Origin of the sequence: Sphingobacterium sp. CZ-2 (assembly GCF_004526235.1) — a bacterium.
Lineage (GTDB): Bacteria > Bacteroidota > Bacteroidia > Sphingobacteriales > Sphingobacteriaceae > Sphingobacterium > Sphingobacterium tenebrionis.
The window spans coordinates 3,633,305-3,748,647 of sequence record NZ_CP038159.1; the positions used below are offsets into that span (position 1 = coordinate 3,633,305).

A 115,343-nucleotide genomic window follows, 5' to 3' on the forward strand; every position below is an offset into this window, starting at 1 on the left:
AGTCATATGGTATCTCAGGAAATATGATGAGGGGACCTATTGTACCCTCCCCCATGTCATCGAACTCATGCAACAGGACTATGACCGGCTCTTCTCACTTCTGAGGAGCCAGTCAGAGATCCAGGTCCTGGTGAACCCTTTTGTCAACGCTTATTTGAATGATGCCATGGAGCAGCTCGAGGGACAGGTAGCTTCGACAAAGATCGCCCTTGCCCGAATTTCCTCGCCCCAGATCTACTATGTTCTCTCAGGTAACGATTTTGACCTTGACATCAACAATCCGGACAATCCGAAGATAATTTGTATGGGAAACAATCCCCAAAAGATACAGACCTATGGTGCCGTGCTTTCGCTCTATGTGAACCGTTTGATCAAACAGGTCAATAGAAAAGGTGTGCTCAAAAGTAGCTTGGTGTTCGATGAATTCCCAACGATCTATCTAAACAACATAGACAGTCTGATCGCTACTGCCCGGAGCAACCGGGTATCCACGACACTTTGCGTACAGGATATCAGTCAATTAAGAAAAGATTATGGCAGGGATCTCGCTGATGTCATATTGAACATCGTGGGAAATGTAATATCAGGTCAGGTTTCAGGTGAGACCGCAAAACAGCTATCGGACCGTTTCGGACGGATCGTCCAGCCCAAAAGGAGTATTTCGGTCAATTCCAATGACACCTCCGTCAGCCATTCAACACAATTGGATACGGCCATCCCTGCATCGGTCATCTCCTCCCTATCCGCCGGAGAATTCGTAGGTCTTGTCGCTGATGATCCAAAGAACCCGGTTGAACTGAAATCATTCCATGCCAGGATCATCAACGACCATCGCTCACTGCAACTCGAGGAACAGGAGTATTCCCCCGCTGAGCAGATTGGAAACCTACAGGAGAAATATGTCCATGATAATTACAGGTTAGTAAAATCCGAGGTATCCGATCTGGTCATATCGGAAATGGACAGGCTATTGTCCGATCCTTCCCTCAGGCACCTGGTCGTTTCGAAAAAATGATTTGTCCAATCTTCCTTCTCATCCCTGGAAATTCATGCTATAACAAATGTAGGAGTGGACCCCAAGGTAAACCTTACAATTGATTTGAAGCATTGTAGCCCAAAATAAGGAACTTCTAAACAAATCCCCTAAGAGAGAGTGCTTCATCCTCTTTAGCCCTCATCCGGGATTTATCTCTCTTGTCCTTATCCTGATAGCCGCAGAGGTGGAGGATCCCATGGATCAGCACGCGATGGAGTTCATCGGTCTGGCTTACCCCAAATTTTATCGCGTTCTCTCGCGTCCTGTCCACGGAGATAAAAACATCTCCCGCAATGGTATTCCCATCCTGGGAAGAATCAAAGGTTACAATATCCGTATAGGTATCATGGGCCAGATATTGCCTGTTGATCTCCAGAAGGTAGGCATCAGAGCAGAACACGAAGCTCAGTTCACCAATGCGCCTAAAACCTTCCTGCTTGATTACCGCAGCGATCCATTCCCTTATCTTCTTTTTATTTTTTATGGAAAAATCTATATCCTCCGAGAAAAAATGAATATCCTTTAATGCCATTATGATGATTTACTTTGCATGTAAGATTGCAGAATAATGGTGGCAGAAATACTGTCCACAAGACCTTTATCATGTAGTCTCCTTTTAAGACCAGATTCGGTGATTGTCCGTTGGGCAATTTTTGAAGTAAACCGCTCGTCAACTTCGACCACAGGGATATTGGGGAAACGCTTCCGTAATTTACGTATGAAGCCGCGAACATGTTGGGCAGACTGCGATTCAGTCCCGTCCATCTGCCTGGGGCTTCCCACGACAAACGTTACCACTTCTTCCGTCTTAAAATATTCCGTCAGAAAATCCCATATCGCATCTGGGTGCAGGGTCTTTAGTGACGTTGCGATCAATTGCAAGGGATCGGTAACCGCTATCCCCAGTCTCTTGGTCCCATAATCAAAGGCCATTATTCGCATATCTTTCCTTTTAGGACAAAAATACACATTGTTGGCCCTTTGCCAATGAAGGTTGCCATATTTTTTTCAAATACTCCAAAGTGACAAACCAACCAATCATTTACTTGATCACAACCGTACATCTACATAAAACGGACCTGTCCTCAATAGTGATTCCCCATTTGGAACCGGCAATTTCAAACGATTCCAAATTCCCCAATGGTCTGATATCCTGATTGGAATTCTTGAAAAGCCACATAGAGTTTCCGAGCTGGTATTCTAGGCTACCATTTCGTATCTCCGGCAGAAATAGCCACAAAGCTAAATTTAAGACACTTCCAATCCTTGGGAAATCCCCCTAAATCGCAGATAAAATTAAACTATTCCAGTCTTCAGGTTGTTCCTTAACAAAACGTATTATGGAGCATAAGATACCAGCCCAGCACGAAGGCAAAAAGATGGACATTGTGGAATCCGTAGATTTTCAAAATGAAACCACTGCAAAAGAATTTTTCTCAGAGGCAAAGGCTCGATTACTCAGCATCAACAAATGGTTTCAAGTTGCTGAACTGCCCGCTTCAAGTTTTGAACTTCTGGATGCATCCGGACAACACAGTAATGAAGAACCGCAAGAAGGAGATTTTATAAAAATTGAAATTCCAGGTCCTGGCCTAAAGAGTACAGGAGGGTACGACTATGTGCAAATCGAACAGATAAGTGTAACTTCTGGGATTGACCAGGATCTTATTACTTTAACTGTCCGTCCGAGCTCACAACCCAATGTCGAAGATGACCATGAGACCAAACATTTCTTTAAAAACTTGGCAACTTCCACGTTCCAAGTAAGAAGGGTGGGCAATACCGTAACCGCTAATTATTATGGTCGAAACGAGCTGATGAATCTGCGACTAGATTCATTTATGGACAGGATAAGGAACCTGTTTGTAGCTCTTGGAGCAAAGTTGGGTGCCTCTTCTGTACAATGGGAGGCTTTGGTAAAGGGAATTATAAAGACCTAAATATATTATTTACAAAATAAACCTATTTCCATGTCCTATCGTACAGAGTAAACTTGGTATAGTCATGATTTATTGTTAACTTAAACTGGGAAATTCGCAGAACAAGGCCATTATAGGGTGGGGCCTGACAAATATGTCCATTCGGTTGCGCATTTTTTTTCAGACTGAAGAGCCGATCCTGACCTACTTCCTTGTTCCCTTTACCCAAAAGAATGGTCAATTCAGTGAAGTCACGTAAATCCGGTAGTTGATCGCCGTGTACGACCTTGTGCTTAAACCAGTTAACCAAGATATGGATAAAATGGATTTTCGGTTCGACATCGCTTTCCTGCGAGGAATGGCCATCATTGCTGTGGTACTGTACCATCTACATTTACCATATTTTAAGAACGGCTATCTAGGAGTAGACATCTTCTTTGTTATCTCTGGGTACCTGATGTGCAATATATTATCGAAAGAGGGAAAAATCGGTAGGAGTGAGATACTTGAATTCTATATAAGAAGGGCACGACGGCTTATACCAGCACTACTACTGATGTTGACAATAGTTTTCCTTTTGGTGGTACTCTTACTTCCATCAAAGATTTATGACCACTCCAGATTTTCGATTGTTAGCATTCTTCAGGTGTCCAACATGTACTATTACCTGGTTGACGATTATTTTCAGCCTTCATCAAGGCTCAATTTTCTTCTTCATACCTGGACACTTTCCTTGGAGTGGCAGTTCTATGCCCTGTTGCCCTGGATTTATTTCCTACTTTACCGGTTCTTCCCTTCGGCTTTGCATAGACGGAGTGTCAGCTTCATGGCCTTACTTACCCTGGCATCATTTCTAATCTATATAATCTTCTCCGAAATAGATGCATCGCTTGCTTTCTATTCACTTCCATCAAGGGCATGGGAATTTCTTGCCGGGGGGACGGCAATGGCGGTTGCAGACCGTGCAAGGCCGATAAGATCGGGGCCCGGGCGAAGATCAATCAGTATTCTGCTCACGTTGGTCCTCCTATTTCTATTGCTATGTCCCATCGAATGGTCTAACCTGCCATACGGTCGGCCATTAGCAACTTTCCTGACCGTAACCGCAACTTCCATTATTTTAACTCTTAACCTACATTTCTCCTTTTTCAGGTTTGGACCTGTCATCTGGACATCCTCAATCTCCTATTCACTCTACCTATGGCATTGGCCCCTATTTGTCCTTGGTAGATTCCTGGGTTCAGGAACAACCTGGTGGATAATTCCCCTACTACTTCTTATGGCAATATTTATTGCTCAGATTTCATACGCCCAACTAGAATCAAGGCGAGATTCTATAAACTGGAAGCCCGTACTGGGCGTAATTATTCTGCTATCGTCATTGAGCGTACTGGGAACCACGGATTCAATCCGGAAATCCATCTTCCCTGATCAGAAAGATAATATTACCCGGTCCATACAGGAATACCCCCGCAGAATGGCACCGATCCAATATGGATTCGGACAGGGCCACTTGCGGTCCAAGGAGGATTTTTTTCCTGAACAGGTGCTCAGCGGTTTAAAATTCTCAGATTCACTCCCAAATTTCCTGCTTTTGGGCGATTGCTATGCAGCGATGTTTTCCACCAGTCTAAGGGAGATTGCCCGATCAGAGGGGGTGAACCTGCTACAGGCGACCTGCGACCACACGTTTCCAGCCCCTCACAGCACTTCCCCATTTTCAGGTCCTGCAAATAAAATGTCCTTCCTCTTTCGGCAGCTGATCCCCTTGAATGCTACCAGGATCGATATGGTGATAATCGGCGCGAACTATTCAGGTTATACCAAGCGACAGATCCTGGAATACCTCAGCTCGACGGAGGAATTTTTTAAAGATCATGGAATTCCTGTTAAATACATTGGTCAGACCGAAGGGTATTCGATCGAATTTCCCATAATCCAAGATCTTCATGAAAGGTTTGGGATGGCCCATGAGAGATTTTTAGAAAATAAAAGGAAAATAGTGAATGAATTCCTTCGGAACTCTCAAATTTCTGATAGGTATATCGATGTATACCTTAAGGCAAGCAGCAGGGAACGGTTACCCCGAAATTCCTTGATGTACATGTACGATTCGGAGCATTTATCCTTGGTGGGAACCGATAACCTCAGTGGTATATTGCGTAGGAACATCTTTGCAGAAAGGCCTTAGGTACCCTGTATGATTCTCATTTGTACAGCATGTCCCAAAGCTCAGGTCAAATTGAAGATCCCTGTGGCAGGATAGAGCAGACTTAATAGCTATATTTATATCTGATTTTATATCAGATGAATATTGGTAAGGGCCAGGAATTGACCGAAATCCACATTTTTGCAAAATGCAGCAAAATTTCCTTTTTTATGATGCAGATAAACCTTTGGACCTACACTGTATCATATAAACGTTGGATAACTATCGTAGCCGTCAGGGAGATCCCTTCATCAAAGGATTGCACCAATACCGGATTTGTGGAAGCAGTCGTGGCATAATCTTGCCGAATGTACATCAGGAAGACATTCAAGATGTCCCGAACGGACCTTCTTAGTGATCTCTTGTACAAGGATGAGCATTCTGTCGAATATTTCACGATCCCACCTGATTGCTGAAGCACTAGGCAACATGGAAAGAAACGCAGACCTTCCCTCGATCTGTCGAAAATTGTTGTTTTTGGCCTGGGATAACCGAACAACGCCTAGCAGTTCCGTTCCAATAGGTCTATAACACGCAGTCTTTCCGCTCCAGGGAGTTCCATAAACCATAACCTTCCCGTCACCATGGATCCTCACGGCAGGATTATCATCATTTAGTAGTTCAAATTCCTTAAATTCCCTTAGCCACATTCTGGAATGCGTGCTCTTTCCCGTTCCGCTCCTTCCCAGGAAGGCAAACGCTCTGCCATTGCCCATAACCACCGATGCATGCAGCAGAAGCGTTCTGTGCGCAAGGACCGTCTGGCCAAAGCTGATCATTATCAACCAGCTCAATTTAGTGTAGTTGAACCTGTCTTTTGGTCCAGGGGAGATCCATGACCTTGAAAAATCACTATTGCTGAGCATTCGCCATCCAACTCCGCCCGATTCATCCAGAATGCTGGTGAGATAGAATCCGTTTATGATCTCAAACCTGAACCGAGCATCCCAGATCTCGGATATATCGCTTAACAGTATCCTATTTCCAAAATCCTTTCCAAAATCCAAGGTATCTTCAATAACAATGTCAAGGATACCAGGAGCGGCGGGACCAGAGGTTAAAAATGGATGGAAATTCTCCATATTCTCACTTAGCTCCAGACCGCAACAATCGTGGATTGACAGCGAATGACCCGCTATGGAATAGTTTAAGATCTGCAGGGGAACGGTACAATTCATTTTAGGGTCCATTTTTTACCTGATAATTTACGAATCTGTTTGTGCCAACAACCTTTTGTTACCATGGAAATTAATTTCAGTAGACAGTATAAACATCTTCCCAATACCCTCTTCGAACCATTTAATCCTGATACTTTCTCATCTGCCTAAGTCTAGGATTCTGCAGGCTTACCTCTCATTCCCGAGGGCCATGCAAGTTGTAATATTGGAAGGCCTCCTCCCTGATCTCCCCTACATCAAAAAAAAACTAACAAAGAGGGAGGAACCGCAGATGTCAATAAAAAACTATGGATAGAGAAGGTTTTCTTTTCGGAATAGACCGATGATAGTCTTTGAATCCCTATCTGCCACGTCTTCTGTAATTCCATATCTTTCTTTTAGGAGCATCTGCGCACTCTCCATTTCGAATTCCTTTCCTTGCAACTGTGTAAATAGATAGGCTGCAGTATGGTTGAGAGAAAAAACCCTTGAGAAATCCACCATCCCCTGGTCCGGCTCTACAATAAGATAATCATCCCCAATTTTTCTTAGGGTCAGTTCGGATCGTATTTTCATGCGACAATCATTTTAAATTAAAAATTGCCCGGTAAAACCCTAGCAGGTCCGTACCGGGCATTATCTGAATTATTTAGAGAAAAGGATGGACATTTAGTTCCTCACACAACGAACGTTCTTCAATGTGGATTCCAATACCCCAAGCCCACCTACTGTGATGGAAGATAGAGGCTCAGCGGTATTTGTTCCAGCAACATAAGCTGTACCACCAATTGTAGAACGGTTACGTGCATGGTATCCCCAAGCGCCAAGACCAAGATTGATGAGTGGAGGTAGGCTAATCGAGATATTTCCGGTCTTGCTCCACAGCGCAGCTTCCCTGGCGTGAGTATCTCCTAATGCCAAACTTACAAGTCCCGCCTCGGTACCTGTGGTTATTACATTGATGTTCGTAACCTGTCCATTGTAATAAAAACGCAGGACATTGGAAGCAGCATCAAATGCTGTACTGGTGCCACCCGCAACTGGTGTATACTGGACATAATTACTCGCAAAGGTCGCCCCAGGGGCATTATCTGGAATAAGGAGCCCTGTAATCGATCCCAGAACAGAGGAGAGTAGGCCACTGGAAGATGTTAGCACCGCAGTTTCCGTATTTGTTGGTTGTCTCCATACTCCTTCTGGGTAGACCAACGCACATGGGTCTCCAGGTGCAGCCTGGAATCTCCTAGGAAGAATCCCTCCAAAGGCAAAATACCCCCTGCCATCCGTAACTGGGTTCAACTGGTTCACCGCATAGAACCTATATGGGTTCCGGCCCGGAGAATAATACAGATTGGAACGAGCCCAGTTCACTGTTACACCACCTTGTGTAGTCCTGAGTGGGCTTTCCACCATGTTGAGCAATACCCTATGGCTGTTCCCGATCACAGGTGTGATCCCTACAGTGGGAAATGTATTTGTGCTCGTGAAGTTCCGTGTGATCCCATCCGAATGTGCAAGATTCAAGCTGCTCACACTAACCACAATATTGTTCTGTGCGGTCGAGTCGACCGTGAAAGCATAGGCAACCTTTCTGTCTGCCTGTCCTTCCTCCAGATTTACGAAACTGTTCCAGTTCAACGTCTGCGTGGAATCTTTAAGTTCCGACCAAACACCAGTGGTGATGTTCAGTTTTCCTGTTTTCATGGTTAGACCAGAAACGGTCACATTGGCTGAAGACATAACTCCAAAAAGACCCATTGAATTCAGCTCTATGGCTATCCTTGAAGTTTTGTGCCGAAACGTGATCGGTAGTTGGACAGGGGCTGTAACCACCGCAGGGATGGACAGCTCGCCTGCTGCATGGAGAACATCTTTCCCCATAGGAAGATCGAGTTCAGTGGAATTGGGCGGAAGATCGGGAACACTCTGAGCGGTATTGTAGCTCAGTGCATACCACTGATAGCTCTGACCAGCCTGAACGGCAACATTCGCTGTACCACCAGATTCCAGTTCTGTGGAACTCCTAAGAACACCACTTTGGAACAGGAAAAGACGGTACTTGATTCCAGGAGGGATTGCTGCTGCCCTGTTCGCATCTGATCTAGAAGATGATACGCCAGATGTACGTAGCCCACGTTGTACTAGGGGGACCTCGAACCTGTTATCAACCCTTAATTCGGCATCATAATCTCCATAATTAAGCAGGGATGGAGTATTATGCTCCCTTTTAGATGATGCCTTGGGACCAGTTTCCTGAATAGGGCTTTCCTTAACACCTGCGAAGGATACGGACAACTGAACCTCCGGACCTTCCAATTGTTCATTTCCTGTTTCCTTACTGCAGCTAAACATAAAGCAGCCAGCAAAGGCCAATAAAAGGGCACTAGCCGCCTTATTGGCAAAACTTTTAAATATCGGTTTCATAATAGATAGTTTAAAAGTCCTATTGGAAATCACCGTTCTGGGTTCCGCCACCTGAGGTTCCCCAGTCATCAAGTGATGAATCTGAGGTGATCGAAGCCGAAGCAATTCCCTGTTCCAGCTCGATAATGAGCACCTTCAATGAGGGTGTCTCATAGAGATTGTTTTCAAATTTGTTCATACTATACACTTTGGATTAAAATTTCACTTGTACTTTCTTATATCATAGGAGTTTGTTTACGTAATTAATTTGGTCAATCGTGTTCAAAAGAGCCTTTTGGAAACCCTTTTTAACTAACTGGATATGTTAATGACACTCAAATTAGGAAAAAGTTTTATTATTATAAAATTTTGTTGCCCACTATTTTTGAAAAAGTACGTTTTTCTTCAAAATCGTTCAGAATTAGGCCTGTTCTCCCGAACTTTCTGGAATTGAAATAGATCTTTAGCTGCCTGATATAATTTTTATCATGGACTCCTGCCCTTACAACATAAAGTGTCAGATCGACCAATGGAACGATGATCTGGGTATCAGTTACTTTGGAATATGGAGCAGAATCCAGAATGATATAATCGTATTTTCCAGAATAATGCTCCAGTAACCTTTCAATCCTTCCATTGAGCAGTAGTTCTGCAGGATTTGGTGGTACCGTTCCTGAAAATATTACATCTATTTCTCTAGGACCGGTATCTTTTTGCAAAAGGGCCTCATACGGCACATTTCCGGCAAGGTAGTCACTAAGTCCATTGGTCCTGTCATCAGGTTGGGAGGTTAGATAGCGGGACAAATTGGGAGCTCTCAAATCAGCCCCGATCAATAGGACACGGTATCCAGCCAGTGAATGGATCGTTGCAAGGTTCACAGAAACAAAACTCTTACCTTCGGAAGGAATACTGGATGTGACCAGGATCTTTTTTGCCCCTGCAACTTCAGTTCGGCCCAGCATATAAGGAATGTTCGTTCTTACCATCCTCAAAGATTCGGTAAATCCCGAGTCGAGATGTCTTTCAAGACCAACTACCGCTGAACGAGGCAATGTCCCAATCAACGGAACCGGCAAGTCCTGCAGGTCTTCAGGGGAATTGATCTTGTTGTCAAAAGCGTTTTTGATATAGATCATCAGAATTGGGGCCACGATCCCTATTCCCAAACAGATCAAGAATACCCTTATTGGCCGCGGTGAAATAGGCGAAGAAAAACTATAAGCTGTGTCTACTATTTTAAGGTTTACCGGCTCAGCATTAATAATTAATTTATTCTGTTCAATTTTTTTTAACAAAAAAAAATATATAGCTTCAATTACTTTTTCATCTCGGAACATCTTTTGAAAATTATCCTCTCTTTCAGGATAAGATTTAAGATAAGAATCATCTAGATCATTCTGATAATCGAAACTATTAATTTGGTGAAGGAGATTAATTTTTAAATTCTCCAAAGCCCTTTTAATTGAATTCCTCATTTCTGAAACTGTCTTTTCAGAAACAATATATTCAGGGTGTTCCTTACCAACATATCTACTAAGGTCTATTAAATCAATGATTCTTTTGTTATACTCTTCAACTTGCAAGGAAATGGAACGCTCATTTAATCCTAAATTTACCGGAAGGATAACATTATTATTTGAAATATATCCGATAAAACTTTCTATCATGTAAAGCGAGGTTTTAAGATCCAAAACTTTTTTTTGGCCTAATGAAAGATTCTTTAATGAAATATCAACCATTGTTTTTAATTCCTCTGATCCCCTTTTCGACTTTAACCTGTATTTTTTATTGTCTATACTCTTAAGATATTTTTCTATAATTTCAAAACGAGTTGAAATAAAATCCCCAGTTTCCTTATATATACTCAATTTATCTTGAGTTCTAGACCTATTATATTGTTGAATTAAGCCATTAATTATGATTTCCGCTTTTCTTTTATTATTAGTTCTCATAGAAATTGGAACTAGAAAAGATTTTATTTCACCCTTTTTTCCAATAGTCATTTGTTCCTGAATTTCATTGACAGCATGTTGTAAAGGTAGGTACCTTATAATTATCGTTCCATTCCAATCATTTTTTCGAATAACTATATTAACGTGACCGATTGGTAATTTTAATAAAATCCCAGATTTATGTTCCCTCCATTCACTTTTTGGTTCCTTAATATAAACTGATGAGTTATTAACCTTAATCGAAAACTGATAAGGTCTATGAAACATAATTTTATCCTTGACTATTAGCTGTATAGGACTTTCGAATTCGGTTATTTCCTTTTCAAGTATCCTTCCCTGGAGATAATACTTATATTGGAGAGATTTTTCTAAAACTAGGTTTCGTAAAAAACTGCGCGACTTAATCACTTCTATCTGATCTTTTACAAAACCAGCCGACGATACAGATCTTTTAGCAAGGTCGGAAAATTCGGGTAAACCAGACATTTCTCCTGAAGGTTTTTTTTCATCTTGCAGTATGATTTTTGCCCCCGTAAGATAGGTGCGGGAGGCATAACGCAGATACATATATCCCGATAACATACAGAGAAAAAGCCAGAATAAAAGATACTTCGAATAGGAGAGAAGTTCCTTGACAAGGTTTTTTGAAAATGATTCCCCGTCTCTTATTCCAGATTGGTAATTGAAGGTAGCCATGCGCGACATTTAATTGGTTAGACAATGATACGATTTTCATTTTTGTAGCGCAACATCCACAACCGGATTCTTAAAGATGAACAATTTCTCCTAAGAGGAAAGCAGTAACATTCGAAGAAGAATAAAATGAGTTGCAAAATAATGGTCAATGAAGAAAAAAAACAAAAAAAACCCCTCCAGACCTATCTAGAGGGGCATTTCCAAAGTGTATAGTACCTCCTAGAAGTACTAAGTGTGCGTAAATATAAAAATTGAAGTGAATTCGCAAAGGATTTGCTAGCAAATTTTTTCGGAACATAAGAGGCCAAAAGATAAAAATCTTCAAGTAGCATTCGAACATATTTTCTTCTAAGTCAGCAATTGTAAAAAGTGGAATCATGTGACTTTTATTTTACCATTTCCAAAAATTCATTAGGTTTGTAGTCCCATTAAATGCATCATAAAAAAATCGCAGAAAATGCCGAATACCAGTATTACTAACCAAAAACCTACCCAATCCTTCTTGAAGGCTTTGCAGGCTTCTATCTGGTCTCACCCCTTAGATCCAACATTCTTTGAGGAACTATCGCCAGGGCAGTGGCAGCAACTCGTGAAGTTGTCACTCACCCAGACGGTGGAAGGATTAATTTGCCAATCGATACAGAATCTGCCGGGTGAGCTTCTTCCAAACAAAGAGCTTTTATTGAAATGGATCGTACGTCAACAGCGAGTAATATCTTATAATGAAAGGGTCAGCCAAACAATATCCTTCACAAATTCACTGTTCAGGGAAAATGGGATTAATGCTGTTCTGCTCAAGGGGATGGCAGTGGCCCAATATTATCCTGTACCTTTATTAAGGACAGGAGGAGATATTGATTGGTATTTCCCAACAATTTCTGATTTCCAGATGGCTAATAAACTCATGGCAATACATGGAGAGGATTACCGTATCCAGTCCAGGATTGACACCGATTACAGAATAGGGAAGGTTCCAGTTGAGCATCATAGCAGATTAATCAATATGTACAATCCCTTCGTACAGAAATTCATCAGAATGTTTGAAATGGAGGAAAAGTCTTTCGCCCGAACAACATTCATTGCTGGGCAAAATGTTCGAACACCATCAACTATTGCAGAAATCCTACTTATCAATACCCATATTCTCCATCACCAGATCGGTTATGGTATAGGATTAAGGCATCTATGCGATGCAGCATTGATCTACAAAAACTCTCACGGAAGATATGACAAAGAGCAACTAAAATACGCATATAAAAAGCTAGGGCTTCTAAGATGGGCGGAAGCCCATCATTACATGTTGACTGAGATTTTAGATTTAGATAAAGAGTTTCTCCCCTTTGCTCCTAGGAGACATTCCAAATGGAATGATCAGACGCTTGACCTCATGCTAAAGGGTGGAAATTTCTCTTTTTATGATCCTGGAAACCCTGATATTGAAACACCCTTTTCTAGGATCAATCGTCCTCAAAGGCTTACAAATTCTTTTTTCAGGAATTATAGGATTGCCCCTATGGAAGCGATCTGCTTCCCATTCACACAGTTCTACAGGAAATACCTAACCTTATAATAAGTCTAAAAGAGTTGAACTGGACATCATCTGGGAAGAATAGTATTTACAAATTTAAAAATCATCCGCTTACTTTATTCTTACTTCGTAAAGTTTTGTCCAATCCTTTCCCGTTACCAATAAAGTTTTGGAATCAGCCTTATAGGCAACCCCATTCATTTCATTGCCTGTCGAAGCGCGTTTGCCATCGTATAAACCCACAAAATTCACTTTTCCCTCCACTATTCCGGTATTCGGGTCAATGATCACCATGATATCCCTATCTGCATGGTAAAGATTCGCATAGACCTTACCATCGATGAACTCCAGTTCATTGATGCTATCAACAGGACCGTTATCATCATAGATAACGATGGAACCCGTTTCCTTCAGGGTAGTAGGATCCAAAAAGAATAGTTTATTGGTACCGTCCGATTTGATGAAACGTTGCCCATCATAGGTCAAACCCCAACCTTCCTTACTCTCGCCATAGGCAAAAGTACTCAGTTGCTTAAAGCTGGATTTGTCAAAAACCAACCCTTTCATCTCTTCCCAGGTCAGCATATAGATTTTATTTCCTACCACGGTAATCCCTTCTCCGAAACTTTCCGAAGGAAGATCATGTTTCTGCAATACTTTTCCAGAAGCAAGATCCACTCTACGAAGGGAAGAACGTCCCTGCATTCCTGTTGATTCGTACAATACCCCATTATCGTAATATAGCCCTTGGGTAAAGGCTGTTGAATCATGTGGAAAGATTTTGACCACCTCAAAAACATAGTTCTTAGGTGTAGGCGGAACGATCAACAATTCACTATAGGCCATATCCTCTTTCCCGCCCGAATAGATCTTAGCGGTCAATTGCTTATTTCCATAACCGAGCTCATTGGAATCAAATACCACCGTAGAGGTATCCGATTTACGTTCGAATACTTCACCATCGATCGCATAGACCACTGAATCCAGAATGGCATCTGTAAAGTTCAATTTCACCTGAACTTTATTGCCCTTCAGCACCTTACTGCCGGTGACCGGATTTACAAATTCCAGTTTTCCTTTTTGTGATTTACAGCTCATCACCAACAAAAAAGGTATCATCATAAGGGTTAAACCCGATAATTTCATAATCATTTTCATATTAATAGTTCCAAAAAGCGTCTCGTATATAGTTTACTTTATTCTCGATAAATGGGACCAGATCAAAACGGATTTCCCCTTCAAAGCCGGATAATTGTAGGTATGCAGCGCTGCCCTGCTCAATCGTTGTTTCTTCTCCTTGCTTAAGATCTTATGGATTTCCACAAACTCTCGCTTTCCCAACAATTTGACTCCCACAAACACCAGCACCTTTCCATCCATGCCGATCAGGTCAAGTTCCAAGTGCTTAAATCGCCAGTTCGTCTCCAGCACCTTCAGTCCCTTCCTCTCTAAGAATAACCATGCCATTTCTTCGCCTCTCTTACCTAAATCCGACACGTTCTATCCTCCAGAAATTATTTAACCACCGTATTCCCCAGCAAGCTCCCCAACAATTTCTCTCCTTCCTTCAGCATCTGGTATTTGGTCAACAGCATGGAAATCCCGTCGGCATCCTGCACCGTTTTCAATTCTTCCCGAATCTGATGCATTTGCTGTTCAATTTTATTCTTTTTCAACCGGAAAATCAACTGATTTACCAAATCTTTTAGTTGATCCTTCTCCTCAGGAACAAAAATCTTGCGTTTATCATCATTCCAATTCGGTGAGATATCGTATTTATTGGCCAAGGAATCCACAGCCAAGGCAGAAACTTCTTCATTTTCATCGGCGAAGAAAAACTTCGCTTCGGGCACCTGGTATTTCTCCGCTTGTCTTTTAAATTCTTCTACAATCAGCTTACAGGTTGGATCTACCAGTTCCACATCACTTAAGCTCGCCAACAGAAAAGGGGCAACCGGTACATCGCCATTCCCTTCCCAGGTAACCAGTTCTCGACCATAATTCAACAGTACGCGAACAAATTCCCGCTCCATCAGCAGTTCAGAAGAAATAACCTTTGGTTTAGAAACCTCCGGTAAAGCGATTCCTTTAGCCTGCATGGCCGCCAACATTTCAGCTGGAATAAATTCGTCCAGATTCGGCGCTGACGCCGCGGCGGCTTGGTTCGCTGACTTTTTAGCCTCTTTCCTATCCTTTGCCTTCGCTTTATCGATCCGTATTTTGTTGAGCTCGCTCAACAATACCCTTTCCTCTATATCCAATAGCGTACTACATTGTTTCAGATAAACAGACACCTTGATTTCATCGGGAATCAGAGCGATACTTTGCACCACTTCCCGGATCACCTCCGCACGCTTGATCGGATCCCCACCGGTATCCTTCAATAATATATTTGTTTTATAGAAAACAAAATCTTCCTGATGCTTGCTCAGGTATTCCTTGAACGCGCTGGCACCGAAACTCTGTATATACGAATCGGGGTCATTGCCATCTGGGAACAACAATATCTTTACATTCAAACCTTCCTCCAACAACATATCCGTTCCTCGCAGGGAAGCCTTGATTCCTGCAGCATCCCCATCATAGAGGATGACTACGTTCCTGGTATATCGGGAGATCAATTTGATCTGACCGGTGGTCAAGGAGGTTCCTGAAGAGGAAACCACATTTTCTACGCCAGCCTGATTACAGGAAAGGACATCGGCATAGCCTTCCACCAAATAACAGACATCGTTGTCGATAATGGCTTTTTTAGCCAGGTGGAGACCATAAAGTACATTCGATTTATGATAGATTTCCGATTCCGGGGAATTCACATATTTCGGAACGGTCTTATCTGTTTTCAAGGTCCTACCACCGAATCCCAATACGCGGCCGGTCAGGTTATGGATCGGAAAGAGCACCCTTCCACGGAATCTGTCGTAGAGCGACTTATCATCCCTTTCTACGGCAAGCCCGAGTTCGATGAGTAATTCCTTGCTGTATCCCTCCTCCTGCGCCTTGTCGACCAAGCTGGTCCAGGCATCAGGGGAATAACCCAGTTCAAATTTCTTGATGATATCTTCACGGTATCCGCGTTCCTTGAAATAGGATAGGCCGATGGAACGGCCTAGATCGGTATCCCAGAGTTGTTCGCGGAAGAACTTATTTGCCCATTGGTTGGTGACATAAAGGCTTTCGCGTTTATCCTGCGTAGCAATCTGCGCAGGCGATCGTTCCACTTCTTCAATAGGAATATCATAGCGATTGGCGAGGTATCGAATGGCCTCTGGATAAGGATATTTCTCATGCTCCATGATGAACTTGAGGGAGTCGCCTCCCGCTCCACATCCGAAGCATTTATAGATACCTTTGGATACCGAAACGTGAAAGGAAGGAGTTTTCTCGTTGTGGAAGGGACAATTCCCGATCAGGGAAGTTCCCCGCTTTTTCAGGTCCACGAAATCACCCACCACCTCTTCTATGCGAGCCGCATCCAATACCTTATCAATCGTTTCTTTAGTAATCAAAGCTAATATCCTTTCTCACAAATATAGGGAAAAATAAAAAGGTTGTCTTAACTAAGCAGACAACCTTTTCCTTAAAAAATAGTTAAAAACTATGCAATTTCTTTTTTATCCAGTCTTGCGAATATGGAGTTCTTGGAAATGTATTCCGGAACGATTTCCTTCAGTAGCTCGACCAATAACATCGGATTATGATCACCACTCTGTTTTACCACGATTCCACATAGATGCTCGATCTTCGACTGTTTCATTTCTAGATCATCAGTATTTACTCTTGCAATCATGATCTTTTCATGGTGTGTTTTGGTCGTGTTCTCATTATCGGCAAGCAGTTCTTCGTAAATCTTCTCCCCAGGACGTAAGCCAGTTACTTCAATTCCGATATCCTCCGGATAATTGAATCCTTTCAATCGGATCATACGAATAGCCAGATCCATGATCTTAACCGGTTGCCCCATATCGAACACATAAATTTCTCCCCCTTTACCCATCACGGCCGCTTCCTGTACCAACTGACAGGCTTCGGGGATGGTCATGAAGTACCGGGTAATATCCTGATGGGTCACGGTCAATGGACCTCCTTTTTTCAATTGCTTTTCGAACAATGGAATAACGGACCCATTGGAACCCAACACATTTCCAAAACGGGTGACAATGAAGTTGGTTTTGCTACGTCTGCTCAATCCTGATACATAGATCTCGGCAGCACGTTTGGTAGCTCCCATTACGTTGGTCGGATTAACCGCCTTATCGGTAGAAACCATCACGAATTTTTCAACGCCGTATTTATCGGCCATATCGGCCAAGTTTTTAGAACCCCATACGTTGGTCAAGATCGACTCATAAGGATTCTGCTCCATCAACGGTACATGCTTATAGGCTGCTGCGTGGAATACAATCTGTGGACGGAACTGCTCAAACACAGAGTCCATGAACTGTCTGTCGCGCACATTTCCCACCATGAACATCACATCCTTATGGCAGTTGCCTTTTAACTCCTGTTGAATATCATATAACGCTGATTCCGCCTGATCGATAACGATCAGTTTATCGAAATCGGTAAATCCGATCTGACGAACCAGTTCTGATCCAATGGAACCTGCTCCACCTGTAACCAGGATGATCTTTTCACGAAACATTTCGTGGATGACAGGGTTTTCCAATTTGATGGCTTCACGTCCTAATAGATCGTCGATCTTTAAGGTGCGTAGTTGTCGGGTGGCTACTTTTCCGCTCAACATTTTGGCGGAGGTAGGCATGATCTTCAATTTTACCGGTAGGGGTTCAATTAAAGAGGATATACGTGATAACCTGTCTTTATTATTATCATCCAATGCAATGATGATGCTATCGATCTTCAATCCACGCACATATTCTGCATTGAGTTTCTTTTGGTCTAATATTTTATAGCCATTGATCATTTTACCGATACGGCTCGGATTATCATCGGCAAAGGCCACTACTTTAACCTTTTTCCTTACATCGTTTCGTAGGAGATTCAGGGTGGTAGTTCCCATATTACCGGCACCAAAGATCAATACGCGCTCCACCTGTCTTCCACCGAAGAAGAACATCTCGTAAATGTTTTTGTAGAGTACGCGCGCGGCTACCAAACAAACGGTCGTAAAGAAAGCGTGGGAAAATAAAACGGCATAAGAAAGCCTAAAATATTGGCCTATTTCATCTTTATCGGTGTAATTAGGGCGAATAAACGCTGCAATCAACATCAAGGCGAACCATGCTACCGCTACCGCTTTAAATATAGACCAAGCATCACGGAAACCGGTTTGACGGATGATACCTCTATAGGTTTTGAAATATAGGAAGGAGAAGTAATAAACTATGGTGACTATAATGGATTTTTTTACCATTAATTCGATGGAAAATTTGCCACTAAAACTCGTTATTACAAAATTGGACAGGTAATAACAAAATATTACCATCAATATATCAATCATCAAGATAACCCATCGAGGGCTATCCTTACGGAAATATTTATTATAACCTGTTAAATTCATCCTATTCTAATTCGAGCTTATTAATATTATAGCAAACGTGCGGAACCTAGTTTAGTTTCAGGAATGTTCACAATAAACGTGCGAAGTTGATGCCATTAACCATTTTATATGTTTTATGCTTTTAATTAGTATGATATAGTTAATATCTCTAAACCGGTAAATGCCCGTACAAAAATACAATAAAATATGCCTAAGCATATATAAATCTTAATTTACAGAAAAAATTAATATGAAATTAACAGCATGATTTTACCTATTCAACAAAAACCCTTCTCTGCAAACGGTTGCAGCATCTACATTTGCTAAGCACCGTTATAAACCAATTGGAACATTATTAACAATTCCTTTAAAGATGTCGTTCATCCTTCGGAACAATTTGTTGTACCAGCGAATACCGGTGCAACTTGGGAGAAGCGCCAGGAAAGACTTCCCTTCGCCAGAAGTGGTGGAGGTCAGGTAGACTACCGTTCCACTTTTCTGTTTACCGACCATAAAGGCGATATTGGTCCTTAGGATCCGAATGGCTTCTGCCAGTGAGGAGGAGTCTTTTTACTTTAATTCGGTATGTTCGGATAAAGGTATTCCGCCCAGAATTGGCACTTGGGTCAATGTTTCCAGATCTTCCTGATCCATTACCTTATTGTTCAATAGTTGGTACAAGCAAATGATTCCGATAGGTATGTCAAGGCCAATTGCCAAGGCAATCAGCATGACGTAGGAGAGTTTCGGCGAAATTGGACGGCTGTACCCATACTTCATCCACCATCTTGATCACCGCCCAGGTAGCTGCAGCCTTTATGGCATTCTCTTCTCTTTTTTCTAGCAGGTATATATATATTTTCTCAATGGTAGATTGATTCCTAAAGAGTTCATTGAAAACAGATTCCTGTTTTGGTATACGAGAAAGTCCTGCGTTGAACTTATTTTGTTCCTGTAATATGAATGTATATTTTTGATCCAAGCATTCCCTATAATTAATAAGAAAATGTTGTAGTTTCTCACTGAGCTGAAGAAGTTTGGCTGTCATATTAATAACTACCGGATTTTCCTTAGTCGAGCTTTTCAACAATTCCTCTCGTTCAAGAAGAATGTCATTGAAGGCATTGATATCGGAGCTGATTGCAACATCCTGAAAACCTAGATTACTTGACAGAAGCCTAAGCTCCTTTTCAATTATTAAAGGAAAGAAAAAATCCTCAAGAGAAAGTTGCATCTTAGCATCCATCAACCGTTGTTCATTAATAGATGAGATACTTAAGGTCAAATCAGCTTCCAATTGAAGATCAAAACTGCCTTGCACCATTTTGGTGTGAGCTAATCTGCCGTCTACTTTGTCTAAGTTTTCTTTTATTAAGGACAAACGTTGTTCGATGAAGTGGATCGTTGAACTGGCCAACGATATTTTATCTTCCAAAATATCCTGGTTATAACTTAAAACTAAAGCATTTAGGATTTCCTTAGCCATCGTTAAGGATGGGTAGACCATGGAAATTCTGAGTGCGAAAGATTGCTTTTCTTTATTAGGGTTAATTTGTATCCTCGAGCGAAAATAATCCACGCCCATTTCCTTTGGGAGGCATTGAATCTTCATCTGCCTAACCTTCAATCGAGTATTAAATTTCTGCAGCAGCATTATTCGCCCCAATGGACTCGTAATTACTTGATTCAATTCCACCTGCTTTCCTGCATCATCACCCAATTTTAAGATAAATGAACCATCATACTTTATCTGTATCTTTATTTCGAGGGGTTTGGTATTTAAAATACTGCTATCTGCATCAAGGAATCGGATGGTATAAGGTGCTTCTGATTTGGCAATTTCCTTAACTTTTAGTTTTCCTTCTACATAGTAAAGTACATGAAAACCATACTGATCGAGCAACTTCCGGATAATCCTTCTCGACTGTATGATCAGAGTCTGATCATTGACAATAGAGGCCGAGGAATTGAAGAAGCCTTTTGTTATGCCTAGTTCTCCTAATCCAGAAAGTTGACCGGATGCTTTTTTTTCATCTTCTAATAAGATTGTTACGGAGGCGGAATAGCTTTTGTTAGAATAGCGGTAATAAGCATATCCTAGGAGCAAAAAAAAAGCAATGCGGAACAAAGGATCCACTTCCATCGGTAGATGTAGGGTTCAATTAATTGAATGGAATCTTGATTTGTAGTACTGTTTTTCATGTTTTCCTAGGGTAGGCTGAAAACAGTTTGTAGCCATTGCACTACAAATATAAGGTTCAAAATCAAGTATTTAAACTATTAGAAAGTACGTATTAATGATTAATTATTTTATGGGGTTATTTTTTATATTTTTTAATTACATTGAGGATTTTAGAAGTCCCATTTTATATTAATGATTAAAAAATTGATGAAAATAATTTTTTATTACACTATTAAAATGATATTGCAGGATAAATTAACTTTCCCAAATATTCATTAATATTTTTTCATTAATTAGACTTATATATTCAAGAATATGGGTCATGGCCAATTAAGAAAGGAAAAAAACTGTTTAAATTGGGGGCATCGGGTGGAAGAACACTTCTATCCACATTGTGGTCAGGAAAACATCGAAAACAGACAACTCTTCCATTACCTATTCTGCCATTTTTTCGAAGACTTTACTCGTTACGACGATCAATTCTGGAAAACCATGCGGAATCTTCTTTTTGCTCCTGGCCTCTTGACCAAGGTCTATTTAGCTGGCCAAAGACAGGGACAGGCTTACGTTCCTCCTGTAAAACTCTACATCTTTAATCCTTTATTACCTTTTTTATCGTTTCCTTTTTGGGGATCAATACTCATAAGAGTGCCGATCATAATAATGACCATGTAACAAAAACGAGCTTGAGCCCAACCATAGTTAGTAACATAGTATTTTAAAGGTTGCCTGGTCAGAGCCAGGATTAAGCGCCCAGGATTCAGCAGATATTAAAGATGAGTTGGCTTTTATACCCAATCTTAGCGGAAAAGATAGTTCATCAAATGAATACTCCTTAAAGGATGCTGAAATATATCAGGAAAAGAATTTGGCTGCCTATGATTCCGTGACATCCGCGAAAAACTCCCTTATAAGAAAAATCATTCGACCCTTTGCCAAGAAATTTTTTGAGTTCAGGGAGCAAGAGCTCACTTTAACGGAAATTATTCAAAAGTTTGTGATGGTCTTTATGCATACCTTACCAAAGGCTCTTTTCTTTTACTTACCAATCTTTGCACTTATTCTGTGGGTTTTCCATGATAAAAAGAAATGGTGGTATTATGAACATTGGGTATTTACCCTTCATTACTTTTCCTTCTTATTATTAATCGTGACATTCTTTCTTTTATTAAATATAGTCACTCGGATTTCTGAAAGTTATGGTTGGCAGGGTCATGCAAAAAACTGGTTATATACAATTGGTATTATCTATTATTTATTTCTTTATTTCGCATAAAAGATTTTATGACACAAAAAAAAGGACAAGTAAGTATTTGGATCGGTTTTATGGCCATGGTTATTAACTCCATAACGTTTACCTTATTATTGCTGGGGCTGTCCATAATGAGTTTAAGGTTGATTCATTAACTGGTTTTGAACAAAAAAATCTCCTATAAAAATGCCCAACTAATTTAATAGATGGGCATATACTTTTGGTGGTAGTCTTTATAATCTACCGTTATTTCTTTTTACTTTTCTTAAAGAGCTTTTTGAATTCTTTTTTCAGTTTTGCTCTCAAGGATACGGAATCCGAATCGATATATCCATACCCATAACCGTATCCGTAACCATAACCATAACCTCTTGCAAAGTCAACGTCATTTATTACTACCGCCATGTTTTTCAATTTGCCGTCTTGATAAAGTTCCTTAGGAACATTTAATAGGCGTTTGTCTAAGTAATTCGCACGAGCTACATAAATCGTTAAATCCGCATTATCAGCAATCAATAAGGTATCAGTAACTAAACTTACTGGTGCCGTATCAACAATCACATAATCATAGTTTTTCCGTCCATAATCAATCACATCATTAAAATGTCCATTCATTAAGAGCTCTGCAGGGTTTGGAGCGATATATCCTGAATAGATAATATCGAAATTGTAAGGTGCAGGTTTCTTAATAATAATATTTTCAACAGGCATTTCAGGATTAATCAAGTATTGTGTAATACCAATATTGGTATGTTGTAAATGCGACAAACCTAAATAATCAAGTACTTTAGGCGACCGAATATCAGCACCAATCAACAGAACTCGTTTACCAGACATGGCCAATATTCTAGAGAGATTTGTAGACACAAAAGATTTACCTTCACCGGAAGTTGTCGAAGTGACATAGATAACAGCAGAATCCTTCTTAGCACCCAACATAAAGCTTATGTTAGTTCTTAATATCCGGAATGCTTCAGCAAGTGAAGAACGATCATTATCTTTTACAATTGGGTCTTCAGCACTAGGTACTTCACCCAATATTGGAGCAGCAAATTTCTCCTCGATATCCTTCCGTGAATGAATTTTATTATCCAACAGGAATTTAATATATAAAATTACAAATGGAATCAAAAATCCTAAGATTAAAGAGCCAAGTAAAATTAATGCTCTTTTTGGAGCAACTGGATTAGTAGAACCATAAGCAGAATCAATAACCTTTAAAATATCTGGTTGAGCTGCTGCCTTTATTTCGTTTTCCTCACGCTTTTCTAATAAAAACAAATAAATAGATTCAACTATTTTTTGTTGTCTGGAAATATCTTTGAAGCCAAGCTCTTGCCTTGGTACAGCGGAAACTCTACCTTGTAATTGGTTTCTCTTACTTTCCGAATTATTAAGCGATAGTTGTAGAACTGATCTATAATTATTAATGGAATTCTTCAGATTATTATTTACCGAACGAATATTCTCCGTAATATTTTTTACAATTGGATTTTCAGCTGTTGAACTTTTTAATAAATCCTCACGTTCCAAAACGAGCTTATTATACTCAACGATGGTTTTTTCAATAGACTGATCCTCCAGACCCACATTAGATGGCAACAATTGTAAATCATGGTTATTTCCAATAGATTCACGCATATAATCCGCCAATTGCAATTGGGTTCGTTTTTCTAATACTTCCTTTTCAGCTTCTGTTAATGTTTTTAAGTTTAATTCTGCTTCAGCCTCCAAATCAGTCATATTATTGGATGACTTATAATCTTGAACCTTTTTATCCACATTCTCCAAATCATTTCCTATTAGATTCAGACGTGTTGTGATAAATTTGGAAGTGGCTTCAGTCACCTTGCTTTTATCATCAGATACATCAATATTATATTGCTCGATTAAGTCATTAATAATAATTTTCGATTTCTCAATCAATGGTCCAGTAATGGAAAAGTTAACTATATAGGATTGCTTTTCAGTATTTGGAGAAATGGAAATATTCTTCTGAAGATTATCAATAACATTATCTATTGCTAGAATACTTATTTTAATTTCTTTAACGTTTGTAGTACTAACGTTTTTATTAGGAATTATAATAACATCACCAAATGATGTTTTAAAGGTTTTCCCGTAGGATATTTTACCTATACTTTTCCCCTCAATTTCTTCAACAAAAATTGTATTATTATCAAACAATTCGATGCTGAGTGAACCTGATGGAATCCTAAAATTTTGTTTCTGAACAATAATTTTAACAGGACTCTCAGATTCTATCACTTCAGATTCTTTTATACTTCCTTTAACGTAATACGTGTACTGAAGGTTATTTCTTTCAACAATTTTTCGCAATAATCGACGCGAACGAATAACATCAATTTGATCCAGTACAAAAGCAGATTGCCCTGAGCCTCCTGTTAAAGAACTTAATTCGGCCAATCCAGATAGCTCCCCAGTAGCCTTATCTTCCTTTTCTAATAAGATCTTGGCATCAACTTTATACTGTGAAGTTGAATAACGTAAATAGATAAGTGCTGCTAGGAGCAATAAAATAACAGAGAAAAGAAACCACTTCCAATAAAAGAAATATTGTTCTAATACCTGTTTTAAATCCAACTCACTTGCGTCTTCGTTGGAGACAGTATTTATGGACGTCTTTGATTGGGACATATTAATTTTTGATATTTGTAACGATAAGGGCAGTAATCGTGATTAGCAAACTAGAAATAGAAATCCAAACGTTGGTGTCTTGGCCAAATCTAGAGTTTCTAACCTGTGAGTTATTTGGCTCCACATAAATCACGTCATTTTGTGCCAAATAGTAATAGGGTGAATTAATCACTGAATCCGTTAACAAGTTTAAGCGATGCATTTCCTTTACTCCGTTTTTTTCCCGGATTAATAACACGTTATCTCTTACCCCTTTAATGGTCATATCACCAGCCATGCCTAAAGCTTCCAAAACGGTTACTCGTTCTTGCGGGAGAGTATAGGTATTCGGTCGATTTACCTCACCTAAAATAGTAACCTTGAAATTAGCAAAGGTAATGTTGACACCAGGATTCACAATATATTTGCTCAGTTTTGACTTTAATAATTCTGTTGCCTCTAATCGGCTCAAACCTTCGAATTTTAATTTCCCAATAACTGGAAAATCAATTTCTCCATTGTGATCAACAAGGTAAGTAGGCTTAAAGGCTAGATCATTTGTTGTAGCAGATTGAATCTGATATTGATTCTGTTGATTGAAGGGAAGGGTTGCCTTTAAATCTTCAGCAGAAACCAAAATTGTCAATAAATCTTCTTGTTGTATTTTAGGCGCATACTGTGCGTAAATGTTGTCCGGAATCACTTTTGAATCCTGTAAATAAACAATTTCTTTGCGAGAAGCACATGAGCCTAAAAATATGATCAAGAAAAAGGCTAGATAAATTTTTTTCATTAAAACAATTTTAAAAGTCATTAGGCAAAAATTAAACCAATTTTACCTAATTATACCAAATACAAAACTAATATAAAATATTTATTTAATGGGGATAAGAATATTTTCAGAACCTTGCTTCCATTTTATATATTAAAAACTAACGTTTCTCTACATAGTATTTTTCTGAAAAAATTCGTTTAATCTTCAATAAAACCACTTATTATGAAAGTTTATCTCCCTTTTTGGGTTACTATATTTGATTCCAAGTGACAACCTAAATAATCTAAAAATTAAACATCTTTAAAATATATTGAAATTTACCATATTCTTGGCTTATTCAATGATTAAAAAAGTGTCTACTTTAATGTAATTTCCTGCTATCTATTGATTAATTTTTTAATGTTAATTGAGATTCTCTCTCTCTCTTGATCTGTTAAATTAGAACCTGAAGGAAGACAAAGTCCATTATTGAACAAGGTTTCTGAAATATTCGTGCCATAATAAGTCGCATCAGCAAATACAGGTTGCAAATGCATTGGCTTCCAAAGAGGACGGGATTCTATGTTATCTTCCGCTAATGCTAGTCTTAGATCTTCTCTTGAAAAACCTGTAAGCTTAGGATCAGCAGTAATTGCAGCTAACCAATGATTAGAAAAATAATCAGCATTTGGTTCCACCAAAACTCTTATACCTGGAATGTTTTTAAATAACTCTACATAAAATTTTGTCATGGATCGTCTTGCCTCCACACGTTGATTCAAAACCTCCATTTGTCCACGACCAATACCAGCACAAATATTCGACATACGATAATTATATCCGATATGGGAGTGTTGATAATGAGGCGCATTATCTCTTGCTTGGGTTGAAAGAAAAACAGCTTTATTTTTATCTTCTTCAGAATGGCACACTAATGCTCCTCCTCCAGAAGTGGTGATGATTTTATTTCCATTAAAACTCAAGATTCCAAAACGTCCAAAAGAACCACAAGCTTTTCCCTTATACTTTGAACCTAAAGCTTCAGCGGCATCCTCAATCACTGGTATATCGTATTTATTAGCAATAGCCATTACCTCATCCACTTTAAATGGCATCCCATACAAATGTACAGCAACTATAGCTTTTGGCTTTTTACCTTTGGCGATTCTATCATTAATGGCTTCTTCTAAAGCTACAGGGCACAAATTCCAGGTTTCATTCTCAGAATCTATAAAAACAGGAATTGCTCCTTGATAAGCGATTGGATTGGCAGAAGCAGAAAAAGTCATAGATTGACAGATTACTTCATCCCCATATCCCACACCACATTCGATTAATGACAAATGTAATGCTGCCGTTCCAGCAGAAAGAGCTGCGACTTGAACATCTGCATCTAAGTATCCCTCAATACTTTTTTCAAATTCATTCACATTAGGTCCTAACGGGGCAACCCAGTTTTCATCAAACGCCTCATGAATATATTTTAATTCATTTCCGCCCATATGTGGGGAGGACAACCAAATTTTTTCGTTCATTTTTAAAATATTTTTTTTGCAGGGTTACCAAAATATGTTCCCTCTTTTTTAATTGACTTTAACACAACACTGCCTGCTCCAATTCTTGTATTGGAGGCAATTTTTACTCCTGGCAAGATTGTAGCACCTGTTCCTATAAAAACATTATTACCTAATTCAACTCCACCGCCTAAATCAACATTTGGCATAATACTAGCAAAATCACCAATTTTTACATCATGACCAATTTGTGATCCCAAATTAATAAAGCAACCTTTACCAATTTGTACATCACATGAAACAATTACATTAGGAAATAAAATCACTCCTTCTCCAATTGTTGTTCTTAAACCAATAATTACAGATTCATGTAAAAACGTTGATATGGATACACTTGACAAAGATTTAAGACGCTCAAAAATAATCCCTTTAAAATTACTGTCCATGATTCCTATTAATACGGAACCAGTAATTTGGGAATCATTGAGATTACCTAATATTTTTTTTGAAATAGTATAGTTATCCAGTGCTGATATGTTGTCATCCCAAAATCCAGTTATCTTATAGTTGGTTTTACTATCCTTTTCTATCCAAGAATCTATTTCGCGCGCCAAACCACCTGCACCTATGATTGTTGCTTCAACCTTATTGTATTGAATATCCTCCATCAATTTTAAAATTTTGACCAGTAACCCATTTAGATTTGTCAGAAAGCAAATACATTAATATTCCTACAACATCAGATACTTCACCTATTCCAATTGGATGCATGGATTTTATTTTTCTAACATTTTCTTCATCAAGTTGCTCAAACAATTTTTCTGTAAGTGGAGTGTTAACAATTCCAGGTAAAACAGCATTTACTCGAATTACTCGTTTTGAAAGTTCTAATGCCAATGATTTTACTACCCCTAACAAAGCTGCTTTGGAAGAACAATAACCTACTTTTCCTGCTTGCCCCAATTCGCCCATTACAGAAGACATTAAAATAAAACTTGCTCCATCTAATGAATGTTTTTTCTTTGATAGAAACCTTAATAGCTCAATCGCTGAAAAAACATTGATTTGGAAAATTGACCGCACTTTTTCTGGAGTATACAGTGAAATTGGAAGAGTTTCCTCAATTCCAGCACAATGTATAAAACCCGAAAATTTAATGTCGTTAAACTCCTCTTTGAATAATCCTTCTACTTTATCAATCTGAAAGAGGTCAAAATTTATGAATGTAAAATTGACATTATTATTTATGAGATGCTGTATTTTCGTTCTATCTCTACCAATTCCAAACAATTGAATATTTGAATCCAACAGTAATTCTTCGGCGATAGCTTTACCAATCCCAGATGTTACACCTGTTATAAGTATTGATTTCTTCACAATTTTTCTTTTTAAGAGAACTTCTCTACGCCAATCTTGTTGATCAATGACTGTACAGTCGTAATTTCTTCAATGTCTTTTGCTGATAATGTCATATCAAATTCGTTTGAAACGGCTCCAATAAGCATCATTGCAACCATCGAATCCCATTCTTCTAGCTCTTTAAGATTTGTCGTTACTGTAAGTGGTGATTCCAATTCAAGTTCTTCAACTAATAATTTTAAAAATTTTTCAATTTCCATGATATGTATATGTTAAATGTTTTTATTTATTGTAATTAATCCTCCTGCCCAAGATAGTCCAACTCCAAACCCAACTATCACAACCTTCTTGTCACTATTATCGGTGAAACTTCCAGATAATCTTTTCAACGCTATTGGAATAGTATTTGAGACAGTATTTCCCGAGTCCTCTAAATTAATATAGAATTTTTCCTTATCAACCTTTATCCTTTTTCTTAGAAATTCTAACATAAAAGAATTCGCTTGATGGAAAACATAAAAATCTGGATCTTCCTTAAGTATATTATTTTTCTTTAAAACCTCATCTGTAAAATTAGGAATGTTTTCGGCAGTAAAATTAAATATTTCTGGCCCATTCATATATAAATGGTTATCCGTATAAATATTATCCGAGCCATAGGTTAACTGAGGTGAACAACTGTTGAATTTATTTTTTCCGGCCCCATTTTTAATAATAAGTTTCTCAGCACCACCTCCATCGGTACCAAACATAAAGCTTCCGATTTTTTCCGTGTCTGAATTAGAAATTAAGGTAGCTGTAGCTCCATCCCCAAAAATAGCCAAATTGGATTTATCTTCTGGATGAATATATTTTGAATAAGTTTCAGATGTCACAAGTAAGACATTACTACACTGTCCGCTTTCTATAAGAGCTTTTGCTAAACTTACCCCGTAAACATAACCAGAACAACCCAAGTTATAGTCAAAAGAACCTATATTCTTGTTAAGACCTAATTTGTCTTGAAGGATACAAGCTGTAGTTGGTAAAAAATATTCAGGACTTTGCGTACAATATATTAAATAATCAATATCTTCTTTATTGTATTTGTTCAGAAGTTTTTGACATGCATCGAAAGCTAAATCCAAAGCAGTCTGCCCCTCATCCACCCAATATCTATTTTTTATTCCTACTTTATCTTCAAATTTGGCAAAATCATATTCTGGAAATTTCTTCGCTAAATCTTCATTATTTACCTTATTTGCGGGTAAAACATATTCTATCCCTTTTATTTCTGCTCCCATAATTTTAATTATTTCCGTTAAAAGCTTCCATAGTTGCTTGCCCCTCTTGAGAAATTCCCTCACGGACAAAAACTTTTTTTATCGTTAAAAAAAATATCTTAATATCTAACCAAAATGAAATATGATCCACATACCAAACATCCAATTCAAACTTCCGTTTCCAAGAAATAGCATTTCGACCATTTACTTGAGCCCAACCTGTTATCCCAGGTCTAACTTCATGCCTACGTTTTTGAATAGTATTATAAAGAACTAAATATTGAGGTAATAATGGTCGTGGACCAATTATCGCCATATCTCCCTTTAAAACATTAATTAATTGAGGAATCTCATCTAATGATGTTTTTCGAACAAAAGAGCCAATTGCTGTAAGTCTATCTGAATCTGGTAATAATTTCCCCTCAGAATCCTTTTTATCATTCATCGTTTTAAACTTAATAATCTTAAAGATACGCTCATTTAAACCTGGACGATTCTGAAAGAAAAAAGGTTTTCCTTGATTAGCAAAATACAATCCAATTGTCACAATAATAAATATTGGAGATAAAGCAACAAAGGCTACAAATGCAATTAGAAAATCAATTAACTGTTTTAAATATAATTTGTACATATTTATTTCATTCTGTTCATAATAATAGCATAGGAATTATCCACTGTATAATTATTTAACAACAAATTCCGTCCATTATCACCCATTTTTTTTAAGTCAAGCGATTGAATTTTTTCCAATTTTTCAATCATATCATCTAAATTTCCAGATTTTACTGATAATCCACTACCACTCTCTTCAAGAACCTTACCAATATCGGTATTTACATCTGTTGCAGATAATACTGGAAGACCCATTTCCAAATAGGATAATAAACGTGATGGAAAATTGGGAATTAGAAACTTAGCGTCCAAAAATATCAAACCTACATCGCAGGCAGCTAATAACCTATCATAATCATTCTTAGGTAGTCGTTGCATTAATTTCGCATTGTTTGGTCTTACAGTATTAAACCAATTATTAATACGAGGATACTCCGTCCCATCACCAATGATTAAAAAATAAATTTCTTCAACTTTATATGATTCAATCGTCTGTAAAAGAAAATCTAATCCCTGAGGTTTCCCTAAATTTCCACCATATACAAGTACTTTTTTATCCAAAGGGATTTGATATTTATTCCGAATATCTTCTTTTTCTAAATCTGTATAATCGAAAGAGATAGGAAATATTGAATTAGGATTTACTTCTATTTTTTTAGGATTAACCTCTGGATTATTCGATTTTAAAAACGCTACATTCGCTTCAGACATACAGCCTATTGTATCAGATATTTGATATAATCTTTTCTCCTTCTTTAAAAATTGACGATGAATAAAACCACCCTCTTTAATCATTTCCATATCTACTGCATTTTGAGGAAAAATATCCTTTAACAATAAATAGCTTTGAGCATTATCTCTATTTTTAATAAACTCAATAACTTTAGCAAACGTAATCGGAGGAGTTGAATATAAGATTAAATCAAATTTAACTTTGTTTAAATATTTTTTTACAGCATGTAGAAATTGGAATTCTATTGCTAAAGTTCCAATTCCCTTTTCTACAATATTTGTTTTTTGAATATTAAACGTTTTTACCTGAAGTATAGAAATACCATCTTTCTCCTTAAAATTGGTCGAAATCTTTTTCCTTCTCTCTACTGGAGTAACAACATAAACTGAATGTCCTTCATCTCGAAATTTACGTAGAAGATCCTGGTATATACCACGATCTTCAATAGAAAAAATCTCTGCTAATGTTAAGAATAAAATATTCATATCTTAAATCTCTTCAGACCAAACTGTACGTTTGATATAATCTGTATAGGAAATAATGATGCGTACTACTTTCTCCGATACATTTGGCATCGAATAATCAGCTACTGGTCTGAAATTACGTTCTTTACCGATTTTTTGTTGTAACACTTGCGTAAGACCTTGTAAGATTCTTTCTGGAGACAGACCAACCATCATAACAGATGCTTCTTCCATAGCCTCAGGTCTCTCATGTGCTTGACGGATATTAAGGGCACGGAAATTTAAAATGGAAGACTCTTCCGAAATGGTGCCTGAATCAGATAATACCGCATAGGATCTTTTCTGCAAAGAATTGTAGTCATGAAATCCTAAAGGTTTTAGGAATTGAATTTCCGGACGCATTTCAATCTGCATCTTATCAATCATATTCTTTGTACGAGGGTGTGTTGACACAATGATTGGATATCCGTATTTCTCAGCAATCGCGTTCAACGATGCCATTAAACCCTTAAAGTTTTTCTCCGAATTGATGTTTTCTTCACGGTGTGAGGAAACCACAAAAAATTTACCTTCTTCTAAATTCAATTTCTCCAAGACATTTGAAGCATCAATCTCTGGTAAATAGTGGGTTAACACTTCAAACATTGGAGACCCTGTTTTGATGATACGATCAGCAGGTAAACCTTCGCTTAATAGGTATTCCCTAGCAATATCAGAATAGGTTAAATTTATATCTGCTGTATGGTCTACAATCTTACGGTTAGTTTCCTCTGGAACACGTTGGTCAAAACATCTGTTTCCTGCTTCCATGTGGAAAATTGGAATATGACGTTTCTTTGCTGGGATGGCACATAGACAGGAATTGGTGTCACCCAATACCAAAAATGCTTCCGGCTTAAGTTCTTCCAAAAGTGGATCTATCTTGATCAAGATGTTTCCTACAGTTTCTGTAGCTGTTTTTCCTGCCGCTTCTAAAAAATAATCCGGCTTACGAAGTCCTAAATCTTCAAAGAAGATCTGGTTCAATTCGTAATCATAATTCTGTCCGGTATGGACGATAATATGTTCTACAGCTTCAGAAGCATCTAAAGCCGATAATACACGAGATAATCTAATAATTTCTGGTCGAGTACCTACGACCGTCATTACCTTTAATTTTTTCATTTTTATTTAAGTATTAAACTGTTTCAAAATACGTATCAGCATCTGCCGGATTAAATGGTTCATTAATCCAGAATATAGTGTACAGATCCTCTTCCCCAATGTTTTTGATGTTGTGGGTATACCAAATTGGCATATCCACATAAGCTGATTCAGATCCGTCTAAGTAAAAATCCAGCACTTCACCGGTGCCAATTTTACGCAATTGAATCAATGCCTTTCCTTTAATTACAGCAAAACGTTCTATTTTACGCGTATGATAATGGTTCCCCCTGGTGATTCCTGGAACGGTAGTAGAAAAAGAACACTGGCCGCCAATTCCAAGTCGAATTACTTCTACAAAAGCACCGCGAGGGTCCACATGCTGAGTAAATTTAACTGGGAAATGAGTCTTGTATTCTATATACGAGCGATAAGTGTTGAATAAATTGTGCTCAAATGAATCATGAATAACAGGAATTTCGCCTTCATCAAAATATTTAGTTTTATAATCCAACAACAAGGCTAAAACTTCTGTTACCTTTTTTGTAGCTGTAGGTGCAATTAATAAATCTGCCGTTGCCTTTTCTGCTTTTATTTCTTCAATAATCTTTTCTACTAGCTCCTGAACGTAAATTAATTTTACTTCACCATCATTAACTACCGTAGGAATTTCGCCATGTGTTAATTGATGACAGAAGGTAGCAACAAAAGAATTGTAAAACGGTTTCCCGAAAGCACCAAATACATTAGGAATAATCAATCCAGAAACTTTTGCACCGTTTTCAGTAGCCCAGTTAATTAGCGCTTCACGACCCTCTTTTTTTGATTTTCCATAAAGATTATCCCGATCCTCCTGTGTAGAAGAAGAAATCAAGACATGTGGGGTAGATCCTGTACGAGTTAAGGAAGCGATTAACTTTTCTACTAGACCAACATTGGTTTCGTAAATTACTTGCTCGCTTTCATGACGATTCATGGCAGCTAAATGTACAATCACATCGCATTCAGCAATAAATTCATCTAATTTGGATGCATCTTCAAAGAATTCCTTTTGAAATTCTACAACAGAAAAGTTTTCAGGAGTTAATTTTAAAGTGTTATATAAATGTTTTCCTACAAAACCATTTTGACCGGTTATTCCAATTTTTGTCATTACTGTATTTTATTAATAAAATAATCTAATGGGTAAGTATAATCGTCATTCTTCGCATCCTCGATTGGGTAATCCGAAAAAACCAGCAATTCGCTGTCAGCCTCTAAGGCTTGAAAAGCCGTGGCATACCCTGCCGATAAATGTAAAATCTTATTTTCCTTTGAATCTATTATTTCTTTTCGGACAGGTAGATCTTTTGATGCTTCATCCCAATTGTCTATAGCTACAATGTCCAGTACGAATGAACCTGAAATAACATAAAACCATCTTTGCTCAATACGATGCGCTCTCCAACCTCTAATAAGCTCGTTATCTGCATTTTTAATGATATAGAATCGTTTCACCAAGGTCATATCCAAATCATTTACAAACCTGATTTGACCTCTTTCGTCCTTGGCTATCCCGCCCTGAATTTCTTCAATCATAATATTAATAAGGATATTGCATTACATCTTCACCAAATACTTCTTTGCGAATTAATGGCAATTTTGAAATAAGGTTTTTCAAGCCTTCCACTCCTTGTTGTTCTGTATTATGTGAATGGTAATCTTCAATCTTTGAAATATCCTGCTCACCTTCGGAGAAATATTTCGCGTAATTTAAGTCCCTATTATCTGCTGGAATACGATAGAAGTCACCCATATCCTCCGCTTTGATCATCTCCTCACGTGTACAAAGTGTTTCGTATAATTTTTCACCGTGTCTTGTACCAATTACCTTCACAGGAACTTCCTTACCTGTTAATTCGATTAATGCTTTTGCTAGGTCGCCAATGGATCCTGCAGGTGCCTTATTAACAAAAAGATCTCCAGGATTACCGTGCTCAAAGGCAAATAAAACCAAATCCACCGCATCTTCTAAAGACATGAAAAAGCGTGACATTTTAGGATCTGTCACCGTAATAGGTTCGTTTTTCTGGATTTGATTTAAAAACAATGGGATAACCGAACCCCTGGATGCCATTACATTTCCATAACGAGTAAGACATACTACCGTATCGGTTAGATTACGAGCTTCTGCCACCGCCACTTTCTCCATCATCGCTTTGGAGATTCCCATGGCATTAATAGGATAAGCAGCTTTATCTGTAGAGAGACAGATTACTTTTTTTACACCATTCGATGCTGCTGCACGAATTACATTCTGGGTTCCTTCCACATTGGTTTTTACCGCTTGCATAGGAAAAAACTCACAAGATGGAACCTGTTTTAGAGCTGCCGCATGAAAGATATAATCTACTCCACGTGTAGCAGGTTCTACGGATGCAAAATCCCTTACATCACCTATATAGTATTTGATTTTATCATTTTTATATAGATTTCGCATATCATCCTGTTTCTTTTCATCTCGAGAAAATATGCGAATTTCGCGAAAATGATCTGTCTGTAAAAAACGATTTAACACCGCGGTACCAAAAGATCCAGTACCACCTGTGATTAACAAAACTTTATTCTTAATTTCCATGTAATCCGATTTAAAATAATTTTTCCTTTTCTTCTTTTGTAGGGTAATTGATTAATACTGCTTTGTAAACCCCTTTGAAAACAAAGAGACTGCCTGCAGCAACACCTATAATCTTATGTTTGTCTATAACTTTTTTGATGTCTTCCAAGGAGCCAGCTCCTCCCAAAACGGTCATTGGTAAAGAGGTTTGTTCGCGTGCTTTGTCAATCAATCCAAAATCATAACCTTTCATTACACCGTCTTGATCAATTGAATTAATAACAATCTCTCCGGCGCCTAGCTTTTGCGCTTCCTGAATGAATTGAAATGGATTGATACCTGTACCTTTTTTACCATTGTGGGTATATACTTCGTAGCCACCAAACATTTTCTTTTTCACATCAAGTACCACAATCACAGATTGTGCTCCAACTCTGTCTGCAATAGCGGTAATAAGTTGAGGGTTTTGCAAAACTGCCGATGATAGTGCAATCTTTTCAATACCTAATCCGAAAATTCGTTGTGCTTGTTCAACGGTTTTAACACCACCTCCATAACATAAAGGCATTCTAGATTGATTGGCAATACGCTCGATCAAATTGTAATTCGGCTCATTACCTTTAACAGTAGCATCAATATCAAAAATAGCCAGCTCGTCTACGGATTTCTCATTAAAAATCTTAACCGCATTGATGGGGTCTCCAACATACTTGGGATTCTTAAAATTCACCGTTTTCACTAATCCATTATCCTGAATTAGTAGGCTAGGGATAATTCTTGGTTTTAGCATAAGTTCTTAGAGTTTAGCAAAATTATGTAACAAAATCTCCCCATATTGATGGCTTTTCTCCGGATGGAACTGAATACCATATTTATTTTCATGATGTGCAGCAGAGGCAAAGTTAATTCCATAATCTGTAACGGCCATGATATCCTCCTGATTGTTGCATTCGAAATAGTAAGTATGTAAGAAGTAAAAGATAGCTTCTTTTTCTAGCCCATTGAATAAACTAATATCCTTAATAGGTTTCACATCGTTCCATCCCATGTGAGGCAAACGAGTAACCTGTTTAATGGTCGACTCATCAAACTTACGTACCGAAGCATCGATCCATTTTAAACCGTCTAATTTTCCTTCATCACTATGATTTGCCATCATTTGCATGCCCACACAGATACCAATTACAGGAATCTTATCCTCCAAAACCATTTTATCCAAGGTATCACGCATACCTGAATTATTGAGCTGTGTCATGGCATGATCGAAATGTCCCACTCCTGGAAGGATCAATTTCTTAGCACCATCCAAATCTTCCTTGGTTCGTGCTATTTTAACAGGTACATCTACTCTTTTGTACACATTGACAAAAGCATTGATATTCCCTACTCCGTAATCAATTAATGTTATCATCTATCTAAACAAGCGTTTCTCCAAACCTAGTTTTCTCATTGTCTGAGCACCAATCCCAATTAGCGATCTTTTATTTTTATAATCATGGAAGGTTTTATTTTCTCCCTGAAAGATCAATTCAAGTTCCTCTACTGTAAAGTCTAGTTTTTCAGCCACGTATTCGAATTCCTTTCTTAAAAATTCCTGGGAAAGTTCAGGTCTCGATACTCTGTCCAAAGCCTCTTCTCTGGTCATCTGACCAGTTAAAATCAAAGATGAAAAGTGCGCTCTACGTTTTTCAAAACCAAATTTTCGCGGTAACCAATAATCTTCAAAGAATCTCGTAAAGCGCGATTCATGATGCTTATGTTGAAACGGTTCCCATCCAAATCTGCTTGATAACAATTCCTCAACCTCGGTCTTAATGTAGGGTATTAAATTTAATGGCTTGAAAACTTCCATTCCAAGGAAGTACTTATAGTATATTTTATATTGTAAAATATCGACTATAGGGAATGATTTCAAGGGTTTCTCTCCAAATTTATTGTGAATATCTAGAATTAATTTTTTATCAATACCTGGATATGCTCCCCACTCTTCAGGCTCACGACAACATTCAGTAGAAAAATTACCTCCTGTTAATACATATTTAATCTTATGCTTTTTTGCAAACTTATAAAGTCCAGAAAAGAAAGCGATATCTTGCGGCATATCCTGATCCGGAATTTGAGACTTAAAAAATGCACGCTGCAGATCCTTCATTTCTTCCCAATTGATTACTTCGGTGTAGAGGTCAAGGTTTAACCCATTTACAAGTTTTTCAATATTCCCTACTGCTTTATCGGTATTCCAGCCAGCATCAACATGAAATAATAAAGGACGTAGACCCATAATTTCTTTAGCCACATAAGCCACATAGGAACTATCAAGTCCACCACTTAAACCTATAATACAATCAAAGTCTCGATTCTTTCCATCTGCTTTTATTTTTTCAGCAGTCTGCATTAAGAGCTTATGCCCCTCTTCACCTGTATTCCAACTTGGCAATATTCCATTGACAAAATTGACATAATAATCACTCTCTCCCTTTTCATTAAATACAATATTTGGATCTGTCGTATCCATAATTGTCTTTGTACATATTTGGTATGGTCTCTTACTTTCCATAAAATTATTTTATTTAGTATCTTAAATTACGTGTGAACTTTATTATAGTTATATTAAAAAAGTTTATATTCCAATGGATTTAATTGATTCTTTTGCAATGTTTGAATAAGAAAACTCTTCTCTTCCAATTGTGGTTGCCTTATGAAGCATCTCGTTATATACCTTTTTATCATCTTTTAAAATATCATCGAGTGTTAAAGTTATTTCTTCGACAGAATCTTTGTATAAAAACCGTGAATTGCCACCTACATCTACATGATCGATTCCCTTCCAATATTTAAAAACTGCAGGTGTACCTGTTCCAATAGCTTGTTCCCATAAAACTGAATGCGTTCCAGGAAAAATAATTAAATCAGCCATTATAAAATAATCCATAATTTGATTAGATGATAGCCAACCTACAAACTTGATTTTTGGAAAATCTAATAACCTTTCCATTTCTACCTTCACTTCTGGATCAATATTTCCAAAAACTACCAGGGTAGCATCCGGATATTTAGATGAAATATTCCGAAATGCTTCCAATACTAAATGGATATTTTTTAAGTAATCAATTTTTCCACCTGTAAGTATGACAAACTCGTTTTCAATGGAAAGTTCTTTTCTTAATGATTCACCAACATTTAATTGTTTTCTCTCTTTAAAGTAGTCGTCATCTATCCCCATCCTTAATAATTCGACTTTATTGTCAGGAAGATGATAGGCATCCTTTAAGAAATCACATCTCAAAGGTGTAACGCCATAAAACATTTCCACATCATTTACCATCCATTTTCCAATCTTCCTCCAGATAATATGATGAAAAATATGTTTTGAAACCCAACTACTAGCGCTGTTTATATAATCTGTGTGGCAATCAACAAAAACTTTTATGTTATTTTCTTTGGCATATTTCATTACTGGAATAATATCCATAAAAGAATAATCATGAATAAATAAAACATCAGGTTTCTCAGCTTTAAGTGTTGGCATCAAATTTTCATAGATTCTAATAAAAGAATTAAGCCTACCTAAAGCGCCTCCTTTATAATTTAACCGCACAACTTTATACCCATCATTCGCATAGTATGTTTTAGCACCGTCAAGTAAACATGGCTTCCCATGGTTATCAAAAGAAACTAATGATGCAATTATAGAAACATCTAATCCCATCTTTTGGTGATACTTGGGCAACATATTTTCCTGATAAGAATAATTATCGATATAAAAATTTGATAAACACAGATGAACAATTTTCATAAAATTTTAATTGGAATAAATTAAATTAGCTGATTTATAGTGATCCAATACATCTTTGATTTGTTTGTCATTCAAATTTAAATCCACATTCATGGAAGCAAGTGTGATATTATTTGATGTAAAAATTGGAATAGGTTCAATATGATTTTTAGTTTTAATTACTTGAGTCCGTTTAAATTGCGCCATTAAATTCAACCATACGTCATCAGCATACATACAAATATCCATAAACACTTCTTTTTCAAAAACCTCTTCTACAAAATCCTCTTTCATTATTAGCGTTCCACCACCAGTTGTAAAAAATAAATTGTGTTCAGGTTTATCACTTTCATAAATAAATTCAAACTCTTTATATTTCACATCTTTATCAAGGTTACTTTTCATCACATGAGCTCTATTACAAGCAATCACCTTAGGAAATCGACTCCGAAGTTCCACCAATTCTGTAATTAAGTAGGAAGGATAAAAAAAATCATCATCAACCGTAATAATATAATCTGTTGGAAACTGTTTTAAAGAATAATAGTATTTTTTATGCGAACGTAAATCCTCTTCTGTCCACATTATCTCTAAACCTCTTTCTTTAAGCTTTAACAACTTTTTTGGAAGAATACTTTCTGATGTAAATTGTTTTTTTGATAGCCATAAAATAATTCTATCCGGCTGATGCTTTTGTCTTAGCATTCCTTCAATAACTATCCAAACTTTACCGATTCGTGCTGGAAAAGTCGTTAGACTTACTATTATTCTTTTATTCGTATTATCAAGAGGAATAAGTTTGCTTCCTTTAGATAATGTATAATAAATCGGTACAAATATGTTTGTTAATGATCTTAACAACATTCTAAGGATAGCATAATATTTAATCTTCTTTAAGATTGGATTTACATCCCTAATCCTGGAATAACGAGAAATCAATTTGTCTGCTATCATAATTTAATACCTATGAACCTTCTAAAAAACCAATAAACGAATAAAAAGCTAAATGAATAAAAAATGGAAACCAAGTAATTATTATTAGCAAAAGAGAAAAACAATATATTGGCAAGAGCAATGAAAATTATTTTTGAAAGCAAATCATTATTCAATTTTGAAGACATCCAAGCATAGCCCATAAACATACCAAATGCTAAAAAAACAAGAGGCAAAAGTAAAAATGAGAAATCCGAAGCTAACCAGGTATAAATGGAATGCCAGTTAATTCTTGGATCTACCCCAAAGCCCGATAAACGCTCTACATAAGTTCTATCTGCAACATCAATTCCAATAATTTCAGCAATACTTATAGACTCTGGATTATTGCCAAAAAAATATGAAAATTCAAAATCAAGATTAAAAGCCAAGCAAGTGTGATAATAGCCTTGGCAAAGATACGAAATCCCATATAAGTATGTGGGAATAATAGCATCTGGAATTATTCGCAAAATTTCGCTCTGCTCATTCACAACTGAACGACCCAATCGAAATTCTGAATAATCAATCTCATTAGTTCCAGAGCGTTGAACTAAATTATAAGTGAAAATACTTAAACTGAATATTGCCACCCCAGCAATAATAATGGTTTGTTTCAACTTTTGGCCTAAGGAAACTTTTTTGAATGCTGATTGATTTACTAAAATGGCAAACAACATAGTCGTAAGCAAATTAATAACCCCGAAATTTGTTCCTCGACCAAACCAATAAAATAACTCTATAGCCAAAAATACAGCAAAAAGAACTTTATAAAGTTTTGTATTGGATTTCCACGTAAGAAAACCAACGATAAAAAAAATCTGATTTACAATGGATATTAATGCAAAAACCGACCAAGGTATGGTAAAGCCACGGCTAGCATCCAATGACATTTGATAACCTAATTGAGGTGAGGCGATCCCAATCATTAAAAAATTGATCATTTCTCCAATTTGATAGGGATAGAACCTCAATAAATAAGCATACTTAATTAAGAAAGTGCAGCAATAAAATACAAAAATAAATTTTTTATATTTTTCGACCGAACCATAATCTCTCTGTGGTCTCCTCAAACATTTTTCGACTCCAAATTTAAATCCAATGAATAAAGCAAACTGACAAGCTAAAAATAACGAACATAATATGAATAGGTTATCTGTTGCCCAAACAATTGGTGCCGTAACAAATAATATTAAGGTGAAAATATTAAATGCTACTATATATTTTATTGGCTGGTACTTTATTTCAGATTTTATCATATTATAATTATTAATTCAATTACTTTCTGCTTCTAATTAATGACGAAGGGTTACCACCTATAATACTGTATTCCGGAAAATTTTTAGACAAAACACATCCAGCCGCAATTATTGAACCTTTCTTAACAATTCGTCCGGGAGTGAATATTACTTGTCTACCAATCCACACATCATCTTCTATAATTGTATCGGCTTGAATGGTGCTACCTTGTTCAATCATAGGAACATCTATATTGTCAAAACTATGGTTTATTGATAATATATAGCATTCTGGTCCCATCATCACATTATCGCCAATAATAATATTTCCTGGTACTGTACAATTAATTCCTAAACCAGAATTATCCCCAATTACCAAACGTACACCAGAACCGAAATCAGCTCCTCGTTCGATATTGACATTTTTACCACATTTATAAAAAATATTTTTACAACAATAATATCTCAGCTTTCTAAAAAAAGGTCCTATGAAAGGTGTTGCAGAAGAAGGCATCCATACTAGAAACACTTTATAGATTATCAAAAAAAACAACTGCTTTAAACTAAACTCAATATTATTAATTTTCATAGTTTTTCTTGTTAAAACTTAAAAAATTCTTTAAATCCTCAGATAGCTTTTTACAAACACTATTAACATGAAATTTATCTATAATAACTTTTCTACTCTCATAATTTATATCTGCACATGTAATAGCATTTTCCATAGCTAAATATAATTCTTTTGCAGAATGATTACATTGAGAAATGCTCTCAATGCCTGAAAACAATAATCTTGAAGGACTATCTTCTCCAGTTTCCGATATTATTAAGCGATCAACCATCAAATAATTAACAATTTTACTCGATATAAATATGTCATCTGGTAAATCTGCATCTATATCAATTAATGCTGTAGCCTTTTGATAATAACTTTCCAAATCATCTGAAAATGGATATACCGACACCTTATTTTGAAGTTCCTCAGAATATCTTTCTAAGAATTGTTTTGAAATCTTTGTCCCAACAAACCAAAGCCTTGCAAAGGGATATTTTTGTATTAAGTTTTCAAATGCTTGAAATAAATAATCAAGTTTTCTGGGACCATAGATTCCTCCTGTGTATAAAAAGATATTTTCAGATTCTTTGGATGGAGGCAAAATTTTAAATGTTCCAATACTTGGTGTGTATACAGTACTACTAAAAATTTTCTTTTTATTTATCATTAAGCTCATCTGATAATTCAGCATTTTATCATTTGACGAAAACATTGCGTTCGTTTTGCTTAAATTCTTCCGAATCATTGATTTCAAGGAATAATAAAAATAATCTTTAGGCATCCACCCTTCTGGGGCAGGAATTGCGTCTACTGAATAAATTGCCAAAGGAGACAATAACTTTTTTCTCAACTCTAAACCTCCGAAAAGACCTTCATAATGGCCAAATGAAATTAACCCGAAAATTAAATCGTAATTTTCCTTTGGGTGTATAGACTTTGCAACTTTCTTTCCCCACAAATTATCAACTAAATTTCTTTTAAATAAAATCATAGATAATTTATCAAACTTGGAATTTGTTTTTTGTTTTTGAATTATTCTAAGGTCATTTGAAAACAAGGAAATAGAGGAATCCAAATGACTAGCTATCACATGAACTTCATGTAATTTGGATAGTCCGTTTACAATTCTTTGAAATACTATTCCAGGTGCACTCTGATCTAAATTGCCAGCGATAATTAATATTTTCATATATTAACCTTTTAATACATTTAAAATCTTAGATTTAATAAAATTCTTTTCAAAACTTTCCAATCCAAAACTATAAACCGATAGTATTAAAGTTAATAAGGAAATCAAGCCGACTATAATAAAGTCAAAAATTCCATAATGCAAATGACTAGAAATATAATAAGGTATGCCCCAGGATATTATTGAAACCAAGGATATTTTAATCAAAACCTTTAAAATATAATTTCGCAAAGGAAAATCAAGCATATTTTTTAATATCATCATTCGAGCAACTAAGGCAATAATGGAGAAGACTATAGCTATAATCATAGTGATTTCTGCTGAATAACCCAATTTTAAAAATATATATGCAAACGGTACATTAAACAGTAAAATACCACTTACTATAATTTGATAATTTTTCACATTACCTGTAGCCTGTACCAAAATATGTAATGGACCCGACAAGGAAGTAATCAGCAAATCAAGTATGATTAACTGTGTAAACACTACGGTATATTTTGGCACGAGATTTAGCCACCAAGTAAGAACAGTTTCGGTTTCAATTAATAATGGAATAGAAAAAATAAGTAACAGGTATAAGGAAAGTCTTGAAGAGGAAAAAACCATATCATAAGTTTCTTTGAGTTCATTCCTTGCATATCCTTTTGTAATTGCTGGAGCCAGTGCAATCTGAAAATTAGTGATTAAACTACTAACCGCTCCTTGCACTTGAAAAGCGATTCCCCTCGCTGCATTGACAACCGTTCCAAAAAAGATGTTTAAGAAAACATTGACAACCTGCATATAACCTATTCCGGCGGCAACACCAACAAGATTCCATCCAGCAAATTTCCCCATTTCATTTATTAGGCTCTTATCCCATTTTAAAGCAATATGCCTACATTCCTCAAAGGTCCGTTTACAATAAATCTGCTCCGCTAATTTTACACTGGTAGAAACAATGAAAAGCAATCCCGCATAGACGATTAATTTATCAAAAGTGATTACTGGTAATAAAAATACAACCGCTAACTTCAACACGACCTCACCTATTCCAATTAGGGCAAAAATATTCATTTTCTCATGTGCTATGATAACGGCATTATAAGGCACATAATAAACAGAAATGATAAATGAAAGTAGCGAGAAATGGTAAACCCAATTTGCTGCAACCATCCTATCTTCTGCTATATTAAGTTGTGTGTTTAAAAACCATAATCCTGTTGTTTCGGCTAAAATCAATATGATGCCTCCTATAATTAGATGTATAGTTATACTGACGTTAAAAATAGTCTTAAGCTTCGTCAAATTGCCTTGACCTATTTCGAAGGTCAAGAACCTTTGGGTAGAGGCCGTCATGGCATTATTCAAAAAGCCAAACATGATGATAACTCCAGCAACGATATTATAGATACCAAAATCATCAACCCCTAGAATATTAAGAACTACTCTTGAGGTATACAAGGTAACAAACATGGAAAGTAACATCCTTCCATATAGCACTAAGGTATTTTTCGCTACTCGTTTATTAGCCTCCATTAAAAAATGTCTTTTAAATACACCGTATTACTTCATATTCATTGATATTTATAAGCTTCTATAAACAGAAAATTATAAATATCAATAAAACTTTAATCTTGTTTACTAATCCTAAATTACAGTCTAGCGTCAACTAAAGATCTGTCCAAACAAGCTTTTAAATCAAAAATTATAGATTGATTATTTCTAACTTTAGAGAAATCCATAGATAAAAATTCATTATGTGAAACAGCAACTACAATGGCATCGTATTTTTTAGCCTCTAAATCAGAAATCAAATCCAGGTTATATTCGTGTTTAACTTCTGCACTATCTGCCCAAGGATCGTAAATATCTACATTGACACCATACTCATTTAGTTCCTTGTAAACATCGACAACTTTCGTATTACGTACATCTGGACAGTTTTCTTTAAAAGTAACCCCTAGAATCAAAGCATTTGCCCCCTGTACCGCAATTCCCTTCTTGATCATTAACTTCACCACTTTGGAAGCAATAAATTCAGAAACCGAATCATTCACTCTACGTCCTGATAAAATGACGTTTGGATGATACCCCAGTTGTGTTGCTTTATGGGCCAAATAGTAGGGATCAACTGAAATACAGTGTCCACCAACTAATCCTGGTTTGTATTTCAAAAAGTTGAACTTGGTACCTGCTGCCTCCAATACATCATTCGTGTCAATACCTACGCGATCAAAAATCAATGCTAATTCATTAACAAAGGAAATATTGACATCACGTTGAGCATTTTCAATCGCTTTGGAAGCTTCTGCAACTTTTATATTTGGAGCTTTATGAGTTCCTGCCTTGATAATTGTTTTGTACAATTGATCAACTTCTTCAGCAATTTCTGGAGTAGAGCCAGAAGTCACTTTCTTAATGGTTGTCAAAGTATTTACTTTATCCCCAGGAACAATCCTTTCTGGGGAATAACCCACAAAAAAATCTTCGTTGAATTTTAAACCAGAAAATTTTTCCAATACCGGAACACAATCTTCTTCGGTACAGCCTGGATAAACTGTCGACTCATAAATTACGATATCCCCTTTTTTAATTATTTTACCAAGCATCTCTGATGCTCTAATCAATGGGGTTAGATCAGGTGCATTATATCTATCGATAGGTGTTGGAACTGTCACAATAAATATCTGAGATTGTGCCAATTCTTCAAGATCATTGGATGCTTTATAACCCTTTTCAAAATTTGTGTCTCTGGCAGTTGATATCCCGGCGTTCAACTTGTCCAAGTCAGCTTCAAGTGTTCTATCCTTTCCAGAATTTAATTCTTCTACCCTTTCTTTATTGATATCAAACCCTAATACGGGAAAATGTTGTGAAAATTCGATAGCTAAAGGTAATCCTACGTACCCTTGTCCAATTACGGCTATTCTCTTCATATAATTATTTTGTGTTTTTCAATTATTTATTTCCCGTTTTTCAAATTTTCTTTCTCCGCTACTATCTTTCTCAATCCAGAAGAAGAAAAGCGATGGTCCCTGCTATTGAAGTAAAGCTCAATTCCCTTTTCTTCACAATATTTACGACCTGTAAAATCCCTATCCTTATATTCATCCCCAACAATCCTAACATCCAACTTAAAGGATTTCAGAATATCCTCTAGATCCTGTTCCGTAGAGTATGGAACGATCTCATCCACATAGATACAGCCCCTCAATTGGATATAACGCTCTACTACAGTCTGGCTAGGTGCATTCTTTTCAGGTCTATCCAATGTCGGATCCATCTGCAATCCACAGATCAGGTAATCACATTGACGTTTTGCTTCTGCCAACATCATGATATGTCCCGCATGCAATAGATCGAACGTACTAAATGTAATCCCCACCCTAGGACCAGGGTTATAATCCTTTAATTTCACCTTTTTTTCTTTCTTTTCCATAAGAAATTAGCATAAGTTCCTGTTATTCACCAATCGCATAATACACAAATCCCATCTCCGTCAGTTTCTTTCCATCCAATAGCTTCCTACCGTCGAAAATAAAGGCCGGTTTCTTCATGTGAGTCTTGATCTTAGCCCAATCGAGATCTCTGAATTCATCCCATTCGGTTAATATCGCCAGGCCATGCGCACCTGCTGCTGCATCATAAGGGTTAGTTTCTACCTGTAAGAGGGATTTGTTCTCTTCCAGGCTTCTTGTCGCTAAATAGTCTAAGTCTTTGTAAATCTGCACATCCTGTACCTTTGGGTCATACACCGCAATCTCTGCCTGCTCCTCCAACAAATGGTCCGCTACGTAGATCGCTGCCGATTCCCGCGTATCATTCGTATCCTTCTTGAATGCCCATCCCAAGAAAGCAATTTTCTTGCCATTTACCGTATTGTACATCGTTTGGATGATCTTTTCCGCAAACCGCGTCTTCTGGTGGTCATTGATCTTGATGACCTGATCCCAATAATCCGCCACTGCATGCAGATTATAAGAACGGGCAATATATACTAAATTTAATAGGTCTTTTTGAAAACAGGAGCCCCCAAAGCCCACAGAGGCCTTTAAAAATTTGGATCCTATCCTGGAATCCTGTCCGATGGCATTCGCCACCTCATCCACATTGGCCCCAGTTGCCTCGCAAAGCTCCGAGATCGAGTTGATCGAGGATACACGTTGTGCCAAAAACGCATTGGCCACCAATTTGGACAGTTCCGATGACCAAAGATTGGTCGTGATGATCCTTTCCGATGGTACCCAGGCTTCATAGATCTTCTTCAAGGCCTGGATAGCCTCTGGATTTTCTCCACCGATCAGGATGCGGTCGGGATGGTGCAGATCCCGGATCGCCGTACCTTCGGCAAGGAATTCCGGATTGGATAAGACCTGGAATTGCACGCCCTTTCCGGTATGGTCCAGGATATTCTTGATAGTTGCAGCCGTACGGACCGGAATGGTAGATTTCTCCACGATTATCTTCGAGCTGGTAGAAACATCCGCAATCTGACGTGCACAAAGTTCGATGAACTTCAGATCTGCCGCCTGTCCTTTGCCTTTACCGTAAGTTTTGGTTGGTGTATTCACTGAAATAAAGATCATATCGGCTTCCTGGATCGCCTTTTCCACCTCCGTAGAGAAGAAAAGGTTTCTTCCTCGCGCTTCAGCAACTACCGCGTCCAATCCCGGTTCGTAGACCGGCAATTGACTCAGGTCATCCTGGTTCCAATCGGCAATACGCTGTGAATTCAGATCCACAACCGTCACCTGGATATCGGGGTTCTTCTGGGCGATCACAGACATGGTCGGTCCCCCAACGTAGCCTGCGCCAATACATGTAATTTTCTTTATTTCCATTGAATATAAATTCCGTGTTTCTGTTGGAGTGTAAAAAATTTTCCTAATCTTCACCCTGGTACAAAATGATCTGCTGAAGAACTTCCTCAGGCCGCTCGAAATAGAGCTTGATCTCCTTATCCAGAAGTTTCTCCAGTTTGGCACTCAACTGCAATAAGTATGCCTTGTCCAGCTCATCGCCCAATACCATCAGCTCGATCGTTCCAGAATCCACCCCCTTGGCGTAATCGCCCAATAGGGATACCGTTTCCACATCACCCGCGCGTTCCAGAACATAATCCACGGCCTGATCAATACCCAGATAGGTACGGACTAGATTCTGTAAGGATTGGAATAAGGGATGTTGGGTGTTGGCCTGGTAGTAGATTCGGTTGTTTTCAGAGGTCCTCGACAAATATCCGGCATCAGAAAGCTGGTTCAGCTCCTTCCGGATGGCATTGGTAGACTCATTGAACTCTTCTGCTATCCCACGAAGGTATCCCTTGTTAGTGGAACTCACAAAAAACTTAATCAGCAACTTAAGCCTGGTCTTGGACGTGATGATCGTATCAAGCATGTTAGTATTGTGAGCAACAAAAGTACTCATTGATTTTTTATAAACCAAATTTTGATGAGTAAACAAGAAAACTTAACATTTTATTAATGTTGGTGATTATATCTGGCCCCATCTGACTTCCATGAGCCTCGGGTTGTAAACGGAAGTAAGTGAGGGGAAGTGCTAAAAGTTCCTTACATTTTAATTCATCGTACTTATTTGACACTTGCTGATGGAAGGCAAATAGTCATGGTCGAACATTCAATCCATAGCGAGGAGGTACCAGGGGAAAACCTCCTCGATATGTCAGATAGAACCCCGAAATTCAGAAAAAAATCAAATTGCCAATGACGATGCCCTTCGATTAAAAGTCTCCTGTTCAATCTCCTTTCCCAAAGGTTCCATCTTAAAATACGATGTCACCATAAAAGCTCTTTTCATATTCTTCAAATCTTTGATATATCCCTTCACAATCAATCCCTCCTTCTTCGGCTTGTAATTCTTCAGATAATCATTATATATGGAAAAGCCAACTGATCTCATCGCTGATTCCCCTTTATGCGATGGGGAGATAAAAAAATTCAATTTCTCAAAGTTATTGATCAGAAAATTCCGGTTGGCAGTTCTTAGCTCCGTGATGACCACTTCCTTAAGCTGATCATCCAAAATATTCAATTGGAAGAGTACACAACCATACTGCTTCACATAATCCACATTATTACGGTCCAACAGAACCCGGACCTGCATCTCTGCATGTTCTTGAAAATTGGAAACCTTCCGTTTGCGGATGAAATAAAAACTCGCTATAGCTATAATAACGACCAGCGTGAATAACAAATAATGCATAATTAGATTGATTAGTTCAAAAAAATATTTCGGCAACAAAGTTAGCACGACATCTACCTATATTCAAAACAAGCGGGGGTGGACAAAAGGTGGACAAAAACCCTTTTCATTGAAAAACAACCGATTAACTTAAGAACAGTCCTTAAAAACTATACGAAACCACCCACTACCTAGGCACTACCCATTCCGAAAAAAGCAAACCTTCTATCGATAATGAAAAATTATCTATCTCATACTCGTTGTTTGCACACTTTTTTTGTCGAAATTTAGGGGCAATGCATACCACATTAACCAAATTAGTTTTAACTTATCTTGCCACACTAGGTAGTATAGTGCACCTATCAGCCCAAAAAATCACCAACATCAAAACGCAAAAAGACCAAATAAAACAATTGGAGCTTGCCCTGAAGATGAAGGTCGATTTTCAGAAGGATACAATTGGCTTGATCAAGAATCTGCATCCTTTATTGGAACTGGCAAATCAGGAACGGAGCATCCCACTAAAATGGGCCTATTACTTATTGATGGCGGATGGCTTTTCCATTGCCTTTGATCAGGTAAATCCGCGAAGCAATGCCTATTATAAATTAGCATCGGAATTGGTAGGACGAGAAAATCTCCCCGAGCTAAGGATGATCGGCAACATCAGACAGGGATATTATTTGTATACTTATCGTGAAGTGAAGGATGCTTTTCCATATTTCCTTCTGGCTGCCGAACTAGAGAAGGATATAAATGCAGAGAAAATCCCACTACTTCCCGAGCATTACAGCTACATCGCTAATTTCTATTCCTACATTGGCGATCAGGAAAAAGCCATCACCTATCTCAAAACTGCACTACCATACACCAAAGAACATAGCCGCCAGAAGATCGACATGACCAATGCCATAGGTGTTTATTATAAAAAAGCAGCCTTATTCGACAAGGCATATCCTTTTTATAAGCAGGCTTTGGAGATTGCCGCTGAGGCCAAGGATTCGGTATGGATGGGTATTATTGCAGGGAATCTAGCTGACTATGAATGGGAAAAAGGGAATGAAGAACAGGCTATTGCCTTGGTAAAACAGAATATCGAACTCTCCTTGAAATATAAGGAGGTATTGGATGCCATGCGCGCCAACCTGGAGGTTGCTCGAATGTATGCCCATCAGAAAAAATGGGATCTTGCTGAAAAGCATATCGCAAAAAGCACGGCATTAATGGCTGATAAACCCTATTTTTTAGTTTTCAAACGGGATGCTGCAAAAATATTGGCGGAAATTGCTGCTGGGAAAGGTCAAAAAGACCTGGAACTTACGAATTTGAAAGAATACCTGGTGCTGAAGGACTCTTTGGAGGCCAGAAACAATAATGAGGCTATGCAGAAGATCTATTGGCAATGGGAAATCGAACGTTATGAACAGGCAAATAAACAGGCTGAATCCAAAAGGAGACAGATCAATCAGACCTATCAGTATGTCGGGGCTTTATTGATCCTTGGATTCATCATTATAGTGCTACTGATCAACCGGTCTAAGACCAGGATAAAGATCCGGAGCACAGAACTGGAAAAAGAGCAGCTCGCCCTTAAATTTGAGAAACAGTTGCTAGATCAGGAGCTTTCGGTACTCAAAAATTCCCTACAGGAATTTACGGATACCGTCAGGCATAACGACCATACCATACAGCAGTTAAGGAAAGAGATCCAGGAGAAGGAAACTCATGATCCAAAACTCGCTATTGAGATTTCCGAAAACCTTAGCAGAATGTTGGAATCCCACATCATGACCGATGAACGTTGGCTGAAATTCAAGCATGTTTTCGATAAGGTATATCCGGAGTTCCTGGAAACCCAAAAGCTTGAAAATCCAAAGCTTTCTGAAAGCGACCTTAGACTGATCGCTTTAATGAAACTGGACCTAAACAATAGAAGCATGAGTGATCTTTTGGGTGTTTCTATTGAAGGGGTCAAGAAAGCAAAACAAAGATTAAAGAAAAAAGTGGACAAGTAATGGTTAGTGACGAAGAGGTACGAAGGAGAAATCATTACACTAATCCAAAGGCAGCCCCGTTCCTAGCAATGAAGAGAACAATAAATCAAAACTCCACGATCTTCTTCAGGTAATCATAATAAACACCTTTCATCCCATCGATCTGCGATTTTAACTTCTCCTTATCGATATAACCCTTGCTCAGGGCAATCTCTTCCAAGCAGGCCACTTTCAACGATGTCCGCTTTTCAATGGTCTTAATAAACTCCGTTGCCTCGGACAAAGACTCATGGGTACCTGTATCCAGCCAGGCAAATCCCCTTCCTAGCAACTGCAGGTGCAACTTTTCCTGTTCCAGATAGGTCTGGTTCACGGTAGTGATCTCCAGTTCGCCCCTAGCCGAAGGTTTCACCCCCTTAGCTATTTCCAACACCGAATTCGGATAGAAATACAATCCAACCACCGCATAATTAGACTTCGGATGTTGAGGCTTCTCCTCAATATCCGTTACCCGACCATCCGCATTGAATGCGGCAACGCCATAACGCTCCGGATCCTCAACATAATACCCAAAAACGACCGCATCATTTCCTTCTTCCACTTTAGTCCTTGCTTCCATCAACTGGGTCTGTAGGCCAGCTCCATAAAAGATATTATCCCCCAAGATCAAGCAGACCGAATCATCCCCAATGAAATCAGCACCTATGATAAAGGCCTGGGCCAGTCCCTCCGGTTTGGGCTGCTCTGCATAGGAAATCTCCAAACCCAACTGTTCCCCATTTCCGAACAAGCGTTGGAAGTTGGGCAGATCCTGGGGCGTAGAGATGACCAGGATCTCCCGGATCCCCGCCAACATAAGTACCGATAAAGGATAATAAATCATCGGTTTATCATAAACCGGCAACAATTGTTTGGAAACCACCTGGGTAAGCGGATGCAAACGCGTGCCCGATCCCCCTGCTAATATAATCCCCTTCATATATCTAAATCTTAAATCTATTGCCTAAAATCCATAATCAAACATCTAATGTCAGATTTATCATCTGCCGCCCAACATCTCCTTTAAACTATCTTCCCAATGAGGGATCTCCAGCTGAAAGGTACTTTTGATCTTCTGCTTATTCAACAGAGAGTATTTTGGTCTTTTGGCTACGGTTGGAAAAAACTTGGAATCTACCGGATTCACAACACAAGCGGACGCAGACAGTTCCCTGATCTTGATCGCAAAATCAAACCAGGTCGCTTCACCTTCATTAGAATAATGATAGATACCTGCCTGCCACTTTTCCGATCTTATAATGTGCTGTATGGCCTTCGCCAGATCCTTAGCGCTGGTCGGCGAACCTAGCTGGTCATTTACCACATTGATCGATTCCCTAATAGCCATAAGGTTCAACATGGTCTTCACAAAATTCTTCCCAAAAATGGAATACAGCCAAGAGGTACGGATAATGATACTATCGGGAAGAATATCCTGTATACCCTTCTCACCTTTCAGTTTGCTAAGTCCGTATGCGTTAATAGGGGCGGTAACCTGATCTTCGGTAAGGGGATGCGGAACATCCCCAGGAAAAACATAATCGGTGGAAATATAGATCAGTTTGGCCGAACAATCCCTGGCTACTTTGGCAATTTCCCTACTCGCTCGGTTATTGACCTTATCGGCAAGATCGGATTCGGATTCTGCCAGATCAACCGCCGTATACGCCCCTGAATGGATGATCACATCAGGATCGTATCCGGCTAATCGGGCATAGATATTTTCCACATCATCCAAAGGTAGATCATCCCTATCCAGAAATATCAGATGATAAGCATCATCGGAAGGCCAGATACTTCTAATCTCGGATCCCAATTGCCCTGAAGCGCCTGTTACTGCTATCTTTTTCTTCATCTTTCTGATTATGTTTTAATAAAGCCTTTGCCGCACTATGCTCGAATCAAAGAATCTTTTATTGATTTTATCAATATCTAAATGTTACCTACTGCCTCTACAAAGCTGGGTAAGATCATATCCTTTTCCGATAGTTTAAACAGCTCGGAAGGCAATTGCCAGTCGATATCCAATTGATCATCATTGTATTTCACTCCCCATTCTGCATCCTTATTGTAATAATTATCACATTTATAAAAAAACTCCGCTGTATCTGTCAGGACAATGAACCCATGTAAAAATCCACGTGGAACGAACAGTTGTTTTTTATTTTCGGAGGAGAGCTCAACGGCCACATGCTGTCCAAAAGTAGGGGAGTCCCGACGGGCATCTACCGCTACATCCAAAACCGCGCCCTGTAGCACCCTGACCAATTTTGCCTGGGCAAATTCTCCCTTTTGCGCATGTAGTCCACGGAGTACCCCTTTGGATGAAAAAGATTGGTTATCCTGTACAAAATTCACTTCAGCACCTATGGCGGCTTTGAAGGATTTGGTATTGAAACTTTCGAAAAAATATCCCCGAGGATCACCAAATACCTTTGGCTCAAGGATAAAACATCCGGAAACTGTGGTTTCTGTAACTTTCATTAATTATTTTATTTTTTTATTCAGGGTTGAAAGACCATCATTATCAGGTTCATCACCAGCCTTCCTAGGGAGGGCGGAGGGCACTCCGATAATGCGGGATCGAAGCAATCTTCCCATTTCAAGTTTATCGAAAGATTGAACGTACATCCCAATGGTGGGACTGTCCTTTTCAATTTCGGTATTTTTTACCTTGATGAGTAGTGATCCTCATAATATTGCATATAGTTCCCCGAGGAAACCTGTTTCAGCCATTCTTGATTGTTCAAGAACCAGTCTATCGTCAAAGAAAGTCCCTCTTCAAATGTAACGCTGGGCACCCAGCCCAATTCATGCTTAATTTTATTCGCATCGATGGCATAGCGCAGGTCATGGCCCGGTCTATCCTTTACAAATTGGATCAGTTTCTCCGAAGTTCCCGTTTCTCTGCCTAATTTAACATCCATCTGCCTGCAGAGTTCCCGAACCAGATCTATATTCTTCCATTCATTAAACCCTCCCACGTTATAGGAAGACCCGACATCTGCTTGGTGAAATACCAGATCGATGGCGCGGGCATGATCCACAACGAACAACCAATCGCGGGTATATTTGCCATCCCCATAGATCGGCAAAGGTTTATTGTTGAGGATATTCAGGATACATAGCGGGATCAGTTTCTCCGGAAAATGGTTGGGACCATAATTGTTGGAGCAGTTAGTCATGACAATAGGCAAGCCAAAAGTATCGTGGTAGGCCCTAACAAGATGGTCGGATGAAGCTTTTGAGGCAGAATAAGGTGAATGGGGATCGTATTTGGTTTCTTCGGTGAAAAGCCCTTTTTCTCCCAGAGCGCCAAATACCTCATCGGTAGAAATATGGTGGAACCTTTTTCCTTCATAATCGCCCACCCAAATACGCTTTGCAGATTCCAATAGATTTACCGTTCCGACCACGTTGGTATAGACAAATGCCAACGGATCTGAAATGGAACGATCCACATGCGATTCGGCTGCCAGATGGATTACACCATCCGGTCGATAGGTATTGAAAACTTCATCAACTGCATCCTTATCTCTGATATCGGCCTTTTGGAACGTATAGTTATCCGCTGATTCAATATCCTGAAGGTTTTCGAGGTTTCCCGCATAGGTTAGGGAATCCATGTTGATGATCCGATAACCCGGATATTTCAGCACGAACAACCGTACCACATGCGAACCGATAAACCCTGCACCACCTGTAATGAGAATCGTTTTATCCATATTCTAATTTAACAAATTGCCTTGGTAATAAGCGATTATTTAATTGAACCGCTAAAATAATAAATTATTTAGGGCCTTTGTTGCTGAAGTTTCCGGATAATTCGGATTTGTCGTCGGAAAGCGTCTTTTCCTTAAGTATTTTTTTTAACCATTCAACAAAATCATCCAATAATAAATTTTGTCTATTTAGTTGTCCTTTTTCCAGCAAAGAGCTGGATTCACTAGTTCGAATATAGTATTTTCACTCATTGTGATTTCCGAACGGGGCTGATCTGGAAACAGAAAATGGAATCTCGAAATTTCGGAGATGAAAACAGTCGTTCACTTGGACAGTGATCCACCCAAAGCGATAAAAAGAAGTAATATATCCATAATCTCTGTTGGTACAGCAAGGATACTAGAAGAATCTATCTCGAAAAAAGCAAGATAATCTTCCTTGAATAGAATAATTAGATAAAGAAAAAAACTGCACCATTGAGAGGTATAAAGAAAAGGTAGTTCTGAATGACAAGGATGGTCCCCCAAGCAAAAGCATTAGGATCGCGACAGAAAGCCATATTGTTTAATTTACCTATTTGCTAACCTCAATCTTAAGAGCAGGAGATTTTCGGCAGGTAATCCAAACTAAAATGTGATGCCCGGATCAGGATAGAAGACTGGCTGGAAGAAGATGAAACAAACCGCAGAAATGAATGAACAGATAACCAGTCCAAGTTTCCCAAAGTTATCCTGAGCAATTGGAAGATGAGATAAAAGTGGCCATAAACCCAAACAAGGGTGGAAATACTTTGTGAAAAAAAGGTTGTGGATGTACAGGTATCAAATTACAATAATGAAAAAAAAACATGCATTCACTAAAAAAGAGATGCCTTGCCTCTCTTCACTATTGTTTCCCATCAACTATCAGTTCATCAATCCCATAGCGATGATCAAGCAATATTCCTCACCTTATCCGAATAAAGGCTTATATTTCTGATCGGATTATCTTTCAGCAAATCCTGCACATCATATTTCACTACCACCTGCTTCAGAGCCTCCAGATGCCTGGCATGGTGCATATCTGTACCCACAAAATCATACATACCGGAACGGATCAAGGTCAATGCCGCGGTTTTTACATTCTCTCCATAATATTTACTGATGGAAAGCAGGTTCAGCTGCAACATACAGCCAGCATTCTTGATATCCTCAAAGATCTTAAAGTTATTATGGTAATAGTTATAACGCTCAGGATGCGCCAAGATGGGCTGATATCCCTTATCCTGGATAGATTTGATGATACTGAACAAACCTTTGGATTCCGATAGGTAGGACATCTCGATCAGCACATATTTCTCAGCTAACAAACACAGGTTATCGTTCTCTATCCAATGATCCAACTGATCATCGATCATATATTCAGCACTGAAGTCCAGTCTGAAGTCTATCCCCTGGCTCTTTAGGGCAGTCATAAGGCAAGAATGGGCTCCTGCAATACTTTCTGGTGTATTATCATGTACCCCTGCCATCACGTGCGGTGTGGAAACACTCCGGTGGATCCCCAACTCCTGTAGGCCCCTGATCAGTTCCATCGACTGATCTATAGACTGACTTCCGTCATCAATGCCTGGAAGGATATGATTGTGCATATCCCAACCAATCCATGCTAGTCTGTTATGGTGAGAACCACGCTGTGGCCCCTTCTTCTCGCTTCCTCCAAATAAATTTGACCAGAATCCCATGCTGTTGTATTACTTTTAAAAAAATAGTTTGGTCTGCTCGCTACCTGTAGCAAAAGCAGTACAGTATTAATACGCTCGTTTAAAGTATTTAACGGAGCCTGGTTACTAAACGCTACATCCTGTCTTTATACAAGTTCGGAATTATCCTTCTCCAAGGCTTCATAAACCTGTTTTACATCTTGTGCACGATTTCTATCCAGCACCAGGACCGCATCTTCTGTACTGATCATCATGCAGTTCGATAACCCAACAAATACCGTGTGCGTATTTGTCCCTACAACAATATTGCCATTCTCATCTTCTTTATGCCCCTTTTCCTTAAAATAGGCATATAGGGAATCAAAAGCCCCCATATCAGACCAGTTGAAGCGGGCAGGAACTACCTTGATGAGGTCCGATCTTTCCAATACCGCATAGTCAATGCTCTTGGAAGGGATCCTCATTGAGTGCCCTTCATCCAGCACCAAATTCTCTGCATATTCAAAAGCCACCTCGCAAGCATTGTACAACTTGGGCTCAAAGCGCATCAGTTCCTCCAGGTAAACCCCCGCCTTAAAGCAGAAGATCCCTGAGTTCCATAGGAAGTTCCCTTTTTTCAGGAATTCCTTAGCGGTATCCTCATTCGGTTTTTCACGGAAGGAAAGTACATTGTTATGCTCATGTTCGATATAGCCGTAACCCGTTTCCGGCCGGGTAGGGATTATCCCAAAAGTGGCAATAAAACCTTCCTGCGCAAAAACGATCCCTTGGTTGACGGCTTCCGCATAAGCTTGCTGGTCTTCGATCAGGTGATCCGATGGTGTCACCACCAGAATATCATCCGGATCGGCATGGAAAGCGGCAAAGGCAATGGCAGCCGCGGTATTTCGTGGAGCAGCCTCCGCGATGATATCGTGTTCCACTTTCTTCAAGAATGGTTCGGCCAGAGCCTTGTTGGAACTGGAGCCCACCAGTATGACTTTAGAAGAAACCTCGATGTTCCGATCGATGGTCAGTTCGAATAGGGTTTTGCCTTCAAAAATAGGCAGGTACTGTTTGGGTCTTGATTTACGGGATAAAGGCCAAAGTCGGGAACCGACACCGCCTGAAAGTATGACGTTGATAATTTTGCTCATATGTGTTGGTCTAGGGAATTCCCTAATCTTTTGCTAATTGATAATAATCTTTTTAAAGATAACCTTTATATAAAGAAATAGTTCATCATACCTAATAATATTACCTGGTATATGAAGAAGAGCTGCCCGGTCCGTAAATCTATCCCAACTTGTTCATTTCCATAGCGGCATCCTTTTTCAGGAATAGATGAGCCGTTGCTCTGGCATCTGAAAGAGCATCGTGGTGCTTAAGTTCTACGCCCATAAGCTCACAGCATATGCTCAGTTTCGTACGTTCAAAGCCGTAGGATCGGTAGATCTTACTGGTGCAGTCCCACATATTGGCCAATTCCAATTCCGGGTAGTGAAGGTTATAGAAAGACATGGTGTCCTTTAGTACGGAACGGTCCAATAGTTCATCATGGGCCACCATATGCTGCCCTTGGATCATTTCTTTTATGGTCGGGTAGATCTCGATAAAGGAAGGAGCATCTGCGGTATGTTTGGGCTTTATCCCGTGGACACGGGAGGTCTGCCACATGTATTTGTTATCTGGGGGACGGACCAGACTGTAAAATTCATTGCTGATCTCGCCATTTACGACATTCACTATACCTACAGCACAAACGCTATTGTATTTTGCCGTAGCTAATTCAAAATCGATCGTTGTAAAAGTTTCTAGCATGCTAAGCTTTCATAAATATGTACAGAAATCGGATATCTCTATTGCCTAATACGCAAAAGTAAACAAAAATCTAATAGCCATATTTACCATTCCATTTCTCCTTTAAGGTTTGTCGCAATTTATCCTCCGCAGGGTTCTTCCCCGGATCGTATAATTTAAGGCCACTCAGTTCATCGGGCATGAACTCCTGATCCACGAAATTTCCAGCATGGGCATGTGCATAGAGGTATTCCGTGCCGTAATTTAATTCTTTCATGAGCTTGGTCGGGGCATTCCTTAAGTGGATCGGAATGGATAGGTTTCCCGTTTTTTTTACGATTGCCTGCGCTTTGTTAATGGCTTCATAGGCCGCATTGCTTTTTGCCGAACTGGCCAAATAGGTCACAGTTTGCGAAAGGATGATCCTTGATTCCGGCCATCCGATCACATTTACGGCCTGAAAGCAGTTGTTGGCCAATAGAAGGGCATTGGGATTGGCATTCCCGATATCCTCAGATGCAAGTATAAGAAGCCTACGCGCAATGAATTTCGGATCTTCCCCACCCTCGATCATTCTGGCCAACCAATATACAGCGGCATTGGGATCGGATCCACGAATGGATTTGATGAAGGCCGAAATGATATCGTAATGTTGATCCCCGGTTTTATCGTACCGTAAGCGGTTCTGCTGGACATGTTGCGCAACAAATTGATTGGTGATGGGTTGTCCCAGATGCCCCGCTGCCTTGGTCACCAGTTCCAAAATATTCAGTAATTTCCTGGCATCGCCGCCAGAAAGCTGCAACAGGGCCTCGTATTCCTCAACTCTAAGGTTTTCCTGTTTGAGATATTCATCTTCCCGCATGGCCCGGTCCACTATCCTGACCAGTTCCTCTTTGCCGAGTTCCTTCAACACAAACACTTGGCAACGTGATAACAGGGCAGAGATCACCTCAAAAGAAGGATTTTCGGTGGTTGCTCCGATCAGGGTGACAGTTCCTCGTTCAACAGCTCCCAGTAGGGAATCCTGTTGGGATTTGGAGAAACGGTGTATCTCATCGATGAAAAGGATGGGCTGTTCCTGGTTGAAGGTCTTCATCTGTTCAGCCTTCTCGATAATTTCCCGCACGTCCCTGACCCCAGACTGAATGGCACTCAAGGAGTAGAATGGACGGTCCAATGAATGGGCTATCAAGAAGGCCAATGTAGTCTTGCCTACACCTGGTGGCCCCCAAAGTATCATGGAAGGTATATTCTGATTGATGATCGCATTCTGAAGGACGGCCCCTTGACCTAGGATGTGCTCTTGGCCAATGTATCCTGAAAGTTCTTTGGGCCGCATCCTTTCGGCCAATGGAATCGTTGACATATGCAATAATACGAATTTTTGATTATCACAGGATTTCCTTGGACGCATTTCTGGTTATCCAATTTTTAGGAAATATCCGGACACATGAACAGATCGACCTAAAAACTGGACATTTTTTCAAGTATCTATTTATTAAACAGAAGAATATTTTTCATTAAAATACATGTTTTTATTCTTTGATTAATTTTTTTCTCGTTTTTCAGCAAAAATGGTTTTGGAATAATTTCCAGGCAAAACTGCACGGGTTTTGAAATGTATTCTGAAAACAAGAAACATACTGTTGGACCTAGATATACAAATATGGACACACTGGAAGAAAAAGCAAAAATTCTTGGGCTGGAAAAAGGTTACTACCTTCTATTAATGGAGATATTGTACCCTGGTGAAGAACCTCAACAGAAAACCGTCTGATCAAGCACTATAACTATTATATCCTGGCAATGGGGTGTTCCGAATTCGGATCATCCCATTGCCTTTTTGGCGCAGAACATTAAGTGGTTTTGCTCATCGTATTTTAAGATCAAGGATTCCCGAACCTCTTAACTTCGATCCTTTTTTCACGTACCGAAAGAGTTATCCTCGGCAACTGCAATATCTCGCCTGCCCGGACATGGATGGAATTTTCGTACCCATTATGAACAATGTCCTCTGGTAGGCTCTGGAGATCCAATTGGAGACTGTACTTCCCCTCGGGCAAGCTGGTGCGGAATTCCCCCCGGGAATCGCATATGATCTCATACCTGCTGCTGCTGGAGAATGCAAGCAATCTCACATCCTTTAGTTCATAATCTACCTCCCTGCTGATCCCCGGCACATAATCGATCTCAAGGCCGCCCCTCACCTCTCCACCCAACCGAAGCGGAATGTTCAGATACATCTTCCTGTTATCAAGATTTATATTCCTTGAATCTGCCAGATAGTTTTCCCGTGAAGGAAAATAGAGTTTATAGGGACCATAGGGAAGACTGGTGAAACTCGCCCTTCCCTGCCTGTCGGTGGTCAAAAGGAAATCGCCAATGGAAAAATCATAGAATACAGCTGGCTTTTCATCAGCGTCATAGATCCCATTTCCGTTACTATCGTAAAAACATTGTACAAGGACCGTCCCTCTGCTGGTCCGGGAAGCAGCTGGATCCTTGTAGGGTAGCACCTGCCTAACACCAATGCGAAGATTGTTGTAGGCAATGGCCTGACCAAGGTTGGTTGAGTTCTTTCTCAGCTGAAGATTACCCTGGAGTTCCGTTCGTGGCAGCACACGGTACTTCACATCCAGATTGATCCCATAGCTACCCCCATAGTCCCTGGAAAGAAAGGCCATTGATCCAGCGTTCCATCTCAGGCTTCCATCAAGAAGCGTGCCCCCGATCCTGGCATTCAACGAAAAACGGTCGGGCTGTACTACCATTGAATTGCTTCCGATCAGATCCAACGACTGCATGGCGCCCCTTTGGAAGGATCCGTTCATTGCAAACCCTCGGTATGAATATCCCATATCCGCTCGCATAGCCCAACTGATCTCATCCCGGTCTTTCCGAGCTACCAGAGCATTTTCCAGTGAAAGGTTTAAATGGTGCCGAAGATCCGCCGAACGGAGATTCCCGGAGAACAGAAGCCCAACTGAGCTTGTCTTCATTATGTTTTCTGCCAGAATGGTCTGGAGTCTGGTCTGTTCGGAAAGCAACCTGGGTACCAGACCAATGTTGATTCGGGGTGAGATAGGAGCAAAGACGGAGGCAGAAATCCTGGAGGAACGTTGGTAATAGAGAAAGGAGTTCATAACAAGGTACCTTGGACTCTGGTCCATGAAGGTCTGATCAAAACTAAGGCTGGCTTTCTTCCAGTTCCTGGAAAGCCTATTTGATACCTGCAGGGTCCCCCGTCGGATTCCGGGATAGTAAGGCGAACTGTAGAACCCCTCACTCTGCAGGCGCCATTTTCCAGGATGCCAAGTAAAGTTCAATCCACCTGCAGCTGATGGTATGGAACGTTGCCAGGGTTCACCACCATCAAGCCCATGGAGACCTAGCCCCAATCTGGCACTCAAGGTGGTGCCTTGGGGGGTAGCGGGAGCTAGCAGATCTACCTGATTGTACAGCAAAAGGCTTTTAGTACTGTCCAGACTGTTCCTTTCCAATACGATCTGAGTCTGATACCTACTTTTCCCCGTAAAACGTGCCTTCCTCTCCAATTTGCCATATGCTACATACCCTAGGCCTTGGCCATAGAAATGGGCGAGGAGATCGGAGGACCTCTCCAGAAGTCCCACCGTATAGTTGATCATTTTAGAAGTGTCCAGCTGGGAAAAACTTACCCCGCTGCCATATACGGGCATCTCCAAGGTTTCCTGGATGTTTCCAAGGGATAATCCATTTCCCTTAATGGCGAGCTCTAGGTAGATATTGCTGATAATCGGTCGGGACATCCCTCCCATATGGTAGATCATGGCACTGAAGCGGGACCTTCCCCCAAGGAGTGCATAGTCCCCCTGCGCCCTAAGATGGTATGTAGGCAGTGCGCTGGTAAGGTTGTCCACCAGCAACTCCAAATAATTGGGGGTGAGCCATGCCCTTCCTCCAGTTTCCCTGGGGAACATCCTCGTATAGTCACGATGGGAGGATATGTTTGTGAAAATCAGAGAAAGATTATCGATCAAATCGCTGTTCTGGTACATTCCGCTCACACTTACGGAATATTGGTTCCTTTGAAGCATGAACCTCTCCACTAAAAATGAACGACTCAATAACGTGTCCTTTCCAGGAGGGAGCTCCAGTGTATTCTCCAAGAACTGCGATTTTCCTATCCTATCGTCGGAAGAGTACACTATTTTCACCATCTCGGTCTGTGTCCCCAGATTGCTCACCCGTACCCTGGTCTCTATGGAATCTCCAAAATTCCTGATGTACTGGAACAGTGTCTCGTTCGCCATCTTCACCACACGCCTGGGGGGAACTATAAGCCTTATGGTGTCGGATTCTATCCTCCGGCCGGAGGAGTCCCTGATTTCCAGGATGATCGATGGATCTTGGACCAGGTGCGCCCGATCCATACGGAACTTGATGGAGAGGTACCTTACCATGGATCTTCCGATCTCAAGCTCGTTCAATCCCCTTCCCAGTAGATCGGCCCCATCAGGAAGGAGCAGCCTGATTGTACCCTTGAAGCCTGAAATATGGGAGGCACTTACCTTCAGGTCAAGCGAATTGATGCCAGGACCAATACTCAGCTCCTTGGGGACGATTATCCGAGGAGCTTCCATTGGGGTTTGGGCATGGCAGTACATGATGGTCCAAAAAAAGGGGATCAGCAGACTGAGCAAAAGATTGATCGTTCTTTTGGGTTCCATTACCTAGGCAGAAAAAGATATAGTATGGAAACCTGGTAGCTCCCCATAGAGAGCCCTTGGATCTGTTGGGAGGAGGGCTTTGCCCGGTAGTCCAGATGGAAGGTCCGTTCGATGTTCTTATCTGAGGAAAGACATGTGGCCAGGATGGCCTCCTGTTGGGAAATAACCGTTCTAGGGTTGGACTGGATTATTGACCCTGCCCCGGGGAGTACCTGGACAGATAATATGGAAAGGGGCATAAACGAAGAATTGCCCCCCCTCAGTTCACTATCGATCGACTTGACCCGTATCTCGAAATCGGTAGCGGAATTTACCTTTAGGGCTTCATGGATGGTCAGTGAAACCCCTTGGGCATAATCCTTTGAATTCCTGAACTCCAGACTGGTCGTGGAACTTTGAGGTGAGAAATAGAAACCGAAATCTGGTTTTACATCGACCATTTCACCATCGCTCAGGTTCGGGGGCATCTGCATTTCGTAGTTCATTCTCTGGCTTCCCAGAACATTACCCTGCGAGTCATACAGGTTGACCATAAGGGGTATCCTATATTTGATGTACGTATACCGCTCCGCACTGAGGAATTCTTCCAGGTATTTACCAGGGTCGATCCTCAGTAGACCGAAAAGTCGGTACTGAACAAAGTGGGATCCGTAGGAGGCCAATGGTTGGCCCGCAGATTCTATAAGCATGACCTCCGATGAGGATTGGAGTTTGATCGGGTTCCGAGATGCCCCGATCCCAGAGAGCGAAAAATTGGACTGGTTATCGTCCAGTGTCCACTGAAGGGAAATCCTTTCACTAGGGAAACTCTTTCCAGACCTGTTAGGCCCTCCTGAAATGGGAACGATGGGCTCAAGGACCCTGACCCCTATTTTCCACCTAGTTATGTTGGCACCTTGCCCTGAGATGTTGAACTGGAAGGAATTGAACCTTTCGGCAGTAGCTCTTCCAAGATAGGAACTGACTTCAAAATAATTATCAGACCAGGCCGAGAATTGAACCTGGGCCGTTAATTGGCTCAAGGCCAATAAATTTGACAAAGTCAAAAAAAAGAGGGACCGTAAAAAGCAAACCATATCACTCGTGTTTATTGAACTCGATCTCTGCAATCTTGACAAGATCCTGCTCATCGAAAAGGAACATCACAGATGCCAGATACTTCCCTGGGGAAAGATCCTTGGGTATCGAAATGAAATGCTTCCTTCTGTCTCCTGGAAGGCAATAAAGACTTACATCCTTCAACTGTACCTTCCTACCATCTCCCTGGTTGAGAAACTCAGTCCTGATCCTTCCTTCCACCCATACGTTACCGGACACCTGAAAATCGGTCTCAAGATATCCTCCTAAGCTATCAAGGTGGACCACCTTGAGATCGGTGACCTCCAGATCAATCTGCTCTCTTGCTGGGAATCTATGATAGACCTTGATCCCTGAACGGACCGCAAGTCGGATGTTCGCACCATCACGGTCCTGGCGCGCCCTAGGGTTCATCTGAGTAATGAACAGCATCGCGGTATGTACCGATGTAGCTGAATCTATAGAAGATATTGGAGGTACTTTCATCCTTAACTGGATCCGTTTGGATTCACCCGGCTTGAGGGAAAAATATCCCTCAGAAACAGAAAGCCAATCGGAACAGGAATTGGGAAGTGAACCGCTATTTGATAACTGGTTCTCGCCCAACTCCGAATAGGACCAGTCCTCGAATGAAATGGCCAGTTGGAGTTCATAGTCGGAACTGGGATTGCTGACCTCCACAAATTGGAACTGTTCCTGCCCTGCTCCCGAAACAAAATAGATTCGTGGAGGACCAGCAGTAAGGCCAGTCTGGGACCAAGCTCCCTGGATTCCTATAATCACCACAAGACAGAAAATGTGAATAGACTTCATGTTAGAATAACTTTTTTGCAAATATACAGAAAAAGCAGGGATCCATTTTATTTGGCCCTGCTTTCTCCATAAGGTATTCGATGTCTAGTTGGCAGCAATCGTATATACCACATCGACAGAATAGACGGCACGTGACTCCTTGTTATTCAGCATCTTTTTGAGCAGATCTGCATTCTTTATCGGCTTACCTATGTACTTGACATCGATCTCCTGGTCCAACACTGAAGACTCTGCACCGCTGGTGTTCCCAAAACCTCCCCAGCTCATGCTGGCTGCAGCATCCAAGGTCTGTTTATTGCCTACAGCTATCTTCAGAACCTGGCTGGCATCAACGAAATCCTCACCACTTCCCTGCCCCTTCTTAAGCTTTGCTCCATCAGATAATGTTGCGTTAACCTGATATCCTGAGCCCACAGAAGAAACCTTGAGTTGTTTCAACACATTCTTTTCCACCCCGTTGTTGTAATCCTGGGTATTCTTGTATTCCAATGTCACTTCATCATCGTAACCGCTGCTCACAGGTCCATCCTGCCCCGCACCTGAACCAATGCTGATTGTCTGGAAAGGGTTAAGCACAACATTAACCTTCACTTTTGCTGAACCGTTCGTTGTCTGTGCCTTAACCATGCTTACGCCTGCTAAGAAAATTGCGGCGATCAGGATCATTTTTTTCATTTTTTTTATCTTGTTAAATCTGTTCAAATTCTTCGTCAATGGATCCTTTCCTATACCGGTCACATTGACGATGCAAAACTAGATTTAAACCCAAGATAAAAAATATGAATTTGATCAAATAAAATATGAAATTGAACGTAAAGGAAATTTTGTAGTCGCAGAGCCACATATCATTAAGATAACTGTCACAATTCGTCAAAATGAAATTGGATGACAGCCGTACCCGCACTCAAAGCAACGGTTTGGTCTACAATTATTCTGGCAGTAATGCCGCGAAGGATTTACCTCGTCTCGATACTGTACATGATATCGTTGGTCATGGTGATTGATTGATGTCTGGAGGCGAATTCTATCAGCTCCTGTCCTTTGGGCCCGCTGTAGGTCACATCGAAGGTCGAGCCAGTGGAGGGCTGGCTTGAGGAAATGATTACGGATTCTCTAGTGCCAAGATTGACATGGCCAAGTGAGATGGCCGCATCCTTGACAAGTGGCTGAGCACTGACCATGATACCTGTGAGCGAGGCCTTAAGAGAAGGACCGTCCAGTAAGCTAATGAATTCGGAATTAGCTAGCTTGACCTTTACCTCATATGCTTCAGTACTAAAAAGGGATAAATGAGCCGCCTGTAGGCTGTGCACACCCTGCTTATAGTCTTCTATGCTGGAATATGAGAGTGTGATCTTATCCTGCTGCGGGTGTATAGTGAGGCTCTGAGCCCGGTGAAGAACGATGTTCAACCGTACGTTCTGTCCTCTTGTTACCATTGAACCCACCCCTATCAGAAAAACTAATAATAACATGGCCCTTTTCATTTCCCCTCCTTTATCTGGTTGACATAAATATAAGTGTTTTTATAGTCCTTCCACCCATCATGCCAAAATATATGGAGACTTAGTTATAATTGTTACAATCTCCATTTCTTCCGGTATTCTTTCGGAGATATACCGAACCTTTTGGTAAAGGACGCACTGAAATTGTTCTCATTACTGAATCCCAGCTCCCAAGCAATCTGCTTAATGCTCTTAGCACCAGAGGTAAGCATACGTTTTTCCAGTTCACCTAAACTCTCGTTGATCAGCTCCTTCGGAGTCCTTCCGGTCAATCTCTTGGTCACCTCGTTCAGTTTCCTAGGGCTTACCCTGAGCTGATCGGCATAATAGGAGACCTTTCTCTGCCGATGGACGAACTTCTGGACTAGTATCTTGAAATCCCCGACCAACCTAGACTCTCCCCCGGGAGAGAGAAGTTCTGCATACTCCTCTTGCTTCATGTAGATGAACCCCATGAGAAGGATCTGCCTTACCATGTTGAAGGCCAGATCCCTGTAGACCGCCCGGTCGTAATTCGACTTGGCCAACGCAAGGTGGCCCACCATAAAATGGTAGTAACACGAATACTGCTGGGTGAGCTTCAGTATGCTGTATCCTTCTAAACTTTCCTGAAGGGGCCTAAAACTGAGCAGGAAGGACAGTTCCGACTCTGTCCTGGCTGCGAACCCCTGGGAGAAATATAGCATGTGAAAGATTCGGACCTCGCCTTTTCGTGCGGACACCCTTATCCCTTTGCCAATGAACACCAGGCTCAGTGGTTCCAATTCCAGCTTCCGATGCTCCACCATCAAGCTACCACCGGATTCATTAATGAACAGCACCTTGTAATAGTTCTTCTGCCAATCCTGGGATTTGCCCAGATTGACAGGATCACCACCGTTGACCTCTTTGATTCCGAATTCCATTTTCCAAATGTATTTAATATTCTCAAAATACAGATATTTTAAACTTACCCAATAAGTCCTAGCTTTTTTTACATTTAAAACTTTCCGACATCTAACTGGTAGGTAATGTGCAGTGTGAAGGATAACCTAGAGAAAATGCCGTGACACGTAATATTATAAGTAGGTAGGGTCATCGAACCACTACCCGATTCCCGGGAAATTTTCTGGGATACTATTAAATAACCTTTGAAGAGTTTTTTGTAGATTTGGTAAAAAATGATATTGATCCATAAAATAATCAAAACATATCTATTGGTCCTTGCCACATTAGCAACAGTGACCATTTCAGAGGCCCAGACACCGGGAGAACAGAAACTTGATCCATCAGGGTTTGTTACAAAGTACGACCCTGATTTTAATGGGATAGGTCCTAAGGTATATGTTTTGCCGGCTCCGAGGACCAAGAAGGAGGAACTGGCTGACTCATATAAAGAAAAGACGAATTTTTACGATTCGATATCCAAGCAGTTGGACTTTCAGAATCTGATCGAGGGATATAAAAGCACCTCAAATAAAGGTTTTATCCTTCAGAATATCAAACCTTTACCTGCTACGGATGCGGAATGGGAGGCTTTGATCCTGAAATTACATCAAAACAATAATCAGGCGCTTTCCGTGGGAATTGCGAATGAATATGCATTGGAATTGATCCGAAAAGGAGAATTGAGCAAGGCTATTGCTGTACTTGGAACGGGCATGAATGGTACCACTCTAGATACAGATTGGTCGGTCTTGCAGTTCAATCTCGCAAATACATTTCTCCTTAATGGGAACAACAAGGAAGCCATAGCCATTCAGGAGACCTTTCTAAGGAACGCAACCATCAATAGAAACTTAAATGACCAGGCAGATATCCTGGTCGGAATAGCTATCAGCGAAGCACACGGTAAGAATTACAGGGCAGCAGAGAACACGATCATCCGAAGGGCCATTCCCTTGTACAATAAGATCAAGGATGCAAAGGGAAAAGTGAATGCCTGGACGACATTGGCAAGGATCTACCAAGTCCAGAACAAACACACCGAAGCACAGTGGTTCCTGATCCAGGCACGCGACCTTGCCTTGACTAGGGATTATGGGAATGATCTGGCGGAAATGGAATATATGCTAGGATATTCAAAATATATCCAGCAGAACTACAAAGTAGCCAAGCTTGAAATGGAAAATGCAAGATCCATGGCAAGCCTGGAGAAGAATAAAATCCTTCAATTGGCAATCTCGGACAAGCTCGGGGACATCTATCTGAAATTGGGGTATTTTAAGGAAGCTGAAACGGCACTAGAGGATTATTGGAGGTTACGCCGGGAGATCTTCCCCAAAAGTGATGTGGACCTCTAGAGAAATCCTGCCAGCTGGCCCTGTGCTGGGTATGAATCGAACCACTCTTCCCCATAAAAATCCATTCCTCCTATGCATGAATGGGGGTGAATGAACGCTCTTTTTTAGTTAAAAAGAATTAAAACCATAATGTTTTGACAATTGGCATGATTATTTTACGTTCTGACAACGCAGGGTTGTTGGAATTTTGATTAATTTTAACATATCTTGGTAACACAAAGAATTTATAAAATCTAAAGTCAGGAACATATATGTTTAAAAATCTCATTTTTTGTCTTGCGTTGATTTCAGTGGTAGCCTGTGGGGCGAAACCACGAGTTAATTTGGAACAAGAGGGCATGGAGCTGAGGCCATCAACGCAACACGAAATCATCGCTAAGGAAGTCGCTAATCTTTTGGAGAACGTCAGCTACAAGAAAGTTCCCATGAACGATTCCCTTTCGAATATTGTCTATAAAAATCTGATCGAAACGATCGACCCGGGTAGGAACTATCTATTACAGTCGGATATTGATGGTTTTGAACAATACAAAAACAGCATCTCCCAGGATTTCCGCAAGGGTGACCTTACCAGTACCTTTTACATTTTCAGTAAATATGTAGATCGTTATCTAGAGGCCATGAATTATGCCCTGGCACAGATCGATGCCGTGCACGATTTTACAGTGGACGAGAACTACACCAGTTTCCGAGAGAAACTACCATGGTTCAAAACCGAGGCAGAAGTGAAGGACCAATGGCGAAGAAGGGTCAAGTATGATCTCCTGAACCTAAAATTGGCCTCAGCCGACTCGGCAAAGTTCGACCTGGAAAAAAGTAAGGAGTCCTTAAGGAGCCGTTACAACAACTTGATATCTCAGATCAGGAAAACGAATGCAAACGATGCTTTCCAAGTGATCATGACCTCCTTTACAGACGCCGTAGATCCACATACAAACTACTATAACCCTTCTCTGGCACAAGGTTTCAATGAAAGCATGTCGAACACCCTGGAAGGTATCGGTGCACAACTACAGATGGAGAACGAAATGGTGACCATCAAAATGATCATCGCTGGTGGACCGGCATTCAAGGAAAAATCCTTACAGATCAACGATCGTATTGTGGCAGTAGCACAAGGAAACTCAGAGTTTGAGGATATAATCGGATGGCGTCTGGATGCGGCAGTCGCTAAAATCAAAGGTAAGAAAGGAACGGTCGTCCGATTGAAGATATTACCTGCAGGTGCGGCACTGTCCACTCCACCTAAGATCGTGACAATCACTCGTGAAAAGATCGTACTGGCGGAGGAATCCGCAAAACGAAAGATCCAAACGGTGAAAGGAACCGATGGTAAGGACTATAAAATTGGGATCATCGACCTTCCGAAATTCTATATAGATTTTGAGGCAGTCCGTCGCGGAGATCCCGATTACAAAAGTACAACACGTGATGTTCGCCTTATCATTGATAGCCTGAAACGCGATGGGGTTGACGCTATTGTAATGGACCTGAGGAACAATGGTGGTGGTTCTTTGGTAGAGGCAGTGGAACTTACCGGACTGTTTATCGACAAAGGTCCTGTTGTACAGGTACGAGATACCAGAAACCGTGTTCAGGTAGATAATGATGAAGAGGCCGGGCTAGCCTGGGAAGGTCCTTTTGGTGTGATCATCAACCGTTTTTCGGCGTCTGCCTCAGAAATTTTCGCCGGAGCGATCCAAGATTATGGTCGTGGTGTGATCCTGGGATCTACCTCCTATGGTAAAGGCACGGTCCAGAGCGCGGTGGATATGTCTCGCTTTATATCGGCCACCAACAAGATCTTGATCAAAGCAGCCGGAAACAATGATCCCGATACCCCGAATGGTGCTCCTGAATTTGGACAGATAAATATCACGATGGGTAAATTCTACCGCGTGAATGGCAGCAGTACTCAACATAAAGGGGTGACACCGGATGTCACATTCCCTACGCAATATACCGCAGAGAAATTCGGTGAAAGTTCAGAACCTTCGGCATTACCCTGGGACCAGATCAAACCTACCAACTTCTCAAAAATTAGGGACCTGGCTGGTATCAATAACCAATTGGAATCCCTACATAAGGCGCGAATCCAGAAATCCCCAGCGTATAACTTCTTGTTAGAGGATATCGATGAGTTCAATAAAGCGGAAGAAATGCCTTCGATTAGCCTTAATGAAGCGAAATTGAAATCTGAACGCGAAAAGAACCGTTTGAAATTGCGCGACAGGATCAATAAGCAATTGGCTTTCGAAGGAAAACCATTGTGGAAGGAAGGTCAACCGCAACCAAAAGTAGAATATGATTTCGTATTGGATGAAAGTGCAAAGGTCATGGTAGATTTTATTAATATCAAAAAATAAAAAGTGTATTGACGGGACTACTCGTCATCGTGAGGCTTCAAGCCTCCCTGCTAGCAACGAAGCAGTCTTACACCATAGAAAAACGGCGGAGGATTTACCCTCAGCCGTTTTTTTATCTACAGATCCTTCGTCTCTGCTCTAGATCACATCCCCCATACCGGATAAACTCCTACCCTACAACAACTTGGAACTGACCATCCCCAATAATGATAAGGAATCAAACAAAATCCTCCTTCTATGGGTTCCTTAACCAATGGCTAACGGAACAAACAATACCACAAAAAGAAATCGCACCCTAAGAATCACCTTATACAGCCTGGGCATTATCCTTCTAACCGGGTTAATAGCCACTTGGATATTATCCTCCTATCTTGCGCCATACCTGAAAAGAGAATTCACCCAGAAGGTACATGAAGGATCGGATGGCCTATATAAATTGGACATGAAAGATCTGGATGTGACCTTGGCAACTGGGACCATCCAGATCCTGGACCTCAAACTATCCACCGACCCCAACATCCTAAAAAAACTTCAAGCCCAAGATTCACTTCCCGAAAACATCATCGAGGTAAACTCTCAGAACCTCAGACTTTCAGGGATAGGTATCATGGACCTATTATTCTCCAAAAAATTAGATATCTCATCCATCAGCATGGACTCGCTAAATCTTGTCCTTCATCAACATAAAACAAACAATCAGAAAAAAGAGAAAACCGGAACTGCCTATGGGTTGATCAAAAAACAACTCAAATCACTGCAGATCGGAAAGATCGGCCTCAAAAAAGCGAATCTGACAATCAAACATGACGGAAAGGACCTAGCTGTAAAAAAAATTGATCTACACCTTCAGGATATCCTGATCGATGAGAAATCAGAACAAGACCCTACAAGGGTATTATTTGCAAAGAATATCCAGATAGCCTTGCCCGAATTTGATTTTGAAATACCCAACAGTCCATATAAACTTTCCTTAAAAGATCTGCAGCTGAATGCCAAGGACAGTTTATTGACCATGAAGGATCTCCTGATCAGACCTATGGTCTCCAGAACAACCTTTGCGAAGAATGATAAAGAGAACAAAGCAATGATCGAGCTGAAATTGGGGGATATCACGATGTCCGGACTGCAACTGCGAAGGTTCATGGATGATAAAAAGATCAGGGCTAAAAACCTGCAACTGGAGAATGGAAATATCGACCTTTCAAAGGATAAACGCTATCAGGAAGAGGATGTTTCCAAGATCGGCGAAAATCCTGCCCAACAGATCATGTCCTTTGACCAACGGATCATCATAGATCGGGTGGATCTGAAAGGGATACGATTGAGTTATACGGAAAAGAGCAAGAAATACGATAGGGATGGAAACGTCCATTTCAATCAGATCCAAGGATCTATAAGGAATGTTAACAACGATACCCTGAGCTTGCTGAAGAATGGCCATATGGAGGCCGATCTTCAGGGTTACGCGATGGGAAAAGGACTGTTGAAAGCCTATTTTAACTTTGATATGTTGAGCAGGAATGGGAGATACAGTTATAAAGGATCTCTGGGAGAAATGCAGGCACCTGCCTATAATAAGATTTTGGCACCACTGTTGAACATCGAGATCAATTCGGGCAGAATCCGAAGGATCAAATTTGATATCCATGGTGATGATATCAATAGTGCGGGAACCTTTCATTTTGACTATGACCATCTTAAATTGAACATCTTGAAGGATCCGGATAGTGGTAAGAAAGGAAAGAAAGGGTTTCTGTCCCTATTGGCCAATACCTTCTTGATCAATGACAGTAATCCGGATGCCAATGAGAACTATACCGTAGCCCAAATTTATTATACCCGAACTCCAGAGCACCCCTATTTTAAGGTCGTATGGAAAACCTTATTGCAGGGGATAATTGAATGTACCGGGACGAACCCGGATATTTTACCTCTGTAGGTCCAGCATGAAATGCCGTAAGGGGTTCAAAGATCCAAGAACAGGGAGACCATTGACCCTGGTCCTCATTGCCAAGATCATCCCTCATTGCAGTGGTCCCGCAGGGAAGCTGGGAAGTGCGCATATTTGCAAATCGCCTGTCTTGACAGCATGATCCTAAAGGCCTGGTTGTCTTGTATCCCGAAATTAACAGATAGCCTGGTTGGGGCAGCGAAGTTTCTCTCAATGACAGGTAGATTTATTACATTTGCATAAACTATATCATCATGCGCTTAAACGGAAAACAATCATTCCTCTACAATAACTTTTTATGTCCTGCGCTCCTTTGGGTCATATTGTGCCTCGGAATCAGCTCAGCCCATTCACAGGAGCTTAACTCTGATCAGCTTTTCCAAAAAGCAAGGATTGAAGCATTTGAGAACAAAAATTATCCCGGGGCAATTAATATCGCGAAACAGGCATTGACAAGAAGCCCTGACTATACGGACATCCAGGTTTTCCTGGGAAGATTATACACCTGGTCCGATCAGCCTGATTCCGCCCGTATGGTTTTTCAAATGATCGCGCTTACCCCCCCCCAGGATCCTGATTTCTACCTAGCCTATGGTTCCCTAGAGTATTGGGAAGGCCAGCACCCCAAAGCCTTGCAGATCGTTAATAGAGGCCTGTCCATCTCGCCAAAAACAGAAGACCTCCTTTTATTAAAGGCGAAGATCCTTCAGAGCGCGAAACAATATGATGATGCCCTGAACTCTCTCCAATCCCTTTTGGAGGTAAACCCCAAAAATGGGGAGGCCAGGGATATGCTGGCTCGTTTAAAGAACCAGGAAACAGGACATGAAATCGGAATCAATTATAATTTCATGTACTTTAACACCCAGTTTGAGGACAATTGGCATGTTTTAGGTGCAAGTTATAAGCGTGCCACACCCATAGGTTCATTCATATTGCGGACAAACTACGCAAATAAATTTGCAGACAATGGAGTTCAATTTGAACTGGAGGCCTATCCGCGACTTTCCAACCTATTCTACATGTACCTAGGTGCGGGATATTCCGATGATGTGGGGATATTTCCCAAATTCAGATCTGGAGCATCCCTTTACGCCAACCTGCCAAAGAGCTTTGAAGCAGAGATTGGCTACCGGCAATTGAAATTCACCCAGGATATTTGGATGTACACAGCATCCATCGGAAAATATTATAAGAACTTTTGGTTCAACATCAGGACATACCTCACTCCTGATGAAGATAATATCTCCCAATCATATGCTGGAACTGTTCGATATTATACCAGGGGCGCAGATGATTATTTGGGACTTATCGTGGGAACCGGTATCAGCCCCGAAGAGAACCGCGAAAACCTCTTTACCGACAATCCTTATAAACTGAAATCCTTTAAAGCGGGTATGGATTACAATTTCACGGTTAGATCGAAGAATCTGTTCTCCATTACCGGGACCTATTATAACGTAGAATACAGACCGCAGACCAAGGATGACCAGTTTGATATCAGCCTGGGATATAGAAGAAGGTTCTAGGACCAGTTTACTTCTTAAAGAACTCCTGGTATACCGAATCGGGCATCAGTTTGCCGGAACGGATAAAATCCTTGTTCATATCCCGAAACTGCTCGAACCTAACACTTATGATTGATCCTTTAACATCTTCACTAACCGGATCCTCATTCAGGGACCTATCCAACTGAAAGAGTTTTTGGTCATTGATATGATATCCATCATAGACAAAATCGATCAATTGGGATTTGCTCTGCATGATCGGAATACCGAGTCCAGGTCTACTACCTCCGATATCCAGGCCTTTTCCTATCCAGGTAACCTTTTGTGGAACTTTCAAACCATAATTCTGACGATAATAGGCTAACAAGCTAGGGGCAAAATCGAAATGGCTGACTATATTGGTGAACCTCTTCTTTTCCTTAAGCATTTTCGAATACAGGATAAGAGGTACATGATAGCGATCGATCTTGGATTGCAGCGGAATTTCCGGCATTGCATGATCACCAGTAATAACAAAAATCGTATGCTTGAATTCGGCCCTCGTTGCATACTTCGCAAAAAACTCCCTAAGGGCATCATCTACATTAATCACAGAGATCAGTTGTTTCCTATTGGCCAAGGCAAATGTACGCTGTTCCTTGGTCAATCTAGGATCTTGAAGACGCTTCTCATATAGATCCGCATATTTCTTCTCATCATTGATCAAGAAAGGATTATGGGTGGACAAGGTAAGGGCGATATGAAAATACGGAGAGGCCGTTCCATCCCCTTGCCTGTACAATTGGTCCAGCACGGCCTGATCTTCATATCCCCAACTTTCACCAGCTGAACTTGGCAGCTTGCGATAACCCTTGGGGAAACTCCGCTGCTCGATGATCTTATCGGTCCTGTTGAATTCCAGGTATTTGGCCATGAAATCGAAATTACCATCACCACCGTAAATGAAAGCGGTTTGGAAATGGTTATGTTTCAGGACGTTCAGGAGATTGAAATGATCGGGATAATTTGCCTGTTCCAGGAATCCGGCACTGGCAAAGGGAAGAGATCCCAAAAGGGTTGGAAGTGCTGAGAATGTCCTACCGGAAGAGCTTAAGGCATTTTCCCAGACCATTGAGCTATCCTTCAGACTGCTCAAAAAAGGGGTAAAATCACCTATATAGCCCTTCGGGTCCGAATAGGCATTCCCCAATCCCTCAACAACGATCAGCACCAGATTGGGCACCTTTTCGGTCTTTACCATCAATGGGCCTAGCACATCCTTCGTTTGTTCCAGCTCCAGGAATGGGTAATCCGCAGAAATACCCGCATAGACAGCTCCAGGATTACTGTCAAAATATTCAGCCTTGATTTCCTGGATCAGGTGTTCGGCATTAGATTCCACAAAGAATCCCAATTTACTCCGTTCTGCGGTCTGAACAAATTCGTCCCTATCACTATTGAATTCCATGGATAGGCTCAGCAGAAGGATACTGGTAATACCTAATCCCATTAAGCCTAATCCCAAATATGCAGAGCCCTTCCATTTTTTAGCTATAAAATGGAAAAGGCTATAGATAGCCAAAAGACCGGCAAACAGGGCAAGGATATTCTTCCAGGTCAATACCTGGCTGGATTCCAGGATGTTTTTTATTTCCTCAGCGGAATAAAAGAAGAGATCGGTCCCCAACAGGTTTCTCGAGGATGAAAAGTAGTATGCCAGCAGCAATTGGGAAATTAGTAGAATCGCCAGAAGGAGATTAAATAACCATTTGGAAAGTGTACTGTTAAGCAGGTGGATAAGACCGAACAGCATCCCAAGAACAACTAGTAGCGTAAAACTGTAAAGCAGGTTGTTCCCGATCAGGATTAAAAACTCAGTTAACCCTTTGAACTGATGGATAAATGATCCATAGTGCAACCATTCGATCACGGAAAAAACAAGCCCAATGCCGATGAAAAGACTTCCGACCGTAGAAAAATGTTGCAGGATATGCTGCCCCGCCCTAACCAGCCTGGCCCTTAAACTTTCCTGGTGTTCCTGTGAAAAGCCCTGTCGGGTCATTTCGCCCCAACCGCTTTTCTTGCGGAAATAATCTACCATGCCGCGAATTCCAGCCCAGGTGACCAACGGATGGAAATAAAAAGGTTCAAATACAGCCGTTAGGAGCAATTTTCTCATATCCTTCTGTTTGGAATAGACCTGGCGGCTGACCAGATCAACAGCAATGGCATATGTGGAATACAGTACACTCCAAAAGACGACAAGCGCATACAACGCGATAAAAAAAGACCAGTTGATCGTCCCGGTAAAAACAAAGAACCAAAAGATGGCATATCCTGAAAACTCCACAAACGGTCCCAGGAATTCAAAGAAGAACCAATACGGAAGACTGACCATGCCGAGCTTTCCATATTTCGGGTTAAAGATCAGCTTCCTATGTTTCCAAAGGGTTTCCATCGTACCGCGCATCCAGCGGTTCCTTTGTTTCTTTAAGACGTCCTTATCTTCAGGAACCTCTGTCCAGCACAATGGATCGGGGATATTGATCACCTGATGTGGTAAATTATGCTCTATCATATAGCGGCGCATACGCACCACCAATTCCATATCCTCTCCTACGGTCGCATGGTCATAGCCCCCGCATGCCAGCAGGATCTCCTTATCGAATGCACCAAAGGCCCCAGAGATCAGGATCAACCCACTGGCCCGGGACCAGGCCATCCTTCCCAGTACAAATGCTCGGATATACTCCAATGCCTGCGATCGACCCAGCCAGGTTTTGGGCAAACTGACCTCCAGTACCTTTCCATGTTCGATCCTGCAGTTGTTGGCCAAACGAATAACACCACCGCAAGCGATCAAACGTTCATCGGTCTGTTCCATAAAGGGCTTGGCCAGTTTGAGCACAGCATCCTGTTCGATGATGCAATCTACATCGATGCATACAATATAATCTGACTTGGAGATATTGATCCCCACATTCAGCGCGTCGGCCTTGCCCCCGTTTTTCTTATCGACAACTATCAACTTCCTAAATGCCGGATTTGTGCTCTTATAGACCTGGATGACCTCTTGTGTGGACAGATTCCCCGGTATGATATAATGGATGGGTTCTAAGTGATAAGCCTTGATCAAACGCTCGATGGAATCATCCTTAGAGCCATCATTAACGATAATGATCTCCAATCTGTGGTAATATATGGACAGTAATGACCGTACATTCTCCACGATGGTCTTCCCCTCATTATATGCTGGTGCGATCAGGCTAAAACTTGGAGCATTCGGGTCAGTTGCAATGATTGAATAATCAGTAAAGACATTCCCCTGTTTATACCGCACCAGAGCACCATAGGAAAATATAGCTATCCATGTATATATAGAAAAGATTCCGGCCGCATAGAGCAGGAATAACCAAATGGTTATTTCATAAATTACCTTCGCTACTTCGCTCATATTTTACTCTTTAGGGCATGATTTAATACCAATCGGGTCTGATCCTGAGGTAGCAACTGTTCACGCAATTCCATCAGGAAGGGGATTTGGCCCATACTTGCCATTGCTTCCGCAATCAAAACCTTCCCTTCAGGGTTTGGATAGGCCAACAATTGTTCCTTCAGAAAATCCAATTTATCCAATGCACGGATCTGTCCTAACCCTCTGATTATGGAGAACTGTTCTTGAATGGTCGCTTTTGGGAAATAGGCCAACAATGCCGTGCTGGTATTTACCTGCTCAATACTGAACAGGGTTCTGACCAATTCCTCTTGGACCCTATGGTCCGAATTTTCCAATCTCTCCAACAGCACGCCTTCCATTTCAAATAACTGGAATTTCCTGATTATCTTTAGGGCCAATCTGATGACGGAAACATTCGTGGAATGCAACCACTCTAAAAGAGTTGTGACAGCATCTTCTGGAAGGACCTTTATGGAATTCAGAATCCTCAGCTGTTGCCACTCCGATATGATGGTTTCCACACCATACAAAAATGATAGGCCGTTGAAACCTTCAAAATAAACTATGGCCAATTGTGCCTCTTGGGATACAATTTCGCTAGGGTGGTCCAATGTTTTTCGAATTTCCTGTAGTGCTTCCCTGACCTGCATGACTGTTAAGGCTTGTATGCCCCGGGCGATTAGGTAGGGCCTACTGTTGGAAAGCATCTGGTAAGCTTCCTTATCCAACCCGTAAATGTAAAAGATGTTCATTATGGTCTTTGCAGCAGTACCGGTAAACCTACGTTCAGATTCGATCAATTGACCAATAAAAAAACGTCTGAAGGTCTGTCTCTTGCACAAGTTTTCCAGAGACGGATCAACCTGCTGGGACTGTTCCATTAGGGTGACTATCGATTTTATAAGGTAATCATCCAGGAGCTTCTTCCATCGGGTCTTGTCCGCCAGCGCTTTATATTCCCTGAAACTATAAAAAAGCAGACCCAATGTAAAAAGGAATACCAGGATCAATACGACCTGGATAGCGATCATTAGTTCATGAATGTTCAGTACCGGCTCCATCAAATGGTCATTTCTTCCTTAATCTGTTAATTCTGATAATCAGTTCATTGGGACTGAAAGGCTTGATGATGTAATCAGAGGCACCAAGATCAAATGCCTCCAGAACGATCTCCTCCTGTCCCATGCTCGAGAGCATGATGATAGGAATGGGTTCGTCCATCATCTTGACCTCCGCCAAAATTTCTATGCCCGAAGCAAAGGGCATCATGATATCTGAAATAATCAGATCAATACCTCCCTGTCTGATTATGGAAATGGCATCAAGGCCATTTCTTGTCAGCACAACATCAAACCCCTCCTTGGTCAATTTATGTTCCAGTGTTCTGAGGATCAGTTCATCGTCCTCGGCCAATAACACAACCATTTTATCTACTCCTCTATCTGCTTTAAAAGTTTAAAAATCAATTCAATTTCTGCATAAATATTTTCCAAGCCCTCATTCAGGTTTGGATCTTCCGGTTTTTTATCCCGGAACGAGGTATTTAACATATCCGTTGCCGAATCATGGTCCCTCAGTATCAAGGATTCCAATGCCACAATCAGATTGTTGAGTTCAATAAGTCCAGAGGTGCCTGAGGTGCCTTTCATTTTATGGAGAAGACGACCGATAACCTCCACATCGCCATGTTTTTCTGCAATTTTCAACTGTTCTCTTTGGGATCTTAGTTCCTTTTTGACCAGGCCCAGGAACACCTTCCTGAAATCTGGATCTGAATCTGTGGCCTCCCGGATTATCCGATTATCAATATGTAGTACGAGTGCCCCTGGAAGATTATATTTACGCTTATGGAGCCCAAGCTGCTTAAGCACCCGTTCCCTGAATTCATCAAACCGGATTGGCTTGGCCAAAAAATCGGTCATTCCTGCCTCCAGGCACCTCTCTCTTTCCCCCTTAATGGTTCCTGCAGATATTCCTATGATCGGAGTGTGTCCATAGCCCTTTAGGGTTCGGATACTTTTGGTGGCCTCCGTTCCATCCATCAATGGCATCTGTATATCCATCAGGATCAGATCGAAATCCTCCTTGTGGCACTCTTGGACGGCCAATAAACCATTCTCTACGCCTACGGTAAGACTGTTTGGAAGTACCTGCTCGATCAATCGTATGTTCAGTTCCATATTGACGGTATTATCATCGGCCAATAATACCTTATAGATATGCTTTTGCTCTTGCTGGCCTGAGTTTTTCTGATCTGTTTCAATGCGACCGGGATTGGAATCCACTGGCTCTGATTGTACTTCATCGGTTGTTTTGGGCCTGTTCCGTAAGATTCGATAGAGTTCCTCGGAAATGATAGGTTTGGCCAGACAGTAGCAGTTGGGCTGATGTCGAAAGTCACCAAAATGTTCCTGATCCTCTGAGGAGCTGTGCAGGATTAGAATTGGTGTTGCCTGCTGTCTTGACTCATATATATCCTTGATCTTTTGGATGGTTTCCAGGCCATTCAGGATGGGCATCCGATAGTCCATCAATATGGCATCAAACTGCTGACCTTCCATCAACAACTGCAGTGCCCCGAAACCATTTTCTACGGATTGGGTATGTACATCCTTAAACGAGAGCATATGCTCCAGAATAATGCGGTTATTGGCATTATCATCTACGATAAGTACATTCTCCACGGCCAAGGCCTTCTCTAGGGAGGTTGGATTTTCAAAGGGAACATCAATCTCAAAACAGAACGTGGAACCTATCCCAGGGGTACTCTCCAGCATCAGTTCACTCCCCATATACTTCAGTATGTTGTTGGAGATGGTCAGGCCTAGGCCTGTACCTCCAAAACGTTTGCTAACCGAGCTATCCTCTTGGGTGAAGGCATCAAAAATCCGTTGTTGCTTTTCCTTTGGGATACCTATCCCAGTATCCCTGACCGAGAACTTCAAGCGAACAATCTCCTCATTGATCCAAACTTTTGATACCCCCAGTTCGATCTCTCCGTTCTCTGTAAATTTGACGGCATTTCCCAATAGATTGACCAACACCTGTTTTATCCTAGATTCATCTATGAAGATGACCCCTGGCAGACCCTGCTCTATGTTCAATAGTAATTCAATACCTTTATTCTGGGCCTGGTACAGGATGACATGAATGACCTGGTTCACCATTTCGTAAATATCATAGCGATCGACATAGAACTCCAGTTTTCCGGATTCAATCTTTGAAAAGTCCAAGATATCATTGATGATGGAAAGTAGACTTGTGCCCGATTCATGCACATATTTTAGATATTGTTTCTGGAGATCGTTCAAAGGGGTTTTTAATAGCAGATCCGAAAATCCGATGACTCCGTTTAAAGGGGTTCGGATCTCATGGCTCATATTGGCAAGGAATTCTGACTTGGCTTTACTGGCCAGATCAGCAAGTTCCTTCGCCTTCTTGAGCTCTTCATTCTGGGCCACCTGTTCACTGATGTTTTGAGAAAAGATGATGATCCCTCCTATGCTACCATCACCCAACCGCCATGGACGGACCTCCCAATTGTAATGCTGAGCCTCCTCTCGCCCTTCGATCAACAATAACTCATCGGTATTTCGGTAGGCAATACCCTGTAGGGCGTTCTCGTATATTCTTTTTCGCTTATCCGGGATATTTGGAAAAAGTTCATAAAGGTTATGGTTCAATTGAATAGACCTGCCTATGTGGAACTCCTCCCTCCATTGTTGACTGATTGCCAAATAGTTAAGGTCATAATCGAACATTGCAACTGAGGCCGGAACATGTTCCACGAAAGATTGTAGCATGGCCTCCTTACGTTCCAATTCCAGGAACATTTGCTTACCTTGGTCAATATCCTGGATAATGCCGAATACACGTTCACACCGGCCATTGACCATTTCAGGTATCCCTTTTATACGGACCCAGATCTCCTCGCCCGAGTCCTTTTTTAGCTTCAGTTCAAGATCGTAGGGTCTACCGCTCTTGATCGCTTCATGGAAGTTTGACCGGAGGTGGTTCTTTTCCTCCTCTGCATAAAACCCAAAAACATTTTCCATTGTGGGCTGAAAATCAGAAGCCACTCCATGTATGAGTTTCGTTGAATCCGACCAAAAGATCTCGTTCTTAACAAGATCTGATTCCCAACCACCAACCTGCGCTACAAGATTGGTCTGTTCAAGGATCTGTTGGGTTCGTAGGAGATTCTTTTCCAGGATGATCCTCTCGGTCATATCCAGGGCGGTACTTACCACATAGGACCTCCCGTTGCCATCCTGTTCCAGCATATTATTATAGAGCCAGTAGATCCATTCTCCGGATCGTTTCATCAGCACCATCATACCTCTTGCCTCACCGTAGGCCTGGATCTGGTCGAGATAGGCCCTTAAGAGATGTTTGTTCTCCTGGGGAATAAGGTCGATGAGATTCAGCCCTTCGACTTCCTCCGCCCTATAGCCCAGAACTTCCCTGCCCTTTTCATTTACTTCCAGGATATTCCCTTCCATATCGTGCATGCTCATCAGCCCGATGCCGTTCTCGAAGAAATTCCTGAACCTTCTTTCGGAAAGCTCCAGTTTCAGCTTCTCTGCATTTTCTTTGGTCATATTGCGACCGAATGCAAAGATTTCCCTGTTCGTAGGATCGTGCTTAATACTCCAATCAACGCTAACTTCCTGGAATCCAGGAAGCATTGTATGTGTCTGTAATTCGCTATTGTCTTTCCTGAGCAACAACTCTCTATCACCTTTGACCTGCATCAGCTCCAGAAAATCCATACCGATGAGCTGGCCTACCGACATCCCGAATAGATCAGCAAAAGAAGGATTCGTTTGCTTCAATCTGAAACCTTCATCCATCACACAGATCATATTCTGCGTATTTGACAATATCTCCTTAAAATATCCGGCCTGAAGGCTCCTTCTTTTTGCAAGTAGGACTCCTACTACAGCCTCACCGAGTTTGGTTAATTCCCGCAACTGCTTCTCCGACAATGTTTTCTCCTTAAAATCGACCACACAGATCGTCCCCAAGGCCATTCCACGATCATCATTCAATGGTACACCGGCATAAAAACGAATGTTGCCAGCCTTGATCAACGGATTATCGGATGTACGCGGATCGGAAAAGGTATCTGTGATCATCAGGGGGCCTTCACCCATCAGGGTATACTGGCAAACGGTATTTTTTCTTTCAACTGTTTCCAGATCCATTCCGATACAGCTCTGGATTCTTTGTATGTCCTCCTCCATGATGCCAATGATGCAGGTGGGGCTATCGGTCAAAAGACAGGCCAGCTCAGCAAAAACATCCAACTCTGGCATCCTCCCCAACCCTATCAGTCCGAAGGAGTTCAGAGCCTCTAACCGTGTCTTTTCGTTATCAGGTATTGGTAGGATATTCATAAATATATCTCAGGAATCTAATTATGCAATCGTGAAGATAAGCATAAATCCCTGAGATATGCTCCCATTTAGGAACAATTAACCTAAAAGGACAATATTTAAAAAATAGGTTCAAAATTTTATCCCCCAAATTCCATGAGAAAGGCTTTTAGGAAACTGTCAAGATCTCCATCAAGTACAGATTGGGTGTTGGAAGTTTCCACATTCGTCCTAAGGTCTTTGATAAGCTTGTAAGGGTGAAGTACATAATTTCTGATCTGGGATCCCCATTCAATCTTCTTCTTGGAGCCCTCTATGGCAGCTGTAGCCTCCTGGCGCTTGCGCATCTCGATCTCGTACAATTGGGACTTTAACAACCTCATTGCATTTTCCTTGTTCTGTAATTGTGATCGGGACTCCTGATTCTTGATGATGATGCCGGTTGGTTTATGGTGCAATCGAACCGCCGTTTCTACTTTGTTCACGTTCTGTCCACCAGCACCACCTGCCCTAAAGGTATCCCACTCGATCTCCGAATCCTTGATTTCAATTTCAATATTATCATCCACCAGGGGATAAACATAGACCGAAGCAAAAGAGGTGTGTCTTTTACCATTGGAATCGAACGGTGAAATACGGACCAAACGGTGCACGCCATTTTCTCCTTTCAGGTAGCCGTAAGCGAAGTTACCGGAAAACTGAAGGGTCACGGTCTTGATCCCCGCCACATCTCCTTCTTGATAATCCTGCTCCGTTACCTTACAACCGTGTTTTTCGCCCCACATGATATACATACGCATCAACATGGCTGCCCAATCACAGGATTCCGTCCCCCCGGCCCCGGCAGTGATCTGAAGAATTGCATCCAACTGATCTTCCTCTGCACTCAACATGTTCTTGAATTCCAGTTCTTCGATATCCGAAAGAGCAATCTGGTATTGCTCCTCCAATTCCTTATCCGTTGCATCTCCAGCCTGGAAAAACTCGTACAATACCCCTGTATCTTCCACAGAAGCCGTTACCGCATCAAATTGATCGGTCCAAACTTTATGGTTCTTTATCGCGTGTAATACTTTTTCTGCTGCTTTGGGATCATCCCAAAAATCAGGTTGAAGCGTGATCTGGGTATCACGATCTATCTCTTCTTTTTTGGCATCAATGTCAAAGATGCCTCCTCAGGGATGCCAATCGATCCCTCAAGTCTTGTATTTGTTCCTTGGTCATATCACAAAGATAAAATAAAATGGAACTTACCTATGAAATTCATAGGTATAAACATTATAGGGAAGAATTTTTTTGGCCAATTGCCAGGAAATAAAGCAGCAGATCACTAATGGACCAATCAAAACGAACGCATTTGGCGCTAAAGAGCAAGCTAGAATAGCGGCTGTCCAAGGTGCGAAAATGGCCGCTGAAAGCGCTACTGCAGCACCTATGACCAGAAAGTTGATCGGCACCAAATCAAGACCAAAAAAGGTATTCCCCAAGTAGCAGACCATTAATCCAAGAAATCCTCCAGCCACGATACTCGGTGCAAAAACTCCACCATCTCCACCGGCACCCAAGGTAAGCGAAGCGGCGATCGGCTTCAATAATACCACGAGAATCAACATTCCCCAAGAGATTGTACCTGCATGCAGCACCTCTTTTAACCCATGGTAGCTGTCGCCATAGAGCGCCGGAATGGCGAATATAAAGAGTCCAACGGTAATGGCTCCAAGATTTACACGGACAAAATTATTGTTGATATTGCCAAAGAATGATTTCACCTTAATAACCATGAAGGTGAAATATACCGCTAAGAAAGCTGCCAAAATGGATAATAACAGCATAAAGGGTATCGCCTTATAGGACCAATGATTTACGGCTACCTGAAACATCGATTGTTCATTAAAAAGCAGGATAATACACAGGGAAACAACCGCAGCAATAGAACAGGTGATGATTTTTGTTTTTGTCCAACCTCGGTGGATAACTTCCATGGAAAAGAGAAATCCCACCATAGGGTTTACAAACAACACACCTACTCCTGCTGTGACAGCTGCACAGATCAGTTCTATCTTGTATTTTTTTGCGGCAATTTTTCGCTGGTACATGGCATTCCCAACAGTAGCGGAAGCCACAACAGTGGAAACCTCCACGCCTGTTGAACCCCCAAAGACAACGGTTAAGAATCCATTGATGTAATGGGATGCCACCTTAAATAAAGGAAGATGCTCCCGTCGGGCATATAATGTTTTATATATCTCGGTGATCCCTTTGTTTTTTCTTCCTTGAAATAGGTATTTACGCAAAAAATATATCGCGGTGGTACCAATGGTGGGCAATAGGATAAAGAGCCAGGTGTTGCGTTGTTCAACAAAATGGAATACCGTTTCTTCAAAAAACTCTGTAAAATGCTTTAAGGAAAGTGCTAATATAGAACAGATGATAGCAGTTAGCATGGAGGAAGCGATGAGTTTGCCCCAATTATTCAAAATAATGTTTTTTCTATACATTTGAAATGTAATTGATAGAACAAAGATACTACAAAATTGTCCATTGATAGGCTGTTAATCCTTATATTTGAAGAAAATCAATCGACATATGTTACCAAAAATAGACTTTACGACCACCCAAGCTTATAAATATTTAGCAGATCATTATATCGACATCAACGAAAAAAGCCTTAAGGAACTTTTTGCGGAAGATCCCCAGCGTTTTCATAAATTCTCCATACGGCTCGGAGATATCCTTTTTGATTATTCCAAGAACAGAATCGATGAGCAGACCATGGCACTGTTGATGCAATTGGCAAGAGAATGTCAATTGAAAGATGCTATCGAGGCGATGTTCAATGGAGAAAAAATCAACGAGACAGAAGGAAGGGAGGTGTTACATACGGCGCTGAGAAACCAATCCGATCGCCCGATTCTTGTCGATGGAAATGATGTGATGCCCCAGGTCCGCGAAGTATTGGCGAGGATGAAGGATTTTACAGACCGCGTGATATCAGGAGTATGGAAGGGCTTTACCGGACGGGATATAACGGATGTTGTAAACATAGGCATCGGAGGTTCAGATCTAGGTCCGGTCATGGTGACAGAGGCCTTAAGAGCTTACAAGACCCGATTGAACGTGCATTTTGTTTCCAATGTTGATGGATCCCATATTGCTGAAACTTTAAAGAACCTAAATCCCGAGACCACTTTGTTTTTGATTGCTTCAAAGACCTTTACCACCCAAGAAACCATGGCGAATGCCAATTCAGCAAAGGAATGGTTCCTTGAGACTGGAGCCGAGGATACGGAGGTGGCGAAACACTTTGCTGCCTTGAGCACGAATGAAAAGGGAGTGGCCGATTTTGGGATTGACACGGCGAACATGTTCGGATTCTGGGATTGGGTAGGGGGCCGATATTCCTTATGGTCCGCAATCGGGCTATCCATCTGCCTTTCCGTAGGGTATGACAATTTTGAATCCCTTCTTTTAGGTGCTTTCGAAGCTGATGAGCATTTTAGAAACACAGAATTTGAAGGCAATATTCCTGTAATCATGGCTTTGTTGGGTATCTGGTACAACAATTTCTATGATGCAGAAAGCCACGCCATCTTACCGTATGACCAATACCTGCACCGTTTTGCGGCTTATTTCCAACAGGGCGATATGGAAAGTAATGGCAAATATATCGATAGAAATGGTAATCGGGTGGACTATCAAACCGGACCTATTATTTGGGGAGAGCCGGGCACTAATGGTCAGCATGCCTTCTACCAATTGATCCACCAGGGAACAAAAATGATCCCCTGTGATTTTATTGCGGCCGCCATCTCCCACAATCCACTTGGCAACCACCAGGAGCTTTTACTATCCAATTTCTTTGCCCAAACAGAGGCATTGATGAATGGCAAAAGCGAAGAAGAGGTGGTCGGAGAATTAAAAAATGCTGGTAAATCGGTAGGTGAGATTGATGAATTGAAAAACTTCAAGGTTTTTGAAGGCAATAGACCTACCAATTCCATACTGATCAAGAAGCTAACACCAAAGACCCTTGGCACGCTGATCGCACTATATGAGCACAAGATTTTTGTCCAAGGGGTGATCTGGAATATTTTCAGTTTTGATCAATGGGGTGTGGAGCTTGGAAAACAATTGGCCAATAAAATCCTTCCAGAATTGAAAGGGAACGAAGAAATCAGTAGCCATGACTCTTCTACCAATGCCTTGATCAATCAATACAAAGCTTGGAGAATGGGGTAATACATTGAAAATAAGGTCGTTAGCTTAACAGATCGGATATGCTTTGCTTTAGCGAATTATTTTGGCGAAATTAGGGGTTTACCCAAATTCTAACCATTATGATTACAAAATTTATATTCCGCGTCAGGCGGGTTTCCACTGTTTTCCTTTTTACAGGATTGACCTTGACTGGCGCAGGATTCATCAACCCTGCATCCGCACAGCGTGGCCAGATGGCTCCGCAAAAATTAGACCCTATCGTTGAAAAAATCGTTCAGGAAGCCAAAGGGAATTCCCAATTGGAACAATTGGCTTTTGAGCTGTTGGATGTGGTAGGCCCGCGTTTGGTCGGAACTCCAGGAATGACCAAAGCCAATGAATGGGCATTGAAAACCTTCCAAAATTGGGGAATTGAAGCCAGGAACCAACAATTTGGCGAATGGCATGGTTGGGAAAGGGGGATCTCCCATATCGATATGACCCATCCTCGTGCAAAATCCTTGGCGGGAACCCAACTTGCCTGGAGCCCCACAACCAAAGGAAAAGCGGTCGAGGCAGAAGTTATTGCGTTACCGGACATTAAAGATTCCATTTCTTTCCGCCAATGGCTACCTCAGGTCAAAGGAAAATACGTCATGATATCCATGCCGCAACCTACCGGACGCCCAGATGCCAATTGGAAAGAATTTGGAACTCCAGAATCGATCGAGAAAATGCAGAAAAATCGCGATTCCTTGAACCGGGCCTGGAACGCCCGCATCAGGGCAACAGGCCTGCAAACCAATTCCATTCCTTCCGTTTTGGAAGAAGCGGGAGCAGTGGGCATCCTGACAAGCTACTGGTCCATGGAATTCGGAGCAAACAAGATATTCGGTGCAAGATCGCATAAAGTTCCTTCCCTTGACATCTCTTTAGAAGATTATGGGATGTTATACCGTTTGGCAGAAAAAGGCTATGCCCCAAAGATTAAGGTAGAAACCTCCTCAAAACATCTCGGAAATGTCCCTTCCTTCAACACCATAGCTGAAATAAAAGGATCTCAATTCCCAGATGAATACATCATTCTTTCCGCCCATTTAGACTCTTGGGAAGGTGGATCCGGCGCTACAGATAACGGCACAGGAACCATTGCCATGATGGAGGTTGCGCGTGTTTTGAAAAAAGTATTACCCAACCCGAAACGCAGCATCCTGATCGGTCTTTGGGGAAGCGAAGAACAAGGACTAAATGGATCGCGCTCCTTTGTATTGGATAATCCAGCCATTATCGAAAAGACACAAGCGGTATTCAACCTGGACAATGGAACAGGTCGGGTAGCCAACATCAATGGTTCTGGATTTGTACATGCCTATGATTTTATGGGCAGATGGTTAGCGGCTGTTCCACGTGAAGTGACCAAGGATATCAAAACAGACTTCCCAGGTTCTCCCGGTGGTGGAGGATCTGACCATGCCTCTTTTGTGGCTGCCGGAGTACCGGGATTTATGTTGAGCTCCCTATCATGGGGATATTTCAATAATACCTGGCATACCAACTTGGATACCTACGATAAATTGGTTTTTGATGATCTGATCTCCAATGTGATCTTAACGGCCGTGCTCACCTATAAAGCTTCCGAAGAACCAGAATTGGTAAACCGGGAAAAAAGGATTCTACCGAAAGGTCCTGATGGGAAACCAGCTGACTGGCCTGCCATCAGACAACCAAGAAGATCCGGGGTGGGGTATTAATAAGAAATACGAACTAAAAGGCATTTTTCCACATCATGCTTTCTACTGGCCTGATGGTTTTGCTATTATATTTGGCATTTCCTTTACTGTTGTAAAAAGTTTCGATTTCACCTTCCACAACAAAATAAATCAACTGCCCGATCGGCATGCCTGCATATACACGCACCGGTTGGGCTACTGAAATCTCTAAGGTCCAAGTATTGCAGAAACCTACATCCCCTTTTCCGGCTGTAGCATGGATATCAATCCCTAACCGACCTGTACTGGATTTCCCTTCCAAAAATGGGACATGGCCATGGGTCTCAGTATATTCCAGTGTAACGCCAAGGTATAAGGTTCCAGGCATCAGAACATAACCTTCTGCAGGGACCTCAAAATGGTCGATCTCATTGTGTTTCCTTGCATCCAACACCTCATCTTTGTACGTAGCAAGGTACTTACCTAAATGCACATCATAGGAATTGGTCCCTAAACACTTCCTATCAAATGGTTCGATGACAATACTTCCTTTGTCTATCTCCTCTAAAATCCTTTTATCCGATAAAATCATAAGTTTGAGCTAATACCCTGCCATTAAGCGGGATTCAAAAATACACATTCGCAACAGCATTGACAATAGGAGATGCTGTTCTAAGAATTTCCATGCCGTTTCCTTATCGTCAAACCCTCTTTTCGAACTGCAATCGAGCTTCAAGTATGGCCAAACCAATGTAAAAGCCCAAAATAGGCGCCCGGTAATAAAACACATACTTTTACATTACTTTCGTCCTATTCTCAGAATGAACCAAACTTATACACATGCATTCGAATAGATATTAAAAGGTTATCGACTAAAAATCAATAGGCCATCAGTCCTCGATCTAAATACTAAAACAGCTATATTTGCATATGGCCCTAGCATATCTCAAAGAACTCGACGAAAACAGTCGCATCGCCTTATGGAAAATTGAAGAATCAGAGGAAGAACTGGTGAGCTTTCTGCAGTTGGATGACCGCGAGAGAGCAAAACTCCGCAGTTTGGCGAAGGGAAAACGTAGTTTACATTGGTTGGCGACAAGGGTTTTGTTGAGATATTTGCTGCAGACACCGGATTACATCAATTGTCCTTCGGATGGTAATGGCAAACCCTATCTTCCCGATTTTCCTTATGAGATTTCCCTGACCCATTCCTATGATTATGCAGGGGTAATGCTGAGCCTGAAAGGGAGGTGTGGGATCGACCTGGAGATCGTTAAGGAAAAGGTTGTCCGTATCAAGAACAAATTCCTTAAGCCTGATGAATTGGGGTTCATTAAGCCAGCAGATGAAATTGACCAGCTGTATGCCTGTTGGTGTGCAAAAGAAGCCGTATATAAACTTCAGGGCAATAAAGGAGTCTCCTTTTTGGAAGACATGCGCATCCTACCATTCAATTACCACCCCCAAGGAACCATGAGACTTTGGCTTCAAAAAGATGGTGAGCAAACGCCATTCCGGGTATTCTATGAACGTTTTAATGAATACATGCTCGGGTACGTGACAGAGGAAGAATGAGATCTACCATCTAAATCTAAGGCGCCTCATTCAAGGTTTCCTGCAATTGATCCTTTTTCAAAGAGAGCCTTTTATTGCTTTTATAGATCCTAACGGCAATCAGAAAATACGCCAATAACAAAGGTCCATACACAAGCCCCATCAACCCAAACAGAGGAATACCGATAATTACCCCGACAACGGTAATAATGGGATGTATATCACCTACTTTTTTCGCAATTACCAAACGTAGCACATTATCGATATTGATCACCAGGCCGAATCCCCAGATCAGTAGGCCAATCCCTTGCCAGTTGTGGCCTTCTGTTAAAAGAATAACGGCTGCAGGCACAAAGATCAATGGCGGACCAAGCAAAGGAATGAAGGAAAGAATAGCACAGATTACCCCCCAGAATATGGGGTCTTTGGCACCAAAGATGTAAAAGCCTATGGCCAGGCACAAGCCCTGAACAATGGCAATGAAAGTTTGTCCAATAATATTCGAATAGGTGATGTTCTTCAGTTCCTCGCCAAATACTACGGCATTCTCATCATCAAAAGGCATGTAATGGACGATACTCCCCTCAAAGCCTTTATAATTGACAAAAAGGAAGTACAATAGAAAATACATGACAGTGACTTCAAGGAACACATTCGCGGCCCCACTAAGGGTAGAGGTCAGTAGTTTACCCGCATAGGCCGAACTGGCCTCCAGCTGCTTTTCGATAAGGTCAGGTTGTCCGAGTTTATCTCCTGCAAATTTATCTATTGCATCCATCGTTCGTTGTATCCATTGCGGATTTTGCTGCAGTTCGATCGCTTTATCGAACAACATTTTCCCTATACCTACGAATGGGAGGACGATGATGAAGATCGAGATAACAATGATCACCACAGAAGATAAGGGCTTTGGCCAGCCCCATTTCTCAATGAAAAAAATGTTGAGATTTCGGAAAAGGGTATACATTACCATTGTGCCCAGAAAAGCACCGAATATACCGGAAGTGGCATATAGGATTATCCCACCTAAAACAATAATGATAAGCAGAATAATGATATTCCGTTCCTTTTGTGAAAAAACATCATTTAAACTCATAAAATGACCTTAAAAATTAAATAATGGTAATAATTGAAAACTGTAAGAATAGATACAATTTATAAAGCCTTTTTGTTTGTTGCCGCTTACCTAATTTTTGATGGTTTATATAATTTTTAATCTTTCTTATTTAAAATCAGGCTTTCTTTTTTCCAAGAAGGCAGAAACCCCCTCCTTAAAATCATCCGAACCAAAGCACTGACCAAATGCATTGATCTCTGCCTTATAACCATCCTGCTCTGCATCAAACCCGGTATTGACCACTTCAATTGCGGTTGCAATGGCATTCCGCGATTTGGCATACATCTTATTCAACAAAGCAAACACTTCCTCCATTAAAACCTCCTGCTCCACCACCTTATTCACCAGACCCCACTTATACGCATCTGCGGCATCGATCATCTCCCCACTTAACATCATTTCCAAGGCTTTTGCCTTTCCAACCAATTGGGGCAACCTTTGGGTTCCCCCATAGCCAGGGATCAGTCCTAAAGAGACTTCGGGCAAGCCCATTTTAGCGTTCGATGAGGCAATACGGATATGACAAGCCATCGCCAACTCCAAACCACCACCTAAAGCAAAACCGTTGACGGCAGCAATGACCGGCTTTGGAAAATTCGCCAATCGATCCATCAATTCATGGCCAAAAGCCGAGAGCTCCATCGCCTCTGCCTTGGATTTTTCCAAGAATTCCTGAATATCTGCTCCCGCTACAAAAGCCTTAGGGCCAGTGCCTGTTAGCACCAAGCCCCTCACTTCATTGTTTTCAGCGAGTGATGCTACGGCATGCTTAAGCTCAGCGATGGTTTCTTTATTGAGTGCATTTAATTTCGACTCGCGGTTGATGCGGACCACTGCAGTCTGATCAACAATCTCCACGACAATATTTTGAAAATTCTCCATATTATTAATGAATAGTTTGTGAACAATTAAAATCTATATCAAGGATATGCTCCTTTTAGTTTTAAAAATTAATATTGATGGATACTCGAAAGCGGTCTCCTCTGGCCCGTGGAGCATCCTCATAGGTCAATCTTTTCACGTATTCCACCTTCAATACGTTCAGGATATTATCAATTCCGACAGTTCCTTCCCAATAAGGTGCGCGATCCAACACATAGGTCAATAATTGCCCATCGGCATCCCTGTCAAAATGTACTACCTCATCACTCAGGTATGGGTTGTTGCGATCGCTCAATTTACCGTAGAACATCTGAGCCCCCCATACCTCTCTTAGATTCAATTTCTTGATCAAAGGGATCTTATTGAACAGAAATCCCTGAAGTTCATGGTCAATACTGAATTTCACATATTGATCGGCAACAAATTCCATAGAATTCATCATATCGAAATCAATCTTATGACGGTCATCCTTCTGTCGGAGATTAGGGATTTCCAACAACGGATAAGGTAGAGTTCCCCAGATCTTCCCTCCGACCAAACGTACATCCGCAAACCCCAATTGGTTCAGGAAAAAACGCTTGGAAGCAGAAGCAACCAATTTCTCATATTTGTAATTACTGTTCCAGAAACCATCCAAGCTATGGGTATATTTCAAATTGAATACCGGATGTTTTTCTTTGATGGTGTTTCTGGTCAAATTTCTATAGTAGAATTTCTCATAGGGCGCCCAGCGCAGATCAACTTGGACTTCATTGGTCGAAATATTGGTCAACAATTGATTCGGATCTGCAGAACTTTCCAAGCGAAGATCACCAACGGTTTGCCTATCCATATGGGTAAAACCGGAAGTCACACTCACATGGTTTCCAAACTCGATGACATGTTGGAGCTGGTAGCCACGGGTATCAAACCATTTGGTAGGGCGGTTACTCCTTATCGAACGGAAGAAACTATCCCCTTTCAGATAGGATATCTGCATGCCTGGCTCCAGGATATCATTTTGAACCGATGCTTCCAGGTAATGGGCAGGAAAGTTCACGACCGATTTTCCATTCAGCGTAACAGCAGATTTCAGGAAATATTTGAACCGGGCATCATCCGATCCATAAGCCAGATAACCTTCAAAATAAGCCTTATCGGTCAACAGTTGCGTGGTTCGACCACCTAAACGAAAGCGGTTGCCTTCAATATTATTCCTGCTATATAGGTATTCCAAAGGACCTAATTCAAACATCCCCAAATTATAATAACCTTGGGCAATCAGATAACCCACAGCCAACATCGACTTAAAACTCTTCTTATTGTTTAAGGTCTCAATGTTCTCATAGGTTTTGTTCTCGTAAATATTCAGGGCGACGGGTCTTTCAGGGACCACTTCATCAGCAGTGGTTAAGACCTCCACTGGAGCACCCTGAAATACCCCCGTTGGAAATGCCGCATTCAGCTTATAGGAGTCATTAATACTGAAACGTTCTGCAAATAGGGTTTCTGATTTTCCGACACCAAGGGTAAAAAATGTTTTGGTCGTATCCGAAAGCATCACCCCACTGGCATCCTTCCGATAATGAAATTTGATCTCTGCCTCCTTGATCCAGTTCACATTGGCATTCCTGCTCAGCTTCAGATTAGCCTGCTTTACCGCATAGGATCCATCCATACTGATCTCCAAAGTCCCCGAAAACAGCAGGTCCTGCGTATTCCTTGGTTCAAAATCCAACTTGATGAAATACCCTTCCTTGTTGAAAATGGTATCTACCACATAATATTTATAAAAGAGCTTCCCATTGTCTGCAATCGGACTTAAGAACTGTTTATTCAAGAGATAAATGGATTCATCGTAGACATCTACCTGCTGGAACATATAGTTCATGAATTCCTGAATGTTGGGATTGTTGATATAGCGTTGGTCAAACTCCGTTTTCTTCTGGCTATATATCTGTTTCTTGAATTTTGATGGGTTCTTTTTCCCATACACATGGGCGTTGCTTTCCTCCTGGTACATCGCCAATAATTTCTTTCCAGGCTGACTGAGGGTATCGATGTTCTGAAAAAGAAACTTCAGGTCCAGGATACCTTTACGAATGGTCGGTTTAGGATCAACAAAGCCGAACTTCAGTTTATCATATTGTTGAAACTGCAGGCTATCCTTTCCGGTCAGACGGTTCTGATGTTTATGGCGGATCACCAAGTCGATCAGCTCAACCGCTTTATTGTTCCTGTTGCTGTATTTTCCCCGATGGGTAATGGTAATCGCCTCGATGGAATTTTCGTCTGGATCCAATTCGATGACCCAAGCGATGGAATCCGGGAGGGAATCCAAAACCGCAGGAGTCCGTAGGTTTTTATAGCCTAGGGCCCTAAACAGAAAATTATTGGAAGATTGAGGGCGTTTTAATCGGAAGATACCCAAACTATCGGTGGAAGTGGCTTCCCTACTGTTTAGGTTGGTTACCGTTGCACCCGCAATGGCCTTCCCTGTTTCCATATCTACCACTTTGCCCGTAATGAGGGATTGCGCCATCAAGTTGCCCCATGCAGTGCATAGAACGCCTAAAAAAACACAAAAAACCCAAAAGAATCGGACACTCCTCATAATAAAAACTGGAACTTTATAAAGATACAATTTGTTGTGAAAGTTCAAATTATTAAACGAAAAAAGCACAACTTTTATGTTGTGCTTTCCCAAAATATTCTGTTTAATTTAATTCTGAAGACTAAGTAGCTAGATCAGTGCGATTACTGCATTCGGATAGACACCTAAAATGATAGTTAAAATCACTGCAACGATAAACACCACTTTGAAATTAATTGGTAAACTTACCACAGGCTCTTCGGATGGTTTCATAAAATACATGTGCACCACCACGCGTAGGTAATAATAAACCCCTATCGCAGCATTGATTGCCGCCAATACCAATAAGACGGTATGGTAATCATTCATCACATTACTGAACATCATGAACTTACCGATAAAACCAGCGGTCAAAGGAATACCAGCTAAGGATAGCATACCCACGGTTACGGCAAATGCCAAACCTGGATTTGTTTTTCCCAATCCATTAAAGGATTCAAATTGGTCCGAACCCACATGTCTCTTCACCAGGATCAAAGCACCAAAAGCGATCACGGATGCCAAGCCATAAGCCATGGAATAGGTCAGGATACCAGAGGCAGAATTAGGTCCAATGGAAAGGATGGCAAACAACATATAACCCGCTTGGGAAATGCTGGAATAAGCCATCATACGCTTAAAGCTGGTCTGCATCAAGGCCGAGATATTACCAACGAAAAGGGTAATGATCACTACGGTCATCAACACAGGAGTCCAGAATTCGTTCAATGGAACCAATACGGTACTGAACAGACGTAAGAAACCTGCGAAAGAGGCAATCTTCACCACGGTACTCATAAAGCTGGTGATCAAGATCGGTGCCCCATCATACACATCTGGCGTCCAGAAGTGGAAAGGAGCCACACCTACTTTGAAACATAGACCTACCAACAACAACAGGATCCCCGCGTAGAACATCGGCGAAACAGAGGTTGGATTATCTAAGATATATTGTTTGATGGCCGCCAGGTCAAATGAACCTGTTGAACCATACAATAGGGCAATACCGAACAATAAGAAACCGGTGGAGAATGCACCCATCAAAAAGTACTTCAGGGAAGCTTCATTCGAAGCTTTGTCTTTTCTGCGGATACCCACCAATATGTATAAGGCTACGGACATGATCTCTAACCCAATGAACAGCATCGCAAAATTATGGTAGGAACATACCATCAAAGCACCGGTCAGGGAAAAGAGGATCAGGGTATAATATTCTGCAATATTATCAGAGATCGCTTTAAAGTACTCCTTGGAAAGGAATAGGATAAGAATGGTCAATGAAATACAGACAATGGAAAACGAAAGTGCAAAATGGTCAAATAAGACCATACCTTTGTACAATGGTTCTGCCGTTTGGTTCCAAGCATAGATCTCTAAGCCTAAAGCTGCAACCAATCCTAAAATGCTAACAGGCAACAATGCATTTTTGGCCTTGTACAAACCCAAATACAAAATAAGTATACCTAATAGAGAAAGTGTGATAATCGCACTCATAATATCTTGTTAATCCTGTTTTATTTAATTTGTTGTAATAATTGACTTACCGATGCTTCCGAAAGATGCAATAGGCAGTTCGGGAAAACACCGATAATAATAACCAAGGCACTGATGATGATCAGCAATAACGCTTCATATCCTCTTACATCCTGAATATCCAAAACATCCTTTTGAGCAGTTCCCAGCATGGCTTTTTGGAAAAAGCGCAACATATAGACAGCTCCAAAGATCAGGGTCGTACCTCCGATTACGGCATACCAAACGCCATGCTCGGCTGTAGAGAAGATCCCTTTCAACAATAAGAATTCACCGATGAAACCATTGGTCAATGGTAAGCCGATAGCTCCCATTAGGATGATCAGAAAGCAGATGGCTAAAATAGGCATCTTTGTCGCTAATCCTCCCAATTCCTTTAGATCCCTCGTGCCCAATCGCTGTTGGATCACATCGATGATAAAGAAAAGACCCACCACCGAAATACCGTGGTTGATCATCTGAAGAACCGCACCTTGCAAACCTTCTTGGCTGAAGGAGAAAATACCAGCAGAAATTAGACCTACGTGCGCAATGGATGAATAGGCGATCAAGCGTTTCGCATCATTCATCTTGAAAGCGATGATGGAACCATAGACTACTCCGATCAAACTCATGATCATGGCCACCATACCATAGCTCGCTACGGCATCAGGTACCAAAGGAAGTAACCAACGCAATAATCCAAAAAGACCCATTTTCAACATTATCCCTGATAACAGCATGGTTCCCGCTGCTGGTGCATGGGTGTAGGTATCAGGCTGCCAAGAATGGAATGGGAACAAAGGAATCTTAATGGCAAATGCCGCAAAGAATGCCCAGAATATCCAACGTTGAGATCCTTCTGTTAAGCTTAATTGCGTCAGGGTAGTCCATGAAAGATCTTTCGTTCCTGATTGTTGGTATAGATAGATGATGGCGATCAACATCAATAAACTTCCGAAGAAGGTATACACGAAAAACTTCATGTTGATGCGGATACGATCGCCCTCGCCCCATAAGGCACAGATAAAATAGATCGGTATTAAGGCAGCTTCCCATCCTATATAAAAGGAGAAAGCATCCAAAGAAATAAATACCAAGACCAAACCAGCCTGCATAAAGGAGATCAGGGCATAGAAATTTCCAGTTTTCTGATGTCCGAAACTCGCCAGGATGATCAACGGGATCAACCCATTGGTTAAGATCAACATCGGTAGGCTGATGCCATCCAATCCAACATGGAAGTTAATGCCCAAGTTGGAAATCCAGCTCCAGGATTGTGAAAACTGTACACTGGCATCTGGTACAAAATTGCAGATAAATGGTATGGTCAAGCCCAATTGTAGCAAGGCCAATACAAATGCTGCCCATTTTGCAGATGTTGATTTCATAAATGCCAAAATGATGGCACTTACGACAGGTAATAAAAGCAGTATAAAAAGGTTATCCATTGATTCCTAAAATTCTGTTCTAGATTGTAAATAATCCGTAAAGCATGAAGGCAATAACTCCAATCACCATCATGAAAATATAAAACCCTACATGTCCGCTCTGTAATTGGCGAACGCCTTTGCCCGAAGAAACGAATAAATCTCCGATGCCATTTACCAAACCATCAACGCCTGATTTCTCCACTATACGGTGGAAGAATTTCGAAAGGCCGTTCAATGGTTTTACAAATAACGCGGCGTACAATTCATCCACATACAGTTTGTTGTAGGATAGTTTGTATAGACCGGATTGTTCGGTTGCTCCATCAGCTTGAGGGATATCTTCTTTCTTCACGTATTTCTGATAAGCTACGAAAGCCATGATGATAGCTCCAATAGCCGAAGCCGCCATCAGGATATATTCGGTACTGTGCGACAGTTCAAATGGCGTAGCCACTGCATTGGTCTGCGCAAATACCGGACTTAAAAATTCTTTCAACCAATGTCCGCCTCCTAAAGCTTCTGGGATATTCAATGCTCCGCCTACAAACGATAAGATTGCCAAGATGATTAATGGAAGGGTCATCTGCCAAGGCGATTCATGTAAATGATGCTCCTGTTCCTTGGTACCACGGAATTTTCCGTAGAAAGTCAGGTACATCAAACGGAACATATAAAAGGCCGTACATAGTGCCCCTAAGAAACCTAAGACCCAGAAAACAGGGTTGGACACAAAGGCATAGGCCAAGATCTCATCCTTAGAGAAGAAACCGGAAAGCGGTGGAATACCGGCGATCGCCACTGTACCGATCATCATGGTGATGAAGGTAATCGGCAAGGCTTTCTTCAAACCGCCCATGGAGCGCATATCCTGTTCACTGCTCATGGCATGGATAACAGAACCGGCACCCAAGAATAACAGGGCTTTGAAAAAGGCATGGGTCAATACGTGGAAAAATGCGCCCGTAAAAGCACCCACTCCCAAACCTAAGAACATATAGCCCAACTGCGAAACCGTAGAATAGGCCAATACTTTTTTGATATCGTTTTGTGTGATCGCAATGAAAGCAGCGATCAATGCTGTAGCTACCCCGATAATCGCAATGACCTGCATGGTGATTGGTGAAAGGGTAAACATGATATTGGATCTGGCGATCATATAGATACCCGCTGTAACCATCGTCGCGGCGTGGATCAAGGCAGAAACCGGGGTCGGACCAGCCATCGCATCCGGTAACCAGGTAAACAATGGAATCTGAGCCGATTTACCTGTAGCTGCCACAAATAGCAATAAGGTAATCACCAGCAGCAAACTATCGCCCATCGGCAATAAAGCCGCCTTTGGCAATACTTCGCTGTATTCCAAGGAACCGAAATTCGCCAGGATAAAGAATATCGCGATCAGGAAACCCAGATCACCGATTCTGTTCATCACAAATGCTTTCTTAGCTGCTTTGGCATAGCTACTGTTCTTGAACCAGAAACCGATCAATAGGTAAGAACATAGTCCAACCCCTTCCCAGCCGATGAACATCACCAGGTAATTGGAGCCCAATACCAACAGCAACATGAAAAAGATAAATAGATTCAGGTAGGAAAAATACTTTCCAAAACCATCGTCATGCAACATATAGCAGGAAGAATAGAGGTGTATCAAAAACCCTACTCCTGTAATGATCAATAACATGATGGCACTTAATGGATCTACCAAAAAGCTCAGGTTCAAACTAAAGCTACCTACGGTAAACCAATTGAAGATCTCTTTCGAGAATACGCCACTCTCTCCTAATTGTCTTGCATCATATACCTCCTTAAAGATTCCACAGCTCAATAAAAAGGATCCCAGGATCACCCCACAACCAATAACGGCAATTACAGGTCTAGGAAGTTGATTTCTCAATAATCCCAAGACCACAAATCCCAAAAGTGGTATTAAAGGTATTGTCCAAATTAATTCAATCATATCTAATAGCAATCTAATATTCTAATACTACCACCTTAATTTACTAAGGGATTCTATATCCACCGATTTTGTGTTTCTGTACACCATAATGATGATGGCCAAACCAACCGCCACTTCCGCCGCGGCCAAAGCCATGATAAAGAATACAAACACTTGTCCACTTGGGTCTCCACTGTAGGCCGAAAAGGCCGCTAACAAAAGGTTCACGGAGTTCAGCATCAACTCAATAGACATCATGATGATGATCACATTTCTGCGGATCAGCACCCCAATAACCCCAATGACAAAAATAATACTGCAGAAAATCAAATAATGATTCATGGGAATCCCCTGCATATTTTGAAAAAGACTATCCATGTTTTACTCTTGGTTCTTTTTTAGCCAATAATACCGCTCCTACCATCGCTGTCAACAACAGGATAGAGGAAATCTCAAATGGAAGTAAGAAATCGCTGAACAATACCTTACCCAGGTTCTTCACCAAACCGATGTTCTCGTGCGCTTGCACCATCCCATTATCTGTTTCTATTACCTTGAATGCTCCTAGGAAGGTAGCCAATAGACACATCCCTGCAATAGCGCCCATGAACTTCACCAAATTGGATTTCATAGGTTCCGTATCCTTGTTCAGGTTCAAAAGCATCAGTACGAAAAGGAACAATACCATTATGGCTCCCATGTACACAATAAAATTGACCACAGCCAGGAACTGGGCATTCAATAAGATATAATGAACGGTAAAGGTGAAAAATGTAATTACTAAATATAGCACACTATGTACCGGATTCTTTGTGAAGATGGTCATCAACGCAAAGAAAATGGACAAAAAGGCTACAAAATAAAAAATAGTCATAGGTTAATTATTTGATGTTGATGAAGACAATTTGGTGATATCAAATTTTGGTTCCAACAATTTGTCCTTACCATAAATAAAATCCTTTCTTAAATAATCGGCTGTAACATGTTTTCCATCCAGATAAATGGCCTCTTTCGGACATGCCTCTTCACATAGACCACAGAAAATGCAGCGCAACATGTTTATTTCATATACCACGGCGTATTTCTCTTCTCGGTAAAGGTTCTCTTCTCCTTTTTGTCTTTCACCAGCGGTCATAGTAATGGCCTCGGCCGGACAGGACAAGGCACAAAGACCACAAGCGGTACAACGTTCTCTTCCTAATTCATCGCGTTTTAGGGAGTGCTGTCCCCTGAAGTTCTTTGAATAAGGACGGATCTCCTCCGGATACTTGATCGTAGGGATCTTCTTGAAGAAGTGTTTTATGGTGATGGATAAGCCTTTGGCGATCGCAGGAAGATAGATCCGCTCCCAAAAGCTCATCGGTTTTTGTTCTAATACTTTTTTTCTATTCGATAATGACTGCATAATACCCCCGCTAATTAAAATATGTATCCTTCACAATCGTGATGATCCCGGTCAATACGATGTTCGCAATGGCCAATGGGATCAACATCTTCCATCCTAGATTCATCAATTGATCATAACGAAATCTCGGAAGGGTCCAACGGATCCACATGAAGAAAAATATAAAACCAAATATCTTAAGGAAGAAAACCAGGGTACCGATAATGGTGATCCAGTTTTCCGAAAGACCTAAATCATACATGAATGGGAAGTTATAGCCTCCGAAATACAAAGCCGCCATCAGGGATGATGAAACGAACATATTGATGTACTCCGAGAACATGTACAATCCTAATTTCATGGACGAATATTCTGTATGGTAACCACCTACTAACTCGGTCTCACACTCCGGTAAGTCAAAAGGCACGCGGTTACATTCAGCGAATGCACAGGTCATGAAAATCAAGAATCCTAAAGGTTGTGCCCATATATTCCAATTGACAAAGCCTGATTGCTGTGCTACGATTTCTCCAATGGATAAAGTCTGGGTAACCATCAATAAAGCGATGATGGAAAGTCCCATCGCAATCTCATAACTGATACTCTGAGATGCTGCACGGATAGCTCCCATTAAAGAGAATTTATTGTTTGATGCCCATCCTCCTAACATTATACCATACACACCTAAGGCAATAACCCCAAAAATGTATAATACGCCGATGTTTACATCTGCTACCTGCAATAAGATTGAACGATCACCGATGGTTAGGGTCTGTCCCCACGGAATCACTGCCGAACTGATACAGGCCGTGATAATGGCCAGGGTAGGACCAAGAATAAACAGGGATTTATGTGCACCTGCAGGGATAATCTCTTCTTTAAAGAAGAATTTACCACCATCGCATAATGGTTGAAGTATCCCGAAGAGCCCTGCACGATCCGGACCATGACGATCCTGCATAAAACCGGCGATCTTACGCTCGGCCAAGGTAGAGTACATAGCGATCACCAACGTGATGACAAATACAATGACTACTAATATTAATTTTTCAATAATAAAGGCTGTATCCATTTCCCTTGCTTATTTCAATTTTTCTGATCTTGCTAACTGTTCCACATTCGCCTCCTTCAATTGCGGATCATTCTTGATCACCGCAGGTGGGTTGAATGCCTCATAATGATTGGAAGCGATTACCGATTGGTCGCTTACCTTGGTTGGTTCTTCCAATACCCAATCATCCGTATGCTTGCGCTCGAAACGACACTCATTACAGATAAACTCTTCGACCTCATCAAACTCATCCTTACGAGCCGTAACACGAATTACATCGGTACCTTTGTACCATAATGTTACCTTTCCGGAACATTTGCTGCAGTTACAATGCGCATTTACCGGTTTGGTGAACCATACTCGGTTCTTGAAACGGAAGGTTTTATCGGTCAATGCTCCAACAGGACATACATCGATCACATTACCTATGAAATCATGATCCAATGCCTGATGGATGAACGTAGAGATCTCGGCATGGTCTCCTCTGTTCAGGATTCCATGTTCTCTTTTCTCCGTCAATTGGTTGGCCACAAAAACACAACGATAACATAGAATACAACGATTCATATGCAGTTGGATCTTATCGCCTATATCAATGCGCTCAAATGTTCTTCTTTCAAATTCATAGCGCTGTTGCAATGCGCCATGTTCATACCCTAAATCCTGTAGCTTACATTCACCTGCTTGGTCACAAACCGGACAATCCAGAGGGTGGTTGATCAATAACATCTCCACCACGGCTTTTCTAGCTTCTACCACTTCTGGTGCCGTGATGTTCAGCACTTCCATGCCATCCATTACGGTAGTTCTACACGATGCGACCAATTTAGGCATAGGGCGCGGGTCCTTTTCTGATCCCTTGCTCACTTTCACTAAACAGGTACGGCACTTTCCTCCAGAGCCTTCCAACTTGGAGTAATAACACATCGCCGGAGGTACAATCTCTCCACCGATCTGTCTTGCCGCATTCAATATGGTTGTTCCAGGATCAACATCAATGGTGATCCCGTCTATTGTAACCTTAAATTTTTGTATTTCTTCTGCCATTATAATCCTTCTTAAATCAAGATCCTATTTATTCCGTTACGGGAACCAAAGGATCGGCATAATGCGCTAAACCATAATTACGTTGCTGTGCTTCTTGTGGATGCAGGATATGCCATTCAAATTCATCCCTGAAATGACGGATCGCTGCCGCTACAGGCCATGCTGCCGCATCTCCCAAAGGACAGATCGTATTCCCTTCAATCTTACGCTGGATTTCCCATAACAGATCCACATCTTCCATGCTTCCATGTCCATGCTCGATCTTGTATAGGATCTTCTCCATCCATCCAGTTCCTTCACGACATGGTGAACATTGTCCACAGCTTTCATGACGGTAGAAACGGGTATAGTTGTAGGTATTTCTCACGATACATTGATCCTCATCAAACGCAATGAAACCGCCCGATCCCATCGCCGTACCACTCACAAAACCTCCATCAGCCAATGACTCATAGGTCATCAACCTCGGATTTCCATTGATGGTATGTGTGATCAGGTTCGCAGGAAGGATTGGAACGGAAGAACCTCCGGCTACAACAGCCTTCAGGCGCTTACCATTGGCGATACCCCCACAGTATTCATCCGAATAGATGAACTCTTCTACCGGAAGACCCATTTCGATTTCATACACCCCTGGTTTAACCAAATTACCAGATGCGGAGATCAATTTTGTTCCAGTACTGCGTTCAATACCGATTTTTGCATATTCTTCACCACCATCATTCACGATTGGAACGGTAGCAGCAATTGATTCTACGTTATTTACTACAGTAGGGCAATTGTAAAGTCCGGCAACGGCTGGGAATGGCGGCTTGATCCTTGGATTTCCACGTTTCCCTTCCAATGATTCCAACAGCGCGGTCTCTTCACCACAGATATAGGCACCCCCTCCCGGTTGTACATAGATCTCCAAATCATAACCTGTACCCAGGATATTCTTTCCTAGGTAGCCAGCTGCCTTTGCTTCCTCAATCGCCTTTTCCATGATCCTGATCTGTGGCATCATCTCGCCACGGATATAGATATAGGAAGTATTTGCGCCCAATGCATAACTCGAAACGATCATTCCTTCGATCAATGCATGGGGAATATAGGTCATTAAATATCGGTCTTTGAATGTACCTGGTTCCGATTCATCACCATTACAAACCAAATAACGCGGCACACCTTCAGGTTTCGCCAAGAAACTCCATTTCATACCGGTAGGGAATCCTGCCCCACCACGACCACGAAGCCCTGATTTCTTTACCTCTTCCACCACATCTTCTGGAGACATGCTCTTCAAGGCCTTTTCAACGGCTCTATACCCTCCTTTTTCGCGGTAAACCGCTAGGGTATTGATTCCTGGCACATTGATATGTTCTAATAATAACTTGCGTCCCATGATACTAAGCCTCGTTTTTTGATTTATTGGTTAAATCGCTGATTAGTTGATCCACACTTTCAACCGTTAGGTTTTCATAGAAGGTATAGCTTGGACCGATCTGAAGCACAGGTCCAAAACCACATGCCGCCAAACATTCTACCCCTCTCCAGGCAAATAGCCCATCCGGGGTAACTTCGCCTTCTTTTACACCTAACTTCTGTTCCAGGTGGTCCATGATCTTTTCGGCCCCTACCAGACAACAAGGTCCGGTACGACAAACCTCTAAAAGATATTTTCCTGATGGTTGTAATAGAAACATGGTATAAAAAGTAGCCACCTCGAAAACCTCGATAGGCTGGATGTTCAAAAACAACGCTACTTTTTCCATCGCATCTACACTTAACCATCCGTATTCTGCTTGTACGATATGCAGGATTGGGAGAAGTGCCGATTTTTGTTTTCCTTCAGGATAACGACTTACGACCTCCGAAAACTGTTTCAATAGATCCGCTGAAAACTCAACGATCATATTTTCTTTTACACTAAGCATCTAATTCTCCTGCAATTACATTTAAACTACTCATGTTAATAATGGCATCCGAAATCAACATACCACTGCTCATCGGTGCAAACATCTGGTAGTTGATGAACGATGGTCTGCGGAAGTGCAGGCGATATGGCGTACGGCCTCCATCACTGATCAGATAGAATCCCAGTTCACCATTCGCACCTTCAACCGCTTGGTAGACCTCTTCCTTTGGAGCATCCCATTCACCCATCACAATTTTAAAGTGATAGATCAGGGCCTCCATATTGGTATAAACCTGCTCTTTTGGAGGCAGGTAGAAAGCAGGTACATCCGCATGGAATACCCCTTTCGGTTCTTTCTCAATTTTTTCCAAGGCTTGCTCGATGATACGCATCGACTGCCACATTTCTTCGTTTCTAACCATGAACCGGTCATAAACATCCCCATTGGTACCTACCGGAATATCAAAATCGAATTCTTCATAGGAACAGTATGGCGAATGCGCACGAACATCGTAATCCACTCCTGTAGCACGAAGGATTGGTCCCGACCAGCTGTAATCCAAGGCCTGCTCCGGAGTAACCGCGGCTACATTGGACGTACGCTCGATAAAGATCCTATTTCTGTCAAACAGTTCTTGGAACTCCTTCAAAACCGGCGGGAAACGAACTAAAAATTCCCTGATTTTTTCAAAGGCAACATCGTTGAAATCACGCTCAAAACCACCGATACGACCAATATTGGTCGTTAAACGAGCACCACAGATCTCTTCGTAGATCTCGTAGATGAACTCACGTTCCTGCATCACGTACAAGAAGCCTGAGAAGGCTCCAGTATCCACACCAAGGATACCGTTACAGATAATATGGTCGGCAATACGCGCCAATTCCATCACGATCACACGCATGTACTGCACACGTTTTGGAATCTCAATATCCAACAATTTTTCCACGGTCATGTGCCAACCCATATTATTGATCGGTGAGGAACAATAATTCAAACGGTCGGTCAATGGCGTGATTTGGTAATATGGTCTATGTTCTGCTATTTTTTCAAATGCGCGGTGGATGTATCCAATGGTGGAAACACCGCCCACAATACGCTCCCCATCAATCTGAACCACATTCTGGAATACACCATGGGTGGCAGGGTGGGTAGGACCAATATTCAGGGTGATCAGATCCTCTTGCGGATCGTTGTCCTCAAATACCGGTGCGTTGGATGATATACGGGTAATAGGTTTGCTCATTTTCTTGCTCCCTTAACGGCCAAAATAAAAATCCTTTTTATCAACTCGGTTCGGATCCTCCAATGGATATTCCTTGCGCATCGGAAATACGCCAAGGTCGTCCATGTTCAGGATTCTGCGCAGATCAGGATGCCCTTCAAACTGTATCCCGAAGAAATCGTAGGTCTCCCGTTCCATCCAGTTGGCTCCGTTCCAAAGGAAGGAGGCTGTAGGAATGCGAGGGTCTGATGCGGTGATAAATACCTTGATACGGATCCTGACGTTATGGATCAGACTATGCACATGGTATACCACTGCATATTCCTTTTCCAATTCAGGATAATGGACCGCCGTGATATCCGTCAGGTAAATAAACTGCATAAATTCATCTTCCTTGATCAGCATCAGGAGATCAATAATGGTCTCTCGATCTGTTTCAAGGGTCAACAAACCTTTAGGTTCGCTGAAGTTGTACACTTTGTCGCCAAAAGTGGCCTGTAACTTTGATATAACGAGTTGATTGGTCAACTTATCCATTTTCTGTTGCAATTCCGTATTTTTCTAATAATGCTTTGTACTCCGGGGTATTTCTACGGTTGAGGGATTCGTTCTTCACGATATCCTGCAGTCTCAACACGCCATCCAGGATAGCTTCTGGGCGTGGTGGACAACCAGGAACATAAACGTCCACCGGAATGATCTCATCGATCCCCTGTAATACCGAATAGGTATCGAAAATACCTCCGCTGGAAGCGCAGGCACCAACAGCAATTACCCAACGTGGCTCTGCCATCTGGGTATACACCTGCTTCAATACCGGAGCCATCTTTTTGGCAATGGTCCCCATCACCAATAACATATCTGCCTGGCGTGGTGAAAAACTCGGACGCTCCGCACCAAAACGTGCCAGGTCATAAGTCGATCCCATAGTTGCCATAAATTCAATCCCACAACAGGATGTTGCAAACGGTAAAGGCCATAAGGAATTGGCACGCGCCAATCCGATCGCCTTATCCAAAGTCGTTGCAAAAAATCCCGCCCCTTCTACACCTGGAGGCTTATCCGCTAAGGTAATATTGCTCATTTTATTCGTCTCCCTTAAATGGAAAAGATTAACCTGCTCAGGTTAATCCCAATCCAATGCTTTCTTTTTAATAATGTAAATAAAGCCTAACAACAAGAGTCCCATAAATACGAACATCTCGATTAGACCCTGCCACCCAAATTCACGGAAATTAACGGCCCAAGGATACATGAAGATAACCTCGATATCGAAAATCACGAAAAGGATCGCAACTAGAAAATACTTGATAGAGAATGGCTGTCTGGCATTTCCGACCACTTCCACTCCCGACTCAAAAGCGCCTAATTTATTCTCCGTCCGTACCTTCGGACCAATTAAATGGGTGCCGATAATAGTCGTCACACCAAACCCAACAGCAACAGCTAATTGTATCAAAATTGGAATATAGTCTACAGGTGCGCTTTGGCTAGCTAATTCATTCATATCTATAGTTTACCCCTATTTAGTAGAATAACAAAAATAGCAAATTAAGTCAACAAAAAAAGGGACCGTTATCTGTAACGGCCCCCTTTTTTGTTATTTTGAATCATTATAAATTACAGACTCTCTAGCATTTGTTTTGCAAATGCATCTTCTGGTCTTAACGCAATTGTTTGATTGAAATGCTCTTTCGCTTTTGCATTATCACCTTTGATATATGCGTAATATCCTAGGTAGGTATGCGCATCAGCTGCATATACGTTGTTGTTAGGATCTTCTTTGGTAGAAGCTTTGATCGCATCCAATAATTTCGTGAATGAATCTACGAAAATACCTTTAGCTGCTTCAGGATTACCTAACATGTTATCCAATGCCATTTCCGACAAACCTTTGTAGTACAAAGATGGGATCAGGTACATGTCTTTAGCACGTTGCTCTGTAGCTTGCGCTGCAATTCCTAATGCTCTTACTGCTTCTTCCAAATGAGGTTTTGCCTCGTTGTATTTTGCAGCCGCTTGCTCAGGAGTCAATTCAACACCTTCTGGAGCCGCTACTAATTTCGAACCAACACCATAAGCTGCTTGTCCTAAATAGTAGTTAGCATCTGCATAGAATGCTGATTTTGGATTAGCCGCAGGGATTTTGAATAATTCCTTCGCTGCTTCGATCTCACCTTCTTGGTATTTCAAGAAAGCAGTTTCTGCGATCTCTGCATCAAAGTCATCATCTTCTCCTTCTTTCGAAATGGCTGTATTCAGATACTCCAATCCCTTTGCTTTGTCTCCAGCTAATACCGCTGACATACCAGCGATCAAAAAGTCACGTCCGATCAAACGGCTAGTGTCTACCTTTGACATCAACTGCGTCATGTTCTCATTCGCTTTTGCGTAATCTTTGTCCTGTGTGAAAGCCAAGTAACCCAAATAACGGAATACTTTAGGATCTACATCAGGGATAACAGCCAACTCTTGAGAAACGGTTTTCAACTCATCGTAGTTACCCGAGAATACCAAGAAATCCGCATAACGAAGTTTAGCATCTACGGAGTTATCTCCTGTTAAGGTCAAATACTTTTTATAAGCTTCCAACGCTTTTAAGTTGATCTCACGGTATTGCTCATCTGGTGCTTTACGAGATGATTGGTAATACGTTTCTGCAATCTCACGGTAGATCGGACCATAGTCAGGATGTTCTGTTGTTAACAAATTCAAATCTTCCAAAACTTGATCATAAGCCTGCGCTCTTCTACTGATGATCGCTTGACCGATCTTTGGTGCCAATAACTTATCATTGATCGCCAAAGCGTCACGGTAAGCTACATATGCAGGGCTGTTTTCACGAAGACCAGCATAAGCGTCACCTAATGCTACGGAGATCAATGGATCTTTAGCATTCATTTCTTTCGCTCTGGTTAAGTATTCAATCGCTTTTTTATAGTCTGGTTTTGGCGCATCGATATACGCTCTACCGATATAATAAAGATTTAAATACTCTTTTTTACCAATGTTGTTGCTAGCTTCTGCAAATTTCTGCTCAGCAGCGGCAACATTACCTTTTTCCAAATCAACGGTACCCAAACCAACATTGTTCAACTTCTCTTTCGGATCAGCTGTTAGACCTTGTTGGAAAACGACAGCTGCAGAGTCTACCTTCTCGTTGATCAGGTGGATTTGTCCTAAATAAAAATAGTTTTCTCCATCTTTTGCTTTTTTGGTTACCAATTGCTGTAACATGGTCTTTGCTTTACCATATTGTTCAACTTCCATGGCAGCCTTAGCATCCTTTAAACTTTGTGCACTTGCAGTTCCTACTGCTCCCGCTAACAAAAGACTTAAAAATAATTTGCTGTTTGTCATAATCTATTATTTACTCTTTGTTATAAACTAATTTATGTTATCTCTAATTAATATTTCTCTACCTGGCATGGTCACTGGCAACAGTCCTGATTTCAGCACCACCCTTTGCCCACGGTCGCCCGTAAGGAAGGCTGAAAAACCAATTCCCAAACCCATGTTCGGTTGATAATTCAATACGTAAAACGTCGTTTTCAAGGGGTATTCCTCCGTTGCGAAGGTAGTTTGTGAAGGCTTGGTAAATACCGTCTTGCCATCACTGCCCGTATTTTGAAGGCTTAAGATACGAATTTTATTTTCTTCTCCAAATTGCCTTCTATAATCCAAATACTGGGAATAGGAGACTATACCTATCGCATTAACGTTTGTTTCAATTTGTTTAAGAACTTCGGTAGACGTTTTCATCGCCTGAACAGATTTAGCGGAAATTTGATCCACTTTACTGAATTCCTTCACTTTTCGAACCATGCTGGAATTTATATTATCCAACAACAAGGTTTTCCCGGAGGCATCACCTTTCATCAATGAAGATAACGTCTGCACGTTGATCGAAGTATCCGGGGATGAAATATTATTTACAAAAACCACACCATCATTCCATATTGGGAAGATTCTCGGTGTAATTTGTCGATTTCCAAACCCGGCGCTCTCCCGCTCTGTCAGTTCCCTGGCCAAAATGGCCATAGAACCATCACCTTGAATCAGGCTGTTGATCGCTTCCCGCTCCGGTTTAGAAATGACCTGAATCTTCGTGTTCACATAGGAAGAGCGAAATACTTCCAACTGTTCGTTCAGAATGGAAGTGGCCGCTTCGTCCACGATGACCGTCATTTCCCCCGTTAGGATATCATTTTTATCCGTGCTGGCATTGGGCTCACCGGTACCTTTGGCTACTTCTATTTTATCCGCAGTTTTCGAATTGGAACAAGAAATACCAGAGGTCAATAAACCTATAATAAGCAAAGAACTTAAAAACTTACGCTTCATATTTATTTAGAATATAAATATGCGCTAAGGATTAATTTAATCCCTAAAATTATTTTGCCACAGACGGGCGAAGCGCATAAAGGAATATACAATTAATAGCACACCAAAGATGTTCTTGAAGGCGGGGTTGATTTCGATGGGAAAGCCTTTCCAAAAGATGATCAATAGCCCCAACACGAAATAGAACAGGAACATGGCAAGCCCTAAAATAGACAGAAATCGCTGTGTGGGCGATTTCCGTCTAAAAGAATTTCTTGTTGGATTATCCGACATATGTATCTTATTGTTGAGACAAGTCAAGACGGATTGGCAAGGAGAACTTCACAGGTACCTTCCTACCGTTCTGAATGGCAGGGTTCCAGCTCTTGGATTTCTTCAATGCAGCAACTGCTGCTTGCCCGATACCATGAGACAAATCTTTGTCAATTTTGATGTCTGTCACCTTTCCGTTTCTATCGATAACGAAAGATAACTGAACAGTTCCTTTTACACCAGCCTCAATTGCTGCTGGAGGGTAAACCAATGCATTCTGAACAAATGAACGGAAAGCGTTGATACCACCTGGGTATTCTGCTGGAACCTCTACCGACTCAAAGTCATAAACTTTGTTCGGGTCTCCATCAGGTGAACCTTTAAGGGAACCTGTGATAGCACCATCCACTTTTTTACTTCCGAATTCTCCCGGAGGAACTGCTGTACCACCTGGTGTACCTTTTAGGGTCAACCTTGCTGGTGTAGCGTTTTTCTCCTTGATCTCTTCTTGGGTAACAACTTCCTCTTTTACTTGTCTCGAATCCACTACCTTAGGTTCTGGGAAACGGATCAAGTCTTCTGCTGGAGGATCTTGTTGTATACGTTGAGGAGGTGTCTCTTCTTGTGGAAGAGGCTCTTCTTCTTCCGGCTCAGGTGGAGGTACCAAATCCTCTAGGGTAACTGGGCCTAGATCAACTTCTTGAACCACTTCCTTCTCAGGAAAGATGTTCAGGTCGAAGGCTTTCACAGCTACAAAGAAAAGAACAACTGCCGATACGGAGAATAAAGCAATATTGGTGGCTTTGGGCGCGAACTTACGTAAGGCATAAGCTCCATATTCTTTATTTCTATTCTCGAAAACGACATCAAGCCATTCTTTCTTAAATAAATCTAATTTTGAACCTATCATATCTTTAAATTTTTACCGTAATTATTTTACGTTGTATGCTCCATTATCTTTCAACACCTGTACTTCTTCAGGTTTGATCTTGGAAATCATGTAACGTTTAATATCTACGATTTTCATTTCGTCTAATATATCTACCGTATTCAGGTGTACCGACTCATCACTTGGACGGATAACGACGATTAAGTCTTTACCGCCTGTAGCTTGAGGAACCTGTGCTTTCATTTGGATAAGCACTTTGCGGATACCTTCTTTGGAGAAATCAACTACTGTTGGTGGAGTGATCGGATTAGCCAACTGGCCGTAATACCAAACGATTTTATTGTCTGAACCTAATAATAAGGTGATCGAACGGTTGTCTGCAATTTCCAATTCTGGATTTTGCTCCGATAAATCTTTGTTCTTATCAGGGAAGGCAATGTCCATCGCTTGCGGCTTACTTAAAGACGTTGTCAACATGAAGAAGGTGATCAGTAAGAAGGCTAGATCCACCATCGCGGTTAAATCTACCTTACCACCGTTTTTCTTCGACCTGACTTTCCCGCCTTTTTTACCGCCTCCGGAGTCTTGATTTAATTCTGCCATTTTATTCTATTATTTCTCCGTACGTAATCCGGTCACAAAACTGAATCTGTTCTGTTTTTGGTTACGCAAGGTTTCAATGATCAAATTCATTACGGAATATTTCTCGGTTGCATCTGCTTTGATAGCGACTTTCAATTGACCTGGATCAACGAAATTCTTCTCTTTTTCAGCGCGCTCACGATTGAATTCCACCGTTGCGATACGGGCTTGCTGTACCCAGTGGTAAAGCTCGTTCGAATTGGCCTCTGTACTATCTACAGGAATACCTTTTTGAACATCCTCTTTACGCTTGTCTTTTTCCAAAGACAACAAACCACGCAATTCCTTCATTGGGACACCGAAGTCGTCCATCAATTTGAACTTCTCGTAATCTTCGGCCGAGAATGGGATGCTGTATTTTGCAGACATCTTCTCAAGAGTCAGTTTCCTAACGTTAGGATTCTTGATTCCTAAGAACACCTTCCCTCCGTGGTTCACTGAGATCACTGCCAGGTTATCGTCTGGTAGTTTCTCTAGTGTAGTAGAGGCAGGAGTGTCTACGGGCATCGTTTCTGGTTGACGTGCTGTTGCCGTCAATACGAAGAATGTTAGAAGCAGGAACGATACGTCACACATCGCCGTCATGTCGATGGAGGTACCGGCTCTTTTTACTTTTGCTTTTCCCATTTCTTTACTTCTTTAAATTAACACTCTATTGCTTTCATAAGGATGATGCTGAAAAGTTGAAGAATGCATAAATTATTTTCAACTTTTTTTCAGGATCTTCTTATTTGTGGTTTGCAGCGTATGTTTGTACGATTGAGAAACCAGCCTCGTCAATAGAATATGTTAATGTATCGATCTTAGAAGTTAAGATGTTGTACATGATAATAGCTACGGTAGATGTAGCGATACCTGTTGCCGTGTTGATCAAGGCCTCAGAGATACCATTCGCTAATTTTGCTTGGTCAGGAGCACCACCAGTTGCCAACGCCGAGAAGGCCTTGATCATACCTGTTACTGTTCCTAATAGACCTGTTAATGTACCGATAGAAACCAACGTTGCAATTACCGTTAGGTTTTTCTCTAACATCGGCATTTCTAATGTTGTAGCCTCTTCGATTTCTTTTTGGATAGCCAATACCGATTTTTCAGTATCTAAGCCTGGGTTAGCTTCAACATCTTTATATTTTAATAAACCCGCTTTGATAACGTTTGCTACAGATCCCTTTTGCTTATCACACTCTTGGATAGCTGAATCAATGTTACCTGTTCTCAACAAACCTTGTACTTTTCTCACGAAGTTACCTACGTTTCCTGTACCTGATGCTTTACCAATAACGATAAAACGCTCGATAGAGAATACGAATACCATTAAGAATAATCCCAATAGAACTGGTACGATGTAACCTGCATGATAAACCATACCCATATAGTTACCCGGTACTGGTTGATTCTCGCGATTTCCGTCGATAAAGTTTGCTGGATCACCCATTACAAATTCGTAAACCAAGTAACCAATCACCAAACAAATGATAATTGCTAAACTCGCAAATAAATTACCCGCGGTGCCACTGTCTTGTTTAGCTGGGGCTGTAGTAGTTTTTGGTGCGTTTGCCATTTTTTTACTAATTTTTAGATTTTTTACTGTTGTTTAATTATTAAGTTAAATTCAATTTTATGCAAGCTAAATCGCGTTATTTTACATAAATTCAAAACAAATATAGCATTTTCTGTTAAAAACAAAATTAATTTGAAGATATAATAAGAGTGCATTTAAAGCCTGTCTATGTCCTCATTGATATGCTACAGCAGTTTCCAATCAATGCTTCATCACTTTATGTACATAACGGTCTAACATTACTGTTTTTTTTACAATGAAAACCATTTTTTTTCTGATATGCAAATTATCAAATCGTTAAATGTTAAAATTAAGTGAGCATTTACTCACAATAAACGTTGCCACAGCAACCCATTTTAAACCATTTAAACCAAGTATTTCTTTGTTTTTTAATAGGTTAAGGCGATAAATATCCCTTAACCGCCAATGCCTTTCACAGAATAACCTTCGGATTCCAAATACTGGATTATTTTTTCTTTAAAATCCCCTTGTATCAGAATTTCGCCGTCTTTCGCACTTCCACCTACCCCGCATTTTTGCTTCAAAACCTTGGAAAGTGATTCTAAATCATCCTGTTTGCCGATAAATCCCATCACCAATGTAACGGTTTTTCCCTTCCTGGCCTTCTTATCCCTACCTACCTTTAGCTTCTGCTTCTCCTTGGGAAGCGTATCCCGGTCCTCATCGGAATCAAATTCCTGATAGGAATAGTCGGAATCCGTAGAATATACGATCCCTTCAAATCGTTGCTTCTTCTGTTTTGCCATAATTAACAAATAATATTTAATGCTTTTGGTAATACTTCGATATGGATCTGCTGGCCGAGATCCATCGGTTCCCCATCCAAGTGGACCGGAGCTTTACCTTCCTGTTCAATACAAATCTTCTTGCCCGGTATGATCTCCACATATTCCGACTGGTCGGCCGTCTTATTAAAGAGGTGGAAAATCATCAAGGGTAATGTATATAACGGAAATTTATGCACAATACATACATCCAAT

103 protein-coding genes (2 of these 103 running past the window's edge) are annotated in these 115,343 nt (G+C 41.0%); 15 read left to right on the forward strand and 88 right to left on the reverse strand.

What is annotated here, in order from left to right:
- Nucleotides 1–1,015: the 3' portion of a conjugal transfer protein MobC gene (mobC, locus tag E3D81_RS15845; RefSeq protein WP_134778165.1), read on the forward strand. Its footprint begins 968 nt before the window's first position; 1,015 of the gene's 1,983 nt are visible here — the last part of the coding sequence; its start codon lies beyond the left edge, outside the window; its stop codon occupies nucleotides 1,013–1,015.
- Nucleotides 1,016–1,130: 115 nt separating this feature from the next.
- Here the strand turns inward: mobC and ybeY are convergent, their stop codons facing one another.
- The 3 genes from ybeY to E3D81_RS17320 form a co-directional block, all read right to left on the reverse strand.
- Complete coding sequence (ybeY, locus tag E3D81_RS15850; protein ID WP_134778166.1) at nucleotides 1,131–1,568, reverse strand: rRNA maturation RNase YbeY; 438 nt, start codon at nucleotides 1,566–1,568, stop codon at nucleotides 1,131–1,133.
- Entirely contained in the window at nucleotides 1,568–1,978 is a 411-nt protein-coding gene (gene ruvX, locus E3D81_RS15855; protein WP_099364909.1) for a Holliday junction resolvase RuvX, read from the reverse strand. The genes ybeY and ruvX overlap by 1 nt, the downstream gene beginning before the upstream one ends.
- Before the next feature lie 100 nt (nucleotides 1,979–2,078).
- Entirely contained in the window at nucleotides 2,079–2,276 is a 198-nt protein-coding gene (locus tag E3D81_RS17320; RefSeq protein WP_167554346.1) for a hypothetical protein, read from the reverse strand.
- 100 nt (nucleotides 2,277–2,376) lie between these two features.
- On the opposite strand from E3D81_RS17320, the gene E3D81_RS15860 reads away from it, so the two are divergent.
- Nucleotides 2,377–2,976: a hypothetical protein gene (locus E3D81_RS15860; protein ID WP_134778167.1), complete on the forward strand. Its 600-nt coding sequence runs from the start codon at nucleotides 2,377–2,379 to the stop codon at nucleotides 2,974–2,976.
- Between the two features lie 292 nt (nucleotides 2,977–3,268).
- The gene (locus E3D81_RS15865; protein WP_134778168.1) at nucleotides 3,269–5,146 is read left to right on the forward strand and encodes an acyltransferase family protein; all 1,878 of its coding nucleotides are present in this window, start codon (nucleotides 3,269–3,271) and stop codon (nucleotides 5,144–5,146) included.
- Between the two features lie 269 nt (nucleotides 5,147–5,415).
- Here E3D81_RS15865 and E3D81_RS15870 read toward each other — a convergent pair whose 3' ends face one another.
- The 5 genes from E3D81_RS15870 to E3D81_RS15885 all read right to left on the reverse strand — a co-directional run bounded on the left by E3D81_RS15870 (nucleotide 5,416) and on the right by E3D81_RS15885 (nucleotide 11,375).
- The gene (locus tag E3D81_RS15870) at nucleotides 5,416–6,354 is read right to left on the reverse strand and encodes a hypothetical protein (protein ID WP_167554347.1); all 939 of its coding nucleotides are present in this window, start codon (nucleotides 6,352–6,354) and stop codon (nucleotides 5,416–5,418) included.
- A gap of 273 nt (nucleotides 6,355–6,627) precedes the next feature.
- Nucleotides 6,628–6,897, reverse strand: coding sequence for a PqqD family protein (locus E3D81_RS15875; RefSeq protein WP_134778170.1), 270 nt, complete (start codon nucleotides 6,895–6,897; stop codon nucleotides 6,628–6,630).
- A 93-nt stretch (nucleotides 6,898–6,990) separates the two neighbouring features.
- The gene (locus tag E3D81_RS15880; protein WP_167554348.1) at nucleotides 6,991–8,745 is read right to left on the reverse strand and encodes a fimbrillin family protein; all 1,755 of its coding nucleotides are present in this window, start codon (nucleotides 8,743–8,745) and stop codon (nucleotides 6,991–6,993) included.
- 19 nt (nucleotides 8,746–8,764) lie between these two features.
- Nucleotides 8,765–8,932 carry a hypothetical protein gene (locus E3D81_RS17325; RefSeq protein ID WP_167554349.1) on the reverse strand — a complete coding sequence of 56 codons (168 nt, stop codon included), beginning with the start codon at nucleotides 8,930–8,932 and terminating at the stop codon, nucleotides 8,765–8,767.
- 151 nt (nucleotides 8,933–9,083) lie between these two features.
- The gene (locus E3D81_RS15885; protein ID WP_167554350.1) at nucleotides 9,084–11,375 is read right to left on the reverse strand and encodes a polysaccharide biosynthesis tyrosine autokinase; all 2,292 of its coding nucleotides are present in this window, start codon (nucleotides 11,373–11,375) and stop codon (nucleotides 9,084–9,086) included.
- A gap of 457 nt (nucleotides 11,376–11,832) precedes the next feature.
- Between E3D81_RS15885 and E3D81_RS15890 the strand changes: the two genes are divergently transcribed.
- A complete protein-coding gene (locus E3D81_RS15890; RefSeq protein WP_134778173.1) occupies nucleotides 11,833–12,945 on the forward strand; it encodes a nucleotidyltransferase family protein in 1,113 nt (370 codons plus the stop codon).
- A gap of 69 nt (nucleotides 12,946–13,014) precedes the next feature.
- On the opposite strand, the gene E3D81_RS15895 is transcribed toward E3D81_RS15890, so the two are convergent.
- The 6 genes from E3D81_RS15895 to E3D81_RS15920 form a co-directional block, all read right to left on the reverse strand.
- Complete coding sequence (locus tag E3D81_RS15895; RefSeq protein ID WP_134778174.1) at nucleotides 13,015–14,025, reverse strand: glutaminyl-peptide cyclotransferase; 1,011 nt, start codon at nucleotides 14,023–14,025, stop codon at nucleotides 13,015–13,017.
- A 69-nt stretch (nucleotides 14,026–14,094) separates the two neighbouring features.
- Nucleotides 14,095–14,400: a YraN family protein gene (locus E3D81_RS15900; RefSeq protein ID WP_134778175.1), complete on the reverse strand. Its 306-nt coding sequence runs from the start codon at nucleotides 14,398–14,400 to the stop codon at nucleotides 14,095–14,097.
- A 17-nt stretch (nucleotides 14,401–14,417) separates the two neighbouring features.
- A complete protein-coding gene (dnaG, locus tag E3D81_RS15905; RefSeq protein ID WP_134778176.1) occupies nucleotides 14,418–16,412 on the reverse strand; it encodes a DNA primase in 1,995 nt (664 codons plus the stop codon).
- An 89-nt stretch (nucleotides 16,413–16,501) separates the two neighbouring features.
- The gene (locus E3D81_RS15910; RefSeq protein WP_134778177.1) at nucleotides 16,502–18,427 is read right to left on the reverse strand and encodes a polysaccharide biosynthesis protein; all 1,926 of its coding nucleotides are present in this window, start codon (nucleotides 18,425–18,427) and stop codon (nucleotides 16,502–16,504) included.
- A 312-nt stretch (nucleotides 18,428–18,739) separates the two neighbouring features.
- Complete coding sequence (locus tag E3D81_RS15915) at nucleotides 18,740–18,919, reverse strand: hypothetical protein (RefSeq protein WP_134778178.1); 180 nt, start codon at nucleotides 18,917–18,919, stop codon at nucleotides 18,740–18,742.
- Between the two features lie 190 nt (nucleotides 18,920–19,109).
- A complete protein-coding gene (locus E3D81_RS15920) occupies nucleotides 19,110–20,549 on the reverse strand; it encodes a hypothetical protein (RefSeq protein ID WP_134778179.1) in 1,440 nt (479 codons plus the stop codon).
- Nucleotides 20,550–20,903: 354 nt separating this feature from the next.
- Here E3D81_RS15920 and E3D81_RS15925 point away from each other — a divergent pair, with 354 nt between their 5' ends.
- Together E3D81_RS15925 and E3D81_RS15930 are read left to right on the forward strand one after the other, a co-directional pair.
- Nucleotides 20,904–21,263 carry a DUF3667 domain-containing protein gene (locus tag E3D81_RS15925; RefSeq protein ID WP_209023080.1) on the forward strand — a complete coding sequence of 120 codons (360 nt, stop codon included), beginning with the start codon at nucleotides 20,904–20,906 and terminating at the stop codon, nucleotides 21,261–21,263.
- A gap of 106 nt (nucleotides 21,264–21,369) precedes the next feature.
- Complete coding sequence (locus E3D81_RS15930) at nucleotides 21,370–21,864, forward strand: hypothetical protein (RefSeq protein ID WP_134778180.1); 495 nt, start codon at nucleotides 21,370–21,372, stop codon at nucleotides 21,862–21,864.
- Between the two features lie 222 nt (nucleotides 21,865–22,086).
- On the opposite strand, the gene E3D81_RS15935 is transcribed toward E3D81_RS15930, so the two are convergent.
- The 27 genes from E3D81_RS15935 to E3D81_RS16065 form a co-directional block, all read right to left on the reverse strand.
- Entirely contained in the window at nucleotides 22,087–24,498 is a 2,412-nt protein-coding gene (locus E3D81_RS15935) for a GumC family protein (protein ID WP_134778181.1), read from the reverse strand.
- 1 nt (nucleotide 24,499) lies between these two features.
- Nucleotides 24,500–25,270, reverse strand: a complete 771-nt coding sequence (locus E3D81_RS15940) for a polysaccharide biosynthesis/export family protein (protein ID WP_134778182.1) — start codon at nucleotides 25,268–25,270, stop codon at nucleotides 24,500–24,502.
- A gap of 359 nt (nucleotides 25,271–25,629) precedes the next feature.
- Nucleotides 25,630–26,766, reverse strand: coding sequence for a DegT/DnrJ/EryC1/StrS family aminotransferase (locus E3D81_RS15945; RefSeq protein ID WP_134778183.1), 1,137 nt, complete (start codon nucleotides 26,764–26,766; stop codon nucleotides 25,630–25,632).
- A gap of 2 nt (nucleotides 26,767–26,768) precedes the next feature.
- Nucleotides 26,769–27,413, reverse strand: coding sequence for an acetyltransferase (locus tag E3D81_RS15950; protein ID WP_134778184.1), 645 nt, complete (start codon nucleotides 27,411–27,413; stop codon nucleotides 26,769–26,771).
- Nucleotides 27,391–28,122: an SDR family NAD(P)-dependent oxidoreductase gene (locus tag E3D81_RS15955; protein WP_167554351.1), complete on the reverse strand. Its 732-nt coding sequence runs from the start codon at nucleotides 28,120–28,122 to the stop codon at nucleotides 27,391–27,393. The genes E3D81_RS15950 and E3D81_RS15955 overlap by 23 nt, the downstream gene beginning before the upstream one ends.
- Nucleotides 28,123–28,133: 11 nt before the next feature.
- On the reverse strand, nucleotides 28,134–28,364 hold the full coding sequence (locus tag E3D81_RS15960; protein WP_134778186.1) for an acyl carrier protein: 231 nt from the start codon (nucleotides 28,362–28,364) through the stop codon (nucleotides 28,134–28,136).
- A gap of 12 nt (nucleotides 28,365–28,376) precedes the next feature.
- A complete protein-coding gene (locus E3D81_RS15965) occupies nucleotides 28,377–29,387 on the reverse strand; it encodes a 3-oxoacyl-ACP synthase III family protein (protein WP_134778187.1) in 1,011 nt (336 codons plus the stop codon).
- Between the two features lie 4 nt (nucleotides 29,388–29,391).
- Entirely contained in the window at nucleotides 29,392–29,997 is a 606-nt protein-coding gene (locus E3D81_RS15970) for a sugar transferase (protein ID WP_134778188.1), read from the reverse strand.
- Nucleotides 29,998–29,999: 2 nt separating this feature from the next.
- A complete protein-coding gene (locus E3D81_RS15975) occupies nucleotides 30,000–31,196 on the reverse strand; it encodes a glycosyltransferase family 4 protein (RefSeq protein WP_134778189.1) in 1,197 nt (398 codons plus the stop codon).
- Between the two features lie 3 nt (nucleotides 31,197–31,199).
- The gene (gene wecB, locus E3D81_RS15980) at nucleotides 31,200–32,339 is read right to left on the reverse strand and encodes a non-hydrolyzing UDP-N-acetylglucosamine 2-epimerase (protein ID WP_134778190.1); all 1,140 of its coding nucleotides are present in this window, start codon (nucleotides 32,337–32,339) and stop codon (nucleotides 31,200–31,202) included.
- Between the two features lie 13 nt (nucleotides 32,340–32,352).
- On the reverse strand, nucleotides 32,353–33,471 hold the full coding sequence (locus tag E3D81_RS15985) for an NAD-dependent epimerase/dehydratase family protein (RefSeq protein WP_134778191.1): 1,119 nt from the start codon (nucleotides 33,469–33,471) through the stop codon (nucleotides 32,353–32,355).
- Entirely contained in the window at nucleotides 33,471–33,896 is a 426-nt protein-coding gene (locus E3D81_RS15990; protein ID WP_134778192.1) for a WxcM-like domain-containing protein, read from the reverse strand. The genes E3D81_RS15985 and E3D81_RS15990 overlap by 1 nt, the downstream gene beginning before the upstream one ends.
- 4 nt (nucleotides 33,897–33,900) lie before the next feature.
- Entirely contained in the window at nucleotides 33,901–34,935 is a 1,035-nt protein-coding gene (locus E3D81_RS15995; RefSeq protein WP_134778193.1) for a polysaccharide biosynthesis protein, read from the reverse strand.
- Nucleotides 34,936–34,945: 10 nt separating this feature from the next.
- Nucleotides 34,946–35,704, reverse strand: a complete 759-nt coding sequence (locus E3D81_RS16000) for an AglZ/HisF2 family acetamidino modification protein (protein ID WP_134778194.1) — start codon at nucleotides 35,702–35,704, stop codon at nucleotides 34,946–34,948.
- 6 nt (nucleotides 35,705–35,710) lie between these two features.
- Nucleotides 35,711–36,325, reverse strand: coding sequence for an imidazole glycerol phosphate synthase subunit HisH (hisH, locus tag E3D81_RS16005; protein WP_134778195.1), 615 nt, complete (start codon nucleotides 36,323–36,325; stop codon nucleotides 35,711–35,713).
- Nucleotides 36,326–37,471 carry an N-acetyl sugar amidotransferase gene (locus E3D81_RS16010; protein ID WP_134778196.1) on the reverse strand — a complete coding sequence of 382 codons (1,146 nt, stop codon included), beginning with the start codon at nucleotides 37,469–37,471 and terminating at the stop codon, nucleotides 36,326–36,328.
- Nucleotides 37,472–37,534: 63 nt separating this feature from the next.
- The gene (locus E3D81_RS16015; protein WP_167554352.1) at nucleotides 37,535–38,623 is read right to left on the reverse strand and encodes a glycosyltransferase family 4 protein; all 1,089 of its coding nucleotides are present in this window, start codon (nucleotides 38,621–38,623) and stop codon (nucleotides 37,535–37,537) included.
- Nucleotides 38,624–38,716: 93 nt separating this feature from the next.
- A complete protein-coding gene (locus E3D81_RS16020; RefSeq protein ID WP_134778198.1) occupies nucleotides 38,717–39,643 on the reverse strand; it encodes a glycosyltransferase in 927 nt (308 codons plus the stop codon).
- Nucleotides 39,640–40,920 (reverse strand): hypothetical protein, encoded by a 1,281-nt coding sequence (locus E3D81_RS16025; protein WP_134778199.1) that lies wholly within the window; start codon nucleotides 40,918–40,920, stop codon nucleotides 39,640–39,642. The genes E3D81_RS16020 and E3D81_RS16025 overlap by 4 nt, the downstream gene beginning before the upstream one ends.
- A 19-nt stretch (nucleotides 40,921–40,939) precedes the next feature.
- Entirely contained in the window at nucleotides 40,940–41,488 is a 549-nt protein-coding gene (locus E3D81_RS16030) for an acyltransferase (RefSeq protein ID WP_134778200.1), read from the reverse strand.
- A complete protein-coding gene (locus tag E3D81_RS16035; protein WP_134778201.1) occupies nucleotides 41,478–42,644 on the reverse strand; it encodes a glycosyltransferase in 1,167 nt (388 codons plus the stop codon). The genes E3D81_RS16030 and E3D81_RS16035 overlap by 11 nt, the downstream gene beginning before the upstream one ends.
- Nucleotides 42,645–42,647: 3 nt before the next feature.
- On the reverse strand, nucleotides 42,648–44,165 hold the full coding sequence (locus E3D81_RS16040) for a lipopolysaccharide biosynthesis protein (protein WP_134778202.1): 1,518 nt from the start codon (nucleotides 44,163–44,165) through the stop codon (nucleotides 42,648–42,650).
- A gap of 116 nt (nucleotides 44,166–44,281) precedes the next feature.
- A complete protein-coding gene (locus E3D81_RS16045) occupies nucleotides 44,282–45,565 on the reverse strand; it encodes a nucleotide sugar dehydrogenase (protein WP_134778203.1) in 1,284 nt (427 codons plus the stop codon).
- Nucleotides 45,566–45,591: 26 nt separating this feature from the next.
- Entirely contained in the window at nucleotides 45,592–46,068 is a 477-nt protein-coding gene (locus E3D81_RS16050) for an adenylyltransferase/cytidyltransferase family protein (RefSeq protein WP_099364941.1), read from the reverse strand.
- A 22-nt stretch (nucleotides 46,069–46,090) separates the two neighbouring features.
- Nucleotides 46,091–47,470: a nucleotide sugar dehydrogenase gene (locus tag E3D81_RS16055; protein WP_134778204.1), complete on the reverse strand. Its 1,380-nt coding sequence runs from the start codon at nucleotides 47,468–47,470 to the stop codon at nucleotides 46,091–46,093.
- 43 nt (nucleotides 47,471–47,513) lie between these two features.
- Nucleotides 47,514–48,026 carry a winged helix-turn-helix domain-containing protein gene (locus E3D81_RS16060; protein ID WP_134778205.1) on the reverse strand — a complete coding sequence of 171 codons (513 nt, stop codon included), beginning with the start codon at nucleotides 48,024–48,026 and terminating at the stop codon, nucleotides 47,514–47,516.
- A 315-nt stretch (nucleotides 48,027–48,341) separates the two neighbouring features.
- The gene (locus tag E3D81_RS16065) at nucleotides 48,342–48,851 is read right to left on the reverse strand and encodes a hypothetical protein (RefSeq protein ID WP_134778206.1); all 510 of its coding nucleotides are present in this window, start codon (nucleotides 48,849–48,851) and stop codon (nucleotides 48,342–48,344) included.
- A gap of 332 nt (nucleotides 48,852–49,183) precedes the next feature.
- On the opposite strand from E3D81_RS16065, the gene E3D81_RS16070 reads away from it, so the two are divergent.
- On the forward strand, nucleotides 49,184–50,845 hold the full coding sequence (locus E3D81_RS16070) for a tetratricopeptide repeat protein (protein WP_167554353.1): 1,662 nt from the start codon (nucleotides 49,184–49,186) through the stop codon (nucleotides 50,843–50,845).
- A gap of 85 nt (nucleotides 50,846–50,930) precedes the next feature.
- On the opposite strand, the gene rfbA is transcribed toward E3D81_RS16070, so the two are convergent.
- From rfbA to E3D81_RS16115, 9 genes are all read right to left on the reverse strand, one after another.
- The gene (gene rfbA / locus E3D81_RS16075; RefSeq protein ID WP_134778208.1) at nucleotides 50,931–51,803 is read right to left on the reverse strand and encodes a glucose-1-phosphate thymidylyltransferase RfbA; all 873 of its coding nucleotides are present in this window, start codon (nucleotides 51,801–51,803) and stop codon (nucleotides 50,931–50,933) included.
- Nucleotides 51,804–51,863: 60 nt separating this feature from the next.
- On the reverse strand, nucleotides 51,864–52,718 hold the full coding sequence (gene rfbD, locus E3D81_RS16080; RefSeq protein WP_134778209.1) for a dTDP-4-dehydrorhamnose reductase: 855 nt from the start codon (nucleotides 52,716–52,718) through the stop codon (nucleotides 51,864–51,866).
- A gap of 77 nt (nucleotides 52,719–52,795) precedes the next feature.
- Nucleotides 52,796–53,347, reverse strand: coding sequence for a dTDP-4-dehydrorhamnose 3,5-epimerase (gene rfbC / locus E3D81_RS16085; protein WP_134778210.1), 552 nt, complete (start codon nucleotides 53,345–53,347; stop codon nucleotides 52,796–52,798).
- A 185-nt stretch (nucleotides 53,348–53,532) separates the two neighbouring features.
- Nucleotides 53,533–54,588: a dTDP-glucose 4,6-dehydratase gene (gene rfbB / locus E3D81_RS16090; RefSeq protein ID WP_134778211.1), complete on the reverse strand. Its 1,056-nt coding sequence runs from the start codon at nucleotides 54,586–54,588 to the stop codon at nucleotides 53,533–53,535.
- Between the two features lie 929 nt (nucleotides 54,589–55,517).
- A complete protein-coding gene (locus E3D81_RS16095) occupies nucleotides 55,518–56,309 on the reverse strand; it encodes a tyrosine-protein phosphatase (RefSeq protein ID WP_134778212.1) in 792 nt (263 codons plus the stop codon).
- A 125-nt stretch (nucleotides 56,310–56,434) separates the two neighbouring features.
- Nucleotides 56,435–57,424: a mannose-1-phosphate guanylyltransferase gene (locus tag E3D81_RS16100; RefSeq protein WP_134778213.1), complete on the reverse strand. Its 990-nt coding sequence runs from the start codon at nucleotides 57,422–57,424 to the stop codon at nucleotides 56,435–56,437.
- Between the two features lie 139 nt (nucleotides 57,425–57,563).
- Nucleotides 57,564–58,088, reverse strand: coding sequence for an exonuclease domain-containing protein (locus tag E3D81_RS16105; protein ID WP_134778214.1), 525 nt, complete (start codon nucleotides 58,086–58,088; stop codon nucleotides 57,564–57,566).
- Nucleotides 58,089–58,158: 70 nt separating this feature from the next.
- Complete coding sequence (locus E3D81_RS16110) at nucleotides 58,159–59,436, reverse strand: replication-associated recombination protein A (protein ID WP_245153240.1); 1,278 nt, start codon at nucleotides 59,434–59,436, stop codon at nucleotides 58,159–58,161.
- 520 nt (nucleotides 59,437–59,956) lie between these two features.
- Nucleotides 59,957–62,362 (reverse strand): hypothetical protein, encoded by a 2,406-nt coding sequence (locus E3D81_RS16115; RefSeq protein WP_134778216.1) that lies wholly within the window; start codon nucleotides 62,360–62,362, stop codon nucleotides 59,957–59,959.
- Nucleotides 62,363–62,396: 34 nt separating this feature from the next.
- Here E3D81_RS16115 and E3D81_RS16120 point away from each other — a divergent pair, with 34 nt between their 5' ends.
- The gene (locus tag E3D81_RS16120) at nucleotides 62,397–62,786 is read left to right on the forward strand and encodes a hypothetical protein (protein ID WP_134778217.1); all 390 of its coding nucleotides are present in this window, start codon (nucleotides 62,397–62,399) and stop codon (nucleotides 62,784–62,786) included.
- On the opposite strand, the gene E3D81_RS16125 is transcribed toward E3D81_RS16120, so the two are convergent.
- From E3D81_RS16125 to E3D81_RS16145, 5 genes are all read right to left on the reverse strand, one after another.
- Nucleotides 62,779–63,801 carry a hypothetical protein gene (locus E3D81_RS16125; protein ID WP_167554354.1) on the reverse strand — a complete coding sequence of 341 codons (1,023 nt, stop codon included), beginning with the start codon at nucleotides 63,799–63,801 and terminating at the stop codon, nucleotides 62,779–62,781. The two genes, E3D81_RS16120 and E3D81_RS16125, sit on opposite strands and share 8 nt — an antisense overlap.
- A 55-nt stretch (nucleotides 63,802–63,856) precedes the next feature.
- Complete coding sequence (locus E3D81_RS16130) at nucleotides 63,857–64,669, reverse strand: hypothetical protein (RefSeq protein WP_134778219.1); 813 nt, start codon at nucleotides 64,667–64,669, stop codon at nucleotides 63,857–63,859.
- Nucleotides 64,670–64,753: 84 nt separating this feature from the next.
- Nucleotides 64,754–65,344 (reverse strand): hypothetical protein, encoded by a 591-nt coding sequence (locus E3D81_RS16135; RefSeq protein ID WP_134778220.1) that lies wholly within the window; start codon nucleotides 65,342–65,344, stop codon nucleotides 64,754–64,756.
- A gap of 281 nt (nucleotides 65,345–65,625) precedes the next feature.
- Nucleotides 65,626–66,156, reverse strand: a complete 531-nt coding sequence (locus E3D81_RS16140) for a hypothetical protein (protein WP_134778221.1) — start codon at nucleotides 66,154–66,156, stop codon at nucleotides 65,626–65,628.
- 92 nt (nucleotides 66,157–66,248) lie between these two features.
- The gene (locus E3D81_RS16145) at nucleotides 66,249–67,079 is read right to left on the reverse strand and encodes a helix-turn-helix domain-containing protein (RefSeq protein ID WP_134778222.1); all 831 of its coding nucleotides are present in this window, start codon (nucleotides 67,077–67,079) and stop codon (nucleotides 66,249–66,251) included.
- Nucleotides 67,080–67,334: 255 nt separating this feature from the next.
- On the opposite strand from E3D81_RS16145, the gene E3D81_RS16150 reads away from it, so the two are divergent.
- From E3D81_RS16150 to E3D81_RS16165, 4 genes are all read left to right on the forward strand, one after another.
- Nucleotides 67,335–68,456: a tetratricopeptide repeat protein gene (locus E3D81_RS16150; RefSeq protein ID WP_134778223.1), complete on the forward strand. Its 1,122-nt coding sequence runs from the start codon at nucleotides 67,335–67,337 to the stop codon at nucleotides 68,454–68,456.
- A gap of 251 nt (nucleotides 68,457–68,707) precedes the next feature.
- A complete protein-coding gene (locus tag E3D81_RS16155) occupies nucleotides 68,708–70,822 on the forward strand; it encodes a carboxy terminal-processing peptidase (protein ID WP_134778224.1) in 2,115 nt (704 codons plus the stop codon).
- A gap of 253 nt (nucleotides 70,823–71,075) precedes the next feature.
- On the forward strand, nucleotides 71,076–72,761 hold the full coding sequence (locus E3D81_RS16160) for a hypothetical protein (protein WP_134778225.1): 1,686 nt from the start codon (nucleotides 71,076–71,078) through the stop codon (nucleotides 72,759–72,761).
- A gap of 266 nt (nucleotides 72,762–73,027) precedes the next feature.
- Complete coding sequence (locus tag E3D81_RS16165; RefSeq protein ID WP_134778226.1) at nucleotides 73,028–74,302, forward strand: YaiO family outer membrane beta-barrel protein; 1,275 nt, start codon at nucleotides 73,028–73,030, stop codon at nucleotides 74,300–74,302.
- Between the two features lie 7 nt (nucleotides 74,303–74,309).
- Here the strand turns inward: E3D81_RS16165 and E3D81_RS16170 are convergent, their stop codons facing one another.
- From E3D81_RS16170 to E3D81_RS16195, 6 genes are all read right to left on the reverse strand, one after another.
- On the reverse strand, nucleotides 74,310–77,714 hold the full coding sequence (locus E3D81_RS16170) for a sulfatase-like hydrolase/transferase (RefSeq protein WP_134778227.1): 3,405 nt from the start codon (nucleotides 77,712–77,714) through the stop codon (nucleotides 74,310–74,312).
- Entirely contained in the window at nucleotides 77,711–78,778 is a 1,068-nt protein-coding gene (locus E3D81_RS16175; RefSeq protein WP_134778228.1) for a HEAT repeat domain-containing protein, read from the reverse strand. Before E3D81_RS16175 ends, E3D81_RS16170 begins: the two co-directional genes overlap by 4 nt.
- Nucleotides 78,779–78,785: 7 nt before the next feature.
- A complete protein-coding gene (locus E3D81_RS16180) occupies nucleotides 78,786–79,142 on the reverse strand; it encodes a response regulator transcription factor (protein WP_134778229.1) in 357 nt (118 codons plus the stop codon).
- 5 nt (nucleotides 79,143–79,147) lie between these two features.
- Complete coding sequence (locus tag E3D81_RS16185; RefSeq protein ID WP_134778230.1) at nucleotides 79,148–83,116, reverse strand: response regulator; 3,969 nt, start codon at nucleotides 83,114–83,116, stop codon at nucleotides 79,148–79,150.
- Nucleotides 83,117–83,235: 119 nt separating this feature from the next.
- Nucleotides 83,236–84,319 (reverse strand): peptide chain release factor 2 gene (gene prfB / locus E3D81_RS16190; RefSeq protein WP_134778231.1). Its coding sequence is split into 2 segments (ribosomal slippage): nucleotides 83,236–84,258 and nucleotides 84,260–84,319, totalling 1,083 coding nucleotides; the frame shifts between segments, so codons are not numbered across the junction.
- Nucleotides 84,320–84,345: 26 nt separating this feature from the next.
- On the reverse strand, nucleotides 84,346–85,593 hold the full coding sequence (locus E3D81_RS16195; protein WP_134778232.1) for a chloride channel protein: 1,248 nt from the start codon (nucleotides 85,591–85,593) through the stop codon (nucleotides 84,346–84,348).
- 88 nt (nucleotides 85,594–85,681) lie between these two features.
- On the opposite strand from E3D81_RS16195, the gene pgi reads away from it, so the two are divergent.
- Both pgi and E3D81_RS16205 read left to right on the forward strand, forming a co-directional pair.
- The gene (pgi, locus tag E3D81_RS16200) at nucleotides 85,682–87,334 is read left to right on the forward strand and encodes a glucose-6-phosphate isomerase (protein WP_134778233.1); all 1,653 of its coding nucleotides are present in this window, start codon (nucleotides 85,682–85,684) and stop codon (nucleotides 87,332–87,334) included.
- A 98-nt stretch (nucleotides 87,335–87,432) separates the two neighbouring features.
- Entirely contained in the window at nucleotides 87,433–89,043 is a 1,611-nt protein-coding gene (locus E3D81_RS16205; RefSeq protein WP_209023081.1) for a M20/M25/M40 family metallo-hydrolase, read from the forward strand.
- Nucleotides 89,044–89,056: 13 nt separating this feature from the next.
- Here E3D81_RS16205 and dcd read toward each other — a convergent pair whose 3' ends face one another.
- The gene (gene dcd / locus E3D81_RS16210; protein ID WP_134778234.1) at nucleotides 89,057–89,593 is read right to left on the reverse strand and encodes a dCTP deaminase; all 537 of its coding nucleotides are present in this window, start codon (nucleotides 89,591–89,593) and stop codon (nucleotides 89,057–89,059) included.
- 338 nt (nucleotides 89,594–89,931) lie between these two features.
- Between dcd and E3D81_RS16215 the strand changes: the two genes are divergently transcribed.
- Nucleotides 89,932–90,576, forward strand: coding sequence for a 4'-phosphopantetheinyl transferase family protein (locus tag E3D81_RS16215; RefSeq protein WP_134778235.1), 645 nt, complete (start codon nucleotides 89,932–89,934; stop codon nucleotides 90,574–90,576).
- A 16-nt stretch (nucleotides 90,577–90,592) separates the two neighbouring features.
- Here E3D81_RS16215 and E3D81_RS16220 read toward each other — a convergent pair whose 3' ends face one another.
- The 26 genes from E3D81_RS16220 to E3D81_RS16345 all read right to left on the reverse strand — a co-directional run.
- Entirely contained in the window at nucleotides 90,593–91,651 is a 1,059-nt protein-coding gene (locus tag E3D81_RS16220) for an AI-2E family transporter (protein ID WP_134778236.1), read from the reverse strand.
- A 126-nt stretch (nucleotides 91,652–91,777) separates the two neighbouring features.
- Complete coding sequence (locus tag E3D81_RS16225; protein WP_134778237.1) at nucleotides 91,778–92,554, reverse strand: enoyl-CoA hydratase/isomerase family protein; 777 nt, start codon at nucleotides 92,552–92,554, stop codon at nucleotides 91,778–91,780.
- A gap of 61 nt (nucleotides 92,555–92,615) precedes the next feature.
- Nucleotides 92,616–95,075, reverse strand: coding sequence for a DUF5686 family protein (locus E3D81_RS16230; RefSeq protein ID WP_167554355.1), 2,460 nt, complete (start codon nucleotides 95,073–95,075; stop codon nucleotides 92,616–92,618).
- Between the two features lie 201 nt (nucleotides 95,076–95,276).
- The gene (locus E3D81_RS16235; protein ID WP_134778239.1) at nucleotides 95,277–96,659 is read right to left on the reverse strand and encodes an NADH-quinone oxidoreductase subunit N; all 1,383 of its coding nucleotides are present in this window, start codon (nucleotides 96,657–96,659) and stop codon (nucleotides 95,277–95,279) included.
- A gap of 20 nt (nucleotides 96,660–96,679) precedes the next feature.
- Entirely contained in the window at nucleotides 96,680–98,128 is a 1,449-nt protein-coding gene (locus tag E3D81_RS16240) for a NuoM family protein (RefSeq protein WP_134778240.1), read from the reverse strand.
- A gap of 19 nt (nucleotides 98,129–98,147) precedes the next feature.
- The gene (nuoL, locus tag E3D81_RS16245) at nucleotides 98,148–100,070 is read right to left on the reverse strand and encodes an NADH-quinone oxidoreductase subunit L (protein WP_134778241.1); all 1,923 of its coding nucleotides are present in this window, start codon (nucleotides 100,068–100,070) and stop codon (nucleotides 98,148–98,150) included.
- A 27-nt stretch (nucleotides 100,071–100,097) separates the two neighbouring features.
- Nucleotides 100,098–100,427 carry an NADH-quinone oxidoreductase subunit NuoK gene (gene nuoK, locus E3D81_RS16250; RefSeq protein ID WP_099364985.1) on the reverse strand — a complete coding sequence of 110 codons (330 nt, stop codon included), beginning with the start codon at nucleotides 100,425–100,427 and terminating at the stop codon, nucleotides 100,098–100,100.
- Entirely contained in the window at nucleotides 100,420–100,923 is a 504-nt protein-coding gene (locus E3D81_RS16255; RefSeq protein ID WP_099364986.1) for an NADH-quinone oxidoreductase subunit J, read from the reverse strand. The genes nuoK and E3D81_RS16255 overlap by 8 nt, the downstream gene beginning before the upstream one ends.
- Before the next feature lie 3 nt (nucleotides 100,924–100,926).
- On the reverse strand, nucleotides 100,927–101,454 hold the full coding sequence (locus tag E3D81_RS16260) for a NuoI/complex I 23 kDa subunit family protein (protein ID WP_099364987.1): 528 nt from the start codon (nucleotides 101,452–101,454) through the stop codon (nucleotides 100,927–100,929).
- Between the two features lie 10 nt (nucleotides 101,455–101,464).
- The gene (nuoH, locus tag E3D81_RS16265; RefSeq protein WP_134778242.1) at nucleotides 101,465–102,505 is read right to left on the reverse strand and encodes an NADH-quinone oxidoreductase subunit NuoH; all 1,041 of its coding nucleotides are present in this window, start codon (nucleotides 102,503–102,505) and stop codon (nucleotides 101,465–101,467) included.
- 9 nt (nucleotides 102,506–102,514) lie between these two features.
- Entirely contained in the window at nucleotides 102,515–103,531 is a 1,017-nt protein-coding gene (locus E3D81_RS16270; protein ID WP_134778243.1) for a 2Fe-2S iron-sulfur cluster-binding protein, read from the reverse strand.
- Between the two features lie 28 nt (nucleotides 103,532–103,559).
- On the reverse strand, nucleotides 103,560–104,915 hold the full coding sequence (nuoF, locus tag E3D81_RS16275; protein ID WP_099364990.1) for an NADH-quinone oxidoreductase subunit NuoF: 1,356 nt from the start codon (nucleotides 104,913–104,915) through the stop codon (nucleotides 103,560–103,562).
- A 4-nt stretch (nucleotides 104,916–104,919) separates the two neighbouring features.
- Nucleotides 104,920–105,447 (reverse strand): complex I 24 kDa subunit family protein, encoded by a 528-nt coding sequence (gene nuoE / locus E3D81_RS16280; protein WP_099364991.1) that lies wholly within the window; start codon nucleotides 105,445–105,447, stop codon nucleotides 104,920–104,922.
- Nucleotides 105,440–106,675 carry an NADH-quinone oxidoreductase subunit D gene (locus E3D81_RS16285; protein ID WP_209023082.1) on the reverse strand — a complete coding sequence of 412 codons (1,236 nt, stop codon included), beginning with the start codon at nucleotides 106,673–106,675 and terminating at the stop codon, nucleotides 105,440–105,442. The genes nuoE and E3D81_RS16285 overlap by 8 nt, the downstream gene beginning before the upstream one ends.
- 12 nt (nucleotides 106,676–106,687) lie before the next feature.
- Nucleotides 106,688–107,191: an NADH-quinone oxidoreductase subunit C gene (locus E3D81_RS16290; RefSeq protein ID WP_134778470.1), complete on the reverse strand. Its 504-nt coding sequence runs from the start codon at nucleotides 107,189–107,191 to the stop codon at nucleotides 106,688–106,690.
- The gene (locus E3D81_RS16295) at nucleotides 107,184–107,738 is read right to left on the reverse strand and encodes an NADH-quinone oxidoreductase subunit B (RefSeq protein ID WP_134778244.1); all 555 of its coding nucleotides are present in this window, start codon (nucleotides 107,736–107,738) and stop codon (nucleotides 107,184–107,186) included. The genes E3D81_RS16290 and E3D81_RS16295 overlap by 8 nt, the downstream gene beginning before the upstream one ends.
- A gap of 42 nt (nucleotides 107,739–107,780) precedes the next feature.
- The gene (locus tag E3D81_RS16300; RefSeq protein ID WP_099364994.1) at nucleotides 107,781–108,161 is read right to left on the reverse strand and encodes an NADH-quinone oxidoreductase subunit A; all 381 of its coding nucleotides are present in this window, start codon (nucleotides 108,159–108,161) and stop codon (nucleotides 107,781–107,783) included.
- Nucleotides 108,162–108,274: 113 nt separating this feature from the next.
- A complete protein-coding gene (locus tag E3D81_RS16305; RefSeq protein ID WP_099364995.1) occupies nucleotides 108,275–110,014 on the reverse strand; it encodes a tetratricopeptide repeat protein in 1,740 nt (579 codons plus the stop codon).
- A 27-nt stretch (nucleotides 110,015–110,041) separates the two neighbouring features.
- A complete protein-coding gene (locus E3D81_RS16310; protein ID WP_134778245.1) occupies nucleotides 110,042–110,998 on the reverse strand; it encodes a PstS family phosphate ABC transporter substrate-binding protein in 957 nt (318 codons plus the stop codon).
- Between the two features lie 36 nt (nucleotides 110,999–111,034).
- Nucleotides 111,035–111,271: a hypothetical protein gene (locus E3D81_RS16315; protein WP_099364997.1), complete on the reverse strand. Its 237-nt coding sequence runs from the start codon at nucleotides 111,269–111,271 to the stop codon at nucleotides 111,035–111,037.
- Nucleotides 111,272–111,278: 7 nt separating this feature from the next.
- Nucleotides 111,279–112,160 (reverse strand): energy transducer TonB, encoded by an 882-nt coding sequence (locus E3D81_RS16320; protein WP_134778246.1) that lies wholly within the window; start codon nucleotides 112,158–112,160, stop codon nucleotides 111,279–111,281.
- 21 nt (nucleotides 112,161–112,181) lie between these two features.
- Nucleotides 112,182–112,742: an ExbD/TolR family protein gene (locus tag E3D81_RS16325; RefSeq protein WP_099364999.1), complete on the reverse strand. Its 561-nt coding sequence runs from the start codon at nucleotides 112,740–112,742 to the stop codon at nucleotides 112,182–112,184.
- Nucleotides 112,743–112,751: 9 nt separating this feature from the next.
- Nucleotides 112,752–113,408 carry an ExbD/TolR family protein gene (locus E3D81_RS16330; RefSeq protein ID WP_134778247.1) on the reverse strand — a complete coding sequence of 219 codons (657 nt, stop codon included), beginning with the start codon at nucleotides 113,406–113,408 and terminating at the stop codon, nucleotides 112,752–112,754.
- 100 nt (nucleotides 113,409–113,508) lie between these two features.
- Complete coding sequence (locus E3D81_RS16335) at nucleotides 113,509–114,342, reverse strand: MotA/TolQ/ExbB proton channel family protein (protein ID WP_099365001.1); 834 nt, start codon at nucleotides 114,340–114,342, stop codon at nucleotides 113,509–113,511.
- A 416-nt stretch (nucleotides 114,343–114,758) separates the two neighbouring features.
- Nucleotides 114,759–115,109, reverse strand: coding sequence for a translation initiation factor (locus tag E3D81_RS16340; protein WP_134778248.1), 351 nt, complete (start codon nucleotides 115,107–115,109; stop codon nucleotides 114,759–114,761).
- 2 nt (nucleotides 115,110–115,111) lie between these two features.
- A protein-coding gene (locus E3D81_RS16345; RefSeq protein ID WP_099365003.1) for a diacylglycerol/lipid kinase family protein crosses the window boundary here: on the reverse strand, nucleotides 115,112–115,343 show its end. 644 nt of this gene lie beyond the right edge of the window; 232 of the gene's 876 nt are visible here — the last part of the coding sequence; the start codon falls outside the window, past its right edge; its stop codon occupies nucleotides 115,112–115,114.

Excerpts from the sequence above, each read along its gene's own strand:
- rfbB (WP_134778211.1), bottom strand. The coding sequence starts at position 54,588 with ATGGATAAAACGATTCTCATTACAGGTGGTGCAGGGTTTATCGGTTCG.
- rfbA (WP_134778208.1), bottom strand. The coding sequence starts at position 51,803 with ATGAAGGGGATTATATTAGCAGGGGGATCGGGCACGCGTTTGCATCCG.
- E3D81_RS16155 (WP_134778224.1), top strand. The coding sequence starts at position 68,708 with ATGTTTAAAAATCTCATTTTTTGTCTTGCGTTGATTTCAGTGGTAGCC.
- E3D81_RS16015 (WP_167554352.1), bottom strand. The coding sequence starts at position 38,623 with ATGGGATTAGATGTTTCTATAATTGCATCATTAGTTTCTTTTGATAAC.
- E3D81_RS15895 (WP_134778174.1), bottom strand. The coding sequence starts at position 14,025 with ATGATGATACCTTTTTTGTTGGTGATGAGCTGTAAATCACAAAAAGGA.
- E3D81_RS16060 (WP_134778205.1), bottom strand. The coding sequence starts at position 48,026 with ATGCTTGATACGATCATCACGTCCAAGACCAGGCTTAAGTTGCTGATT.
- E3D81_RS15935 (WP_134778181.1), bottom strand. The coding sequence starts at position 24,498 with ATGTCCCAATCAAAGACGTCCATAAATACTGTCTCCAACGAAGACGCA.
- E3D81_RS16120 (WP_134778217.1), top strand. The coding sequence starts at position 62,397 with ATGGTGTCGGATTCTATCCTCCGGCCGGAGGAGTCCCTGATTTCCAGG.
- E3D81_RS15990 (WP_134778192.1), bottom strand. The coding sequence starts at position 33,896 with ATGATTGAAGAAATTCAGGGCGGGATAGCCAAGGACGAAAGAGGTCAA.
- wecB (WP_134778190.1), bottom strand. The coding sequence starts at position 32,339 with ATGAAAAAATTAAAGGTAATGACGGTCGTAGGTACTCGACCAGAAATT.
- E3D81_RS16095 (WP_134778212.1), bottom strand. The coding sequence starts at position 56,309 with ATGGGATTCTGGTCAAATTTATTTGGAGGAAGCGAGAAGAAGGGGCCA.
- E3D81_RS16295 (WP_134778244.1), bottom strand. The coding sequence starts at position 107,738 with ATGAGCAATATTACCTTAGCGGATAAGCCTCCAGGTGTAGAAGGGGCG.
- E3D81_RS16110 (WP_245153240.1), bottom strand. The coding sequence starts at position 59,436 with ATGTCAACGATTCCATTGGCCGAAAGGATGCGGCCCAAAGAACTTTCA.
- E3D81_RS16195 (WP_134778232.1), bottom strand. The coding sequence starts at position 85,593 with ATGTATAGAAAAAACATTATTTTGAATAATTGGGGCAAACTCATCGCT.
- E3D81_RS16225 (WP_134778237.1), bottom strand. The coding sequence starts at position 92,554 with ATGGAGAATTTTCAAAATATTGTCGTGGAGATTGTTGATCAGACTGCA.
- E3D81_RS15865 (WP_134778168.1), top strand. The coding sequence starts at position 3,269 with ATGGATAAAATGGATTTTCGGTTCGACATCGCTTTCCTGCGAGGAATG.
- E3D81_RS16305 (WP_099364995.1), bottom strand. The coding sequence starts at position 110,014 with ATGACAAACAGCAAATTATTTTTAAGTCTTTTGTTAGCGGGAGCAGTA.
- E3D81_RS16335 (WP_099365001.1), bottom strand. The coding sequence starts at position 114,342 with ATGGCAAACGCACCAAAAACTACTACAGCCCCAGCTAAACAAGACAGT.
- pgi (WP_134778233.1), top strand. The coding sequence starts at position 85,682 with ATGTTACCAAAAATAGACTTTACGACCACCCAAGCTTATAAATATTTA.
- E3D81_RS16000 (WP_134778194.1), bottom strand. The coding sequence starts at position 35,704 with ATGCTAAAACCAAGAATTATCCCTAGCCTACTAATTCAGGATAATGGA.
- dcd (WP_134778234.1), bottom strand. The coding sequence starts at position 89,593 with ATGATTTTATCGGATAAAAGGATTTTAGAGGAGATAGACAAAGGAAGT.
- E3D81_RS16020 (WP_134778198.1), bottom strand. The coding sequence starts at position 39,643 with ATGATAGCAGACAAATTGATTTCTCGTTATTCCAGGATTAGGGATGTA.
- E3D81_RS16310 (WP_134778245.1), bottom strand. The coding sequence starts at position 110,998 with ATGAAGCGTAAGTTTTTAAGTTCTTTGCTTATTATAGGTTTATTGACC.
- E3D81_RS15995 (WP_134778193.1), bottom strand. The coding sequence starts at position 34,935 with ATGGAAATTAAGAATAAAGTTTTGTTAATCACAGGTGGTACTGGATCT.
- nuoH (WP_134778242.1), bottom strand. The coding sequence starts at position 102,505 with ATGGATACAGCCTTTATTATTGAAAAATTAATATTAGTAGTCATTGTA.
- E3D81_RS15965 (WP_134778187.1), bottom strand. The coding sequence starts at position 29,387 with ATGGGAGCAGAAATAAAAGGGATAGAATATGTTTTACCCGCAAATAAG.
- E3D81_RS16325 (WP_099364999.1), bottom strand. The coding sequence starts at position 112,742 with ATGGCAGAATTAAATCAAGACTCCGGAGGCGGTAAAAAAGGCGGGAAA.
- E3D81_RS15875 (WP_134778170.1), bottom strand. The coding sequence starts at position 6,897 with ATGAAAATACGATCCGAACTGACCCTAAGAAAAATTGGGGATGATTAT.
- E3D81_RS16320 (WP_134778246.1), bottom strand. The coding sequence starts at position 112,160 with ATGATAGGTTCAAAATTAGATTTATTTAAGAAAGAATGGCTTGATGTC.
- E3D81_RS16055 (WP_134778204.1), bottom strand. The coding sequence starts at position 47,470 with ATGGAAATAAAGAAAATTACATGTATTGGCGCAGGCTACGTTGGGGGA.
- nuoK (WP_099364985.1), bottom strand. The coding sequence starts at position 100,427 with ATGGATAGTCTTTTTCAAAATATGCAGGGGATTCCCATGAATCATTAT.
- E3D81_RS15960 (WP_134778186.1), bottom strand. The coding sequence starts at position 28,364 with ATGGAAATTGAAAAATTTTTAAAATTATTAGTTGAAGAACTTGAATTG.
- E3D81_RS16100 (WP_134778213.1), bottom strand. The coding sequence starts at position 57,424 with ATGAGCAAAATTATCAACGTCATACTTTCAGGCGGTGTCGGTTCCCGA.
- E3D81_RS16255 (WP_099364986.1), bottom strand. The coding sequence starts at position 100,923 with ATGACTATTTTTTATTTTGTAGCCTTTTTGTCCATTTTCTTTGCGTTG.
- E3D81_RS15870 (WP_167554347.1), bottom strand. The coding sequence starts at position 6,354 with ATGGACCCTAAAATGAATTGTACCGTTCCCCTGCAGATCTTAAACTAT.
- E3D81_RS16025 (WP_134778199.1), bottom strand. The coding sequence starts at position 40,920 with ATGATAAAATCTGAAATAAAGTACCAGCCAATAAAATATATAGTAGCA.
- E3D81_RS16175 (WP_134778228.1), bottom strand. The coding sequence starts at position 78,778 with ATGGAGCCGGTACTGAACATTCATGAACTAATGATCGCTATCCAGGTC.
- E3D81_RS16315 (WP_099364997.1), bottom strand. The coding sequence starts at position 111,271 with ATGTCGGATAATCCAACAAGAAATTCTTTTAGACGGAAATCGCCCACA.
- E3D81_RS15860 (WP_134778167.1), top strand. The coding sequence starts at position 2,377 with ATGGAGCATAAGATACCAGCCCAGCACGAAGGCAAAAAGATGGACATT.
- E3D81_RS16270 (WP_134778243.1), bottom strand. The coding sequence starts at position 103,531 with ATGGCAGAAGAAATACAAAAATTTAAGGTTACAATAGACGGGATCACC.
- rfbD (WP_134778209.1), bottom strand. The coding sequence starts at position 52,718 with ATGAAGAAAAAGATAGCAGTAACAGGCGCTTCAGGGCAATTGGGATCC.
- E3D81_RS16330 (WP_134778247.1), bottom strand. The coding sequence starts at position 113,408 with ATGGGAAAAGCAAAAGTAAAAAGAGCCGGTACCTCCATCGACATGACG.
- ruvX (WP_099364909.1), bottom strand. The coding sequence starts at position 1,978 with ATGCGAATAATGGCCTTTGATTATGGGACCAAGAGACTGGGGATAGCG.
- E3D81_RS16010 (WP_134778196.1), bottom strand. The coding sequence starts at position 37,471 with ATGGAAAGTAAGAGACCATACCAAATATGTACAAAGACAATTATGGAT.
- nuoF (WP_099364990.1), bottom strand. The coding sequence starts at position 104,915 with ATGGGACGCAAGTTATTATTAGAACATATCAATGTGCCAGGAATCAAT.
- E3D81_RS16115 (WP_134778216.1), bottom strand. The coding sequence starts at position 62,362 with ATGGCGAACGAGACACTGTTCCAGTACATCAGGAATTTTGGAGATTCC.
- E3D81_RS16240 (WP_134778240.1), bottom strand. The coding sequence starts at position 98,128 with ATGGATAACCTTTTTATACTGCTTTTATTACCTGTCGTAAGTGCCATC.
- E3D81_RS15925 (WP_209023080.1), top strand. The coding sequence starts at position 20,904 with ATGGGTCATGGCCAATTAAGAAAGGAAAAAAACTGTTTAAATTGGGGG.
- E3D81_RS16205 (WP_209023081.1), top strand. The coding sequence starts at position 87,433 with ATGATTACAAAATTTATATTCCGCGTCAGGCGGGTTTCCACTGTTTTC.
- E3D81_RS16030 (WP_134778200.1), bottom strand. The coding sequence starts at position 41,488 with ATGAAAATTAATAATATTGAGTTTAGTTTAAAGCAGTTGTTTTTTTTG.
- ybeY (WP_134778166.1), bottom strand. The coding sequence starts at position 1,568 with ATGGCATTAAAGGATATTCATTTTTTCTCGGAGGATATAGATTTTTCC.
- hisH (WP_134778195.1), bottom strand. The coding sequence starts at position 36,325 with ATGATAACATTAATTGATTACGGAGTAGGGAATATCAATGCTTTTGTC.
- E3D81_RS15970 (WP_134778188.1), bottom strand. The coding sequence starts at position 29,997 with ATGTACAAATTATATTTAAAACAGTTAATTGATTTTCTAATTGCATTT.
- E3D81_RS15910 (WP_134778177.1), bottom strand. The coding sequence starts at position 18,427 with ATGAATTTAACAGGTTATAATAAATATTTCCGTAAGGATAGCCCTCGA.
- E3D81_RS16160 (WP_134778225.1), top strand. The coding sequence starts at position 71,076 with ATGGCTAACGGAACAAACAATACCACAAAAAGAAATCGCACCCTAAGA.
- E3D81_RS16065 (WP_134778206.1), bottom strand. The coding sequence starts at position 48,851 with ATGCATTATTTGTTATTCACGCTGGTCGTTATTATAGCTATAGCGAGT.
- E3D81_RS16140 (WP_134778221.1), bottom strand. The coding sequence starts at position 66,156 with ATGAAAAGGGCCATGTTATTATTAGTTTTTCTGATAGGGGTGGGTTCA.
- E3D81_RS16260 (WP_099364987.1), bottom strand. The coding sequence starts at position 101,454 with ATGCAGTCATTATCGAATAGAAAAAAAGTATTAGAACAAAAACCGATG.
- E3D81_RS16220 (WP_134778236.1), bottom strand. The coding sequence starts at position 91,651 with ATGAGTTTAAATGATGTTTTTTCACAAAAGGAACGGAATATCATTATT.
- E3D81_RS15975 (WP_134778189.1), bottom strand. The coding sequence starts at position 31,196 with ATGAATATTTTATTCTTAACATTAGCAGAGATTTTTTCTATTGAAGAT.
- E3D81_RS16170 (WP_134778227.1), bottom strand. The coding sequence starts at position 77,714 with ATGAGCGAAGTAGCGAAGGTAATTTATGAAATAACCATTTGGTTATTC.
- E3D81_RS16165 (WP_134778226.1), top strand. The coding sequence starts at position 73,028 with ATGCGCTTAAACGGAAAACAATCATTCCTCTACAATAACTTTTTATGT.
- E3D81_RS16285 (WP_209023082.1), bottom strand. The coding sequence starts at position 106,675 with ATGAGCAAACCTATTACCCGTATATCATCCAACGCACCGGTATTTGAG.
- E3D81_RS15940 (WP_134778182.1), bottom strand. The coding sequence starts at position 25,270 with ATGAAAAAAATTTATCTAGCCTTTTTCTTGATCATATTTTTAGGCTCA.
- rfbC (WP_134778210.1), bottom strand. The coding sequence starts at position 53,347 with ATGAAAGTTACAGAAACCACAGTTTCCGGATGTTTTATCCTTGAGCCA.
- E3D81_RS15985 (WP_134778191.1), bottom strand. The coding sequence starts at position 33,471 with ATGACAAAAATTGGAATAACCGGTCAAAATGGTTTTGTAGGAAAACAT.
- E3D81_RS16035 (WP_134778201.1), bottom strand. The coding sequence starts at position 42,644 with ATGAAAATATTAATTATCGCTGGCAATTTAGATCAGAGTGCACCTGGA.
- E3D81_RS16040 (WP_134778202.1), bottom strand. The coding sequence starts at position 44,165 with ATGGAGGCTAATAAACGAGTAGCGAAAAATACCTTAGTGCTATATGGA.
- E3D81_RS16045 (WP_134778203.1), bottom strand. The coding sequence starts at position 45,565 with ATGAAGAGAATAGCCGTAATTGGACAAGGGTACGTAGGATTACCTTTA.
- E3D81_RS15915 (WP_134778178.1), bottom strand. The coding sequence starts at position 18,919 with ATGGTCGGTAAACAGAAAAGTGGAACGGTAGTCTACCTGACCTCCACC.
- E3D81_RS15950 (WP_134778184.1), bottom strand. The coding sequence starts at position 27,413 with ATGGAGGATATTCAATACAATAAGGTTGAAGCAACAATCATAGGTGCA.
- E3D81_RS15945 (WP_134778183.1), bottom strand. The coding sequence starts at position 26,766 with ATGAACGAAAAAATTTGGTTGTCCTCCCCACATATGGGCGGAAATGAA.
- E3D81_RS16130 (WP_134778219.1), bottom strand. The coding sequence starts at position 64,669 with ATGAAGTCTATTCACATTTTCTGTCTTGTGGTGATTATAGGAATCCAG.
- E3D81_RS16135 (WP_134778220.1), bottom strand. The coding sequence starts at position 65,344 with ATGAAAAAAATGATCCTGATCGCCGCAATTTTCTTAGCAGGCGTAAGC.
- E3D81_RS16150 (WP_134778223.1), top strand. The coding sequence starts at position 67,335 with ATGATATTGATCCATAAAATAATCAAAACATATCTATTGGTCCTTGCC.
- E3D81_RS16290 (WP_134778470.1), bottom strand. The coding sequence starts at position 107,191 with ATGGATAAGTTGACCAATCAACTCGTTATATCAAAGTTACAGGCCACT.
- E3D81_RS15880 (WP_167554348.1), bottom strand. The coding sequence starts at position 8,745 with ATGAAACCGATATTTAAAAGTTTTGCCAATAAGGCGGCTAGTGCCCTT.
- E3D81_RS15890 (WP_134778173.1), top strand. The coding sequence starts at position 11,833 with ATGCCGAATACCAGTATTACTAACCAAAAACCTACCCAATCCTTCTTG.
- E3D81_RS16215 (WP_134778235.1), top strand. The coding sequence starts at position 89,932 with ATGGCCCTAGCATATCTCAAAGAACTCGACGAAAACAGTCGCATCGCC.
- nuoL (WP_134778241.1), bottom strand. The coding sequence starts at position 100,070 with ATGATTGAATTAATTTGGACAATACCTTTAATACCACTTTTGGGATTT.
- E3D81_RS16105 (WP_134778214.1), bottom strand. The coding sequence starts at position 58,088 with ATGCTAGAAACTTTTACAACGATCGATTTTGAATTAGCTACGGCAAAA.
- E3D81_RS16145 (WP_134778222.1), bottom strand. The coding sequence starts at position 67,079 with ATGGAATTCGGAATCAAAGAGGTCAACGGTGGTGATCCTGTCAATCTG.
- nuoE (WP_099364991.1), bottom strand. The coding sequence starts at position 105,447 with ATGCTTAGTGTAAAAGAAAATATGATCGTTGAGTTTTCAGCGGATCTA.
- E3D81_RS15920 (WP_134778179.1), bottom strand. The coding sequence starts at position 20,549 with ATGGAAGTGGATCCTTTGTTCCGCATTGCTTTTTTTTTGCTCCTAGGA.
- E3D81_RS16185 (WP_134778230.1), bottom strand. The coding sequence starts at position 83,116 with ATGAATATCCTACCAATACCTGATAACGAAAAGACACGGTTAGAGGCT.
- E3D81_RS15885 (WP_167554350.1), bottom strand. The coding sequence starts at position 11,375 with ATGGCTACCTTCAATTACCAATCTGGAATAAGAGACGGGGAATCATTT.
- E3D81_RS16235 (WP_134778239.1), bottom strand. The coding sequence starts at position 96,659 with ATGAGTGCGATTATCACACTTTCTCTATTAGGTATACTTATTTTGTAT.
- E3D81_RS16230 (WP_167554355.1), bottom strand. The coding sequence starts at position 95,075 with ATGGCGCAATCCCTCATTACGGGCAAAGTGGTAGATATGGAAACAGGG.
- E3D81_RS16340 (WP_134778248.1), bottom strand. The coding sequence starts at position 115,109 with ATGGCAAAACAGAAGAAGCAACGATTTGAAGGGATCGTATATTCTACG.
- E3D81_RS16300 (WP_099364994.1), bottom strand. The coding sequence starts at position 108,161 with ATGAATGAATTAGCTAGCCAAAGCGCACCTGTAGACTATATTCCAATT.
- E3D81_RS16180 (WP_134778229.1), bottom strand. The coding sequence starts at position 79,142 with ATGGTTGTGTTATTGGCCGAGGACGATGAACTGATCCTCAGAACACTG.
- E3D81_RS16050 (WP_099364941.1), bottom strand. The coding sequence starts at position 46,068 with ATGGAAAAGAAAGAAAAAAAGGTGAAATTAAAGGATTATAACCCTGGT.